The 112,283-nt window shown below is 30.6% G+C and carries 105 protein-coding genes and 3 tRNA genes (1 of these 108 cut by a window edge); 59 read left to right on the forward strand and 49 right to left on the reverse strand.

From position 1 onward, the window contains the following. Positions 1–1,337 carry the 5' portion of a hypothetical protein gene (locus Q1A46_RS00735; protein WP_299672906.1) on the reverse strand. The gene continues 127 nt to the left of window position 1, outside the view, so only the first 1,337 of its 1,464 coding nucleotides appear in the window; the start codon lies at positions 1,335–1,337; the stop codon falls past the left edge of the window. 124 nt (positions 1,338–1,461) lie between these two features. Further along, positions 1,462–2,958, reverse strand: a complete 1,497-nt coding sequence (locus Q1A46_RS00740; protein WP_299672908.1) for a P-loop ATPase, Sll1717 family — start codon at positions 2,956–2,958, stop codon at positions 1,462–1,464. A 212-nt stretch (positions 2,959–3,170) separates the two neighbouring features. Between Q1A46_RS00740 and Q1A46_RS00745 the strand changes: the two genes are divergently transcribed. The 3 genes from Q1A46_RS00745 to Q1A46_RS00755 all read left to right on the forward strand — a co-directional run bounded on the left by Q1A46_RS00745 (position 3,171) and on the right by Q1A46_RS00755 (position 5,306). Beyond that, the gene (locus Q1A46_RS00745; protein WP_299672911.1) at positions 3,171–3,746 is read left to right on the forward strand and encodes a Crp/Fnr family transcriptional regulator; all 576 of its coding nucleotides are present in this window, start codon (positions 3,171–3,173) and stop codon (positions 3,744–3,746) included. 102 nt (positions 3,747–3,848) lie between these two features. After that, a complete protein-coding gene (locus tag Q1A46_RS00750) occupies positions 3,849–4,517 on the forward strand; it encodes a peroxiredoxin-like family protein (protein ID WP_299672914.1) in 669 nt (222 codons plus the stop codon). Positions 4,518–4,523: 6 nt separating this feature from the next. Next, entirely contained in the window at positions 4,524–5,306 is a 783-nt protein-coding gene (locus Q1A46_RS00755) for a hypothetical protein (RefSeq protein WP_299672917.1), read from the forward strand. Between the two features lie 109 nt (positions 5,307–5,415). Here Q1A46_RS00755 and Q1A46_RS00760 read toward each other — a convergent pair. From Q1A46_RS00760 to Q1A46_RS00770, 3 genes are all read right to left on the reverse strand, one after another. After that, positions 5,416–5,501, reverse strand: a tRNA-Leu gene (locus tag Q1A46_RS00760). Positions 5,502–5,526: 25 nt separating this feature from the next. After that, a tRNA-Gly gene (locus Q1A46_RS00765) sits at positions 5,527–5,598 on the reverse strand. Positions 5,599–5,860: 262 nt separating this feature from the next. Beyond that, positions 5,861–5,946 (reverse strand) — tRNA-Leu (locus tag Q1A46_RS00770). Positions 5,947–6,203: 257 nt separating this feature from the next. On the opposite strand from Q1A46_RS00770, the gene cyoE reads away from it, so the two are divergent. The 10 genes from cyoE (at position 6,204) to tsaB (ending at position 13,357) form a co-directional block, all read left to right on the forward strand. Continuing rightward, positions 6,204–7,070 carry a heme o synthase gene (gene cyoE, locus Q1A46_RS00775; protein WP_299672920.1) on the forward strand — a complete coding sequence of 289 codons (867 nt, stop codon included), beginning with the start codon at positions 6,204–6,206 and terminating at the stop codon, positions 7,068–7,070. Continuing rightward, positions 7,070–7,654, forward strand: coding sequence for a cytochrome c oxidase subunit 3 (locus Q1A46_RS00780; protein WP_299672923.1), 585 nt, complete (start codon positions 7,070–7,072; stop codon positions 7,652–7,654). Before cyoE ends, Q1A46_RS00780 begins: the two co-directional genes overlap by 1 nt. Before the next feature lie 57 nt (positions 7,655–7,711). Continuing rightward, positions 7,712–8,692, forward strand: a complete 981-nt coding sequence (locus Q1A46_RS00785) for a cytochrome c oxidase subunit 3 (protein ID WP_299672926.1) — start codon at positions 7,712–7,714, stop codon at positions 8,690–8,692. Positions 8,693–8,715: 23 nt separating this feature from the next. Beyond that, positions 8,716–9,054: a cytochrome C oxidase subunit IV family protein gene (locus Q1A46_RS00790; RefSeq protein ID WP_299672929.1), complete on the forward strand. Its 339-nt coding sequence runs from the start codon at positions 8,716–8,718 to the stop codon at positions 9,052–9,054. A 56-nt stretch (positions 9,055–9,110) separates the two neighbouring features. Continuing rightward, complete coding sequence (locus Q1A46_RS00795; protein WP_299672932.1) at positions 9,111–9,791, forward strand: hypothetical protein; 681 nt, start codon at positions 9,111–9,113, stop codon at positions 9,789–9,791. Continuing rightward, positions 9,778–10,425 carry an SCO family protein gene (locus Q1A46_RS00800; RefSeq protein ID WP_299672935.1) on the forward strand — a complete coding sequence of 216 codons (648 nt, stop codon included), beginning with the start codon at positions 9,778–9,780 and terminating at the stop codon, positions 10,423–10,425. The genes Q1A46_RS00795 and Q1A46_RS00800 overlap by 14 nt, the downstream gene beginning before the upstream one ends. Beyond that, positions 10,418–10,948 (forward strand): DUF420 domain-containing protein, encoded by a 531-nt coding sequence (locus Q1A46_RS00805; RefSeq protein WP_299672938.1) that lies wholly within the window; start codon positions 10,418–10,420, stop codon positions 10,946–10,948. The genes Q1A46_RS00800 and Q1A46_RS00805 overlap by 8 nt, the downstream gene beginning before the upstream one ends. Then, positions 10,941–11,150 (forward strand): hypothetical protein, encoded by a 210-nt coding sequence (locus Q1A46_RS00810; protein ID WP_299672941.1) that lies wholly within the window; start codon positions 10,941–10,943, stop codon positions 11,148–11,150. The genes Q1A46_RS00805 and Q1A46_RS00810 overlap by 8 nt, the downstream gene beginning before the upstream one ends. 70 nt (positions 11,151–11,220) lie before the next feature. After that, positions 11,221–12,591 (forward strand): TolC family protein, encoded by a 1,371-nt coding sequence (locus Q1A46_RS00815; RefSeq protein WP_299672944.1) that lies wholly within the window; start codon positions 11,221–11,223, stop codon positions 12,589–12,591. A 94-nt stretch (positions 12,592–12,685) separates the two neighbouring features. After that, positions 12,686–13,357: a tRNA (adenosine(37)-N6)-threonylcarbamoyltransferase complex dimerization subunit type 1 TsaB gene (gene tsaB, locus Q1A46_RS00820; RefSeq protein ID WP_299672947.1), complete on the forward strand. Its 672-nt coding sequence runs from the start codon at positions 12,686–12,688 to the stop codon at positions 13,355–13,357. Here tsaB and Q1A46_RS00825 read toward each other — a convergent pair whose 3' ends face one another. The 3 genes from Q1A46_RS00825 to Q1A46_RS00835 all read right to left on the reverse strand — a co-directional run bounded on the left by Q1A46_RS00825 (position 13,358) and on the right by Q1A46_RS00835 (position 15,297). Beyond that, entirely contained in the window at positions 13,358–14,035 is a 678-nt protein-coding gene (locus Q1A46_RS00825) for a hypothetical protein (RefSeq protein WP_299672950.1), read from the reverse strand. A gap of 16 nt (positions 14,036–14,051) precedes the next feature. Further along, positions 14,052–14,852, reverse strand: coding sequence for a mechanosensitive ion channel family protein (locus tag Q1A46_RS00830; protein ID WP_299672953.1), 801 nt, complete (start codon positions 14,850–14,852; stop codon positions 14,052–14,054). A gap of 244 nt (positions 14,853–15,096) precedes the next feature. Next, complete coding sequence (locus Q1A46_RS00835) at positions 15,097–15,297, reverse strand: dodecin family protein (RefSeq protein ID WP_299672956.1); 201 nt, start codon at positions 15,295–15,297, stop codon at positions 15,097–15,099. A gap of 160 nt (positions 15,298–15,457) precedes the next feature. Between Q1A46_RS00835 and Q1A46_RS00840 the strand changes: the two genes are divergently transcribed. Then, a complete protein-coding gene (locus tag Q1A46_RS00840) occupies positions 15,458–15,808 on the forward strand; it encodes a nicotinic acid mononucleotide adenyltransferase (protein ID WP_299672959.1) in 351 nt (116 codons plus the stop codon). Positions 15,809–15,887: 79 nt separating this feature from the next. On the opposite strand, the gene Q1A46_RS00845 is transcribed toward Q1A46_RS00840, so the two are convergent. From Q1A46_RS00845 to Q1A46_RS00860, 4 genes are all read right to left on the reverse strand, one after another. Beyond that, entirely contained in the window at positions 15,888–17,846 is a 1,959-nt protein-coding gene (locus Q1A46_RS00845) for a hypothetical protein (protein WP_299672962.1), read from the reverse strand. A gap of 151 nt (positions 17,847–17,997) precedes the next feature. Next, on the reverse strand, positions 17,998–20,826 hold the full coding sequence (locus Q1A46_RS00850) for a TonB-dependent receptor (RefSeq protein WP_299672965.1): 2,829 nt from the start codon (positions 20,824–20,826) through the stop codon (positions 17,998–18,000). Positions 20,827–21,140: 314 nt separating this feature from the next. Continuing rightward, on the reverse strand, positions 21,141–21,626 hold the full coding sequence (locus tag Q1A46_RS00855; RefSeq protein WP_299672968.1) for a thioredoxin fold domain-containing protein: 486 nt from the start codon (positions 21,624–21,626) through the stop codon (positions 21,141–21,143). 90 nt (positions 21,627–21,716) lie between these two features. After that, positions 21,717–24,068 (reverse strand): TonB-dependent receptor, encoded by a 2,352-nt coding sequence (locus tag Q1A46_RS00860; RefSeq protein WP_299672971.1) that lies wholly within the window; start codon positions 24,066–24,068, stop codon positions 21,717–21,719. Positions 24,069–24,180: 112 nt separating this feature from the next. Between Q1A46_RS00860 and Q1A46_RS00865 the strand changes: the two genes are divergently transcribed. Together Q1A46_RS00865 and Q1A46_RS00870 are read left to right on the forward strand one after the other, a co-directional pair. Then, positions 24,181–24,837 (forward strand): metal-dependent transcriptional regulator, encoded by a 657-nt coding sequence (locus Q1A46_RS00865; RefSeq protein WP_299672975.1) that lies wholly within the window; start codon positions 24,181–24,183, stop codon positions 24,835–24,837. After that, positions 24,834–25,670: a ZIP family metal transporter gene (locus Q1A46_RS00870; protein WP_299672979.1), complete on the forward strand. Its 837-nt coding sequence runs from the start codon at positions 24,834–24,836 to the stop codon at positions 25,668–25,670. Before Q1A46_RS00865 ends, Q1A46_RS00870 begins: the two co-directional genes overlap by 4 nt. Before the next feature lie 246 nt (positions 25,671–25,916). Here the strand turns inward: Q1A46_RS00870 and Q1A46_RS00875 are convergent, their stop codons facing one another. Together Q1A46_RS00875 and Q1A46_RS00880 are read right to left on the reverse strand one after the other, a co-directional pair. Continuing rightward, positions 25,917–26,483, reverse strand: a complete 567-nt coding sequence (locus tag Q1A46_RS00875) for a cysteine hydrolase family protein (protein ID WP_299672982.1) — start codon at positions 26,481–26,483, stop codon at positions 25,917–25,919. A gap of 6 nt (positions 26,484–26,489) precedes the next feature. Beyond that, complete coding sequence (locus Q1A46_RS00880) at positions 26,490–27,440, reverse strand: carbon-nitrogen hydrolase family protein (RefSeq protein ID WP_299672985.1); 951 nt, start codon at positions 27,438–27,440, stop codon at positions 26,490–26,492. 209 nt (positions 27,441–27,649) lie between these two features. On the opposite strand from Q1A46_RS00880, the gene Q1A46_RS00885 reads away from it, so the two are divergent. The 8 genes from Q1A46_RS00885 to Q1A46_RS00920 all read left to right on the forward strand — a co-directional run bounded on the left by Q1A46_RS00885 (position 27,650) and on the right by Q1A46_RS00920 (position 38,232). After that, positions 27,650–28,339 (forward strand): hypothetical protein, encoded by a 690-nt coding sequence (locus Q1A46_RS00885; RefSeq protein WP_299672987.1) that lies wholly within the window; start codon positions 27,650–27,652, stop codon positions 28,337–28,339. 124 nt (positions 28,340–28,463) lie between these two features. After that, positions 28,464–29,462 carry a helix-turn-helix domain-containing protein gene (locus Q1A46_RS00890; protein WP_299672990.1) on the forward strand — a complete coding sequence of 333 codons (999 nt, stop codon included), beginning with the start codon at positions 28,464–28,466 and terminating at the stop codon, positions 29,460–29,462. Positions 29,463–29,465: 3 nt separating this feature from the next. Continuing rightward, the gene (locus Q1A46_RS00895; protein ID WP_299672993.1) at positions 29,466–30,293 is read left to right on the forward strand and encodes a DUF2911 domain-containing protein; all 828 of its coding nucleotides are present in this window, start codon (positions 29,466–29,468) and stop codon (positions 30,291–30,293) included. 66 nt (positions 30,294–30,359) lie between these two features. Next, entirely contained in the window at positions 30,360–33,485 is a 3,126-nt protein-coding gene (locus tag Q1A46_RS00900) for an exodeoxyribonuclease V subunit beta (RefSeq protein ID WP_299672996.1), read from the forward strand. Positions 33,486–33,509: 24 nt separating this feature from the next. Next, the gene (gene kbl / locus Q1A46_RS00905; protein WP_299672999.1) at positions 33,510–34,706 is read left to right on the forward strand and encodes a glycine C-acetyltransferase; all 1,197 of its coding nucleotides are present in this window, start codon (positions 33,510–33,512) and stop codon (positions 34,704–34,706) included. A gap of 117 nt (positions 34,707–34,823) precedes the next feature. Further along, positions 34,824–36,221, forward strand: coding sequence for an OmpA family protein (locus Q1A46_RS00910; RefSeq protein WP_299673002.1), 1,398 nt, complete (start codon positions 34,824–34,826; stop codon positions 36,219–36,221). 182 nt (positions 36,222–36,403) lie between these two features. Beyond that, positions 36,404–37,915 carry a F0F1 ATP synthase subunit beta gene (atpD, locus tag Q1A46_RS00915; protein ID WP_299673005.1) on the forward strand — a complete coding sequence of 504 codons (1,512 nt, stop codon included), beginning with the start codon at positions 36,404–36,406 and terminating at the stop codon, positions 37,913–37,915. A gap of 23 nt (positions 37,916–37,938) precedes the next feature. Next, a complete protein-coding gene (locus Q1A46_RS00920) occupies positions 37,939–38,232 on the forward strand; it encodes a F0F1 ATP synthase subunit epsilon (protein ID WP_299673008.1) in 294 nt (97 codons plus the stop codon). A 63-nt stretch (positions 38,233–38,295) separates the two neighbouring features. Here Q1A46_RS00920 and pyk read toward each other — a convergent pair whose 3' ends face one another. From pyk to Q1A46_RS00945, 5 genes are all read right to left on the reverse strand, one after another. Next, on the reverse strand, positions 38,296–39,723 hold the full coding sequence (gene pyk / locus Q1A46_RS00925; RefSeq protein ID WP_299673011.1) for a pyruvate kinase: 1,428 nt from the start codon (positions 39,721–39,723) through the stop codon (positions 38,296–38,298). A 3-nt stretch (positions 39,724–39,726) separates the two neighbouring features. Continuing rightward, positions 39,727–40,197: an IPExxxVDY family protein gene (locus tag Q1A46_RS00930; RefSeq protein WP_299673014.1), complete on the reverse strand. Its 471-nt coding sequence runs from the start codon at positions 40,195–40,197 to the stop codon at positions 39,727–39,729. A 77-nt stretch (positions 40,198–40,274) separates the two neighbouring features. Then, on the reverse strand, positions 40,275–41,012 hold the full coding sequence (gene rnc, locus Q1A46_RS00935) for a ribonuclease III (protein WP_299673017.1): 738 nt from the start codon (positions 41,010–41,012) through the stop codon (positions 40,275–40,277). 16 nt (positions 41,013–41,028) lie between these two features. Further along, positions 41,029–42,282 carry a beta-ketoacyl-ACP synthase II gene (fabF, locus tag Q1A46_RS00940; RefSeq protein WP_299673020.1) on the reverse strand — a complete coding sequence of 418 codons (1,254 nt, stop codon included), beginning with the start codon at positions 42,280–42,282 and terminating at the stop codon, positions 41,029–41,031. Between the two features lie 12 nt (positions 42,283–42,294). Continuing rightward, a complete protein-coding gene (locus tag Q1A46_RS00945) occupies positions 42,295–42,531 on the reverse strand; it encodes an acyl carrier protein (RefSeq protein ID WP_075340350.1) in 237 nt (78 codons plus the stop codon). A 171-nt stretch (positions 42,532–42,702) separates the two neighbouring features. On the opposite strand from Q1A46_RS00945, the gene Q1A46_RS00950 reads away from it, so the two are divergent. Both Q1A46_RS00950 and Q1A46_RS00955 read left to right on the forward strand, forming a co-directional pair. Continuing rightward, on the forward strand, positions 42,703–43,275 hold the full coding sequence (locus Q1A46_RS00950; protein ID WP_299673023.1) for a phosphoribosylglycinamide formyltransferase: 573 nt from the start codon (positions 42,703–42,705) through the stop codon (positions 43,273–43,275). Beyond that, complete coding sequence (locus tag Q1A46_RS00955; protein ID WP_299673026.1) at positions 43,268–43,906, forward strand: ribonuclease H family protein; 639 nt, start codon at positions 43,268–43,270, stop codon at positions 43,904–43,906. The genes Q1A46_RS00950 and Q1A46_RS00955 overlap by 8 nt, the downstream gene beginning before the upstream one ends. A gap of 4 nt (positions 43,907–43,910) precedes the next feature. Here Q1A46_RS00955 and Q1A46_RS00960 read toward each other — a convergent pair whose 3' ends face one another. The 4 genes from Q1A46_RS00960 to Q1A46_RS00975 form a co-directional block, all read right to left on the reverse strand. After that, a complete protein-coding gene (locus tag Q1A46_RS00960) occupies positions 43,911–44,327 on the reverse strand; it encodes a hypothetical protein (protein ID WP_299673029.1) in 417 nt (138 codons plus the stop codon). Between the two features lie 70 nt (positions 44,328–44,397). Next, a complete protein-coding gene (locus tag Q1A46_RS00965) occupies positions 44,398–45,357 on the reverse strand; it encodes a M43 family zinc metalloprotease (RefSeq protein WP_299673032.1) in 960 nt (319 codons plus the stop codon). A 77-nt stretch (positions 45,358–45,434) separates the two neighbouring features. Beyond that, complete coding sequence (locus Q1A46_RS00970; protein ID WP_299673035.1) at positions 45,435–46,499, reverse strand: zinc metalloprotease; 1,065 nt, start codon at positions 46,497–46,499, stop codon at positions 45,435–45,437. A gap of 289 nt (positions 46,500–46,788) precedes the next feature. Further along, the gene (locus tag Q1A46_RS00975; protein WP_299673037.1) at positions 46,789–48,000 is read right to left on the reverse strand and encodes an aminotransferase class V-fold PLP-dependent enzyme; all 1,212 of its coding nucleotides are present in this window, start codon (positions 47,998–48,000) and stop codon (positions 46,789–46,791) included. An 88-nt stretch (positions 48,001–48,088) separates the two neighbouring features. Between Q1A46_RS00975 and Q1A46_RS00980 the strand changes: the two genes are divergently transcribed. Then, the gene (locus Q1A46_RS00980) at positions 48,089–49,411 is read left to right on the forward strand and encodes a serine hydrolase (RefSeq protein ID WP_299673040.1); all 1,323 of its coding nucleotides are present in this window, start codon (positions 48,089–48,091) and stop codon (positions 49,409–49,411) included. Positions 49,412–49,468: 57 nt separating this feature from the next. On the opposite strand, the gene Q1A46_RS00985 is transcribed toward Q1A46_RS00980, so the two are convergent. The 4 genes from Q1A46_RS00985 to Q1A46_RS01000 form a co-directional block, all read right to left on the reverse strand. Next, complete coding sequence (locus Q1A46_RS00985) at positions 49,469–51,727, reverse strand: inorganic phosphate transporter (protein WP_299673044.1); 2,259 nt, start codon at positions 51,725–51,727, stop codon at positions 49,469–49,471. Between the two features lie 57 nt (positions 51,728–51,784). Continuing rightward, complete coding sequence (locus tag Q1A46_RS00990) at positions 51,785–52,696, reverse strand: metallophosphoesterase (RefSeq protein ID WP_299673047.1); 912 nt, start codon at positions 52,694–52,696, stop codon at positions 51,785–51,787. Between the two features lie 83 nt (positions 52,697–52,779). Beyond that, a complete protein-coding gene (locus tag Q1A46_RS00995; RefSeq protein WP_299673050.1) occupies positions 52,780–54,204 on the reverse strand; it encodes a DUF5689 domain-containing protein in 1,425 nt (474 codons plus the stop codon). Between the two features lie 26 nt (positions 54,205–54,230). Next, on the reverse strand, positions 54,231–56,996 hold the full coding sequence (locus tag Q1A46_RS01000) for a TonB-dependent receptor (protein ID WP_299673053.1): 2,766 nt from the start codon (positions 56,994–56,996) through the stop codon (positions 54,231–54,233). Between the two features lie 153 nt (positions 56,997–57,149). Between Q1A46_RS01000 and Q1A46_RS01005 the strand changes: the two genes are divergently transcribed. The 3 genes from Q1A46_RS01005 to Q1A46_RS01015 all read left to right on the forward strand — a co-directional run bounded on the left by Q1A46_RS01005 (position 57,150) and on the right by Q1A46_RS01015 (position 60,215). Next, positions 57,150–58,193, forward strand: coding sequence for an endonuclease/exonuclease/phosphatase family protein (locus Q1A46_RS01005; RefSeq protein ID WP_299673056.1), 1,044 nt, complete (start codon positions 57,150–57,152; stop codon positions 58,191–58,193). Between the two features lie 97 nt (positions 58,194–58,290). Then, on the forward strand, positions 58,291–59,775 hold the full coding sequence (locus tag Q1A46_RS01010) for a hypothetical protein (RefSeq protein ID WP_299673059.1): 1,485 nt from the start codon (positions 58,291–58,293) through the stop codon (positions 59,773–59,775). 14 nt (positions 59,776–59,789) lie between these two features. After that, positions 59,790–60,215 (forward strand): hypothetical protein, encoded by a 426-nt coding sequence (locus tag Q1A46_RS01015; protein ID WP_299673062.1) that lies wholly within the window; start codon positions 59,790–59,792, stop codon positions 60,213–60,215. Positions 60,216–60,315: 100 nt separating this feature from the next. On the opposite strand, the gene Q1A46_RS01020 is transcribed toward Q1A46_RS01015, so the two are convergent. The 3 genes from Q1A46_RS01020 to Q1A46_RS01030 are packed head-to-tail and all read right to left on the reverse strand — an operon-like array spanning position 60,316 to position 62,839. Next, complete coding sequence (locus Q1A46_RS01020) at positions 60,316–60,660, reverse strand: hypothetical protein (RefSeq protein ID WP_299673064.1); 345 nt, start codon at positions 60,658–60,660, stop codon at positions 60,316–60,318. Between the two features lie 52 nt (positions 60,661–60,712). After that, positions 60,713–62,398 carry a single-stranded-DNA-specific exonuclease RecJ gene (gene recJ / locus Q1A46_RS01025; protein WP_299673067.1) on the reverse strand — a complete coding sequence of 562 codons (1,686 nt, stop codon included), beginning with the start codon at positions 62,396–62,398 and terminating at the stop codon, positions 60,713–60,715. Between the two features lie 18 nt (positions 62,399–62,416). Further along, positions 62,417–62,839 carry an OsmC family protein gene (locus Q1A46_RS01030; RefSeq protein ID WP_299673070.1) on the reverse strand — a complete coding sequence of 141 codons (423 nt, stop codon included), beginning with the start codon at positions 62,837–62,839 and terminating at the stop codon, positions 62,417–62,419. Between the two features lie 58 nt (positions 62,840–62,897). Here Q1A46_RS01030 and Q1A46_RS01035 point away from each other — a divergent pair, with 58 nt between their 5' ends. The 3 genes from Q1A46_RS01035 to Q1A46_RS01045 all read left to right on the forward strand — a co-directional run bounded on the left by Q1A46_RS01035 (position 62,898) and on the right by Q1A46_RS01045 (position 71,713). Further along, positions 62,898–63,488, forward strand: a complete 591-nt coding sequence (locus Q1A46_RS01035; RefSeq protein ID WP_299673073.1) for a carboxymuconolactone decarboxylase family protein — start codon at positions 62,898–62,900, stop codon at positions 63,486–63,488. A 373-nt stretch (positions 63,489–63,861) separates the two neighbouring features. Then, positions 63,862–67,734: a carbohydrate-binding protein gene (locus Q1A46_RS01040; protein ID WP_299673076.1), complete on the forward strand. Its 3,873-nt coding sequence runs from the start codon at positions 63,862–63,864 to the stop codon at positions 67,732–67,734. A gap of 169 nt (positions 67,735–67,903) precedes the next feature. Next, positions 67,904–71,713, forward strand: a complete 3,810-nt coding sequence (locus tag Q1A46_RS01045; RefSeq protein ID WP_299673079.1) for an Ig-like domain-containing protein — start codon at positions 67,904–67,906, stop codon at positions 71,711–71,713. An 82-nt stretch (positions 71,714–71,795) separates the two neighbouring features. Here Q1A46_RS01045 and mscL read toward each other — a convergent pair whose 3' ends face one another. Genes mscL through Q1A46_RS01060 form a run of 3 tightly spaced genes read right to left on the reverse strand, consistent with a single transcriptional unit; the run spans position 71,796 to position 73,961 of the window. Then, the gene (gene mscL, locus Q1A46_RS01050) at positions 71,796–72,206 is read right to left on the reverse strand and encodes a large-conductance mechanosensitive channel protein MscL (RefSeq protein ID WP_299673082.1); all 411 of its coding nucleotides are present in this window, start codon (positions 72,204–72,206) and stop codon (positions 71,796–71,798) included. A gap of 49 nt (positions 72,207–72,255) precedes the next feature. Further along, the gene (gene alr / locus Q1A46_RS01055) at positions 72,256–73,356 is read right to left on the reverse strand and encodes an alanine racemase (RefSeq protein WP_299673085.1); all 1,101 of its coding nucleotides are present in this window, start codon (positions 73,354–73,356) and stop codon (positions 72,256–72,258) included. Then, positions 73,353–73,961 carry a thymidine kinase gene (locus tag Q1A46_RS01060; RefSeq protein ID WP_095074615.1) on the reverse strand — a complete coding sequence of 203 codons (609 nt, stop codon included), beginning with the start codon at positions 73,959–73,961 and terminating at the stop codon, positions 73,353–73,355. The genes alr and Q1A46_RS01060 overlap by 4 nt, the downstream gene beginning before the upstream one ends. 102 nt (positions 73,962–74,063) lie before the next feature. On the opposite strand from Q1A46_RS01060, the gene Q1A46_RS01065 reads away from it, so the two are divergent. The 6 genes from Q1A46_RS01065 (at position 74,064) to Q1A46_RS01090 (ending at position 78,500) form a co-directional block, all read left to right on the forward strand. After that, positions 74,064–75,167 carry a hypothetical protein gene (locus Q1A46_RS01065; RefSeq protein WP_299673090.1) on the forward strand — a complete coding sequence of 368 codons (1,104 nt, stop codon included), beginning with the start codon at positions 74,064–74,066 and terminating at the stop codon, positions 75,165–75,167. Between the two features lie 21 nt (positions 75,168–75,188). Further along, the gene (locus tag Q1A46_RS01070) at positions 75,189–75,581 is read left to right on the forward strand and encodes a DUF6165 family protein (RefSeq protein ID WP_299673093.1); all 393 of its coding nucleotides are present in this window, start codon (positions 75,189–75,191) and stop codon (positions 75,579–75,581) included. 13 nt (positions 75,582–75,594) lie between these two features. Beyond that, positions 75,595–76,437 (forward strand): lipopolysaccharide assembly protein LapB, encoded by an 843-nt coding sequence (locus Q1A46_RS01075; RefSeq protein ID WP_299673096.1) that lies wholly within the window; start codon positions 75,595–75,597, stop codon positions 76,435–76,437. A gap of 1 nt (position 76,438) precedes the next feature. Beyond that, positions 76,439–77,458 (forward strand): DUF3089 domain-containing protein, encoded by a 1,020-nt coding sequence (locus Q1A46_RS01080; protein WP_299673099.1) that lies wholly within the window; start codon positions 76,439–76,441, stop codon positions 77,456–77,458. Positions 77,459–77,520: 62 nt separating this feature from the next. Beyond that, on the forward strand, positions 77,521–77,988 hold the full coding sequence (locus Q1A46_RS01085) for a DUF4252 domain-containing protein (protein WP_299673102.1): 468 nt from the start codon (positions 77,521–77,523) through the stop codon (positions 77,986–77,988). 47 nt (positions 77,989–78,035) lie between these two features. Then, complete coding sequence (locus Q1A46_RS01090; protein WP_299673105.1) at positions 78,036–78,500, forward strand: DUF4252 domain-containing protein; 465 nt, start codon at positions 78,036–78,038, stop codon at positions 78,498–78,500. Positions 78,501–78,519: 19 nt separating this feature from the next. Here the strand turns inward: Q1A46_RS01090 and Q1A46_RS01095 are convergent, their stop codons facing one another. Next, a complete protein-coding gene (locus Q1A46_RS01095) occupies positions 78,520–78,867 on the reverse strand; it encodes an arsenate reductase family protein (RefSeq protein ID WP_299673108.1) in 348 nt (115 codons plus the stop codon). Between the two features lie 42 nt (positions 78,868–78,909). Between Q1A46_RS01095 and Q1A46_RS01100 the strand changes: the two genes are divergently transcribed. From Q1A46_RS01100 to Q1A46_RS01110, 3 genes are all read left to right on the forward strand, one after another. Beyond that, the gene (locus Q1A46_RS01100; protein ID WP_299673112.1) at positions 78,910–79,365 is read left to right on the forward strand and encodes a DinB family protein; all 456 of its coding nucleotides are present in this window, start codon (positions 78,910–78,912) and stop codon (positions 79,363–79,365) included. Positions 79,366–79,380: 15 nt separating this feature from the next. Further along, on the forward strand, positions 79,381–80,529 hold the full coding sequence (locus Q1A46_RS01105; protein WP_299673114.1) for a cystathionine gamma-synthase: 1,149 nt from the start codon (positions 79,381–79,383) through the stop codon (positions 80,527–80,529). Between the two features lie 78 nt (positions 80,530–80,607). After that, complete coding sequence (locus Q1A46_RS01110) at positions 80,608–81,201, forward strand: TetR/AcrR family transcriptional regulator (RefSeq protein WP_299673116.1); 594 nt, start codon at positions 80,608–80,610, stop codon at positions 81,199–81,201. Between the two features lie 318 nt (positions 81,202–81,519). Here the strand turns inward: Q1A46_RS01110 and Q1A46_RS01115 are convergent, their stop codons facing one another. Then, the gene (locus tag Q1A46_RS01115; protein WP_299673118.1) at positions 81,520–82,128 is read right to left on the reverse strand and encodes a superoxide dismutase; all 609 of its coding nucleotides are present in this window, start codon (positions 82,126–82,128) and stop codon (positions 81,520–81,522) included. 128 nt (positions 82,129–82,256) lie between these two features. Beyond that, positions 82,257–83,267, reverse strand: coding sequence for a class 1 fructose-bisphosphatase (gene fbp, locus Q1A46_RS01120; RefSeq protein WP_299673120.1), 1,011 nt, complete (start codon positions 83,265–83,267; stop codon positions 82,257–82,259). A gap of 185 nt (positions 83,268–83,452) precedes the next feature. Here fbp and Q1A46_RS01125 point away from each other — a divergent pair, with 185 nt between their 5' ends. The 6 genes from Q1A46_RS01125 (at position 83,453) to Q1A46_RS01150 (ending at position 88,972) form a co-directional block, all read left to right on the forward strand. Beyond that, entirely contained in the window at positions 83,453–83,938 is a 486-nt protein-coding gene (locus tag Q1A46_RS01125) for a GNAT family N-acetyltransferase (protein ID WP_299673122.1), read from the forward strand. After that, positions 83,925–85,178, forward strand: coding sequence for an aspartate kinase (locus Q1A46_RS01130; RefSeq protein ID WP_299673124.1), 1,254 nt, complete (start codon positions 83,925–83,927; stop codon positions 85,176–85,178). Before Q1A46_RS01125 ends, Q1A46_RS01130 begins: the two co-directional genes overlap by 14 nt. Before the next feature lie 51 nt (positions 85,179–85,229). After that, on the forward strand, positions 85,230–87,035 hold the full coding sequence (locus Q1A46_RS01135; RefSeq protein WP_299673126.1) for a lysophospholipid acyltransferase family protein: 1,806 nt from the start codon (positions 85,230–85,232) through the stop codon (positions 87,033–87,035). Positions 87,036–87,162: 127 nt separating this feature from the next. Next, positions 87,163–87,693 carry a LytTR family DNA-binding domain-containing protein gene (locus tag Q1A46_RS01140; protein WP_299673128.1) on the forward strand — a complete coding sequence of 177 codons (531 nt, stop codon included), beginning with the start codon at positions 87,163–87,165 and terminating at the stop codon, positions 87,691–87,693. A 108-nt stretch (positions 87,694–87,801) separates the two neighbouring features. Continuing rightward, positions 87,802–87,984, forward strand: coding sequence for a hypothetical protein (locus tag Q1A46_RS01145; protein WP_299673130.1), 183 nt, complete (start codon positions 87,802–87,804; stop codon positions 87,982–87,984). 118 nt (positions 87,985–88,102) lie between these two features. Further along, entirely contained in the window at positions 88,103–88,972 is an 870-nt protein-coding gene (locus tag Q1A46_RS01150) for an OmpA family protein (protein ID WP_299673132.1), read from the forward strand. Positions 88,973–89,047: 75 nt separating this feature from the next. On the opposite strand, the gene Q1A46_RS01155 is transcribed toward Q1A46_RS01150, so the two are convergent. Beyond that, positions 89,048–89,548: a hypothetical protein gene (locus Q1A46_RS01155; protein WP_299673134.1), complete on the reverse strand. Its 501-nt coding sequence runs from the start codon at positions 89,546–89,548 to the stop codon at positions 89,048–89,050. Positions 89,549–89,657: 109 nt separating this feature from the next. Beyond that, positions 89,658–90,152, reverse strand: coding sequence for an inner membrane protein YiaA (yiaA, locus tag Q1A46_RS01160; protein ID WP_299673136.1), 495 nt, complete (start codon positions 90,150–90,152; stop codon positions 89,658–89,660). A 154-nt stretch (positions 90,153–90,306) separates the two neighbouring features. Here yiaA and Q1A46_RS01165 point away from each other — a divergent pair, with 154 nt between their 5' ends. Next, positions 90,307–91,812 (forward strand): hypothetical protein, encoded by a 1,506-nt coding sequence (locus Q1A46_RS01165; protein ID WP_299673138.1) that lies wholly within the window; start codon positions 90,307–90,309, stop codon positions 91,810–91,812. Here Q1A46_RS01165 and Q1A46_RS01170 read toward each other — a convergent pair. The 7 genes from Q1A46_RS01170 to panB form a co-directional block, all read right to left on the reverse strand. Next, entirely contained in the window at positions 91,807–92,196 is a 390-nt protein-coding gene (locus Q1A46_RS01170) for a VOC family protein (protein WP_299617949.1), read from the reverse strand. The genes Q1A46_RS01165 and Q1A46_RS01170 overlap by 6 nt on opposite strands. Further along, positions 92,193–92,648, reverse strand: a complete 456-nt coding sequence (locus tag Q1A46_RS01175) for a DUF1801 domain-containing protein (RefSeq protein ID WP_299673140.1) — start codon at positions 92,646–92,648, stop codon at positions 92,193–92,195. The genes Q1A46_RS01170 and Q1A46_RS01175 overlap by 4 nt, the downstream gene beginning before the upstream one ends. A gap of 61 nt (positions 92,649–92,709) precedes the next feature. Then, positions 92,710–94,095: a right-handed parallel beta-helix repeat-containing protein gene (locus Q1A46_RS01180; RefSeq protein WP_299673142.1), complete on the reverse strand. Its 1,386-nt coding sequence runs from the start codon at positions 94,093–94,095 to the stop codon at positions 92,710–92,712. Positions 94,096–94,155: 60 nt separating this feature from the next. Continuing rightward, a complete protein-coding gene (locus Q1A46_RS01185; RefSeq protein ID WP_299673144.1) occupies positions 94,156–96,045 on the reverse strand; it encodes an RICIN domain-containing protein in 1,890 nt (629 codons plus the stop codon). 209 nt (positions 96,046–96,254) lie between these two features. Beyond that, positions 96,255–97,193, reverse strand: coding sequence for a 2-hydroxyacid dehydrogenase (locus tag Q1A46_RS01190; protein ID WP_299673146.1), 939 nt, complete (start codon positions 97,191–97,193; stop codon positions 96,255–96,257). Then, complete coding sequence (locus Q1A46_RS01195; protein WP_299673148.1) at positions 97,190–97,885, reverse strand: hypothetical protein; 696 nt, start codon at positions 97,883–97,885, stop codon at positions 97,190–97,192. Before Q1A46_RS01195 ends, Q1A46_RS01190 begins: the two co-directional genes overlap by 4 nt. A gap of 9 nt (positions 97,886–97,894) precedes the next feature. Beyond that, positions 97,895–98,713, reverse strand: coding sequence for a 3-methyl-2-oxobutanoate hydroxymethyltransferase (gene panB, locus Q1A46_RS01200; protein WP_095074588.1), 819 nt, complete (start codon positions 98,711–98,713; stop codon positions 97,895–97,897). A gap of 163 nt (positions 98,714–98,876) precedes the next feature. On the opposite strand from panB, the gene Q1A46_RS01205 reads away from it, so the two are divergent. From Q1A46_RS01205 to Q1A46_RS01220, 4 genes are all read left to right on the forward strand, one after another. Next, positions 98,877–99,308 (forward strand): nuclear transport factor 2 family protein, encoded by a 432-nt coding sequence (locus Q1A46_RS01205; protein WP_299673151.1) that lies wholly within the window; start codon positions 98,877–98,879, stop codon positions 99,306–99,308. A 33-nt stretch (positions 99,309–99,341) separates the two neighbouring features. Then, on the forward strand, positions 99,342–99,896 hold the full coding sequence (locus Q1A46_RS01210) for a sigma-70 family RNA polymerase sigma factor (protein ID WP_299673153.1): 555 nt from the start codon (positions 99,342–99,344) through the stop codon (positions 99,894–99,896). Between the two features lie 4 nt (positions 99,897–99,900). Further along, complete coding sequence (locus Q1A46_RS01215) at positions 99,901–100,167, forward strand: hypothetical protein (protein ID WP_299673155.1); 267 nt, start codon at positions 99,901–99,903, stop codon at positions 100,165–100,167. A 103-nt stretch (positions 100,168–100,270) separates the two neighbouring features. Next, positions 100,271–100,912: an O-methyltransferase gene (locus Q1A46_RS01220; RefSeq protein WP_299673157.1), complete on the forward strand. Its 642-nt coding sequence runs from the start codon at positions 100,271–100,273 to the stop codon at positions 100,910–100,912. A 3-nt stretch (positions 100,913–100,915) separates the two neighbouring features. Here the strand turns inward: Q1A46_RS01220 and Q1A46_RS01225 are convergent, their stop codons facing one another. After that, a complete protein-coding gene (locus tag Q1A46_RS01225) occupies positions 100,916–101,197 on the reverse strand; it encodes a twin-arginine translocase TatA/TatE family subunit (protein WP_299673159.1) in 282 nt (93 codons plus the stop codon). Between the two features lie 58 nt (positions 101,198–101,255). Continuing rightward, complete coding sequence (locus tag Q1A46_RS01230) at positions 101,256–103,550, reverse strand: M20/M25/M40 family metallo-hydrolase (RefSeq protein WP_299673161.1); 2,295 nt, start codon at positions 103,548–103,550, stop codon at positions 101,256–101,258. Positions 103,551–103,654: 104 nt separating this feature from the next. On the opposite strand from Q1A46_RS01230, the gene Q1A46_RS01235 reads away from it, so the two are divergent. Further along, positions 103,655–104,122, forward strand: a complete 468-nt coding sequence (locus Q1A46_RS01235) for a CBS domain-containing protein (RefSeq protein ID WP_299673163.1) — start codon at positions 103,655–103,657, stop codon at positions 104,120–104,122. A gap of 2 nt (positions 104,123–104,124) precedes the next feature. On the opposite strand, the gene Q1A46_RS01240 is transcribed toward Q1A46_RS01235, so the two are convergent. Further along, positions 104,125–104,802 carry a hypothetical protein gene (locus Q1A46_RS01240; RefSeq protein WP_299673165.1) on the reverse strand — a complete coding sequence of 226 codons (678 nt, stop codon included), beginning with the start codon at positions 104,800–104,802 and terminating at the stop codon, positions 104,125–104,127. 102 nt (positions 104,803–104,904) lie between these two features. Here Q1A46_RS01240 and Q1A46_RS01245 point away from each other — a divergent pair, with 102 nt between their 5' ends. Further along, the gene (locus tag Q1A46_RS01245) at positions 104,905–107,292 is read left to right on the forward strand and encodes a hypothetical protein (RefSeq protein WP_299673167.1); all 2,388 of its coding nucleotides are present in this window, start codon (positions 104,905–104,907) and stop codon (positions 107,290–107,292) included. On the opposite strand, the gene Q1A46_RS01250 is transcribed toward Q1A46_RS01245, so the two are convergent. Further along, complete coding sequence (locus Q1A46_RS01250; protein ID WP_299673169.1) at positions 107,293–107,646, reverse strand: hypothetical protein; 354 nt, start codon at positions 107,644–107,646, stop codon at positions 107,293–107,295. Between the two features lie 167 nt (positions 107,647–107,813). Here Q1A46_RS01250 and Q1A46_RS01255 point away from each other — a divergent pair, with 167 nt between their 5' ends. The 4 genes from Q1A46_RS01255 (at position 107,814) to Q1A46_RS01270 (ending at position 112,186) form a co-directional block, all read left to right on the forward strand. Beyond that, positions 107,814–108,149 carry a single-stranded DNA-binding protein gene (locus Q1A46_RS01255; RefSeq protein WP_299673171.1) on the forward strand — a complete coding sequence of 112 codons (336 nt, stop codon included), beginning with the start codon at positions 107,814–107,816 and terminating at the stop codon, positions 108,147–108,149. 134 nt (positions 108,150–108,283) lie between these two features. Next, positions 108,284–109,504, forward strand: a complete 1,221-nt coding sequence (locus tag Q1A46_RS01260; protein WP_299673173.1) for a VCBS repeat-containing protein — start codon at positions 108,284–108,286, stop codon at positions 109,502–109,504. 17 nt (positions 109,505–109,521) lie between these two features. Then, complete coding sequence (locus Q1A46_RS01265; protein ID WP_299673175.1) at positions 109,522–110,031, forward strand: endonuclease V; 510 nt, start codon at positions 109,522–109,524, stop codon at positions 110,029–110,031. Between the two features lie 16 nt (positions 110,032–110,047). Then, complete coding sequence (locus Q1A46_RS01270) at positions 110,048–112,186, forward strand: DUF3857 domain-containing transglutaminase family protein (protein ID WP_299673177.1); 2,139 nt, start codon at positions 110,048–110,050, stop codon at positions 112,184–112,186. The last annotated feature ends 97 nt before the right edge of the window (positions 112,187–112,283 follow it).

A 112,283-nucleotide genomic window follows, 5' to 3' on the forward strand; every position in this document is an offset into this window, starting at 1 on the left:
AGGTTTCTGCTTATGTTAATAGCTATTTCTGGATTGATGTTTCCTGATTCATTGATTGATTGTAATGGTATCATAAATGGTATGTCCATAAAGTTGCTGTGCCCTGACTGTAAAATTTTAGCTTCGTAGAAATAAGAGGTACTTTTATTGACGTATGCGTGTTTGTTATAGTTTGGGTGTTTTTCTGGCCAATCTGAAGAAAGAAAGAGAAAAGGTTTTTGAAATGTTGTGTCTACAATTTGTCCCCACTGTACACCATCTAAATTAGCTCCTGCTTTTATTTTATTATTAATTAATAAAGCTTCTCCTGCTGCTGCGCCTCCTCTTGAGTGTCCAAAAACACCAATCTTATTAAGATCTAATCTATTTTCAAAAAATCCTTCAGAATTATATTCGTTTAACTTTGCAGTAACAGAGTTAATATCTTCAGCCCAGCGTTTAATCATATCTTTTACGAAATAAGAAGTTAAACTTTTTCGAACTATGGGATGACGATTTTCAAAAGTCATATTTTGTTGAAAAGCTTTGATAGATGGTTCTATAGTATTCCAAGAATCTTTTTCAATTTTATGAGCAAACTCATAATTAAAGTATTTCATAGAATCATCAGGAAAATGAGAGCCAGTACTTTCATAGGTATGATTTATAGCAAATATGATAAAACCATGGCTAGCAATTTCAGAAAGTAAAGCATAATAACCATTAGCTTTTGAATGATATCCATGGGAAAAAATTAAAACAGGAAATTGTTGTTTGGGTATTGTCGCATCGTGAAATACATGAGTTTCAATTTTATCTAAATAGTTGAATGTGGTATTGGGCAATCCATATTTTTTAGCAAAGCCATATCTACCAGCTTTGTCAATATAATGATCTTTTATTCCTTCTTTATCATTTGATGGATACCAGACCTTTATCATGAGTTCCCTCTTATCTTCTTTGATTGATGTAATTACTTCATCACGATTTGTTTTTAAGAAAAGATTTTGTGTCCCTACAGAAAAAGAGCCTGTTGTTTTAGGAAGTTTAAAAACTGGTAGGAGAGAAGGAAGTGAAAAACCAATACCAGTTAATAAAAGAATTCCTATAACTTTTAGTGTACGAATTATAATATGAGGTTTCTTTTTAGGTTCTTTAATAATTATAAAAAGAGAGATACCTAATAGCGCATATGTAGGAATCATTTGCCATCTATATCCTTCTGTGATTAGATGAATAAATAGTATGAGGAAAAGATATCCTAATAAATAATGTCTCTTGACTTTGGTATTGATGAACTTTTGGATTAAGATACAGCTTAAAGCGCTTAAGATTAAAATGTATTCGAAATTTTGCATTTTGTTTTCTTACAAATCTCGTTGTCAAGGTGTTTTTTGTCAAGGTGATATCCTTGTTAAAAATTGTTTTTTATCTATGAAAATTCCATTATGATTATGAAAACGAGAATATGTTTTTAAAATTCTAATTATTTCCTAAATTGGTAACTCCTCGTTTTATTAAGTGTATTAATTTCGGATCAAGGACGTTGTATATTTTTTCTCCTTTTTTTCCTAATCTAGAGTCTTCTTCAATTAGTTTATATTTAATCATGTTTTCAAGCTTTCCTTGACTCCATCTTGTTCTTTGGTTAAAGGTTTGGTTTAAATCTAATATTGTTATGTTTGTTTTTCTAGTTTTTAAAATAATGTTTATCATGCTAATTACATCTTTATTTCTGCCTGTTCTTGAAGGGTATATTGATAAATAATCATATCGATTGGCGAATTTGATCAGCCCTTTAGAAATATTGTCTGTTTCAAAGAACTTCGAATCATCGTTTGCCGTTTGGTAATCATATATGTCAGAAAGACAAGATATTAGGTCTCTAGGGGATTTATTACATATTTCAATAATACTTTCAATATCTACATCATTTTTGAAAAGACTATTAAAGCTTCTAGTGTTTCCGGAAAAATGAACTATTCTTTTATTGATTAAAGGAGACATGTCATTTTTTTTCCAACTAATATCTATTTCTTTAAATTTATCGAAACGTACTTTTCTAGCTAATATAGGCTTTACTTCTGACCATAAACTAAATGCTATTGCTATATCATTTTGTAAGAGGAGTTCAGTGTCTGTTAAAATATCTTCAGTAAAGCTTGCTATTTTGTTTATATCTTGATTTAGTTCTTGGAATTCATCTACTTTATCAAATAGAACTACTGAAGATTTATAATAAGTTTTTTTACATATAGTATTCAATCTGTTCAACAGCTCTTTTAAATGTCGTTTACTTTTCTTTAACTCTTCTTCCTGTTGAGTTGCGTTAGTGTTAATATTTTCAATTTCGGATAAATATTCAGTATATGAGTTTTTTCCTTGAAATGCAGTTAGTTTTAAAGAATCATAAATTAATTTAGAGGTAATTAACACTCCTGTTCCTATTAATGAATTAGCAGGTTTAACAAATAAATTAAAGATATTTATAAACCAGTTTTTGGTTTTTATTTTTTTTATGCTATCATAACGAGATTCATATTCTGTTTTAGTTAAAGGTTTAAAAAAAAGTTTTATTAATAAGCAAATGGCTTCTTTATCTTCATTGTCAAGTTTTTTTAAATATGATTTATTTTTGTCTAAGAATACAACATATTTAGTTACAAATTCCCTTAATATTAGGTTTAATAATTCGATTTTATTGTCGGTTAAGGATATTTCATCGAATCGATCTATTATTATTGTTAAAACTTGTGATTTTTCTAAATCGTCTTTTAGTTTATGAATAATGGAAGACTTTCCATGTCCTCTTTGTCCAAGTATGAATCTACTTGTTCCAGATTTCAGGTCATCTAATAAGGTTTGATAAAATGGGGGTTCATAGAAAATTTCATTATGAAATTCTATTTCTTCTTCTGCAGAAAATTTTGAGAATGGGTTTTTGGTAAAACCTAAACTAGTGTTAAGTTTATTAGTCATTTGACTTAGGGATTATTTTTAAGAGTAAACAAAATTATTGGGATAAGAAAAGTATAAATATATTTAATACAAGTATTGCGGAAAACCACATTTTAAATTGAGGTTTTCCGTAATTTCATTTTTAATCATTAGTTTTATTTCTAGAACATTCAATCATCTTATATAATGTTATTGTAGTTACGATTGAATCATCAAACTTAACTTTATATAAAATGGACAGGTACGAAGGAATACTCGAAAATATTGCACGTTATGTAGAATTAACCGAAGAAGAAAAAGAGCAATTTACTTCAATTATAAAAGTCTCTAGGATTAAAAAAAGACAGTTTGTTATTCAGCCAGGTTATGTTTGTGAACATCGTAATTATATAGTTAAAGGTGCTTTCAGGGTTTTTTATTTAGATGATAAAGGAAAAGAGCATACGGTAAGTATTGGTGTAGAAGATTGGTATTTTACTGATTTTTATAGTTATATCAATCAGTTACCTGCAGAGCATTTTGCTGAAGCTTTAGAAGATTCTGTTATTTTACAATTAAAGTATGAAGACATAGAAGGTTTGTGTCGTAAGATTCACAGTTTAAGCGAGTACTTTAGATTAATCACAGAAAAAGCGTTTGCCAGTTCAAGAAGCAGAGTGATTTCTAATAATAGTAAAACTTCAGAAGAGCGTTATGTGGAATACGCTAAGAAATACCCGCAAATTGTAAATCGAGTACCTCAATATGTTATTGCTTCTTATTTAGGTATTTCAGCAGAGTTTTTGAGTAAAATACGTGCTCGTCGATAGTATAATCTTGAACTAGTTCAAGATTATTTCTTGTTGCAGTTCATTTTTATTCATGAGGATTGATAAGAAATTTGTGGTATAAACATCACAAAATTTTTAACAATGAAAAATATCGAAATTCCTTCTTATCAAAAAGATTTAAAAATATTAAAAGAAAATCTTTCAGAAATGCTTCCAGAACATGCACTTAATGTTTGGAATTCTGATGCAGATCAATTACAAAAAGATCAAACTTCAATTTTAAAATTAAAAAAGGGAGATAAAGCTCCAAATTTCAGTTTATCTAATGCGGTTAATACAACAGTTAACTTATACGATATTTTAAAAGAAGAAAGAGTTGTTCTTACGTTTTACAGAGGGACTTGGTGTCCTTATTGTAATTTGATTTTAAACCAATATCAAAGTATTCTTTCTGAAATAAAACAAGCCGGAGCAACATTAGTTGCTATTTCACCTCAAACTCCAGATGAATCACTAAATATTAAAGAGAAGAATGAATTACAATTTGAAGTTTTAAGTGATAATGGAAATATTGTTGCAAAACAATTTGTAGCGGTACACAAAAATCCTGAGTCATCAGTAGAAAAAATGACTGAATTAGGATTTGACTATAATAGTTTTTATGCTGATGAAAACAGTGAGCTTCCAGTACCCGCAACTTTTATTATAGAAAAAGACGGAATAATTTCTTTTGCGAAATCTGAAGGAGGAGATTATAGAAATCGTGTAGAACCTTCAGAAATAATTAACGGATTAAACAATAAAATTTAAGAAATCATGAAAAAGCAAATTAATAGAATTGTAGGAATTGTATTAGCTTTAATAACTGTCAATTCAACAGCACAAAACGCAAGAGAGGTAATTGCCAATGTGGTACAAGCTAATGGAGGAGTAGATGCTTTGTATAAATTGAGAGATGTTTCTTTTGATTACACATTTAAAGTTACAGGGAAAAATATTGTAGATATTTCTAACGAACGTTATATTTTTAATGGAGAGGTTTCGTATGCTAATTATTCAAAGAGAGAAGTTTATGCTCTGCCTCAAATTAAAGGAAATCATTCTCAGTTTTTCAATGGAAATACAACTGTTTCTAAAGTTAATGGAAAGATGATTACAGAACAGCAACCTGCTTATATTGGTCATTCGCTTAGAAAAACAAATTACTACTGGTTTGCAATGATGTTCAAATTATTAGATCCAGGAGTTAATCATAAGTTATTACCATCTCGAAAAGTTGATGGAATAAATTATAAAATTGTAGAAATGACATTTGGTGAAAATGTGGGTGATGCAAGTGATAAGTATATTTTGTATGTAAATCCGAAAACGAATAGAATAGATCAGTTTTTATATACGGCGTTAGCTTTTGGAGCTAAAGATCCAAGTTTAATGAAGGTGAAGTATGAAAAAATCGATGGAGTTTATGTAACTACATATCGTAAATACGCGCCTGCTGATTGGGATGGAAAAGTGATTAAAGAAAATTGGATTGAACAGTTTACAAGAAATGTTAAGTTTAATAACGGATTTGACTTAACCTCCATACAAGCTGAATAGCTTTAAGTATAATAGTAATAATAATAGCGATTTGATTTTAATTGAGTCGCTATTGTCTTTTTTAAAAATAAAAAAACCGTTAAAAATCATAAGATTAATAACGGTTTAGTACAGAAGGCGGGACTTGAACCCGCACGGGCATTACGGCCCATTGGATTTTAAGTCCAACGTGTCTACCAATTCCACCACTTCTGCATGGTATTTTATATATAAGAGTTCGAGCGAAAGACGGGATTTGAACCCGCGACCCTCACCTTGGCAAGGTGATGCTCTACCCCTGAGCTACTTTCGCGTAAGCTTTTTGTTTAAGAACTTGTGCAATTGTTATTGCGGATGTAAATATACAATGGTTTTTTTATTGTGCAAATAAAAAAGCGAGATTTAAAGTGGCTTTTTTCAACATAAAAAGGATTTTAATATTTAATTGAATCAAAAACAGATAAATAAAAAGAAATATTTTTTTTTTGAATTGAAAAGAAAATTTAAAAAGTTGAGAGAAGGAAAGTTTTAAGCATAAAAAAACCGTTGAAAACGTAGGGTTAACAACGGTTTAGTACAGAAGGCGGGACTTGAACCCGCACGGGCATTACGGCCCATTGGATTTTAAGTCCAACGTGTCTACCAATTCCACCACTTCTGCATGGTATTTTATATAATAATCAGATTTAATAAATAATTTCTGATTTATAATTTTAAGAACTTGTGCAATTGTTATTGCGGGTGCAAATATACAATGGTTTTTTTATTCTGCAAACAAAAAAGAAGTTTTTTTAATAAAAATATTTTCACTCATTAATAAAACTCAAAAAACATGGTGGTTACACTATTATAGAATATCTTTGCAAAAATTTTGGAATTAGCAAGGTGGGTTTAGTTTTGGTTGAAGACAAGTCGATATTGAAAACAGTTTTTTTAGATTTTAAGCAGCTTACTAAAGTTGGACTTTCGGTAAGTGTTGTATTTACATCAATTGCTGGGTATTTATTAGGAGCAGAAACTATAGATTATACAACTATATTAATGTTAGCTATTGGTGGTTACTTAATGGTTGGCGCATCTAATGCTTTTAATCAAGTAATTGAAAAAGATATAGACAAATTAATGCAACGTACTAAAAACAGACCGCTTCCTGCAGGAAGAATGAGTCCCACTGTGGCATTAACCATAGCTTCATTATTTACTATATCTGGTATTGCAATATTATATGCTATTAATCCGAAATGTGCTTTGTTTGGAGCAATATCTATCTTTCTTTATACAAGTGCATATACACCTTTAAAAGCTGTAACACCTTTAGCAGTGTTTGTTGGGGCAATTCCTGGAGCAATACCTTTTATGTTAGGTTGGGTTGCTGCAACAGGTAAATTCGGAATTGAAGCAGGGTTTTTATTCATGATTCAATTTTTTTGGCAATTTCCACACTTTTGGGCTATCGGATGGTTGCAATATGAAGAATACAACAAAGCTGGTTTACATATGCTTCCAATGGATAAGAAAGACAAAGGAGCTGTTGTTCAAATGATATTTTATACTGCTGTAATGATTTTAATTTCTATTGCACCAGTTTTAAAGAGTACTGGGAGTCTATATATATATCCCATAACAGCAGTCATTGTAGCAAGTTTAGGGCTTTTAATGCTATTTTATGCAATAAAATTGTATAAATCAGAGTCGAATATAGATGCGAGAAAGTTAATGTTGGCTAGTGTGTTTTATATCACAGTGTTGCCAATAATATATGTTATAGATAAATTTTTACACTAATGGATAGAGCTCAAGTTGATAGTGAGTTAAGAGTAGCGAAAAGAAAATCAGCAAAACCAATGTTATGGGTTTCACTTATAAGTATGGTAATGTTCTTTGCTGGTTTAACAAGTGCTTACATTATAAGTATGAAAAGAGATGATTGGGTAACTTTCGATTTACCTCAAGCTTTTTATGTGAGTACAGTTTTAATAGTTTTAAGTAGTATAACCTTGTTTTTATCTCATAGATTACTAAAACAAGATAAACTACAACTATCTTTTATTTTACTAACCCTAACTTTTATTTTAGGTTTAGCATTTGTTTGGTTCCAATATGTAGGTTTTGAACAACTACGTAGTTCTGGATTATATTTTACAGGTCCAGGAAGTACAGTATCTGTTTCATTACTACTAATTATTACTTTTATGCATGTTTTACACTTGTTAGGAGGTGTAATTGTGCTAATTGTTGTTATTTATAATCATTTTAAAAAGAAGTACTCTTCTGCCGATATGCTTGGTTTTGAACTAGGTGCAATCTTCTGGCATTTTGTAGATGTTTTATGGATTTATCTATTTTTCTTTTTCTATTTCATTAGATGATTAAAAATGTGTAATTTTGGCGGACGATTTAACAAAATTTAACTGATAAAGATATTTATGGAAGCTAATATCGCTGTAAATTCTGATAATAAAGAGACCTGGAGCGGAGGTGGTGTGAAACCATTTGGCGCTAGTTATGGTAAAATGATGATGTGGTTCTTCATCTTGTCTGATGCTTTAACCTTTTCTGGGTTCTTAGCTGCTTATGGTTTAACACGTTTTAAGTTTATAGATTCATGGCCGATTGCCGATGAAGTATTTACTCACGTTCCTTTTTTCCATGGTAACTACCCAATGTATTATGTTGCATTCATGACATTTATTCTTATTGTGTCTTCTGTAACTATGGTTTTAGCTGTAGATGCAGGGCATAAAATGCAACAAAAGAAAGTAGCACTTTACATGTTTGTTACCATTGTCTTCGGATTAATATTCGTTGGTTCTCAGGCTTGGGAATGGAAAACATTCATTAAAGGGTCTTATGGAGCTGTTAAAACTACAGATAATCATATATTACAATTCGTTAAAGATGGAGAGCAAATCGCTTTAGCTGATTTTGTTCAGGGAGATAGAGCTGACGGAAGAGTTCAGCACTCAAGAAAGAACGGATTATGGTTTACTAACGAAGCTACAATTTCTCAATATTCAGTTGCTCAGGTACAAGAAGCGTTTAAAAACGATCCTTCTTTACAAGTTAGAAGTGAGAAAATTGATTTAGCAACTAAGAAGAAAATCATCTTATCTAGAGAAGAAAGTCTTAAACAAATGGCTAAAGTAAAATTAGTTGTTGAAGGTGCGAATTTACGTGATAATGAATACGGTAATCCAATCTTTGCAGATTTCTTTTTCTTCATTACAGGTTTCCACGGTTTCCACGTATTCTCTGGAATTGTAATTAATATCATTATCTTCTTTAATGTTGTTTTAGGAACATACGAAAAAAGAGGACACTACGAAATGGTAGAAAAAGTTGGATTATATTGGCACTTTGTAGATTTAGTTTGGGTATTCGTATTCACATTCTTCTACTTAGTATAATTAATATTTAAAAGTATTTTAAAATGGCAGGTCATTCACACGAGTCAAATAAAAGAATCTGGATAGTTCTAGCTATATTATCTATAATTACAGTAGTAGAAGTAGGTTTAGGTATTGTTAAGCCAGATGCATTACACTTACATGGTCCAGGAACAAGTTGGTTAAACTGGATATTCATTATCCTTACTTTAGCTAAAGCTTACTATATCGCTTGGGCGTTCATGCACTTAGAAGGAGAAAAAAAATGGTTTAGAAGATCTATAGTATGGACAGGAGTTTTCTTAATTTGTTACTTATTATTCATAGTACTATTAGAAGGCGATTATTTATATGATACATTAGCGCCATTAATTAAATGGTAACAATATAAAATTGGTGGTTTTAACCACCTTTTTTTTGCTTTAAACTATACATTTTAATGAAGATTAGTAAAAAACATTTAGTTCTTTTCATCCTATTCATAGTTCCTTTATTATTCTATATATATCTTCAAATGGGAACTTATAATTTCGGTAAACTACCTGTGGTTACAAAGGATGTTATAGATGTAAGTAATATTGATAGAAAGTTTAAATTCAAAGGAAAAGTTACTGTCGTTAATTTTATCGGTAAGGATACTACAGATAGTAGAGGTGAAATTTTCAATCTGAATGAAAAGATTTATAAGAAATTTTACGGATACACAGATTTTCAATTAATTTCATTTGTAGATGAAGCCTATAAAAGTCAAACAGAAGAGCTGGCAAAGAAATTAGGTAAGTATACAAATATGATTAAATGGAAGTTTTTATACGCTTCCAAAGCTGAGATAGATGCGCTTTATGAAAGTTTTCAGACGAATGAAAAATTAGATGCTAATATTCATTCTAAAAAAGCTTTTATAATAGACAAAGAAGTAGCGTTACGCAGAGGAGAATCTACCATAAAAAAACTTAAAGAAAAGAAACTTTATGGTTATAATATGCAATCTGTAGCTGAACTAAAAAATGATATGTTCGATGATGTTAAAGTTGTTCTAGCAGAATATAGTTTAGCATTAAAGAAGAATAATAGAAGTGAAGATAGAAGAATAAAAAGTATATCAAATGAAGAAAAGTAATTATTCTTATATAGGGATTTCATTTATAATCTTACTATTTGGAATTTACTCAATTCCTAAAATTGTTAAGCATTTTCAAAAACCTGATTTACACAAATTCAATAAAGTACCAAGTTTTGAATTTGTAAATCAAGAAGGGAAAATTATAACGAATAAAGACTACGACGGAAAGGTTTATGTGGTCGAGTTTTTCTTTACTACTTGTCCAACAATATGCCCTATTATGAATAGGAAGATGGTTACAATACAGAATGAGTTCCTAGGGAATCCTAATTTTGGAATTGCATCATTCTCAATTACACCAGATAAAGATACTCCTGAAGTTTTAAAAGAGTATGCAGATAATTATAAGATTTCACATGTTAATTGGCATATGTTAACAGGTAAGCCTGTTGACGATGTGTTTAATTTATCAGAAACTGGATTTAAATTACCTGTTGGAGTAGGAGGAGAAGATCACGGAGGTTTTTATCATTCAGGTTTATTTGCTTTAGTTGATAAAAATGGGTTTATACGTTCTAGATACGACGAACATGGAAATCCAATAATGTATTACCGAGCATTAGAAGAAGAAACATTTCCAGATCAAATTACAGAGTTAAAACAAGACATAAAATTATTATTAAATGAGTAATTTAACTGTTCAAGAAAAGAAGTATAAGAATTTTATTACGATAGTTTCTATTGTAATACCGATAGTCGTAGCAGCACTTTTTAGAATAAAATTATCTAATGTAGAGCCATTAAGTTTTTTGCCTCCAATTTATGCAACAATGAATGGAATTACAGCTGTTTTATTAGTGTTTTCAGTTTTTGCAATAAAGAAAGGAAATAGAAAAAGACACGAATTGTTAAATACTTTAGCAATAGTTTGTTCAGCATTGTTTTTAGTAATGTATGTCGCTTATCATATGACTTCTGAATCTACTACTTTTGGAGGAGAAGGCTTCATTAAGTCTGTTTATTACTTTATACTAATTACTCATATATTGCTATCTATTGTAATTATCCCTTTTGTGTTATTTACATTTATGAGAGCAAAATTGGGACAATTTCCACAGCATAAAAAAATAGCAAAAATTGCTTATCCACTATGGTTATATGTTGCAGTTACTGGAGTAATTATTTATATCATGATTTCACCTTATTATGTTTAAAAGAATTTTATTTTTTTTATTATTAATTTCTTCGCTAGCAAATGCACAATGTGCAATGTGTAAAGCCGTTATTGAAGGAGGTGATGAGTCTGTTGCCGAGGGAGTTAACAATGGAATTACCTATTTGATGGTATTTCCATATTTATTAATTGGATTACTTTTATTCTTCTTATACAGACATAGAAAAAAAACTAGTAATTAATTTCGTTCTTTTTTTGTAACATATTGTTTACTTTGTCGTCATATCGATACTTACTAAATAAACAAAGATTGTGAAGAACAAAAAATTACTACTGTTATTTCCTTTTTTATTAGTTTCTATACTTTCCTATAGTCAAAAAAAATGGACATTAAAAGAGTGTGTAGATCATGCTTTGAAGAATAATATACAGATTAAACAGAATATTTTAAATATAAATTCTTCTGAAAAAGACAAAGAAATAGCATATGGAGAATTCTTACCTAGTCTAAGTGCTTCTAATTCGCATAATTTTACATTCGGATTATCTACTGGAGCAGATAATACTAGAAGTTCAGCAAATAGATACAATACATCTTTAAACCTTTCATTAGGAGGAAGCATATTTAATGGATTCAGGAATTTAAATTCTTATAAACAAGCTAAATTAGGTATTGAAAGGAGTAAGCTGGATCTAGAAGTTATTCAAAATGATGTAGCATTACGAGTAGTTAATACATATTTAAACGTCTTATTTGCTAAAGAAAACTTAGAAGTAGCCAAATTCCAGGCAGACATTAGTAAAAAGCAAATTGATAGGGCTCAAGCTCAATTTGATACAGGTTCTATACCAAAAGGTGATTTACTAAATATTCAATCTACTGCAGCTACAGATGCTCAAAATGTTGTATCTCAAGAAAACGCTTTAAATATTGCACTTTTAAATTTATCTCAGTTACTTCAGTTGGATAACCAAGGTTTTGATGTAGAGAAAATAGAAGTAGGAACACCTTCAGCTGCTTTATTGTATAGTAGTTCTAGCCAAGTATATGAAAAAGCCCTAAAGGATAGGCCAGAAATAGAGCGTGCGAGATTAAATATTGAAGATGCAGATTTAGCTATTAAAATATCAAAATCAGCTTACATACCATCTTTAAATTATTCTTTAAGTACAGGAACATTTTACAATACTACTTTCGGTCAACCTGACTTCTTTACTTTTCCAGATCCTGATACTGGTCAATTAGTTGTAATTGATAGAAGATTTTCTACTCAGTTAAATGATAACTTTAGCTATGGAGGTGGTTTTTCAATCAGTATACCTATTTTTAATAGATTTCAAACTAAAAACAGAATTCATAAATCAATAATTGCTAAAGAACAAGCAGAGCTAAGGCTTGAAACAGAAAAATTAAGTTTAAAGCAAACTATAGAACAAGCATTTTTAGATGCTAAAGCTGCTGCAAAAACTTTTGAAGCAGCAAGTATATCTTTAGAATCGCAAAATGAAGCTTTCAAAAATGCTCAAGCAAGTTATGAGTATGGAGCTATGACAAGATTCGACTATGATCAAGTTCGTAATCGATTAGTAAATGCAGAATCTGCCTTAATTAGAGCCAAATTTGATTATATTTTTAAAACAAAAGTTTTAAAGTTCTATTACGGAGAAAATATTTTAGATTAAAGTTAACAACTAACTATACTTATTTTAAGCCTTGCAAATTAATTTGTGAGGTTTTTTTTTACGTATATGATATATTTGCAAAAAAATTATTTTAATGGCTTTAATTTTAAATATAGAAACATCTACTAAAAACTGCTCTGTTTGTATTTCTAATAAAGATGAAGTTATAATATCTAAAGAGTTAAATGATTTGAATTATTCTCATGCAGAAAAATTGCATCCATTTATTTTAGATGTTGTAAAATCTTCTGGAGTTTCTATCGAAAGTTTAGATGCTATAGCTGTAAGTAAAGGTCCGGGTTCTTACACTGGTTTACGAATAGGAGTTTCAGCAGCTAAAGGACTTTGTTTTGCTTTAAATAAGCCATTAATAAGCGTTGAAACACTAAATGCTTTAGCACTTTCTATAGATGTAAAAGAAGAGGCTTATATCATTCCAATGTTAGACGCTAGACGTATGGAAGTTTATTCTGCAGTTTTCACAAATTCTAAAGAACAAATAAGAGAAGTAAAAGCTGAAGTTATAGATGAAAACTCTTTTAAAGAGTATACTGATAAAAAAGTTTATCTGTTAGGTGATGGAAGTGATAAATGTAAAGAGATTTTAAATCATCCTAATTTTGTTTTCGTAGAAGATAAACATCCTTCTTCAGTACAAATGGCAGAATTAAGTTATGCTAAGTACAAAAAAAACGACATCGAAGATGTCGCTTATTTTGAACCTTTTTATTTAAAAGATTTTATGGTTACTCCACAAAAGAAATAATTATAAAGAACTATAGTATCTTAAAATTCTAAATAAATCTTTCTTTCTTTTGTGTTTTAATTTGTTTGTTTTAGCAAACTCTTTAACCTTGTCTTTTTTATCTCCCATTAACTTGAAGAAAGCTTTCTTTTTCTTTGGTAGTTTTTTTAATTCACCTTTTCCAAAGTCTAAATAGTAAACATCTTTTATTCTTTTAAACCTAGCAGGTTTAGAATTTTCGTAACTAGATACAGCTTGCTTTTCCTTAAGGAATTTTACTTTTTGCTTACATAATAAAGTAAAGTTTTTTAAAGGTAATTCTTCCTTGTAGTATCCAATAGTTTCTGTTACAGGATCTTTATGAACGCTGTAAGCAATTTTTAAACTACTATTATATACTCTGTTTCCTTCTTTTCTTGGTAACTCGTATGTTTTTGAGTTCGACTTAATTTCAACAACGTCTCTATAAGCATTGTATCTAAAAAGTACTTCATTTGGATATTCATTAATTTTACCTTGGAAAAAATCTTTAACGATATAAGGAGAACCTTCTACTCCTGTGTAATCTACATTTTTCCCTTCTTTACTAATTAAATCACTAAAGAATCTACCTCTTGAACTCCCCGAAGAACCTATACTTTGTGCGAAAGTAGTAGTAGTGATTAAAAAAACTAAAACCTTAAGAATGTTTTTTGTCATGATTTTTGTATTTACTCTATTTTTGAATTTCGACCGAATGTGGATAAGGTATTTCGATCCCCGCCTTATCTAATTCAATCTTTGTATGTTCTATAATGTGAAAATATGCATTCCAATAATCAGAAGATTTAACCCAAGTTCTTGTAATAAAGTTTACAGAACTATCAGCTAATTCTCCTACTAAAACTACTGGTGCAGGGTCTTTTAATGTAAAAGGAGTGTTTTCAGTCACTGATAAAAGCACTTCTTTCGTTTGTTTAATATCAGCATCATATGAAACACCAAATGTTAAATCAACACGCCTTTTTTCTTCTGATGAATAATTAATAATATTTCCGTTAGATAAAACTCCATTAGGAATTATTACTTCTTTATTGTCTACTGTATTTAATTTTGTTGTAAAAATCTGTATGTCTTTTACAACACCTTGTTCTCCTTGAGCTTCGATGTAATCACCCACTTTAAATGGCCTAAAAATCATAATAAGAGCGCCACCAGCAAAGTTTGATAGAGAACCTTGTAGTGCCATACCAATTGCTAAACCAGCCGCCGCAATAATTGCAGCAAAAGAAGTTGTTTCTACTCCAAGTTGACCAGCAACAGTTACTAGTAAAAAGATTTTTAAAGCCCAGTTAACTAAACTTCCTAAAAAACCACGAAGAGATGTATCTATACCTCTTTTTTCCATCAATTTCTTAACCGTTTTGGTTATAATACCTATAACCCATAATCCAATAATTAATAGCAATAAAGCTGCTACTACTTTTGGCGCGTATTCGATTAATACATCTTTGAATTTTTCTAAGTTTTTTTCCATGTTTTGATTGATTGTGAAAAGGGTTATTCAATTCTACAGTCTAGTAATCGACATCAAAATTCAATATACTCACTGAATTTTTTAATCGTGATTACGTAGTATAACAGTTAAAAATAAATAACTCCTACCTGTTTAATAAAAATTTAAATGTTTTTGGGTATTAATTAACACTATTGTCAATTAAATAAATTAAAAAAAGCGGTATTTGATACCGCATTTTATGATAGTAGTAGTTTTGTTTTACTTATTTAACCTCAAAGGTTACTTTTAAGTTTACTCTAAATTCGGATACTTCATCATCTTTTACGACAACACTTTGTGATTGTACAAATGCCGATCTGATGTTTTTTACAGATTTAGATGCTTGACTTACTGCTTTTTTAGTAGCATCTTCCCAGCTTTTTTCTGAGTTAGCTAGAATTTCAATTACTTTCATTACTGCCATAATAGAATTTTTTAATTAATTACTAATTACAAATATAAAACTATTTGATATTCAAATAGGAAAAATCCCTAATGTTAATTTAACGTAAACAAAAGCTTGTTTAAAAGTAAATTTATTGTTATATTTGTAATATAAATGTTAATGAATAAATGTTTTAGATATGAAAAAATTAGTAGTTTTAGTTTGCTTCTTAGTTATGGGTAGTGTATTCGCTCAAAAGGAAACAAAATCTTTATACGAGAAAGAAGGTGATTTAATAAAAGTAACTCACTTTCATAATAATGGTAATGTTAAGGAACAAGGTTTTTATAAAGACAAGTTATTACATGGGAAATGGGTGATTTATGATGCAAAAGGAGATAAAAAAGTAATGGCTTTTTATGAAAGAGGTAAAAAAGTAGGTAAATGGTTTATCTGGGAGAAAGATGAATTAAAAGAAATAAACTACGAAAATAATGCTATAGCTAGCATTCAATCTTGGAAAGAAAGTACTAAGATTGCAGTTAAATAAAGAAACTACTACGAAAGATAAAATAAAAAAAACCGAGATCATTAGATCTCGGTTTTTTTATTTTATTTAAATATTCTGATTATAAGCTTGCATTTCTCCAAGTCCATCCAGAAATATCTACTTTAGTTCCTGTCATGTAAGTTGCAGTAGTTGAAGCTGCAGCACCATCAATAATTACATTAGCTAAAGGTCCGTCATCTTTCATGTCGATGTTTGTAGTGTAACCTTCTAACCAAATGTTGTTAATTGTAGCTCCAGATTGCTTTTTAAATTGTAAAGCAGTTCCTCCTACAGTAGAAATAGCAGTTAAGTTTGTGAAAGTTGGGTTTCCGTTATCCTTATCTCCTTCAAAAGCAGTAGAGAAACCAGCTATTGTATGAGTAATGTAAGTATTAGTTACTGTACCATTCCATCCTTCAGTCCAATCTACTGAATCATCTTCGTTATTTTCTAAGTATAAGTTAGAAGCATTAACTGTACCTCCGAAGAATTCAACACCATCATCAGAACCGTTAATTACAGAAATGTATTCGATAGTAGTTCCAGATCCAACAGCGTATAAAGAAAGTCCGTTGTATTGAGATTCAGAATTAATTTGAGCTCCAGTTCCTTTTAAAACTAAATATCTTACAGATCCAGAGTTATCATTATCTACAGTACCTCCATAAATAAATCCACCAACTTCAGCTTCAGCATCTACACCAGCAGTAGTAGTAGCTTTACCACAAATTGTTAAACCTCCCCAGTCACCAGGGTTTCCGTTTACAGAAGCAATAACTACTGGGTTAGTAGAAGTTCCTTGGATGTCTATTTTACCACCTTTTAAAACAGCGATATAAACTCCAGTTCCACCATCTCTAGCTTCAATCTTAGTTCCAGCAGGAATAATTAATTCACCACCTTCTTGTACGATGTAAGAAGAATTTAATTTATAAGATAAAGAAGGATCTAAAGTAACTGTTCCAGAAACTGTTCCTTGTAATAAAGTAGCATCAGTACTTAAAGTAGAGTTTACCCAAGCAAAGTTAGCAATATCAACAGTTGGAGGGTTAGTATAGTTTAATAATGGATTAGCTTCAGCACCTTCGATAATAACGTTAGCTAATGGTCCATCGTCTTTCATATCAATAGATACATCATAACCAGTTAAAGATAAACCAGTGATTGTAGCTCCTGATTGTTTCTTGAATTGTAAAGCAGTACCACCTACAGTAGATACAGCAGTAACATTGTTAAATTTAGGATTATTATTATCCTTATCAGCTTCAAATGCAGTAGAGAAACCTCCTTTAGTGTTAGAAATGTAAGTATTATCTACAGTTCCGTTCCATCCTTCTGTCCAGTCAATAGCATCATCTTCACAGTTTTCAACATAAATGTTAGTTGCATTTACTGTACCTCCGAAGAATTCAACACCATCATCAGATCCATCTACAACAGCAACATTGCTAATAGTTGTTCCTGATCCAACAGCATATAAAGAAACACCGTTATATTGAGATTCAGAGTTAATTTGAGCACCAGTTCCTTTAATTAATAAGTAGTTAATAGAACCAGAGTTGTCAGCATCGTTAGTGCCTCCATAAATGAAACCACCAACTTCAGCTTCAGCACCAACACCAGCAGTAGTTGTTGCGTTACCACAAATTGTTAATCCACCCCAATCTCCTGGATCAGCAGAAGCAGAAGACATAATAACAGGACTTGAAGAAGTACCATTAATGTTGATTTTTCCACCTTGTAAAACAGCAATATAAATTTCAGTACCACCAGCAGCAGCTGTAATGTTTGTACCAGCAGGAATAGTTAAAGTTGCCCCACTTTTAACGATAAATGCTTTTGTTAAGTTATAGTTAGTACCAGCTGATAAAGTAAAATCTTGCTCTAAAGACCCACTCATGATACCATTATTTAAATTTTCAATTACTTCAGAAGCTGGAGGATTTCCAATTGGTTCTGGATCATCGCTACAGTTAGTTAGGGTTAATGAAGCGAAAGAAAACGCTGCTAATCCTAATAATTTTGTTACTTTTTTCATTTTACTTGTTTTATTCTATGTTTTTGTTACATTTTTATGCTACAAAGAAATTCTATTATCCTTTTGAAATCTTTAACTGTATGTTAATTATAGGTTACAATTACTACTTGTGTAACTGTTGTAATCTTAACAAACAGTTAAGCGGATATTACTAAAACTTATATGAAAGACCTAGGCTTAATTGTGTACCACTATTATATCTTCTAACTACTTCGTTAGTTTCTATTAAAGTGTTTTGGTTTCTAATGAATTGTGTTTGATCTATGTCTGGATTTAAAAGGTTTCTACCGATTAACTTTACTGTTAAACCTTTAGAAAGTTGTTTGCTTAAAATAAGATCTAAAGTAACAAAGCCTTTCTCAACAATCTCTTCATTAAATAATACTGCACTGTTAGCAAAATCTTCAGGACCACCTAAAGAGAATACTTTATCAGAAGAGTAATTACCTACTAAAGTCGCAATAAACTCTTTTTCTGTTCTAGAGTTATATGTTAAAGACCCGTTTAAGATTAAGTCTGATGCTCCTTGTAAATCAGATTCAGTTCTACCATTGTATCTAAAGTTTGGTAATAAATCCTGATTAAACCACATTTTAGTTGCGTTTGCAGTAAAATTTAAAATACCTTTTTCATCTTCGTTTTTGATGATATCTAATCTACTTTCAACTTCGAATCCGAATACGTTAGCAGACTCACCAGTGTTAGCAAATTGGAAGTTTCCTGAAGAACCACGAGTAATAGAAAGGTTAATTGGGTTTTCTATTTGCTTGTAGAAAGCTGTTGCAGAAACTAATTCTCCTCTACTTGGGAAGAATTCCCATTTTACGTCGATGTTATATACATCAGATTTTTCTAAATTCTGGTTACCTTTCACTACACGACCAGTCGGAGAAACATATTCAAACGGAGATATTTCTTTAAATTCTGGTAATGTTTGCGTGATACTTGAAGCAAAACGTAAGAAATGCTTCTCATTGATTTCATATTTTAAGTTAACACTTGGATAAAGGCTACTATATACTTTTTCAGTTTGTCCAATTCTTGGAACATTAGTATCTCTATTAATGAAGTTTGCTACATCCCAAATTGCATTAATTTGATCTCTTTCGTAACGGATACCAATATTACCAGATAATTTATTATCAAATTTAAAATCGAAATTTGCAAAACCACCTAAGATTAATAATTCACCCATGAAAGCATCAGGAATACCTTCTCTTAAAGTTAAGTTGCTAGCTAAACCATCTGCAGTAAATACTGTAGATAATTGATCGATTGAAGGAGCGTTTACACCTCTTGCTCTTACTCCGATGAACTGAGATCTGAAGTTTCTTTCTTTATATCTAAAATCAAAACCATAATTTAATTTGAATGGTTTATTGTCATCTTCATCTAAAGCTCCTAATTTCCATCCGTTTTCAACAAATGCATTAAACTCAGTATCTTCAATTTTTTGACTAGACTTACGTTGTTGGAAATCACCTACAGCAGAAAATTCAATTTCAGGACTATTAGCAATATCTAAAATGTTTACTTCATTTCTAACTCTATTAGGCTCTTCTGCTAAAACAAAGTTGAAACCACCACCCCAGTTAAGAGTATTACTTTCATTCCATTTGTGCTCACCTAATAATTGATTTACAAACATTAAAGTTTGCTTAAAGTTTTGATCTCTTACAAAAGCACCGTCTTCTTGAGGATCTTGATCAAATACATAACCGAATCCTTTTCTTCCTGCTTCGTATAAAATTTCGTTTCCAGTATTTACAAATAAAGTATTGTATTTTAATTTGTTATTACTGTTTAATTTTACTTTTAGGTTTAAATAACCAGTAGCATTATAATTTGTAGTGAATCGCTCTACATCTCTTCTGTTTGGATCTACACCAAAAGCTAAAGTTTGAGGTAAATCATCTTCTAAAGTAGAGAAACCATTATCTTCTATATTTGAACGGAATGATCTAAAAATTTCATCTCTGTAGTTGCTAGATTGAGAGTAAGAAGCAGTAGCGAAAAGTCTAAAACCTTTTCCGAATAATTGAAACTTCTTACCTCCAGAAATAGAACCGCTAAAGTTTAAAGGTTTGCTATCTGCAGTTTTAGTATCCCATCCTTGACGAGTAATTAAATCTACAAGAGCAAATTGTTTTTGGTGAAATCCTAAAGTAACATCATCACTAATTATAGTTTGTCTGAAATCACCATCCATATTTAAAATGTTAGAATTAACTCCACCGCTAAAACTAACAGAAAACATGTCTTTAGAGTATTCTTTAGAAACCACATCTACATTACCAGAAGCTTCATCAGCATATCTAGAACTAGAATACGTTTTGCTTATACCTACATTTTGAATAACACCAGTAGTGAATAAGTTTAAGTTAATGTTCTTTTTATCTACATCATCTGAAGGAATTGGTAATCCGTTCATACTAGTAGATAAATATCTATCTCCTAAACCACGAATGTAAATGTCACCAGAACTTTCACTCTTAGTTACACCAGAAATTTTAGTTGTAGCATTAGCTGCATTACTTACACCCTTCTTTGCAAGTTCTTGAGCTCCGATACTTTCTTTAATTATGGTAGCTTTCTTTTGTTCTAATATTAAAGCGCTTTCCTTCTCTCTATTAATAGTAGTAGTAATTTGAACTTCTTCTAATTGTTCACCACCACTAGCACCAAGTTCTTGGTTTATAACTAAAGTTTTACCAGCTACAACTGTAATTGGTTTTTCTATAGTTTGGTAACCCACAAAACTAAAAACTAAAGTGTGATTTCCTGCAGGAACAGAAATGGTATATTTTCCATCTAAGTCTGTATTACCACCGATAGAAGTACCTTTGATAAATACATTAGCAAATGGTAAGGTTTCACCATTCATTTCTTTATCAGTAACAGTCCCCGTAACTGTACCCTTGTCTTGTGCAACGACCATTTGACACAGACAAACTAAAGCAATCAATAAAATTTTTTTCATTTTTACGTATTCTAAAATCAATTGCAAAAGTCTACTGATTGTGTAAACAAAAGGTTACTTTTAAATTATGCTTAGTTTATTAGAATGTTTATTTTATGTTAAGTAAAAGAGTATTGAAAGTTAAGCCAAATAAAACAGCTACTTCAGGCTTGATGAAGTAGCTGTTTGTTTATTAATTGATTATGTGTGTTAATTATTAATAAATTCTCTTCTTATGAAGTATGTTTTTGGTTTTTGATAATCCTTTTGAACAAAATCTTCTAGGTAACTATCAAAAATATTTTGAATCAAGTTTGATCCAAAAACCCATTAAATTATTTATTTTGATTGATAGCTTTTAACATTTTTTTGCTGTCTAAATATTCAAAGTATCGTGCTGAAATTTTAAACTTCTCATCTAAAATTATTATTGCAGGAAGTGAGAAGTCTTTATTGTTTCTTGATGCTAACAGTAAAGGAATATCATGAGTAGGATTTCTTTTTTTGCCAATTTGTTTATTGATAAAGGTATCACCTCCCAAAAAGATCTTATCAGTACTTTCAGCATTCATTTTAACAGCATAATAACTAGTGTTTAATTTTGAAATAACTTTAGGGTTTTTAAAAGCCACCTTTTCCATTTTCTTACAGTAAATACACCAGTCTGCATAAAAGTCAATAAATACTTTCTTAGGTTTTACAGAAAGTGAATCTTCTAACTGTTGAAATGTAATCCAGTTAATACTACTATTTTGTTGGGCTGTTATAGATTGAGGTAATAAGTAAAGTAATAGTATGTATGTTATCTTTTTTAAAATCATGATATTATAAAACTAAGACCGTTACTTATTTTGGCTTTTGAATTACAGTTTGTAATAAGAGTAACGACCTTAGTACTAATTATTTTTATATTAATGAAGTTTCCCAAATTTTATACCTACAAAAAATGTTCTTGGTAGGTTCGGACCGTAAACATAGTCAGAATCACGACCTGCGCCTGTATCAAAATCATCTTGATAGCTATTGAAAAGATTATTAACTCCACCTGATAAAGTGATCATAAAGTTGTCATTAAAATCTATATGTTTTTCAAGTTTTAAATTCAAATCAAAAAATGGATCCACTTCGTTTAAAGATAAAAACCCTGTGTCACTTACTACTAATGGTACAATCATCTTACCAGTGTAAGTACCAGTAAGATCTACATTGAATTTTTCACTAGGTATCCAAGTTGCATTTAGATATCCATAAAAATTAGGAACTCTAACAAAATCTTCTATAATAATATCGTTTTCTCCAGGGGTTCCATCACTTTCAAAAAGTATTTGTGGTTCATCATATTCAGTACGCTGTAAAGTTCCACCCAATTGAAAACGCCATTTAGGATTTGGTGAAATTCCTAATTCAAAATTAGAACCAAAAACACTGGCATCAGAACCATTACGAACTTCTTCAAGAATAGAGCCATTTGCTAATGTAGCGCCTGTACTTACTATGGTGAAAGGATCTTGTAAGCTAGTGAAAAATGTTTCTAAGAGTAAATCGACTTGTAGTAAATTAATCGTTTTTGAGTAATTAAATGACCATGTAAACGCATTGGAAAACTCAGCGTCTAAATTATCTGATAAAATAACAAATTGTTGTTCTCCACCTACACTAGAAATATGTAAATCTTCATTGAAAGCTTGTGGAGCTCTAAATCCGCGTGCATAACCACCTCGTAATTTTATTTCTTTAGAAAGTTGGTAAGATAGTGTCAACCTAGGAGAGATTGCTGTTTGATTAATATCAGCTTCCCTAGATATTCCGCCGATAGTATATTTACCATCAACAGCGATATGATCTAATCGAGTACCAAATAAAGCTGTAAACTTTTCAGAAGGTTTCCATTCGTATTGCGCAAAAACACCTAATGAATTTACACTTTGATCAATCAATCTATTATAACCAGGAATTATGTCCTCTGTGTTACTTATGTTATACTCTGCACCAGTTGTAAGTACATCATTATTTTTTAAGTGTTTCGTGAATTGAGCACCATTAATCCAGGCTAAATCTTTAGTAGTTCCAAATGCATTATTGGCTGTAATACTATCTTGTCTTGTTCTAGCACCACCTAAACCACCATAATAACTATCTCTATTGGTGTAAGAAGCCGATGTGTATAATTGAAATTTACGGGTATTATCTTTACTACTTATTTCATAATCTGCTCCACCGATAAAAGTATCGTGATCTAGTTCTTCTGTAATATCTGTGAATTGAGGAGCTAATTCTAAACGATCACCCCCACGTCTGTATTCGCGTATAGCATTAAGATTTACTGAAATTCTGCTACGATCATTAGGTTTTATAAAGGCTTTTGCACCTACAGTTGTATTGCGTAATTCTACAATTTCAGTAAAGCCGTCATTATTCGCGTCATAAGATTCTCTGTTGCGATAAGTTCCATAGAGTGTAATACCGCTACTAAGATCATCAGCAACATTAGAAGTGTTGAAAGTAACATTTTTGTCCCAAGCATCTCCGTCAATAATAGCTAAATTACTACCAACTTCCCAAGTGTTTAGTACCGGGTCTTTAGTGATTATATTTATTGTACCTGCGATAGCATTAGAACCAAATAAAGCAGAACCACCACTACGAACTACTTCTACACGATCTATGATGTTTGTAGGAATTTGTTCTAAACCATATACTCCTAATAGTGAACTGAAAACTGAACGACTATTTAAAAGTATTTGTGTGTAACCGCCATCTAAACCGTTAAGTCTAACTTGTGTAAATCCACAGTTTTGACAATTGGTTTCTACTCTTACACCTGGAGCATAATTTAATCCGTCTGCTACTGTAAGGGATTGAGTAGCGTTTAATAAACGTGGTTTTATAGAAGATACTATAACAGGAGTATTCTTTCGTTCAACACGATTTCTGGTTGCGCTTACAACCACTTCATCAAGACCTAATATATCTTCAATAAGTTTGAAATCTACTTTTTTATTTTCTCCTTGCGATACTGTAATTTGTCTTTCTACACTACGAAACCCTTGTGAACTTACAATAAGAGTGATTGTTCCGGTCGGTGTTTTAAAGTTGTAATTACCGTCTTTATCGGTTGTAGTGCCTAAATTACTTCCTTTAACTAGTATTGTTGCAAAGGGTATAGATTCTTCACCCGATACTACAGTGCCGCTTACTTCTGCTGTTTGCGCTTGTATACCAATACTTAGTAGTAAAAATATGATTTGATAAATGAATTTCATTTTGTTTTTCTAAAATTTATTTCGATGCAAATATAAACTAATTTTTAGACTCACCTAAAAATTGAATTTCACTAATATAAATTTTGTATGTTTGCACTAGGAAAAATCAGTTATGTTTTCACAATCCGAAGAAAATTATATTAAAACAATTTACCACTTAAGCATAGATTTTGATGGTGGTATAAGTACAAATGCTATAGCAAAACAGTTAAGTACGAAAGCTTCTTCTGTTACAGATATGGTTAAGAAATTATCTGAAAAGGAGGTTGTGGTATATAAAAAATATCAAGGTGTTACTTTAACTGATTTTGGAAAGAAAGTAGCTGCAAGTATTATTAGGAAGCATCGATTATGGGAAGTTTTTTTAGTGGAGAAACTCAATTTTTCATGGGATGAAGTTCATGAAGTTGCAGAACAGTTAGAGCATATAAAGTCTCCAAAGCTAATTTCTGAATTAGATGCATTTCTAGGATATCCAAAACAAGATCCGCATGGAGATCCTATTCCAGATGCAGATGGAAATATTCATCAAATAGAAAAGAAACTATTGTCGTTGTTAACTATAGGTGAAAAAGGAGTTTGTGTTGGTGTTGATGATACTTCGTCTGAATTTTTAAAGTTTTTAGACAAGCAAGGAATAGGTTTAGGAAATAGTATTAAAATAGTAGAAATAGAACCTTTTGATGGTTCTTTCGTAATAGAAGTAAATGAGAAAGTACTAACTATCTCAAATAAAATAGCAAGTAATTTATACATACAAAAAAGATGAGTTTTTTTGATCAACTAGTTAATTTCGCCAAAGAACATCCAATTCAAGGAGCATTGTATGCTTCGTTGTTTACTTGGGGATTAACAGCTTTAGGTGCTGCGTTAGTCTTCTTTTTTAAGAAAATGAACAGAGCAGTTTTAGATGGAATGTTAGGTTTTACTGGTGGAGTAATGGTAGCTGCAAGTTTTTGGAGTTTATTATCACCAGCTATAGATAACAGTCCGGGTGAAGGTTTTGTAAAGGTTATTCCTTCAGCAATTGGTTTCGCGTTAGGAGCATTAGCTTTATTCGGAATGGATAAATGGTTGCCACATTTACATATCAATTTTAAAGAAGAAGAGGCTGAAGGTGTAAAAACAAATTGGCATAAAACAACATTATTAGTTTTAGCAATTACATTACATAATATACCAGAAGGTTTAGCGGTGGGAGTTTTATTTGGAGCTGCATCTACATTAGTAGGAGTAGAGCAAACAGAAATGATTATTGCTGCTATTTCTTTAGCGATTGGTATTGGTATTCAAAATTTCCCAGAAGGATTTGCAGTAGCAATGCCTTTAAGAAGACAAGGTGTAAGTCGTAGAAAAAGTTTTTGGTACGGACAATTATCTGCTATAGTAGAGCCTTTTGCAGCTGTATTAGGAGCATTAGCAGTTTCTTTCTTTACACCAATTTTACCGTATGCTTTAGCTTTTGCAGCAGGAGCAATGATTTTTGTTGTAGTAGAAGAAGTGATTCCAGAAACACAAAGAGATAAATACACAGATATAGCTACGCTAGGTTTTATAGGTGGATTTATCGTAATGATGTCTTTAGATGTTGGTTTAGGATAAAAAAGAATATACTTATCCATAATGTGCAATAGTAAACAAACGTCAACCTGAACTTGTTTCAGGTTCTTGTCATGAATTCTTGTTTGTTAGCGTTATGTGGTTCAGGAATAAATTCGGAATGACGCTAAAACATCAAATATGATTTATAACGGATATTCAAAAAAAGAATAATCAAATTATATGAAAACAAAAAAGAGACGCTAATTTTTTAGCGTCTCTTTTGATTTATAAAGTAAGTTTTAAATGCTATAATCGTTTTAATAATTCCTCTGTAGAAATTACTTCAGCAAATTCTTCATTCAAATTCGCTAATGTGGTTTGATGAATAGTTTCAGCAGAGAAAACTTCTCCGTTAATTCCTTTTCTATCAAATGTTGCTGTGGCATCAGAAATTAAAAAGGTGTTAAAACCTAAATTTCCAGACATTCTTGTTGTTGTAGAAATACAATGATTTGTAGTTAATCCAACAATTACAACAGTGTTGATATTGTTCTCTTCTAAAGTCTCCTTTAGATTTGTTCCTATGAAGGCACTATTTACATTTTTAACAATTATAGGTTCGTTTGGTAAAGGTTTAATTTCATCACAAAGTTGAAAACCAGGGTGCGATTCATGTAATAAAGATTTCGGATCTTGAGAACTGTGCATAATGTGATACACAGGTAATTCAGCAGCTCTCCATTTTGCTAAAATCTCTTCGCATTTTTTTTCAGCATCTTTATTGTTTCTATTTCCGCCCCAATAATCTTCGTCCTCAAATCCTTTTTGAATATCAACAAGTAGTAAAGCGGTGTTCAAATCTTTTAAGCTCATAAGTAATTAGTTAGAAAAATCAATAATAGATTGTCTTTCTGTGTTTAAAGTAAGTTTTGTAATATCTGGTCGAGAATAATGTCCGACACAATCAAAATTATGACGTTCTTCTAATACTTTCTGAAAATCAATTTCTCCAGTAAAAAGTCCTTCTTTTCCTGTAGCTGGCGGAATCACCCATTCTCCATCTGGGCCAGCAATACAAGATCCTCCGTTTGCTAAAACTTCTGGAGCATTTTCTACAATTACATCGTAATTTGGTGTGTCTTTAGGGAAATCTTCAATACTCATAAACCCACTAACAGAAACTACAAACGATCTACTTTCTTTAGCAATAAATTTCGTGATATCAAAAGTATTTCTTTCTGCGCCAGGCCAAACAGCAACATGTAAATTTTCACCTTGGGCGTATAAAGCAGTTCTTGGTAGTGGCATCCAGTTTTCCCAACAATTTAAGCCACCAACTGTAAAGTCTTTTAATGGGTGAACTTGTAATCCATGTCCGTCACCAGGAGACCAAGTTAGTCGTTCTTCGTATGTAGGTTGTAATTTTCTGTGAACAGATTTAATTTCTCCTAATTCATTAATGTAAACAAGTGAGCAATACAAGCTGTGATTTCCTCTATTTGCAGCTCTTTCAATAATACCTAAATAAATAGCGATAGATTTTTCTTTAGCGATTTTGCAGATATCATCTAAATCGCCTTTTTCAATCTGAACAGAATTCTTGATATAATGAGCATGTATCTCTTTTTGGATTTGTGAATTGAATTCAGAACCATTAGTTATCGATAACCAAAACGGATATCCAGGTAATAATCCTTCGCCAAATATCACAAGATCACAATTTTCATCTGCTGCCTGAAAAATGTAAGATTTCACTTTATCAATGGTCTTTTCTTTGTTCAGCCAAACAGGAGAAATTTGCGCCATTCCAATTTTTAAGATACTGCTCATTATAGTTATTTAGGTTTGTTTGTTACACGAATATATTCAAAAATGAGATGAGAATTTTAAAATGAAAACGGATTTAACAAATTGTTATAAAATGTAGAGTTTGCAACAAAACTCGTGTGTTATAAGTACATATACCGTATGCGTACATCAAAAAATTGTTTTTAAAAGCAGCTTGTTTTTGTTTTGATGAAAATTTTAAAACAGAAAAAATGAAATTAAAATTGATGGTTGTATTGTTGTTGCTTTTGACTAGTAATTTCTATGCGCAAAAAAGTGTTCAACAATACGAATTTAAAAAAGGAGAGGTGTTAGATATACTTTTAATTAGTAATACCAAAAAAGGTTTTAACAAATTGTTCGATCGCTACAAGAAAACTATTTTTCCTGTGGGAGTTAAATATTCCTTCACTCCGCAGAAAGGATTTAAAACAGATGAGCTGATCTTCGGAAGTTATCTTCCGAAGAGTTTGATTTTTGGAAAGTGGGAAAATATTGTAAAAAGAGAGCATTTTTTAAATGTTATTGAAAAAGAAGTTCCAGATTTTCATGAGCAAAGAAGAAGGTTGTTTACACATTTTGAATTAGCATATTATGAAATACAAAGTGATATAAAATTTGAGATTAATCGAAATAAATATAATGTAGTAACCTCGTTTTGGAAAAAGAATAAGAAGAGTGAAAAATTTATAAAAGAATGGATTCAAGAAGTTGAAAAATCAGGAGGAAAGATTATTATAAAACTAACAAACGGAAAATCTCCTTTAGGCTATTATTATAATCCTACTTTAATTACAATTGTAACTTGGGAAACTAAAGAAGCATTTCAGTCTTTTTTAAAGAAGCATCCGTTGTCAATTTATAAAGATTTAAAACATGTACATCAATTTGTAATTGATTAAATTCACCACAAAAAATATGCAAACCATACTTAATCAACTTATTTATTTTGGCTTTTTCCAAAGCCTGTTTATCATTAGTATTTATTTTATTTCTTTAAAAAAGAGGGAGTATATTAATAGTTTCATGTTGATTTTAATTGCTGTTCTCTCTGTAGGTTTTTTAGGTAAAGTTTTGCATAGTGGTGGTTTTTTCAATAAGAATTTTAGACTAATTGCTATGTCGGAGTTTTCTGCCTTGCTATTTGGTCCAACTATTTTTCTTTTTGTAAGATCTGTGTTGCATAAACAAAAGTTTATAAAGAAAGATATAGTGCATTACCTGCCAGGTTTTTTCTATTCAATATTCATCTTAAGTTATTTTATTTTGCCATCTAGAGAAACCCAATTAGCGAGAAATAAAGTTGTTCCGTTAATGCACGTGATTTATATGTGTCATGCTGTGGGATTAATCGTAAACATTTGGTATTGGTTTTTGGGCGTTAAAGTTTTTCGATCTTTTTCTGAAGTATATCGAAAAGAGATTTCTTATGTTCCGCATACAAAGTTCTTAAAGAATTTTCTTGTAATAACAGGATTGTGTTTACTAGTTTGGTTGATTTTATTTTTAACCAGTTTCTTAGGATTTCCAATGTTAGAACGAAATTCAAGACCATACATCTGGCTGATTTTCACATTCATCATTTTCTTTATTACCTACTATTTAATGTTGAATCCAAAAGTGTTACAATCAATTCCAGAGTTAGAAGAGAAAAAGTATCAGCAATCAAAATTAGATGTTCAAGATTTAGAACGATTAAAAGTAGATTTAGAACAATTAATGCTAGAGAAGAAACCTTACTTAAATAACAAACTTTTAAAGAAGGAATTAGCCGAAATGTTAGGAGTTCATAGTCCAGAATTATCAAGATTATTGAATGAAAACATAGGAATGAATTTCTTTGAATATGTCAACTACTATCGAATAAAAGAATTTGTACAATTAGCAGAATCAGAAAAAGGAAAACAACTCACATTTTTTGGATTAGCTCAAGAAGCTGGATTCAATTCAAAAACAACATTTAATAAATCATTTAAAAATTTGATGGGAGTATCACCATCAGCATATTTCAATAAAAATCAGTAAAAAATGAAACATAAAATTATCATTCTATTTCTTTTCGTCAATGCAGTAGTATTTGGACAAATAAAAACTCCAAGTTTAAGTCCGAAATCTGTAAGCACACAAAGTGTCGGACTTTCAGAAATTACTATAGAATATTCGAGACCAAGTAAAAGAGGAAGAAAGATTTTTGGAGAATTATTGCCGTTTTATCAAGTATGGAGAACAGGAGCAAATTCAGCTACCAAAATATCATTTTCAAAACCAACAAAAGTAAACGGTCAATTATTAGAAAAAGGAAGTTATACGCTGTTGAGTTATCCAAATAAAAACAACTGGGAAATAAAATGGTTCAGCTATTCGAGTTCTAGATGGACAAATTATGTAAAAGAAAAACCTTTGTTTACTATTCAGGTTCCGGTAAACAAAATGTTATCTAACGTAGAGACGTTAGATATCCGTTTACAAGATATTACGTTAAACAGCGCTAAACTCTTTATAGAATGGGAAACGACAAGAGTTGTAATTCCTCTAGAATTAGATGAGCAGAAAGAAATATTAAAATCAATAGATAAGACCTTATCTGGTCCTAGTAACAACGATTATTTTAGAGCGGCAGTTTATTTGCACGAAACAAAAACAGATTTAGACAAAGCTTTAAATTATGTTCAAAAAGTTACGAGTTCAAATAAAGCTTTATTCTTTCAAGTAACAAGAGAAGCTTTAATACTTAAAGATTTAAATAGAAAATCAGAAGCTTTAGATTCAGCAAAACGAGCTTTAGCGTTATCAGAAAAAGCGAAAAACGACGATTTTATAAGAATCAATGCTAAACTTATTAAAGAGTTGCAGTAACTCAAATATTAAAATTACCCTATTTATTTAGGGTAATTTTTATTTAACTTGCATAAAATTTAGTACGTGCAAGATACATCTGTTTTTCAAATATATAATGCTTCAGCAGGTAGCGGAAAAACGTTTACACTTGTTAAAGAATATCTTAAGATTTTGCTACAGTCGAAAGATATCTTTTACTTTCAAAAAGTTTTAGCAGTTACATTTACGAATAAGGCGGCAGGAGAAATGAAAGAAAGAGTGTTAAAAAACTTAAACGCTTTTTCTAATGGAGAGTCTACAGATATGCTAGAATTGATCTTGCAAGAAACTCCAATAGATGTAACTATAATTAAAGAAAGAAGTCAGAAAGTTTTAAATGCAATTCTTCAAAACTATTCTGCATTTTCAATTACAACTATCGATAGTTTTACGCATAAGATTATTAAGAATTTCGCTTATGATCTTGGACTAACTTTAAATTTTGAAGTTGAAATGGATGCGGTTTCATTGCTGAATGAAGCAGTTGATATTTTAGTTTCTAAAATTGGTGTTCGAAACGATATTACGAAACTTTTAATTGAATATTCTGCATCGAAAATAGATGAGGATAAATCTTGGGATGTTTCTTTTGAATTGAAAGAATTTTCTAAGGTTTTACTGAGAGAAGACGATGTAAAACATTTCAGAAAATTAAGTCAGAAAACTGTTGGAGATTTTAATGCTTTACAAGACAAGCTAAAGAAAAGTAAAAAGGAAGCAGTAAAAAGATTAAAAGAAATAGGGTTAAGAGGATTAGAAGTGATTGCTACTATGAATCTCGATCATAAAGATTTCTATTATTCTTTAATTCCTAAGCATTTTATAGCCTTACAAAAAGATCCACTACAAGCTAAGTTTTTCGATCAAAGTAAACTGAAAGAAAGAATAGAAGAAAATATGTTCTATTCGAAATCAAAATCTGAAGATATTAAATCTGCAATCGACGGAATTCTTCCAGAACTTTTGAATTTATATTTTGAATCAGAAAAGATTTTTCAAGATGTATTATTACAACAATTAGCTTTAAAAAGTTTGGTTCCATTAGCGGTGTTAAATAATGTCAATAAGGAATTAAATACGATTAAAGAAGAAAATAATATTCGATTAAATGCCGAATTCAATCAACTGATTTCAGATCATATTAAAGATCAACCTACACCATATATATATGAAAGAATTGGTCAGCGTTTCATGCATTATTTTATTGATGAAATGCAAGATACTTCAATCTTACAATGGCAAAATTTAATTCCTTTAATAGATAATGCTTTAGCACAAGAAAGTAGTAGTTTACTATTGGTAGGAGATGCAAAGCAAGCAATTTATAGATGGCGTGGAGGAAAAGCAGAACAGTTAATTAATTTAAGTTCTTCTGAAAATGTAACTTTCAATATTGAGAAAGAATTAAAGCTTTTAGGAAGAAATTTTAGAAGTTATTCTGAAGTTATCAATTTCAATAATGATTTTTTCCAGCATGTAGCCACCTTATTTTCTAACCCGAATTATAAAGAGTTATTTATAGAAGGAAATCAGCAACAAGAAAATAGTAAAACTGGAGGTTGTGTTAGTATTTCGTTTTTAGAAAAGAAAGAAGATAAAGAAGAAGAGAAAAATAAATATCCAGAAAAAGTTTATCAGCAAATTGTAGAGTTACAGAATGAATACGTTTTAAGTGAAATTTCTGTTTTAGTTCGCAAGAAAAAAGAAGGAATTGCTGTTGCGAATTATTTATCAGAAAAAGGAATTCCAATAGTTTCATCTGAGACATTGTTGTTAGCGAATAGTAATAAGGTGCTATTCATTATTAATTTCTTGAAGTTAATTTTATACCCGAATGACGAGCAAAACCGATTCGAATTATTATGTTTTTTGCACAAGCATCTACAAACAAATAATGATCTACATACATTTCTAACAGACAAGGTAAAGTGTGGTTTGCCAACTTTCATAGAGTTGTTAAACGATTTGGGAACGAATTTCAAATTAGAGCTTTTTAATACGTTGCCTTTCTACGAAAAGATAGAATATATCATTCGCGGATTTTCGTTATTAGAAACATCAGATGCTTACGTGCAATTTTTTCTTGATTTAGTTTTAGATCAACAGGGAAGAGGTGTTACGATTCAAGATTTCTTAGATTTTTGGAGTTCTAAAAAAGATAATTTAAGTATTGCAACGCCAGATGAATCTGAAGCGGTTAAAATAATGACAATTCATAAATCTAAAGGTTTAGAGTTTCCTGTGGTTATTTTTCCTTTCGATTTAGATATTTATCGACAAGTAAAACCTAAAGTTTGGTTTCATAATTTGTCAAACGACTTTTTAGGTTTTGAAGAGTTACTTATCGATTACAGTAAAAGTCTCGAATATATTAATGACTTAGGGAAAGAAATTTACCATCAACAACGACAAGAATTAGAGTTAGATAATTTCAATCTACTATATGTTGCATTAACAAGATCGGTAGAGCAATTACATATTATTACGGAAAAAAGATTGACTAAATCAGGTGAAAATATGAATTATTATTCAGGAGCTTTTATTTCTTATTTGAAAAAAGTAGGAAGATGGGAGGAAGATGTAAATGAATATGTTTTTGGAGAAACAAAAAGAAATAGTAAGAAAGTTGTTGTTGATACTAATAAATTGAAATTACAAGATCAATTTATTTCTACTTCTTGGCAAGATCATAATATTGTTTTGTTGTCAAGTGCATCGAAAGTTTGGAATACCGATGCAGAAGAGGCTGTTGCTTACGGAAACATTACACACGATATTCTATCTAAGATAAAAACGAAGGAAGATGTAAATGAAGTTTTAAACTTTTATAAAAGTAAAGGAGATTTAGATGTAGAAGTTTTAGATAATCTTATTGCTCGAATTCGAGATATTTTAAATCATCCTAAATTGACTTTCTTTTATTCTGAAGGGGTAACGGTTGTTAACGAAAGAGAAATACGAAATGATATGGATGAAATTATTATTCCAGATCGTTTAGTGTTCTATAATAATATGGTAACTGTTATCGATTATAAAACAGGAAAACCTGATCGTTCACATATGCATCAAATTAATAAATATGCTAACGATTTAAGTCAGTTAAATTTCAAGGTAGATAAAAAAATATTGATATATATAAATGATGAAATTTTAGTGGAAGAAATTGCATAATTTTACCACACAAACAAACAAGCCATGTACGGAAAAATAAAAGAACATTTACAAAAAGAAATCCAGAATATCAAAGATGCTGGATTATATAAAACAGAACGAATCATTACATCTTCTCAAGATGCTGTAATTAAGATTTCTACAGGTGAAGAAGTAATCAACTTTTGTGCAAATAACTATTTAGGTTTATCAAATCACCCAGAAGTAATTCAGGCGGCTAAAGATACTATGGATACTCATGGTTTCGGAATGTCTTCTGTGCGTTTCATTTGTGGAACTCAAGATATTCATAAAGATTTAGAAGCAAAAATTGCTGAGTTTTATCAAACTGAAGATACCATTTTATATGCGGCAGCTTTTGATGCAAACGGAGGTGTTTTCGAACCATTATTAACAAAAGGAGATGCTATTATTTCTGATAGTTTAAATCATGCTTCTATCATCGATGGTGTTCGTTTATGTAAAGCAGCACGCTATCGTTATAATAATAACGATATGGCTTCATTAGAAGAGCAATTAATTGAAGCGAATAAACAAAATCATAGGTTTAAGATTATTGTTACTGATGGAGTATTCTCTATGGATGGTATTGTTGCTGAATTAGACAAGATTTGTGATTTAGCTGATAAATACGATGCAATGGTTATGATAGATGAGTGTCATGCAGCAGGTTTTATTGGTGAAACCGGTAGAGGTACTTTAGAGTTAAAGAGAGTAATGGGTAGAATAGATATCATTACTGGAACTTTAGGTAAGGCTTTAGGCGGAGCAATGGGAGGTTACACTACTGGTAAAAAAGAAATTATAGAAATTTTACGTCAAAGATCAAGACCATATTTATTTTCTAACTCACTTGCGCCAGCAATTGTTGGAGCTTCACTAAAGGTTTTTGATCTGTTGTCTAATGATACTTTTTTAAGAGATAAATTGGAATGGAATACAAATTATTTTAGGTCTGAAATGGAAAAAGCTGGTTTTGATTTGGTAGGTGCAGATGCAGCTATAGTGCCAGTAATGTTGTATGATGCAAAGCTTTCTCAAGTAATGGCAAATGAGCTTTTAAAGGAAGGGATTTATGTTATAGGATTCTTTTATCCTGTAGTTCCAAAAGAGCAAGCAAGAATTCGTGTTCAATTGTCTGCTGCTCACGAAAAAGAGCATTTGGATAAAGCAATAGCGGCATTTAAAAAAGTAGGAAAAGCGTTGAGTGTAATTTCGTAAAAGACGAACAAAAACTTGTTTTTTTTATAAGTTTTTGTAGATTTGCTTTTGTAAATAAGTTTTTAGAACTTACATTTGCGTTATATATAAACGAACTTTTAATTTAAATTTTTGATAATGAAACAATTAAATTTTGCTGTGATTTTTACAGCGGTGTTAACATTACTTTCGTTTAGTAAGGTTAATGCGCAAGATGAAAACAATCCTTGGGTTGTTGGTTTCGGTGTTAATGTTGTAGATGTTAGAATTCCTAGTGAATTTGGAGATTATTTACAAGATTACGTTGGGACTGGAGAATGGTCTGATAACTTATTACCATCTATCTCAAGAGTAAGCGTTGAAAAATATTTAGCTGATGGGTTTACTTTACAATTAGCTGGATCTATTAATAAAGTAAAGACATATTCATCTGTTAGAGATATTAACGAATTATACTGGGCAGCTGACTTAAACGTTAAGTGGGATTTCAATCACTTAATTGGAGATACAGGTTGGTGGGATCCTTACGTATATGTTGGGGGTGGTTACACTGACTTCGGTAGAGTTGAAAATGGAGTTTTTCAAGAAGGTGGAGAAGGTACTTTAAACGTAGGTGCTGGATTCAATGTTTGGTTTAACGAAAATATCGGTTTAAATTTCCAAACTGGTGCTAAGAAAGAATTCGCTGATAAAATTCAGGATCATTTCCAACACAGTTTAGGTGTTGTTTTCCGTTTCGGTGGAAAAGATACTGACGGTGATGGTGTTTACGATAAAGATGATGCTTGTCCAGAAGTTGCTGGTTTAAAAGAATTCAACGGATGTCCAGATGCTGACGGAGATGGTATCAAGGATTCTGATGATGCTTGTCCAAACGAAGCTGGTTTAGCTGAGTTAAATGGATGTCCAGATGCTGATGGTGATGGTATTGCTGATAAAGATGATGCTTGTCCTACTGAAGCTGGAACTAAAGCAATGAACGGTTGTCCTGATTCTGACGGTGATGGTATCGCTAACAAGAATGATAAATGTCCAAACGAGGCTGGTCCTGCTGAAAACGGAGGATGCCCTTGGGGAGATAAAGATAACGATGGTGTTAAAGATAACGTAGATAAGTGTCCAGATGTTCCTGGTGTTGCTTCAAGACAAGGATGTCCAGAGCCAAAGCCAGTTATCGAGGAAGTTAAGTTAAAAGAATTACAAAACTTCGCTAGAGCTATCTACTTTAACTCAGGAAGATCTACTTTCAGACCAGGTGTTACAGGAAAATTAGACTTAATCGCTGGTATTATGAAAGAATATCCTAGAGCTAACTTCAACATCGAAGGTCATACTGATAGCCAAGGAGCTGCTAAAGCTAACCAAAGATTATCTGAGAGAAGAGCTAAGGCTGTATTAGATTACTTAGCTTCTCACGGAATCGATGGTTCTAGATTATCATCTGTAGGTTTAGGAGAAGATTATCCAATCGCTTCTAATAAAACTAGAGCTGGTAGAGCACAAAACAGACGTGTAGAGATTAACTTAAAGAAATAATTTTCTTAGATAAGTTACAAATTATATAAAGCCTCGCATTAGCGAGGCTTTTTTTATTGTTTTTGTATAAATTAAAATTTATGTATAAAGTTTTTTATATTGTCATAAAAAAATTACCTTTGCGCACTGAAAAGTGGGATAATAAACACTTAATAAATACAATAACTTAATTACAGAAAGTAATGTCTACAATAAAAGGTAAAGTTTCTCAGATTATTGGTCCGGTTATCGATGTTGAGTTTAACACTGAAAATTCAGAGTTACCAAAAATTTATGATTCATTAGAAATTAAAAAAACTGACGGTACTACATTAGTTTTAGAAGTTCAACAACACATTGGTGAGGATACTGTTCGTACAATATCAATGGATGCTACAGATGGTCTTCAAAGAGGTCAGGAAGTAGTAGCTACAGGAAATCCTATTCAAATGCCAATCGGAGATGATATCTATGGACGTTTATTTAATGTAACTGGAGAAGCAATTGATGGTTTAGGTGAGTTGCCAAGAACAGGAAAAGATGGTTTACCGATTCACCGTCAGGCTCCTAAGTTTGAGGAATTATCTACTTCTACAGAAGTTTTATTTACAGGTATTAAAGTTATCGATTTAATTGAGCCTTATGCAAAAGGAGGTAAAATTGGATTATTTGGAGGTGCAGGAGTAGGTAAAACTGTATTAATTCAGGAGTTAATTAACAATATCGCAAAAGGACACGGAGGTTTATCTGTTTTTGCTGGTGTAGGAGAAAGAACTCGTGAAGGGAACGATTTATTAAGAGAGATGTTAGAATCTGGAATTATCAAATATGGTGATGATTTCATGCATTCTATGGAAGAAGGAGGATGGGATTTATCTAAAGTAGATAAAGCTACAATGAGAGATTCTAAAGCTACTTTCGTATTTGGACAAATGAATGAGCCGCCAGGTGCACGTGCACGTGTTGCATTATCTGGATTAACTATAGCTGAATATTTCCGTGATGGAGCAGGAGAAGATCAAGGAAAAGATGTATTATTCTTCGTTGATAACATCTTCCGTTTTACTCAAGCAGGATCTGAGGTATCAGCATTATTAGGACGTATGCCTTCTGCCGTAGGTTATCAGCCAACATTAGCTACCGAAATGGGTGCTATGCAAGAGCGTATTACTTCTACTAAGAAAGGATCTATTACTTCTGTACAGGCAGTTTATGTACCTGCAGATGATTTAACGGATCCAGCACCAGCAACAACGTTTGCTCACTTAGATGCAACTACAGTATTATCTCGTAAGATTGCTGAGTTAGGTATTTATCCAGCTGTAGATCCATTAGATTCTACTTCTAGAATCTTAACTCCAGAAATTTTAGGTGATGAGCACTACAATTGTGCACAAAGAGTAAAAGAGTTATTACAACGTTATAAAGAGTTACAAGATATTATCGCGATTTTAGGTATGGAAGAATTATCTGAAGAAGATAAATTAGTAGTACATAGAGCTCGTCGTGTTCAACGTTTCTTATCTCAACCATTCCACGTAGCTGAACAATTTACTGGTATTCCTGGAGTATTAGTAGATATTAAAGATACAATCAAAGGATTTAACATGATCATGGATGGTGAGTTAGATAAATATCCTGAAGCAGCATTTAACTTAAGAGGTTCAATTGATGATGCAATTGAAGCTGGTGAGAAAATGTTAGCAGAAGCTTAATATTAATTATTTAATAGTTAATTATGTTTTTAGAAATCGTTACTCCTGAAGCAGTTGTTTTTTCATCAGAAATCGATTCTGTTGTAGTTCCTGGTGTAAATGGAGAGTTCCAAATTTTAAACAATCACGCACCGATAGTGTCTGTTTTGAATGAAGGGGTAGTTAAAGTACATGTTCACAATCAAAGTCATTTAGTATTTGATGATTTACATGGTAGCATTGAAAAATTACCAGCAGATGATAAAGTACTAACTTTAGCGATCAATTCTGGAACAATTGAAATAAAAGATAATAAGGCAATTATTCTAGCTGACTAGAAATTTTGTTTTAGTGTTTATAAAATAAAAAGCCCGTAATTTAATTACGGGCTTTTTCTATTTTTAATCTATTTGAGTAACTCTTAAGGTGTTTACCATACCTCTTTCTTCAACGGGCATTGAAGTTAAATTAATTACAAAATCACCAGTTTTCACAAAGTTCTTCTCTTTAATAATTTCGTTTATATCTTTAACAGTATCATCTGTATTTAAATCTCTATCATAATAATAAGCTCTAACTCCCCATAAAAGATTTAATTTACCTAAAATTCTCTTTTCTGAAGAAAAAGCAATTACGTGAGATTTAGGCCTCCAAGCAGATATTTGAAATGCTGTATATCCACTATTTGTTAAAGTTGATATCGCAGAAGCTTTTATATCATCAGCCATCAATGCAGCATGGTGACATACAGACTTAGTAATAAAACGATTTGTTCTTACGTGTGGTGGCTCTACAGGAACTTTAATTAATGGAGAGAATTCAACACTTCCAATAATCTCTGTCATTTTCTGAATAACCTTTATAGGATGAGCTCCAACAGAAGTTTCACCAGATAACATTACTGCATCTGCACCGTCCATAATAGAGTTTGCCACATCATTTACTTCTGCTCTCGTAGGAACGCTATTTTCTATCATAGTTTCCATCATTTGAGTAGCAATAATAACAGGTATTCTTGCTTTTTTAGCTCTTCTAACTAAACTCTTTTGTATTAGAGGTACATCTTGCATAGGAACTTCTACACCTAAATCACCTCTAGCTACCATTAATCCATCACAATATGGAATTAAAGCATCTATATTTTCTACTGCTTCAGGCTTTTCAATTTTAGCAATTACAGGTACGCGGTATCTTGATTTTTGTTTAATCAAATCTCGAAGCATTCTCAAATCTTCAGGGTTTCTAACAAAAGATAAAGCAATCCAATCTACCTCTTGTTCTAAAGCGAAAACAACATCTTTTTTATCTTTTTCAGTAAGTGCAGGTAAAGAAATATCTGTATTAGGTAAGTTAACCCCTTTTTTAGATTTTAAAGGACCTCCATTGATTACTTTGGTAACAACCTCTTTTTCTTTGTCTGTAGAAACAACTTCAAAAAGTAACTTTCCATCATCAACAAGAATGTTTTCTCCAGGTTTAACATCTTTTGGGAAGCGTTTATATGTCATAAAAGCTTTTTCCTTTGTACCTGTACATTTTTCTGTGGTGAAAATAAAGGTGTCTCCGGCTTTAACTTCTACACCATCTTCCATAACACCAACTCTTAGTTTTGGGCCTTGTAAATCAGCTAAAATTGCGACATTGTATCCGTTTTCTTCATTTATTTCGCGTATTTGTTGTACACGTTCCTTTACAATATCATAATCTGCGTGAGAAAAGTTTATTCTAAATACATTCACACCAGCTTCCGCCATTTTAGCAAGAATTTCTTTTGTATTGGTTGCAGGTCCCAACGTGGCAACAATTTTCGTTTTTTTGTTGTGTGGCATAGGTTAAAAAATTAAAGACTCTTTAGATTTTAGTTTGTTTGTGTCTATGGAATAAGAAGTGACTATTTGTGGAATTTTATTTATTGATTCTATGGTTTTATTAATTGTCATAGAATTAAAATCTCCCTCCAGTTTTAAAAAATAATCTACTTTTTTCCTTTCAGGAAGCAAATATGTTACTGTTTGACTTTCTGAAAATAAACTTAAATTATTTCCTGCAACTTTATTTTTATGATAGTTTGATATAAGATACCAAGAGTTTTCTGTTGCATTATGAGTGAATTCATAAAGTGAAAAAAAGGCATCGATATTATCTTTTGTAACATCAATATCAAAGTCTGATCGTTTTAAATTAAGTTGCAAATGTAAATTCAAAAGATACGCTAAACGATAGTCTTCTACAGGACTATGAATACCAATTAAACTATAATCAGTAGATGAAAAATCATCTAATGTAAGTGAATGAATTTGCATAAAATAATTTATGCTAATTTACAGAATGTAATGTGAAAATAATATGAAATTAACGAAAACGATTTCTTGTATGCTTATTATGAATTAGTTATTTGATTCTGAAAAGCATAGTAAACTCGCTTGGCTGCCATCTCTTCAGCTTTCTTTTTTGAAGTAGCTCGTCCTTTCGCTATTTTTTGTCCGTCAATAATTACACGAACACTAAAATGTTTTTGATTTTGATTTCCTGAATCTTCATAACTTTCAAAGGCATATTTCCTTTTTGTCTTTTGACACCATTCAATAATAAAACCTTTGTAGCTTGTAATTTTGTTTTCCAGTTGTTGAAGATCTATATATGGGAAAATAACTTGGTCATATATAAACTGGTGGCAATAATTGTAACCTCTATCTAAATAAATAGCACCTATTAAAGCTTCAAAAATATTACCATGAATATTTTCTCCCACTTGATTTTGGTTAATATTACTTTTAACAAAACGAATTAAATCGAGTTCTTTACCTAATTTATTTAAGTTTTCCCTACTAACTACTTTAGAGCGCATTTGAGTTAAGTATCCCTCATTACCTCTAGGAGCTTCTTTATATAAAAAAGATGCTATTACAGAGCCTAATATAGCATCACCTAAAAACTCTAAACGTTCATAATTAATAGGTTTCCCTTTGTTGTCAGTCATTTTTAAAGATCTATGAATAAAGGCCTTTTTGTAATGATTAAGAACAATAGGTTTAAAGTTTAGTAAAGATTTAAGTTCATAAAAAAATTCTTCGTCCTCTTTAGTTTTAGGTCTAACTATTTTACGAAGAAAATTCATATGGATTACTAATTAATTATTGCTTATATTTTTTAAATGCGATACATGCGTTATGTCCACCAAAACCAAAAGTGTTACTTAAAGCTACGTTGATTTCTTTTTCTTGAGTTTTATTTAAAGTAAGATTTAAGTCTGGATTAATATTTTCATCAGGAGTACTATGATTTATAGTAGGAGGCACAATACCATGCTTCATAGCTAATAGTGAAGCAATAGCTTCAATAGCTCCAGCAGCACCAAGTAAGTGTCCTGTCATAGACTTTGTAGAGTTAATATTAATGTTTTTAGCATGATCTCCAAATACTTCAGAAATAGCTTTTAATTCAGCTACATCACCAAGAGGTGTAGAAGTTCCATGAGTGTTAATATGATCAACATCTTCTGGGTTAATACCTGCGTTTTCAAGACAGTTTTTCATTACAGCAATAACTCCTAACCCTTCAGGATGTGGAGCGGTCATATGGTGAGCATCTGAAGACATACCTCCTCCAATAACTTCTGCGTAAATTTTAGCACCACGAGCTTTTGCGTGTTCGTATTCTTCTAGGATTAATGCTCCAGCACCTTCTCCTAAAACAAAACCATCTCTTTCAGCATCAAAAGGTCTAGATGCCGACTCAGGACTTTCATTTCTTTTAGATAGAGCATGCATTGCATTAAAACCTCCCATTCCAGCTATTGTAACAGCAGCTTCACTACCACCAGTAACAATAACATCACAATGACCAAGGCGAATATAATTCAATGCATCTATCATAGCATTAGCAGATGACGCACAAGCAGATACTGTTGTATAGTTAGGTCCCATAAATCCATGTTTAATAGAAATGTTACCAGGTGCGATATCTGCGATCATCTTAGGTATAAAGAAAGGATTGAATTTTGGAGTTCCATCTCCAGCAGCGAAATTAATCACCTCATTCTGAAAAGTCTCTAGTCCTCCAATTCCTGCTCCCCAGATTACACCAACTTTGTATTTGTTTAATTGGTCTAAATTTAATTCAGCATCTTTAATTGCTTCGTCTGAAGCAATCATAGCATACTGAGTAAATCGATCCATTCTACGAGCTTCTTTTCTGTCAATATAATCTTTAACATCAAAGTTTTTTAACTCGCACGCGAAACGAGTTTTGAACTTGGCAGCATCAAAATATGTTATAGGTGCAGCACCGCTAACTCCGTTAACTAAGCCATTCCAGTATTGTTCAATATTGTTTCCTATAGGCGTTAATGCGCCAAGTCCAGTTACGACAACTCGTTTTAATTGCATATGTAATTAAATTTACTTCTTAGCTTCTTCTATATAGCTTATTGCTTGACCAACTGTAGCAATATTTTCAGCTTGATCGTCTGGGATTTGAATATCAAATTCCTTTTCAAACTCCATGATTAACTCAACAGTATCTAACGAATCAGCTCCTAAGTCGTTAGTAAAACTTGCTTCGTTAGTTACTTCGTTATCGTCTACTCCTAATTTATCAACGATAATTGCCTTTACTCTAGATGCAATGTCTGACATAATTTTTTAATTTTTAAATTTAAAATCGAGGCAAAAATACGAATCTTGTGATTTTATTCTAATTTTTGCTCAAAAATGTGGGGTCTAAAATAAAAAATCTTTTGTTTAGGACCACACTCTTATTAATAATTATTGTTTTTTTGCAGTAACAACATAGCTATTTTTAAGATTATGAAACGAATAGTAATTTTTGCTTCGGGGTCCGGAAGTAATGCCGAGAATATTATAGGGTTTTTTCAAACTAAAAGAACTGCTAAGGTTACTCATGTGCTTACTAACAACGAGCATGCCAAAGTTTTAGGTAGGTGTAAGAGGTTAAAAATCAATGCTTTGGTTTTTAGTAAGGAGGAGTTTTTTAAGAGTGATAAAGTGTTGGGTTTCCTAAAAAAAGAAGCAGACTTAATTATTTTGGCTGGCTTTTTATGGAAAGTTCCTAAGCATATTGTAGCAAATTTTCCAAATAAAATAGTGAATATTCATCCTGCATTATTGCCAAAATATGGTGGAAAAGGAATGTATGGAAGTCATGTTCACAAGGCAATAAAAAATAATAATGAAGCAGAAACAGGCATAACTATACATTATGTAAACGAGCATTATGATGAAGGAGCTATTATTTTTCAAGCAAAAACTGCTTTGAGCCCTGAAGATTCTGTTGAAGATATTGCTAAAAAAGTACATGAATTAGAATATGAACACTATCCTAAGGTAATAGAAGATATTATTTTATCTAAGAATGAGTAAAAAAAAGAAGTTCTATGTCGTCTGGAAAGGTAAAAAAACAGGCGTGTTTAATAAATGGGAGACTTGTAAAAAACAAATTTCTGGATTTGAAGGTGCTCAGTACAAAGCTTTTTTAGATAAAGATGAAGCTGAAAAAGCTTTCAAAAAGAGTTACAACGATTATAAAGGTAAGGATACCACTAAGAAGAAAATTTCAGAAGAAGAAAAGAGAAAATATGGAACTCCTGTGTTAGAGAGTTTATCTGTAGATGCAGCATGTGCTGGAAACCCTGGGATATTAGAGTATAGAGGAGTAGATACAAAAACCAAAAAACAGATTTTTATTCAAGGTCCTTTTAAACAAGGGACCAATAATATAGGAGAGTTTTTAGCTTTAGTTCATGGCTTGGCTTTATTAAAAAAGCAAAAGCTTCCTAATTATCCATTATATTCAGATTCCAAAATTGCAATTTCTTGGGTAAAAAAGAAACAATGTAGAACAAATGTAACTTTTACCGAAGCTAATAAAGATTTGCTAGATTTAATTAAAAGAGCCGAGGCATGGTTGAAAGAAAATCCAGTAACTAATCCGATTTTAAAATGGGAAACCAAAGTTTGGGGAGAAATTCCAGCAGATTTTGGAAGAAAGTAAATATTTATTTTACAAAATCTCTCAATAAATCTATAATAGGTTTTAGTTCGTTTGGAGGATTATCGTGATCAAAATCACTAGATATGTATGTCTCATTTGTTGTTCTTATCTGAAGAGAAGCATGTAAAGCAGCATCGGTAGCTCTTTTATCGGAAGGAGCTTTAAGTTCAGATATAGATTTTAATTCTAAATTTTTTATAAGATCAAGAAGTTGTTCTTTTTTATCTTTAGTGATAGAGTATGTTTTTGTTGTGTTGTAATCTTTGTAGGTTACAGTATTATCAATTAAATTGATATTTTCCATTGCGCCTCTCGTGTGAGCATTAAAAGTAACTTCTGAAATTGTTGAAGTTTGATTGTCTTTTTGAGAAATACAGCCCACAGTTGAAAGTAAAATTATAACAGAGATTAAAAACTTCATGATTTATTATTTAATAAAAAAGCGTCATAGTTAAGTATGACGCTTATAAATATATGCTTTTTTTGTCTATTTAGTCTGCCATAGTTGATCTAAATGCTCCAGGAGCAAAAACAGCATCCATTCTTGCTTTTTGACCATTTGTGAACATGTACATACAGCTATCATCTGAATAATCCATGAAATTCATAGTCATGTTAGTGCTACCACATTCGATTGTTGGATATGTAGGACATCCTCTACTTGGACCATCAGCATCAGGAGTGTCAGCGACAAAATCGCTAGCTCCACATCCTCCGTCACCCCAAATGTGACGTAAATTTAACCAGTGACCAACTTCATGAGTTGCAGTTCTGTCTGTTCTTCCTACAAATCTGCTTCCTAATACAACTCCATCTGTAGCCCAGTTTCCACCAGGAAATTGAGCATATCCTAATATTGTACCACCTCTATAAGGCATGTTGTTCACTATCCAAATATTTAAAAACTCTTGAGGATTTACAACGTCACTTCCACCGCTAGATGAAAATTTCATAGAGTCATCTGGTCTCCAACTTCTTTTTCTACTGCTTACACGTATTACATCTTCGATTACAAAATCAATTCCAACATTTGCTTCTGCGCCTGCAAATTCTGCTGGCATAGCTCCTCTATTGGGGTTTTGTAAATTGAAGTCTTCATTCATTGCTGCTATTTGATCTTCTAGAACAGATAAAGGTAAATTTTCACTTGCTTGTCTGTAAATAACGTGAAAAACAACCGGGATTTGAATTTTTCCATTTACTAATCTTTGTTGAAGATCTACTTGGTTTGCTAAAAAGTTTGATGTTTGTTGTTCTATGTTGGCCATTCTATTAGCTAAGTCTGGATCTTTTGCTAAATTTTCATTTAGCTTATCCATAGTAAAACATTGCTTTTCTGCTTTTAACAAAGAAGCTTCAGGGCTAACTTCTAATGGTTGTTCATTTTCATTGTTTTGACAACCAATAAATAATGCAGCAGCAGCTACAATAGATAAAACTATTTTCTTCATTTGAAAGGGTTTTTAAAGAAGATTAAGTATTTTGTATACTCAATCTTCTAATTTATAATTAAGTTGTTGTTTGAATTCTAGTTTAAAATTGAAGCTCTTGCTGCTCCTGGTTGAAAGACTGCTCTCATTCTAGCTTTTTGTCCTTCTGTAAATAAACTCATACATGCATCATCTGTATAATCCATATAGTTCATTGTCATGTCATTCGAACGACAGTGAGCAGTTGGGTAGGTTGGACATCCGTAGTTTGGACGATCTGAAGAAGGTGTGTCTGAAACAAAATCATCTTGACGACATCTACCATCTCCCCAAATGTGACGTAAGTTTAAGTAGTGACCAACTTCATGTGTCATAGTTCTACCTCCGTTGAAAGGAGCTTGAACAAATCCTGTAGTTCCAAAGTATTGAGGAGCACATACTACACCATCTGTAGCTAAATTACCTCCTGGGAATTGAGCATATCCTAAAATACCACCACCAATATTACACACCCAAATATTTAAATGTGTTTGTGGTGTAACTGGAGGATAAGCAGATTTTACAGCATCATTTGTTCCCCAAGATGTTCTAGAGTCAGCATATCTAAATGTACCAGCTAATGTAAAAGTGATTTCAGAATCTGCTGCAACACCAGCAAATTCTGCAGGAGTATTATTGGCATCTGAATTTTGCATTCTAAAATCGTCATTTAAAACTCTCATTTGTGATGAAATTTGAGCATCAGAAATGTTTTCATTTGAATTGCTGTAAACTACGTGTACATATACAGGTATATTAATTATGCCTAAGTTATCAGTAACAGGAGTTCCTCCGCCGTCACCGCCGCCATTATTTCCTCCTCCATTTCCGTTTCCATTTCCTCCCTTTTTACCAGCAATAAATTTTCTTGTGTTGTATTCAATGTCATACATTTTTTTGTATAAACCAGGGTTTTCCTTTAATTGGCGGTTTAATACCTTCATAGATTGACATTTTCCCCCAGTTCCATCAGTAGATCTAGCACTCAACTCTTCAGTTTGAACGTAAAAGTCGCTCATGTCAATAGCTTCTTGTTGAGAAAGGTCGTTGTTTTTAGTATCTTCATCCTGACAACCGATTAATAATCCAGCCACAATAGCAATACTTAATAAAACTCTTTTCATTTTTAATGGTTTTAAAGTGTTAATAAATAGTGTCCCTTTTTAACTAATTAAAATTTTATTGGGAGTTAAAATTTTATATATAATTAGTTAAAAATGTTAAAATTTTATGATTGCCAAATTAGTATTTTTTTTTGAAATACAATTTTGAAAGAAAAAAAGCTCTGTAAACCAGGTTCTTACTGGGTTTCAGAGCTTTTTTAGCTAGAAAAATAAGTTTTTTAAATTGTTTAAAAAACAACAAAAACGTCAATTTTTGTTATTTTTTTATATAAAAAAATAAAATTGATGGTTAGCTCAACATCATTTTGGCTTTTTTTACAGCTTCTATCATAATATCTATTTCTTCTTTAGTGTTATAAAAGCTTAAAGATGCTCTTACAGTTCCAGGAATTTTATAAAAGTCCATAATAGGTTGTGCACAATGATGTCCTGTTCTAACCGCTATGCCTAACTTATCTAAAATAGAACCTATATCATAAGGGTGTATTCCTTCTATATTAAAAGATATAACAGAAGTTTTAGTAGATGTACCATATATTTTTAAACCTTCTATATCAGAAAGTTTTTCTGTAGCATAGTTTAAAAGTTCATGTTCTGCTTTTTGGATATTTTTAAAACCAATAGCGTTCATGTAATCTACAGCTACGCCAAAAGCAATTCCTCCACAAATATTAGGAGTTCCTGCTTCAAATTTATGAGGTAAACCAGCGTAAGTTGTTTTTTCAAAAGTTACGGTTTCTATCATTTCTCCTCCACCTTGATAAGGAGGTAGTTTTTCTAGTAGTTCTTGTTTTCCGTATAAAATTCCAACTCCAGTAGGTCCGCACATTTTATGAGCAGAGGCAACATAAAAATCAACATTTAATGCTTGAACATCTGGTTTAATATGTGGACAAGCTTGTGCTCCGTCAATTAAAACATAAGCTCCAAATTTATGAGCTCTATGAATAATAGTTTCAATTGGGTTTATAGTGCCTAATGCATTAGATACATGATTGCAGAAAACCAACTTAGTTTTATTGCTTAACATTTCGTCGTAAAGATCCATTCGTAAAGAACCATCTTCATCCATTGGTATTACTCGTAAAATTGCACCAGCTTTTTCACACATCATTTGCCAAGGAACAATGTTTGAATGATGTTCTAATGCTGAAACAATTACTTCATCACCTTCTTGTAATAATGAAGAAAATCCTGAGGCTACTATGTTTACACTTTCAGTAGTTCCAGCTGTTAAAATGATTTCATAAGCGTGCTTAGCATTAAAATGTTTTTGAATTTTAATTCTAGCTTCTTCGTATTTATCTGTGGCTTCTTGACTTAAAGTATGAACGCCACGGTGAATATTTGCATTGTAATTAGAGTAATAATCAACAATAGCATCAATTACTACAGTTGGAGTTTGAGATGTAGCTCCGTTATCGAAATATATTAATGGTTTTCCATGCACTTTTCTTTCAAGAATAGGAAAATCTGCACGGATTTTTTTGATATCTAGCATGAAATTAATTTTATACAAAAATACGGCTATGTTATTAAAAGAACAATCAAACAGATAAATTCTTACATTTGTGAAAACGACCCAAATTATGAGAATTTTTAAAAGAGTATTGCTACTCTTAATAGCTATTCTGCTAGTAGCTGTCTTCTATAATTATCCGAAATTAAACATTATTGCTGGTTATTCTGCAAAAAACACAGCTTCTTCAGTTTTTTTAGCGAAGCGAACTTTGCAATTTACAGATAGCACAGATACAAATTTTTCACCAATTGATTTGGCTTCTAATAGTGTTAATGAAAATGAAAAAGAAGCTTATGCTTCTGCTTTCGGTTTGTTAACTAGAAAAGCGATTTATAGAGAAGGTTTAGGAAGTGTTTTGGTTGTTGATGGTGTCGATTTAGATGAGAAACCTTTGGTTCCTAAAAGAGCAATTCCAGATAATAATACTCCTTTTCCGTATGGGAATTTAGATCCAATAGATTCTGTTTTTACTGAAGTTAATTATGATAAATTAAACAAAGCAGTAGGAGATATGTTTAATGATGATTATAAAACTAGAGCTTTTTTAGTTGTATATAAGGATAAGATTATAGCTGAAAAATATGCAGATGGTTTTGATAAAAACTCATTATTACTAGGTTGGTCTATGACTAAAAGTCTTACGAGTACAGTAATGGGAATTTTGCAATGTGATGGTAAGTTAAATGTGTATGATAAAGCTCCTTTTTCGGAGTGGGCTAACGATGAAAGGAAGAATATTACCATTCATAATTTATTACAAATGAATAGTGGTTTAGAGTGGATAGAAGATTATAATTCAATTTCAGATGTAACAAAAATGCTGTTTTTAGCTGAAGATGTAACAGATTTACAGATTAATAAGCCTTTGGTAGGAAAGCCAAACGAAACTTGGAATTATTCTTCAGGAACTACAAATGTATTGTCTGCAATTATTAGAAAGCAATTCGATTCTCATCAAGGATATTTAGATTTTTGGTATGAAGAACTGATAGATAAGATTGGAATGAATTCGATGGTTGTTGAAACAGATATGAAGGGGAATTATGTAGGATCTTCTTATTCTTGGGCTACAGCAAGAGATTGGGCTAAATTCGGGTTGTTGTATTTAAAAAATGGACAATGGAATGGTGAATCTCTTTTTGATAAAGATTGGGTAGAATATGCAACAACACCAACACCTACTTCTGACGGTTGGTATGGAGCACAGATTTGGTTAAATGCAGGAGGAAGATATCCAGATGTACCTAAAAACATGTATTCTTTTAATGGTTATCAGGGACAGAATGTATTTGTTTTACCAGATCAAGAAATGGTAATTGTTCGTTTAGGATTAACCAAAAATGCAGATGTTAATCATTTTCTTAGTGAGATATTAAACTCTTTTAAATGATAAATAAGAAAGCCTTCAAAATACTTGAAGGCTTTCTTATTTATTATATGTGTTTTTTTATATTCTCACAGAAGTAGATTTTGTTGAGATGTAAAATTCATTACAGTTTTCTAAAAGGCTAACTAAAGCTCCAACTAAATCTTGAGTTTCTAGTAAAATACTAAAGTATAATGTAGTGTTTTTAGGACTCGTTTCATCTGTACGAATTCGATCTACTTGGTTTTCGATTGAGTTATACAAGTCTGAAGTTAAATCTTTTTGATCATCTAATATATAAGTAAGATTATCAAAAGTTTTTTGGTCAAACGTCTCACTTACTTTTGTTAATAAATCACTTAATTTATTGTCAATGTTCTTAAGGTCTTTTAATTGAGATTTCTTAAGGTTTTTGTGATTGTTGTTTACGTGATTAAATGTTATTTTAGAAATATAACTGATAGATTGAGTTACATCTTGTAAATAACTTAAAATTAATATATAAAACTTACTAGCTTTTACAGAAGTGTCATCTAAAGATTTAATGAAATAAAATACACCGTTTTTTAAATTCTCTATTTCCTCATTTAATTTTAAAACGTGTTTTTCTGTTTTTCTTAATTTATTTAAATCATGAGTAGCAAGATCGTTAACAACGTTTGAATATAATTTATTCACACGTTGAGCTACGTTTGCAATGTGTTCAGAACTTTCATCAATAATTTCGTTGATAGATAGTAATTCTGCACGCTCTACAAATTGTTGTTGCTTTTCTTCTTTGTTCTTTTTTGAGTATTGGATAGTTGTTCTTACTAACATTGCAATTACAACTAATAATAATACAGGTATCATAGCTTGATGCCAAGAAATTAAAGAAGCAACGATAGCTGCTGCTGTAAAGGCAATGATAGCTGTTAAAAACCATCCTCCAATAACATTTAAAACACCTGCAACTCTATAAACAGCACTTTCGCGTCCCCAAGCTCTATCAGCTAAAGATGTTCCCATAGCTACCATAAATGTTACATAAGTAGTAGAAAGAGGTAATTTCATAGATGTTGCTATAGAAATTAAAATACTGGCCATAATTAGGTTTACAGCTGCTCTTACTAAATCGAAAGCTGGTAATTCGTAAGTTTTATCTTTAGGTAATTTGATTACAGGTTTTTCAAATTTTGAATTGATATAATTTCTAGTTTTTTCTGGAATAAGAGTATTAAAACCTAAGTTTGTAAACATAGCGGCTCTAACTACTATTCTTGATAAGTTATTAGGTCTAAATTTTTCATGACCATCACCTTGTCTAGATAAGTTAATTCCAGTTTCAATAACAGCTCTAGCTTTTTTAGATGTCCATAAAGTAATTACCATAATAGCTCCAGCTACTAACAATAATGTTACGTTTGAAGGAACTTTTTCAGCTAAAATACCCATTGAAAATTCATTAGCAGCTTCTCCAGAAAGTTGCCAGGCATTGTAAGAATTTAAAGCAGCAATTGGCACTCCAATAAAGTTTACTAAATCATTTCCAGCAAAGGCCATTGCTAAAGAAAAAGTACCAATAGCTATAATAGCTGTTAAAATGTTTATTTTAAAAAATTTAATTAAAGCAAGTGAAATAGCAGACCATAAAGCGAAGCTTCCTGCTATAATAGCTGTTGAATTTCCTTCAATTAAATCTTTGATGTTTCCATAGAAATGAGTTCCTTTTAAACCTTTAATAATAATAAAGTAGGTAATTGCAGTGATTGCAAATCCTCCAAATAATACATTAATATAGACAGGTTTTTTTTCAAATTCGAAAGAATAAATAATTCTTGAGAAATATTGAACGATGGCTCCAACACTAAAAGCTACAACAACAGACAAGATGATTCCTAAAATTATTTTACTTGCAGTTTCGTAGTTGATATAATTCCATATTTCTGTTACAGATTGATCTGTTCCAGATATTTTAATTAAAGCTATTGCTACCGCTGCTCCTAATAATTCAAATACGATAGATACCGTAGTTGATGTGGGCATTCCTAAAGAATTAAAAATATCAAGCAGTAATATATCTGTGATCATAACTGCCATAAAAATGTACATGATTTCTTCGAACATGAACATATTCGGGTTAAAAATACCTTTCCTTGCAACCTCCATCATTCCACTAGAAGATACAGCACCAAAAAATACACCGACACTAGCGATGATCATTATGGTTTTAATAGGAATAGCTTTAGAACCTATAGCTGAGTTTAAAAAGTTAACGGCATCGTTACTTACTCCTACAACTAAATCTAAAATTGCTAGTGCTCCCAGTGCAACTAGCATTAAAATAAAAGGATCTCCCATCTCTTATATTAAGATAATTAAACTCGACAAAAGTAAACACCTACGATTTGCGGTATGTTACGTAATTGTTATGAAATGCTGCAAATCTACATAATTACTTAAGTTTTCAGGTCCTTCAAGAATAGTTTTAACAATTTGCATTGTACCATCTTCATTAGTAATTATATGCCACTTGATTAGCGTAATTTGATAGTTCTCTATTTCGATACCTGTAATGCATCTTGGGTGTACACAACTTCCGTCGTTAAAGTACGGTAATTCATTAGGTTGAGGAAATCTAGGTCGGTGTGTATGACCGGTAACAACTACTTGGTTATTGTTACGTCTAATCCATTTTTCTATGTGTCTTTCTACTTTAATTAGTTCTTTAAAGTTTTGAGCAGGACTTGTTGGGTCTTTAATTCCAATAATTTGTAGTGGTTTCCATAAATATTGAACTAAAAACCGACTCAATTTCCAAAAAGAGTAGTTAAACCAATCTGCTTGATGACCGTGAAGTAGAAAAATAGAATTGTGGTCTTTGTTTTCTAGTTTTATTGCTTCATAAAAAGGAGCGTTAGGCATCAATTCTTTGAATTCCTCTGTAGCAGATTCATAATAGTGACTTAGATTTTTTTTAATATGTTTTGGGTTTTTATAATCCATATCGTGATTTCCCCAAATAAAATGAATTCTATTCTTGTCATAGAATTTTTTTAATAGTAAAAAAGTGTCCTTGTTAGCGTTGAAGATAGAATCAAATTTATTTTCCCAAAGTTCATCTCCATCTCCAAGTTCTATGTATGTAAATCCGTTATTAAAATATTGAGAAATGGCATAGTTGTATACTTTTCTATTGTGAGAAAAATCGTCTGCAAAACTATTGTCACCTCGATGACAATCGGAGAAAAGTATGTATTTTGAATCCTGATTAAGCGGAAGTTTTTTTGCGTTTTTAAAAGCTCTCGATAATCGACTATTAGCAGACATGGTTTGTTTTTGATAAATTTCAATAAAAAAACCGAGTTTTCAAAACTCGGTTTTTAGTATATGTTTTAGTTTTTTACTCTTAATTATTGAGCAACAACTTTTACATTATCAATTTCAAAAGTTCCATCAGATCCAGCGTCTCCACTTCCGATGTATTTGAATGCGATATAAGCACTACCAGAGAAAGAAGATAAATCTACATCACCAGAGTTTACCCAGTTTCTGAAGAATTCTCCATCTGTAACAACAGCAGCAGGTAAAGTTGTCCAAGTAGCTGTAGTAATATTAGCTTCAGTACCATCCCAATCTGTAGAGATTAATACTTCTAATTCACTTCCGTCAGCAAAACTGTTTGAAGATTCGAAAGAGAAGAATTCGTTAGCAGTAGCATCTAAATCAATAGAAGGAGTAATTAACCAAGTGATAGAACTTGCATCTCCAGATCTGAATGATCCAATACTAGCAGCTCTACTTCCAGAATCACCATCGTTATAGCTTCTAAATAATCTTGTCCCTTCTTCGCTGTAGTTTGTCCACCCAGCAATTGCGATATCACCAGAACCAGGAGTTCCTTCGAAATCTTCTTCAAAAATTGGAGTAAAAGTGCTTAAATCTAATGGTTGACATAAAGATTCGTTGAATTGAATATCTTCTACATCGTTTACAACAACTACGAAGTTATCACCACCAAAGTCTTTGGTTAAGATAGCGCTGATTGCTCCACCTTCAGCAGATTGCATTGTTACTTGTGAGAAGTTAGCAAATGAACTAGTTTCTAAAATAAATTCTGAAAAACCAGAACCATTACAAGCAGATAAAGTTCTTTGAGTATCGAAATCTTCGTTTGGATCTACGATAGTTAATCCATCTAATTCAGCTGGGAAAAATGCATCTTCTATTCTTACAAATGTTCCGATTAAGTTAGCTCCAATTTCAGCTACTTTAATTGTTTTAGGTACAATAGTTTCTGTAGTTGTAGATCTAAATACGTGATTAGCTAATTGATTTTCAGAAATAACATCTATTTCGTCACTATCATCTGGGTTTACTTTTCCTCCAACAGAGATAATTCCGTCACCAGAGTTTGTTTCTCCTAAGTATAATCCATTTAAGTAAACATAAACTTCTCTACCTATGTTATATCTTGTGTAACTAGATCTTAAGTTTAAAACTACTCTAAGACCAGCAGTTGGGTTTTCTGCAGCATCTTGAATGTAAATTTCTTGGAAGAAGTTTCCTGTACGATCAGAAGAAACAACATAACCTTTTACAACGTCGTTAGCTGTAATGGCTAAAGGAGCATCACCTGAATTATATCTAGATTTAAGATCAGCAATTGATACTAAATTCCAGTTCGTGTCATTAGCAATATTACCTAAGATAATACTTAACTCTCTGTTTTCTTCATTACCTGAAGGAGTAGGTACGTCAAAGTTATCATCAACACAAGATGATAGTAATAATGTAACTAAGATTACACTTATTATTTTAATTGAATTAATTTTCATAATTGAAATGTATTTTTTTAATTTTTTTAGAATCTATAATAAACGTTAAAGAAGTAGTTTGCACCTCTACCATACCAATATCTTGGACCAAATAATCTCTTAGGATTACTAAAGTCTTCACTTAAAGAAGTGAAGTCTCCTCTTCTAGATTGCTCGAATCCTCCAGTTCTAAATTGTTGGTCGAAGATGTTGCTAATTCCTAAAGTAAATCCAATAAATTTATTATCTCTACTTATTTTCCAAGACTTTCCACCAATTACGTTGGCAACAAAGTAACCTCCAAATTCTTCTTGTTGTAATAATCTTTTAGCTTCTACAGGGTCGTAGTCGTTAAGTGGTACACCATCAACATCAGTAAAGAATCTATCTGTTCTTAAGATTGGACTAACACCAATATAAGTATCATCAAAATAATTACCTGTCATACTTACCCACCAGTAATCTGGGTCACGATACTCGATACCTAAAGAGTATGCTTTTTGTGGACCAGAGTTTAATCTGTAGTTTTTCAGTTGTGCTTCTCCTAAATTATTAATGTTTAATTCTTGAGTATTGATATCTCTAACTGCTAATTGAACATTGCTAGGGTTGTTGCTATAAACATATTCTCCAATGTTAGCAGCTCCTTTTAAGTTTAAAGTAGAAGTTAATTTGTATTCGAAACCTAATTCTACACCTAAATGACGTTTGTCAACACCTGTTACAATTTCTTGAGAGAATCCTTCGCTTTGTCCTCCTTGTAAGAAGAAGAAGTTAGACTCTACGCTATCTTCAATTGTAGTATAGTATCCTGTAATTCTAGAAGTAAATCTAGGAGATCTAACGATGTAACTAGCATCAAAAGATAAAGCCTTTTCACTAGTTAAGAAATCTGTAATAATGTTACTTTCTCTAGCTTGCGTAAAAGCATCTCTTACAGTTGGAGCTTTTTCTAAATATCCAGCATTAAAATCTAAAATATGTCTACCAGATACTTTATAAGTAAATCCTCCTTTTGCTCCAAAAGTAGTAAAGTCTACTTCTGGTGATTTTCCTAATGAGTTTCTAGAATCAGTTGGGTCTAATGCTCCACTCTGATAAAAACCTTCTCTTTGGTAAGAAGTTTTTGTGATGTCTCCCGCTACATAAAAGTCAAATTTATTGTATTTGAATTGCGCTTGTAAGAAACCATTCATCACTTCAGAGTTGATGTTGTAGTTGTATTTAAATCTGTCACCAACATTTACAATACGGTCTGGATTTAATAAATCGTTCTGTCTTTGGTTTGTACCAATACTGCTAAAACCATTAACATCTACATAACCAACAGAGTTACCTAAAAGATCTAATACATTAGCAAAATTTTCTGATTCTGATTTTGTGTATTGTACTCTACCGTTTAAAGTAATATTATCTGTAAGATCTGCTGAAAGAATAGAATTAACGTTTAAAGTATTGTTGTCTACTCTATCTTCATAAAAAACATATGCAGCATCAATTCCTTGTTGAGAATTGTTAATGTTAGCATCGTAAATAGCATTCCAATTTAATTGACCGTCATTTAAAAAACGTTGCTCAGCTTCATAAGCTCCAGCTAAATCATTAATAGATAACCAATAACTTGGTAGGTTTCTAAATTGAATAGGGTTAGGATTTTGTCCTCCGTTAAAATCAATTCTGCTTCTACCAATTTTTCCGAACTGATAAGAAACGTTTGTATTTACATTTACTTTGTCGTTAATTTTCCAATAATGGCTTAACATTGTGAATGGCTCCTCAACATCTTTTATTCTAGAGTTTCTGATTTTTCCATCTTGATAACCCCAGTTAGAGTTGTAACGAATACCTTTTAAATCTACTACTTCTTGAGTGTTAGGAGAACCAACCCCTCTTTTATTAGAAGCGAAAATAGATGTTAAGTTTAAACTATGATTGTCGTTAAATATTTTTTCAACAGAAGCAAATAAAGAAGTGGCATCATAAGAAGTTCCATCTACGAAACCTTCATTACCAGCTCGTCTACTTCCAGAAACTGTAAATGCCCATCCATCTTTTAATAATCCAGATGAGTATGTTCCCATAACTCTATGTCTGTAACTTCTATTTGAAGAAGCATAAGAAATTCTTGCGCCTTTACGGTATTGAGAAGCTCTTGTGCTGATATGAGTAGAACCTAAAACACCACCAAAAGTGTAATTAGAAGGAGCTAAACCATTTGTGAATTCTTGATTTCTTAAAACATCATTTAATCCACCCCAGTTTGCCCATTCAGGACGACCTGTTTCTAATTTGTTCATTTCTATTCCGTTGATTAATAGTTTAGCATTATCAGAATCTAAACCACGAATTCTAAAGAAAGAAGAACTAAATTCGAAAGCAGCAGCACGTAAGTATACATCTCTAGATGACTGAAGTAAACTAGAAATGTTGTCTGCAGCACTACTATCGTCGTTTAATTCATCATCAGCGATAATAATAGTACTTAAGTCTTGGTTTTCAGAAAACTCATCTTCATACATAAAGATGTCTCCTAAATCTACAACACTACCAGATAAAGTAACTGGATAGTTTTGAGTTTCATAACCTACTTTTTTTAAGGTAACAATAAATTTTCCGTCAGGTAAATTTTGTAAAGCGAAAGAACCGTCAATGTTAGTAACCTGACTGTCATTCCTTCCTTCAATGCTGACTGAAACGCCTTGTAATACCTTTTCTGAGTCGCTGTCCTTAACAACTCCTTTTACAGTACTTTGTGCTATTGCCCCATAAGATATTGTAAAGCAAAACAATACTGTTAAGATAATTTGTTTCATAAAAGTTTATATTTTTTAAAAAAAATGCCCGCAAACTTAGTTTTTTTCGAGGTTGTTAATGTTAAGTTAATATTAACAAATGAGAATATTATACACAATCAGCGAATTGGCTTGAAATTTGTTTTTACTTTTGTGCCGTTAAAAAATAATTTCATGAGAAAATTAATAGTACTATTAGTTTCTATAATGAGCGTGTTTTCTATAAGCGCTCAAAAGGAGTACAAAATTAGAACAGTAGCGTTTTATAATGTTGAAAATTTGTTTGACACTATTAATGATGTTACTAAGAATGACGAGTTTAGTCCAATGATGGAGCTAAAAGCAGGAAGGTCTAAAGTATATTGGGATAAGATTGATAAACTTGGAAAGGTAATTAACGAACTAGGTGCAGAAAAAGCTAAAACAAGTCCTGCTATCTTAGGAGTAGCAGAGATTGAGAACAAGCAAGTTTTAGAAGATTTAGTAAAAAATAAACATCTAAAAAAGAAGCGTTATGGTATTATCCATTTCGATTCTCCTGATAAAAGAGGAATTGATGTAGCTTTATTATATCAACAACGTTATTTTAAGCCAGTTCATTATGAAGCAGTAAATCCTAATATATATTCAAATAATAAAAAAGTATATACCAGAGATATACTTTGGGTTTCAGGATATCTAGATGATGAGTTAGTACATATATTGGTAAATCACTGGCCGTCGAGAAGAGGAGGAGAAGCTAAAAGTAGTCCATTAAGAGAGAAAGCTGCATATAAAGTAACTCAAATTATGGAAAGAATTAGAGAGAACGATAAAGATGCTAAAATCATTATTATGGGAGATTTTAATGATGATCCTATGAATAAATCTTTTAAAGAAGTAATTAAAACAAAATCAGATAAAGAAGATGTAGCTCGAGAAGATGTTTATAATCCTTATGAGAAAATGTTTGAGAAAGGTTTAAATACAACTGCTTACAGAGATAATTTAAGTCTTTTTGACCAGATCATGTTTACTTCTCCTTTATTAAATAAGAAAGGAAGAAAAGATTTTTCTAGCTATAAAATGTTTAAGTCAGGTATTTTTAACAAGCGTTTTTTAATGCAAAAACAAGGTAGATATAAAGGGTATCCTTTTAGAAGTTTTTCTAACGGACAGTATTCTGGAGGTTATAGTGATCACTACCCAGTCTACTTATATTTGATAAAAGAGAAATAAAAAGTACGGTTTTTCCACACCAAAAGTGTGGGTAGCCCGTACTCATGTTTCTTTTAGTATAATTACTTTTGTATTGAAAAAGTAAAAATTTAAAAAAATGCTAAAAGAAAAATTAAGTTACATCAAACTGTTTCTATGTTGCTTAGGAACAGTTTTGTTTTTTGCAAATTGCAATGAAGAAGAAATTGAGTTAGAGAAAAAACAAAATTTAAATTATGAAATTGAAGATATTAACTTTAATAGTTTTATCCGGAAACAAGAACTAAAAGAATTTTACAATAAAGTTATTAGTGAGGGAGAAACTTTAAAAAGAAGTGAAGAAAGAATTGGTATTAATACTACTTTAATTCGTAGAATTAAAACTGATAAGATAGAGTCGTACACCTTTGCTGTTGATAAAGATCATTTGCAAAGGAATGAATACGAAAACTTAGTGATCACTAAAGATTTACAAGAGGATAAAATAACAGCAGCTTTTCTAAAGTACAAAATGGCTACTGAATTAGAAGTAGATCAAAATGGGGAACCATATCCATTTCAAGGAGCTTTAGAAATTATACCTGTAGAAGAGCAAATTATAGAAGGTTTGTTGTCTAGAAGTACTACAGTTTGTTTTAGAGTTGGTGTTTTAATGTGTAATGATAATAGAGGAGATTATACTTCAGATCATCAAGTAACAGAAGCATGTACAAGGCCAGAGAATATTTATACAGCTCAATCTATTGAATGTGCAACTACATTTGGCCCACCAAGTTTTACTAATGAAACTGGAGGAGGAATAATTGCAGTTGATAGTGGTTCTTCTGGAGGTTCAGGAAGTCCTTCTAATAGTGGAGGTACTATAATAACATCGCCTTTACCATCAGATTTAAAAACTGAGTTTTTTGAACTAGTTGATAGATTAACTCCTGAACAGCATGAATTTTTATATGAATTAGAGAATTCATCTATTAGAAAAGAAATAGGCGTTTTTTACGAGAGAGATAATTTTTCTCTAAAAGCAGAAGAGTTTATAAAAGAGGCTATTAATGTTCTTATGGATAATGGTGATGTAAATTTTGATGATTGGTATATTAAAACAAAAGTGTCTGATGATAATTATTTTTATGATGGACCTAAAGAATCAATACCAGATACGTTAATTTTATCAGATGGAAGTTCGATTAATATAAATTTTGGAACAACAAGATCTGATAATAAAAATGCAGATCAAGAAGTTTCACCAGTTTTAGTAGAAGGGATGAAATTTGCTTTAGAAAAGGCTAATAATAATTTAAGTTCATCAGAAAAAATAACAAGTATATACATATCTGCTACAACAAATGGAGAGCATAGTGCAACAAGCAATCATCCTTTAGGTTTAGCAATAGATATAAGTAGAATTAATGGTAAAAGAATGGCTGTTACAGGAGTGACAAATCAGATAAAGGAATTACAAAAAGCATTCGATAGTTTTCAATATATACGAGAAAATTTTGGTCCACATTTTAAACATAAATATGATTTAAATACGAATAGATGGAATTTTAATTACCCTGTAGGTGGGCATAAAGATCATATTCATATTTCAGTAAGAAAATAATAAAAAACAAAAACATGAAAAGACTATTTTTTATAACTGTATTTAGTGCGATTTTAGGATGTAATGCGCAAAAGAAAGTTGATTTATCTACAACAGATGTTAATATGAACTACATATTTTCTAGTATGTATTCAACTCAACCATTACATAAAGAATTATTTAATAACAGTTTATTTTTATCAGTTTATAAATTCTCAGACTCTAAACTTTCTAAAGGAAAAATGATTTCTGAATCAGATGAATTTATGAGTAGTTATATGGTTTCTGTGACACCAGATGGGGATAGATATACTGGTAGTAAGTTGTACAAAATTGAAGGTGTTTTCAATCCAAAAATTATTAAAGTTGAAGAAGATAAATATCCTTTTTTTACAATAAAAGTAGAACACGGATTAAAAAGTGATAGAAAGACAGAGTCTTTTCAGTTTAAAGGAGAATGATTTCTTGAGATAATCAATCACTTGAATTTTCAAGTAATTGATTGTTTTTATATATCCGTTCAGCTTGGGTTGATACTAAATCAACCTAAGCTGTTTTTATTTAATTTCTACATATTTCTTCAATGTAGTCATTGAATTTTAATTGGAAAAGAGTTCCTTTTAATAAATCTTCTATTTGTCCCAAATCAATCATAGAAACAGCTAAACTTACTCTATTTGATGGAGTCCTTAACAAGAGTGATCGGCAATTATCTCCCATTTTACATTCACTACATTTACTTTGCATTTTTGCATCAACTGTAAAATCTAGAAAAGATTCAATTTCAGATAAAGTTAAATGAAAACCTACATCTCTAAAGACTACTTGTGTAAGTTCTGTTTTTGAGTTAATCCATTGAAATGAAATCCCAATATCATTTGTATAAATTGTTTTTACTTGCTCCATAGTTGTTGTTTTATGAAACAAATATATGTTATTTTTATTTAATCTAAATAAGTTATTTTAGGTCCTTCAATTGTAGTTGTATAGATGTATTTCCATTCCATGTATTTTCATCAAGCTGATAAACAATATCAAACTCTTGTTGTACATGTTCTATTTTATTTCCTAAGCTAAAACCGATAGCTCCAATACAGTTTTTAGGATTTCCTTGAAAAACAGTTAGTTTTAAGTGAGTTTTATCTTGTCCAACCTGTTTTCCATAACCATTGTCTCTTACTGAATTAGACTGAAAAATAGGTCTTCTATTTAATGGGCCGAAGGGAGCCATTTGATTTATTATTCTGTAGAATTTAGGAGAAATATTACTAAGGTGTAATTCTGCATCAATTTCAATTTCAGGTTCTAATAGTTCTTTTTGAATCGTATTTTTTACAACTTCTTCAAATTTTGATTTAAAAGCGTTGTAATTTTCTGGTTTTATAGATAATCCAGCAGCATATTTATGTCCACCAAATTGTTCAATGTATTCAGAACAAGCATCCAAAGCATTGTAAACATCAAAACCTTTAACAGATCTTGCAGAAGCAGCTAAAAATTCACCACTTTTTGTGAAAACTACTGTAGGGCGATAATATGTTTCAGTTAATCTTGAAGCAACAATTCCGATAACGCCTTTATGCCAACTTTCATCGTAAACAGTGGAAGTGAAATTATGCTCTTCACTGTTTGTTTCTATTTGATACAAAGCTTCTTTTGTAATTTCCTGATCTAACTCTTTTCGATGTGCATTAAACTCTTCAATTTCTTTTGCAATATTTCTTGCCAAGTCAAGATCTTCAGAGATTAATAAATCTACAGCGTAGCTAGCATGTTTAATTCTACCAGCAGCATTAATTCTAGGAGCTATAATAAAAACAACGTCAGTTATAGAAAGTTCTTTTTTATTTATGTGCTGGGTTAACGCTTGAATACCTATTCTCGGAGTGGCGTTTATCACTTTTAAACCGTAATAAGCTAAAACTCTATTTTCACCAGTCATAGGAACAATATCTGCTCCAATAGCAGTAACGACTAAATCTAAAAAGGGTAGTAAATCGTCTATAGTTTGTTTCTGTTGTAGTGCTATTGCCTGAATTAATTTAAATCCAACACCACATCCGCAAAGTTCTTTATAAGGATATTCACAGTCTATTCGTTTAGGATTTAATACAGCGACTGCATCAGGTATTTTTTCTCCAGGTTTGTGATGATCACAAATAATAAAATCGATACCTTTTTCTGTAGCGTAGGCAACTTTTTCAATGGCTTTAATTCCACAATCGAGAGCAATGATTAAAGAGAATTCATTATCGTGAGCAAAGTCTATTCCGGCAAACGAAACCCCATATCCTTCTTTGTATCTATCAGGAATATATGTTGCTAAATAAGGGTGAATATTCTTTAAGTAGGAATACATTAATGAAACAGATGTAGTACCATCAACATCATAATCACCATAAATTAAAATTTTCTCTCCATTTTCTATAGCTTTTTCAACTCTAGAAACAGCTTCATACATATCTTTCATTAAAAAAGGATCATGAAGATCTTCCAAAGAAGGTCTAAAAAAATGTTTAGCTTCATCAAAAGTTTTGATCCCTCTTTGAACTAAGATTTCAGCTAATTTTAAATCTATATTTAATTCATTAGCTAAAGTATTTACAATATTAAAATCAGGTTTGGGCTTTAAAGTCCATTTCATAGCGAAAAAGTCATGCTGTTAGTTGTTGAAAATAATTTCTGTAGTCACTTTTGCAAACTGACGAAACATTTCCATAACTCCACAATATTTCTCAATAGATAAGTTCACTACTTTAGTTAGTTTATCATGATCTAAATTGTTACCCTCGAAAAAATATTTTACATGAACTTTATCATAATATTTAGGATGCTCTTCTGTTAAGTTAGCTTCAACGACTATTTTTAAATCATCGAAAGAAACACGCATTTTTTCAGCAATCATAACAACATCTAATCCAGAACATCCAGCTAAAGAAGATAACATTAATGCTTTAGGGGAAGCTCCAACAGAATTACCGCCGTTTGCAAAAGAAGTATCCATTAAAACTTGTGCTCCATTTGGGTTGTCACTTTGAAAAAGTAAATTTTTCTTCCATTCTGTAGTTACAATATTCGATGCCATGTGAGATTTTTTTTGTTACTTGTATTAAATTACAAAATTACTTAAATAAAAAATAATTATGCCATTAGTAACCCCCTTAGATCCGAATCACGATGAGGAGACAAAAAGGTTATCAGATTTTTATAATGAAACATTAGGATTTTGTCCTAATTCAGTTCTTACAATGCAAAGAAGACCAGAGATTTCTAAAGCTTTTATCAACTTAAACAAAGCTGTTATGGCAAATCATGGTCGTATAACTTCTGCTTTAAAACGTATGATTGCGTGGGTAAGTAGTAATGCTACAGGTTGTAGATATTGTCAAGCACATGCAATTAGAGCTGCTGAACGTTATGGAGCTGAACAAGAAAAGTTAGATAATATTTGGGAATATAGAACGCATTCTGCTTTTTCAGATGCTGAAAGAGCTGCTTTAGATTTTTCGTTAGCTGCTTCGGTAGTACCTAATAATGTAGATGAGTCGATAAAGACAGAATTATACAAATATTGGGATGAAGGTGAAATCGTAGAAATGTTAGGAGTAATTTCTTTATTCGGATATTTAAATAGATGGAATGATTCTATGGGAACAAGTATTGAAGACGGTGCTGTAGAAAGTGGAGAACAATACTTAGGAAAGCACGGTTGGAATAAAGGTAAACACCAATAAGATTTACGCAAACTTTAATACTAAAAACTCGTAGCTATACGAGTTTTTGTTTTTTTACGTTAACTTATATACCAAATATTAATCTAATGAAAAACTACAAGTATATGAAAACCTAAAAAACAAACTTCAAACGAAAATTATCTAGTTTTAGATAATAAAAATGATCCCCCTAAGAAAATACTAAAGAAATAAACAGTCCCCTAAAACCCCAAATAAGAATAAATTAGTATATAAATTAATTAACTATTTCTACATAGTTAAACAACAGTTTTATTGTGTAACTGTTTGTACTTCATATTTTTTTTGATTCCCCTATTTCTTCATAATAGGTTATTAAACAACCATATTTAAAAGACATTTAAAACTAAAAATCATGAAATTAATTGATGTAAGAAACATTATCGTTTCTTTCTTCATTATTGCTATAGGTTATGCTCAAACTACTTCAGGAGAGCTTAAAAGATGGCATAAGATATCACTAACATTTAACGGACCCAATACTTCTGAAACCGCAAACCCTAATCCGTTTTCAGATTATAGATTAGAAGTAACTTTTACTCATAATTCAAGCAATAGATCATACACTGTTCCTGGTTTTTTTGCTGCCTGTGGAAATGCTGAGGATAATAGTTGTTCATCTGGAAATAAATGGAGAGTTCATTTTACTCCAGATCAAACTGGTCAATGGAGTTGGACAGCTTCCTTTAAAAAAGGTGCAGACGTAGCTATTAATGGCGGCGGAACTAGTGCAGGATTTATGAATGGAGCTTCAGGAAACTTAACCATTACTGAATCTAACAAAACCAGAAGAGATTTTCGAAATAAAGATTTAGGAAGATTACAGTACATAGGAGAACATTATTTAAAGCACACTGGAACTAATCCTCAAAATCCGAATGGAAAATGGTTTGTGAAAGCTGGTGCCGATTCACCTGAAAATGCATTCAATTATGTTGATTTTGATGCTACACCAAGTTATACGAATAACTTAAATAAAATAGGTAGTAAAACTTGGCAACCTCATCAACAAGATTATGTAGCAAGTGATGCTAGTTCGTATACCTGGGCTAATGGTAAAGGAACAGAAATTTTAGGAATGGTAAATTATCTGCATAACCAAGGAGCAAACGTAATGTCGTTTTTAACTTGGAATACCAGTGGAGATTGTGGTGCTGTTTTTCCTCATATTTTAAAAGTTTCTTTACAAGAATATGGAAACACAGGAAGATCGCAACAGTGGAATAAAGTACATAAAGATCGTTTCGATGTTTCTAAAATGGCACAATGGGAAAAAGTGATGCAGTATGCAGATCAAAAAGGTATCTATCTTCACTTTAAAACCATGGAAACTGAGAACGATAATAAGATGGATGGTAATACTTTTGGAAGACAACGAAAACTGTATTACAGAGAATTAATCGCTAGATTTTCTCACCACTTAGCACTAAACTGGAACATTACTGAAGAAACTACTTTGCCTAATAATGTGGTAAAAGCTACAGCAACTTATATAAAGCAATTAGATCCGTACAATCATAATATTGTTATTCATACGTATCCAGGAGAAAAAGATCAACGTTATACTCCACTTTTAGGAAACGCATCAGATTTAACAGGAGCATCTTTACAATCGAATCAGAATTCAATTCATAATGATGTAATTAACTGGTTAAATAAATCTAGAGCTTCTGGGAAAAAATGGGTAGTCGCAAATGATGAGCAAGGTTCTGCTTCACAAGGAATTCGTGTATCTGATAAAGATGTAAGAAAAAAAGTGCTTTGGGGTACTTTATTAGCAGGTGGAGCTGGAGTTGAATACTACAGCGGTTATTTAAATGATGATGGAGATATTAATGGTAACGATCATAGAAAAAGAGGTAAGAAATATAAAGAAGGTAGCTATGCATTAGATTTCTTTAATGAAAACTTACAATCTTATTTAATTGATATGATTAGTGCTGATGGTGTAACTAATGATAATGGAGATTTTGTATTTGCAAAAGCTGGTGAAATTTATGCGGTTTACAGACCAAATGGAGGTTCAACAGGTTTAAGTTTACCAACAGGAAATAATAAATACAATGTGCAATGGTTTAATCCAAGATCTGGAGGTAATTTATCAGCTAAACAAACTTTAGGAAATAATTTAGTTGCGCCAGATAATAACGATTGGGTAGCTTTGATTACCAATAAAAACGGTGGTGGAGATACTGGCGGAGGTGACGGAGATTGTGCTGCTTTAGAACAAAATGGAGTAGTTGCTGTTGAGGCAGAGCATTTTCTAAGTCAGTCTAAAACTGGAAAAAGACAATGGTATAAGAATACAGATAGTAATCTACCGGGTCCAGATCCAGATGCTTTACATACAAACGGAGCTAGTGAAAGTGGATATTTAGAGATTTTACCTGATACTAGAGTTACACACGGAGATCCTTTAGTTAACGGAGAAAGTTTTTCAAATACTCCAGGTCAAGTTGCGATTATTAATTATAGAGTAAAGTTTACAACTCCTGGTAAATACTTTGTTTGGGTAAGAGCTCATTCGACAGGATCAGAAGATAATGGTGTTCATGTTGGTATTGACGGAACATGGCCAGAATCTGGACAAAGAATGCAATGGTGTACTGGTAAAAATGCTTGGACTTGGGAAAGTAAGCAGAGAACTGGTGCAAATCATTGTGGAGAACCGCAAAAGATTTTTATCAACGTTCCTACGGCAGGTATTCATACAATTTCATTTTCAATGAGAGAAGATGGTTTTGAAATGGATAAATTTGTGTTATCTAAAACATATACAAAGCCAACAGGTGTTGGTCCTGCTGAGGTATTAGTGGATTGTGGTGGAAATAATCAATCGCCTCAAGTTTCAATTATTTCGCCAGTAAATGGTAACGAGTTTACTGTTAATGAACCGATACAATTATCAGCAAATGCTTCCGATTCAGACGGGAATATTGCTAAAGTTGAATTCTTTTCAAATGGAAACTTAATAGCAACTGAGAATACAGCTCCTTATAATACTTCTGTAACGATAGCTCAAACAGGAAACTATGAAATTACTGCAAAAGCAACAGATAATGATGGAGCTACAACAACATCAAATTCTGTTTCAATAGAAGTAAAAGGAGTAAGTGTAGCTATTCAATTACCAGGAAATTTTGAAGCAGAAAATTATTCGAGTAAATCAGGAAGTGTAAAAATTGAAAATACACCAAATTCAACAGGTAAAAATCTAGGTTTCATTAAAAATGGAGATACTGTTTCTTACAATGTGAATGTTAGTAATACAGGAGATTATTTGTTTGAATTTTACGCGTCAAGCAATGGAGTTGGAGGAGAAATAGAAGTTTTAGATGATGGTATTTCTGTAGGTAGTGTTGCTATTCCGGTAAATAATACTTGGCACAATTACCAAAAGTACAGTGTAAGTGTTCGATTAACTTCTGGAACGAAAGCTTTAAAGTTAGTATTTAAAGGAGCTACAGGTTATTTGTATAATCTAGATAAGGTAATTGTGAAAGCTGAACAAATTCTAGATCAAGACTTAGAATTGAGTCCTATTCATGATTCATATTTACAAAATGGTAAGAATTTTAATTCTGACATGATCCGTATAGAAAGTGGAAAAAGAGTTGGATATTTATTGTTTGATCTTTCTGCTGTTTCTGGAGTGGTGAAAAAAGCTTCGTTAACTTTTATAGTATATTCAGATGCTGGTAGCGGAGCGTTAACTGTGCATAAAGGTTCGAGTTCTAATTGGACTGAAACATCGCTTTCAAATGCAAATAAACCTAATAATAATGGTGTTCTTGGTCAAGTAAATACTTCTTTTGGAGTTTCTAAAGTGGTGACAATTCCTTTAGATGCTTCTAAAATTACAGAAGATCAATTGAGTTTAATTTTAAGTTTAAGTGGAGGTAATGATTTTGCTTTTGCTTCAAAAGAGAATGCTACAGTAGCTTCAGCAAAATTAAATCTAACTTATGGGAGTGTTGCCAATACTACAAATAATGAGAATGTAGAAGTGACTCTATTTCCAAATCCTATGACTAATGTTTTAAGAGTTTCAAATGCTAATGAGGTTTCAAAAGTGAAATTATATAATCAATCTGGAGCTTTAATAAAGCAAGTGGAAAATGTAAAACAACCAGTTGATATTTCGGAAATTCCGAAAGGATATTATATCATAAAAATTTATAATAAAGCAGGTAAAGTTATTTCAAGCAAAAAAGTGATTAAAAAATAATTTTATCTAATGTTTTAAACTGGATAATGCCGCAACTAATATAAATTAGTTGCGGTTTTTTTGTCTTGTATAAGTGATGTATGTGCTTATGTATAATTTCACTGAAAACAGGGTAATACGTTAATATGCCATGTTTTAATCTTGTGGAATCAAATTATTAATAATCCCAATGAAACTTTTATCAAAAATTAGCTATTTAATATTGTTTATTAGTAGCTTTCATCTTTTTTCGCAAACCATAGACAGTAATGGTTGGACAAAATTAAATCCCGAAAATGCTTCTAAAATTATATATGTTAGTAGCGAAGAAGGAGACGACGATACCGCCGAAATATATGTTCATACCGATGGAGTAGTAGGTGCTGATCCTTTTTTACCAAGTGCATCAATAAAAGCATTTAAAACAGTAAAAGCAGCAATAACAAATGTTACCAACGGTGAGGCAGCGTGGATTCTTTTAAAAAGAGGAAATACTTTTACAGAAACATTAGAACCAAAAAGTGGAGCATCAGCTACAGCTCCTTTTGTGTATGCAACTTACGGAACTTCAAAAGAATTGCCTTTAATTTTATTAGATGGAAAAATAGGATTTAGAAGTTTAGGGGAATTGAATCATTTTTACGTAATAGGAATTGATTTTTACGCAAAGAAAAGTGATCCAAACGATATTGAGTTTACTTCATTTAAAGGAAATATTCCTGGTTTTTTTATATATGGAGCATCTGCAGGAACTGTAAATGATGTTTTAGTAGAAGGTTGTGCTTTTCGTTTTACCGAAGGTTGTAATATTTCGTCTAAAGAATTAGGTGGAGTTACCAATATTAGATTAAGAAGAAACTTGTTCTTTGATAGTTATGCTGCTGACAGCCATTCGTCGGGTATTTTTACAAATCAGGTAAACGATATAACTTTAGAAGAAAATATTTTTGATCATAACGGATGGTATCAAAAATCGTTAGCAGGTAATAACGATCAGAATGGAGGTCAGGCTACTATTTTTAATCACAATTTATATTTTAGTTCCGTAAAAAATACGGTATTTGACGGTAATTCTTTTTACAGACCAAGTAGTATTGGAACAAAATTTACAGCGAATAAAGGAGAAGGCAGTAGTACAGATATTACAATTACAAACAACTTTTATTACGATTGCGAAATAGGAATTTCGTTAGGAGGTAATGTGCGTACAGGTGCTTATCGATTTAAAAACTTATTGGTAAATGATAATGTATTTAATTCGTTAGGAGAATCTAAACAAACAAATAGAACTTTAGGTTGGGCTATTGAGATTGATGATTGGGAAAATGGAATTTTTAAAGATAATTTTATTGTACATCAAAATGTAAATGAAGCTTCTCATTTTGGAGTTGGAATGTATTTAAGAGGTGAGAATAAAGATGTACAAATTGAAAACAACATACTTTACAACTTAAAATCAACCAATTATATTTATTTAGATAAAAGTGAGTTTATTAACAGTACTTTAAGTGATAACATTGTGCACAATACTCACGATCGTTCGAAGCATGTTTTTGTAAATAGAACTTTTACCTCAGAAGATTTAGCTTTTTCAGGGAATATTTATTCTGGTCAGGGAGCAACACCATCGTTATATATTCAAAGAGATTTACAAAGTGTTGGTAATTGGAAAGATAAAACATCAGAAGAGATAACGAATACAACATTGCCAAATTATGTAGATCCTGATAGATCTTTCGAGCGATATATTACTGAAGTATTAGGGTTAGATTCTTTAGAAACATTCTATAAGAATCTTCGTAAGTTAAATATGCATAACTGGAAAAATGAATATACAGCTATTGAAATTAATAGATGGATTAAGGAAGGATTCGAGATTAACACCGGTGCAACTGTAGCTGTTACTTCGGTAGCTTTTAATGAAGATCAAGAGAATATAGCTATAGAAAAAAATAAAGAGTTACAATTATTTCCAATTATTCAACCAACAAATGCGACCAATACAAATGTTGCTTGGATTTCTAGTAATGAATCTATAGCAACAGTAGATGCTACTGGGAAATTAACTTTTTTAACCACAGGAAATGTAACAATTAAAGCTGTTGCTGAAGATGGAGGATTTGAAGCAGAAAGTAATATTACTGTTTTAGCAGAAGCAGATGATACAGTAGCGGTAACGGGAGTTTTTGTAGCTGAAGAACAAAAGTTTTTAACTATAGATCAAGGAAATGAATTATTGTTGTTACCACCAATTATAAGACCATTTAATGCTACCAATAAAAACTATACATGGACATCTAGTGATGAAAGTATAGCTACTATTGATGCAAACGGGTTAGTAAAAGCATTGAATGTAGGCGAAGTGATACTTAGTGCAATTACTGAAGATGGTGGTTTTACGGCAAAAGTAAAAATGATTATAAGTCCTAAGATAAATAATACTACTTATAAAGAATTTGTGTATAAACAAACAGATGGAAAAGATGTTAATTTACGAGTGTATTATCCGGATTCTTGGGTAAATACTGATAGAAGAAAAGCAATTGTAATGTTTCATGGAGGAAGTTGGGTGTCTGGATCGTATTTTCAAATGTTTCCATGGTGTAATTATTTAGCATCGCAAGGAATGGTAGCAATATCTGTTTCTTATACTTACGGAAGTGTAGAAAGTTGTGTTTTAGATGCTAGAAGTGCTATGCGTTGGGTGCGATCTAACAGTAATATGCTAGGAATTAATCCGAATGAAATTTCAGCAGCTGGAGCTTCTGCAGGATCGCATATTGCAATGTCTACTTTTTTGTCTGAAGGATTAGATGATTCTAATGATGATTTAAGTGTGTCTCCTAAACCTAATGCTTTCTTTTTAATAGATCCGGCTATAAAAATACCAACAGATGATTATAACGAAATAAAAGCAGATTGGGGAGAAGAGATTGCCAAGTTAACAGATCCTATTTCATACAAAATATATGGTTCAGACTTTCCTCCAGTAATATGTTTTTCAGGAACGAATGATGGAAGAGTGTCAGAAGCACACCAAATGGTGCAATATTTACATTACAAAGGTGTACCTGCTAGTTTATGGTTAGGTAGTGAGCAAGTTCATGGTTTTGCAGATAAGTCTGAATGGTTTGCGAGTATCATGAATAGAATTCATAATTTTTTTAATGATCAAGGTGTTTTACCAAATGCATATCCAATAGAAATTAAAAATCCGAAGTTAACATTCCATGATTTTGCAGGAGATAAGAAAGGTTTATTTTCACCTGCTTCAATAGTAAGTTTTCCAACTGAAAAAGATCCATCTGTAGCAAATAATTTAATTAATAACGCTGGTTTTTCAACTAGTGATATAATACCAGGAACTCCGCATGATGAAGATGAAAGTAATATGTGGTTTACAGAAAGAGGTTATACCTCTGGTGAAATTATTTTTGATTTAGGCGAAGCAAAAGATATAGATCAAGTTCATTTATGGAACTGGAATAGCCCTGCACAATCGGTTAAAACCGGGCTAAGAGATATAGAAATCTATACATCAACTACAGATGATATTGATGATTTTACCTATGCAACTAAAATTGCTATTTATCCTGGAGGTAATTTTGCTCAAAATTTCGATGTTAAAAAGGAAGGAGTAAGGCTTGTGAAGTTTACTATTTTAAATCATTTCAACAGTGCTTTTCAATCTATGGGATTAGCAGAGGTTAAGTTTTCTGGAGTGGAAAGTACATTAAGTACAACAGAAGATATTTTAGAAAAAGGTAATGTTCCAATTTTAAAATACAACATTGGTGATGGAAAATTTGAAATTCATAATAATCATCTTTTAGAATTAAATACCGTTGACGTTATTAATTTAAGTGGAGCTTTAATTCGTACGGTAAAATTGACAGATGGTTATGGTTCTATTGAAGGTTTATCAAGCGGAATGTATTATTTAAAGTTTAAAAATGATGCTAAAAAAGCTGTAGCGGTAGAAAAATATATTAAGAATTAATAAGAAATCAATTAAAAGGAATAATAAAAAAGGCTATTGATGTTAGTCAATAGCCTTTTAAACTTTATAGTGATTTTGAAGATTAGTTCTTCTTTAATAAATCTCTAATTTCAGCCAATAAGTCTTCTTGAGTTGGTCCAGCAGGAGCAGCAGGAGCTTCCTCTTCTTTTTTCTTCATTGCGTTAACACCTTTTACAATCATAAACATTACAAAAGCAACAATGATAAAGTCGATTACATTGGTTATAAATTCACCATACAATACGGCGACTTCACCAGATACTTTTCCAGAAGCATCAGCTACGCCTTCTTTAACTACATACTTTAAATCTTTAAAGTCAGCATTAAAGATTAGGCCAATTAATGGAGAAACAATTCCTCCAGTGAATGAAGAAACAACTTTGTTAAAGGCAGCACCCATTACAAAACCAACTGCAATGTCTACTAAATTACCCTTCATGGCAAAGTCTTTAAACTCTTTTAACATTCCCATTTGAATAGATTTTTTAAATATTAATTACTGGTTGTAATTTAAGAATTTTTTAACGTTTCACAAATCTTTTAATTCGTTGAGATAGAGCTGTTAATATTTCGTATGGAATGGTTTTGCATTTGTGAGCCATGTATTCAATATGTTGTTGATGGTTAAAAAGAATAACTTCATCTCCTTCTTTACAATCAATTGTTGTAACATCTACCATTATCATATCCATACAAACGTTTCCAATAATAGGAGCAGGTTTATTATTAATAATAACAAAACCATTTTTATTCCCTAATCTTCTAGAAATACCGTCAGCATGTCCAATCGGAATTGTAGCACTTCGAGTAGGTCTACTAGCAACAAAAGCTCTATTGTAACCAACTGTTTCTCCTGGTTGAACCATATGGATTTGAGAGATAATAGTTTTTAAACTATGTGTATTTTTAAGGTTGGCCGTTTCTTTAGGATCATTTCCAAAACCATATAACCCAATTCCTACACGTACCATGTCGAATTGAGCTTTTGGATAGTTTACTACTCCAGAAGTATTTAAAATATGTAGCATAGGTTCGTAACCTAAATGCTGATAGATTTGTTTTACAATATATGCGAAGTTATTAATTTGATTTACGGTGAATTCTTGCTCATTAAGATCTTCACTAGCTGCTAAATGAGAAAAAATAGATTGTACAATAACATTGTTAGATTTCTTTAGTGTAGAAATAATGTTAGGTACATCAGAATGCCAAAAACCTAATCTATTTAACCCAGTATTAAATTTGATATGAATCGGATAATTCATCAAAGGAACATCATTAGCATAATTTAAAAAAGCTTCAAAAATTTTGAAATTATATAAATTAGGTTCTAATCGATATTTAACAATAGCTTCAATATTTGGTATTTGTGGATGTAGTACTAGAATTGGAGTGTCAATTCCTGCTTCTCTTAAAGCGATACCTTCATGGCTATAAGCAACTGCAAAATAATCCACATGATCTTTTACAATTTTAGCTATTTCAACAGCTTCACTACCATAACCAAAGGCTTTAACAACAGCTAAAATTTTAGTTGTAGGCTGTAATCTCTGTTTAAAGTAACTAAGGTTATGCAAAACAGCATTTGCATCAATTTCTAATACGGTAACATGGTTGTTCATTCTTCCTCTTCTTTAAGTTGAGCGTTTTGCTCTTGTATGGCTTTGTAGTAAGCAGCTCTACTAAGTGGTTCGTATTCTTGAGTTTCACCTAAAAGTACAATATTATCACTTTCAGCTTTTCTGAAACTATAATGTGCTAAGTTACCGGTTCTTGTACAAACCGCATGAACTTTAGTTACATATTCTGCTGTTGCCATTAAAGCAGGCATTGGCCCGAACGGATTTCCTTTAAAGTCCATGTCTAAACCAGCGACAATAACTCGAATTCCTCTATTAGCTAGGTCGTTACAAACGGCAACAATTTCATTGTCAAAAAACTGAGCTTCATCAATTCCTACAACGTCAACATTGTTAGCAAGCAATCTGATATTTGCTGAAGCTGGTACTGGTGTAGATCGAATTCTATTGTCGTTATGAGAAACTACTTCTTCCTCATCATATCTTACATCAATAGCAGGTTTAAAAATTTCAACTCTTTGTTTGGCAAATTTTGCTCTTTTTAATCTACGAATTAATTCCTCAGTTTTCCCCGAAAACATTGAGCCGCAAATTACCTCTATCCACCCAAACTGTTCTGTATGATTTACTGTATTTTCAAGAAACATTTTGTAATTTTAATGCTCAAATAATTATTTTTGTCTTACATTTCGATAAGGGAACAAATTTATTAAAATTTAAGAGCAAAAAATAAAACCTACTCATAACTTATGCACAAAAAATTGGCTTCAGACCTAACTAGTTTAGCGCATAGCATTTTAAAGATGAAGAACAAAGAAGATGTTTTTGCATTAAAAGAAAAAGCATATGAAGTTTACGAAAAGTTAGCCGTATTGGCTTATGTAGAAGAGTATATTAATACAACACCTCAGGCAGAAGAAACTAAAGAAGAACTGATTGAGGTAGTTACGCAAATTGAAACAGCAAGGAATAGTAATGTTGTAAATCAAGAGGAAGAAATAGTTGAGGTAATTGAAGAAAGACCAATTGTTAATTCAATTGAAGAAAAATCTGAAGTTGTTGAAGAAGTTCTAAATGTTACAGAACAAAATGACGTTGAGGTAGATGTTGTAGAAGAAAACTCTATTGCTGAATCAACAAATGAAAAAGTAGAGTTTATAGAAGAAACTGAAGTTATTACAGAAGAAGTTGAAGAAGAAATAGAAATAATTGAAGAAACTCCAATATTTGTAGAGTCAGCAAAAGAGGAAGTTGAAGTTTTAGAAGAACAAATTACTGAAGAAACTACAGAAGAAGAACTTCCTGAAGTTATTGAAGAGATTATTGAAGAACCAACTTTAATTCAAGTAAAAGAAGAAAAAGTTGAAGGTAAACTTCAAGAAATAGAAGAGCAACCTTTTGATGAACTTGAAAATTTATTGTTTGGAAACGATGATCCTACAATTTTTGATGAAGCTAAATTTATTGAAGAATTAAAAGCACCTGAAGAAGAGAAAAAAGAAGAAGTACCTACAGAATCGAAAATACCTACTTTAGAAGACGAATTAAAAGATACTTTGCCAGTAGATGTAATGGCAGATTTATTTCAAAAAGTAGAACCTAAAAAAACTGTAAATGATCATTTACAGTCTACAATACAAATTGGACTTAACGATCGTATTGCTTTTGTGAAACATTTATTTGATGGGAATCAAACCGATTTTAATAGAGTGGTTTCGCAATTAAATACATTTAAAACAGAAAGAGAAGCTAAAAATTTTATCAGTAAGATGGTGAAGCCAGATTATGATTGGAGTACAAAAGAAGAATATGAAATACGTTTTTTAGAAATAATAGAACGTCGTTTCGTTTAATATAAAAGATAAATTAAGATAATGAAGATTGAAGTTTCTAACGGAGAAATAATAGATAAGTATACCATTTTAGCAATTAAGTTAACTGAGATAAAAGATCAAAACAAACTTAAAAATATTCAAAATGAATATGATGTATTAACACCAGTTGTAGATCATATTTATAATGAAGTTTCAGATCAAGATGAATTGAAAAAACTACACAATGATTTATTAGAGATTAATAAAAAATTGTGGAAAATAGAAGATGATATTAGAGAGTGTGAGCGCGCTAAAGATTTTGGTGAAACGTTTGTTAATCTAGCTCGTGCAGTATACTTTACTAACGATGATCGTTCAGTAGTTAAAAAAGATATTAATACGTTAACTGGTTCAGATTTAGTAGAAGAAAAATCGTACGAAGATTATAAGTAAAAAATAAAATGTTATGAAAAAGGCTTTATCAAAATTTTTAACTTCTTTAGGTATTTCAGGATCTAAAGAAGTTAAAAGTATAGAACAAAGTAGTTCTCGTTCTCAAAAAATAAGTGATATTAAGTTTACAGATCAACAAGGAAATGAGATATCAAAAGAGGAATTATCACAAGCTACAGGCAGGTATAATTATGCCGTTTATAGCATAAATAAATCTTCTGATAAGGCTAAAGAATTACATCAAAAAGCAAGAGAATATGGGCAGAAAGGAGATTATGCTGAAGCTATAAGTCATCTTGAAGAAGCTATACAAGACTCACCTGAATGGGCTTATCCGTATTATGATTTAGCTTATACATATTTGTTAAATGATGATTTTGAAAAAGCGTTAAAATATTATGAGTTAACAGATAAAGTGGCTCCAAATGGTTTTTTTACCTCTAAAACAGCTATAGATGTTTTAAGAAAAGAAAAAACAGGAGTTTTTAGTGAAGGATTGTATAAGAACTATATGACTTTAGAGTGGATCGATAATCCACAAGAAAAGGTTCAAATGTTAAAGTTATTAGTTGATAATTTTCCTTCTTTAGCTCCGGCTTGGAAAGATTACTCAAATTTTTTAGAAGGAGAAGAAAGACTTCAAGCTATAGAAAAGGGATTAAACGAGAATCCAGATATTGAAACTGAAGGAGTTCTTACTATTAATAAAGCTTTAGTTTTAAATTTAAACGGACAGTTTAATGAAGCCAAAGAATTATTAATGCAAGTTATATTCAACCCTAAATCTACTTTCGGAAATCAAGAACTAGCAAAATTAGTACTGAACAGCATTTCTGAAGAAAATAAGAAAAAATAAAATGTTTGTAAAAAAAGCGAGATCAGTTTTATATGTAATTTTAATATCACTGTTGTGTTTCAGTTGTCGTTCAACATACAAAACGCAAGCTTTTTTACAAGATAATATTCCTGTTAAACCAGATTATACCAAAGAAAGTTCTTGGGCAGTTCTACCAACCAAATATCAAGAGAATTTTAAAACTTATGCGTCTAATCGTTTAGATACATTACAAGCTGATGTTTTTTATGTATATCCTACTTTAAACACAAGTAAAAAAGATATCCGTTGGAATGTTTCAATTATAGACAAAGAACAAAATAATACAGTTTTAAATAAAGCTGTGTTAATGCAAGCTTCAGCTTTTGCAACTTCAGGTAAAGTTTATGTCCCGTTTTATCGTCAAGCTCATATTCGTTCTTACAGATTATTCAACAAAGGAGGAAAAGAGGCTCAAGATTTAGCATATTCAGATGTTAAAAGCGCTTTTGAGGTGTATTTAAAGAAATACAATAAAGGAAGACCAATTATTATGGTTGGTCACAGCCAAGGAACAACGCATACAGTACGATTATTAAAAGATTTTTTTGATGGAAAAGAATTACAAAAAAAATTAATTGCAGCTTATATTCCAGGAATTAGAGTAAAAGAAAATGAGTTTTCGTCAATAAAACTAATGAAATCTCCAAAAGAGACTGGAGGCTTTATTTCATGGAATACGTACAAGAAAAATCATTATCCAAAAAAAGATAAAGATTGGTATAAAGGATCAGTAACTACAAATCCAATTACTTGGGATCAGTCTACAACAACTGTATTTAAAGATCACAAGGGTTTCTTATATACAAACGGTAAAATTTACAAAGAAGCATTAACAATCCAAATTACAGATGGATTAGTTTGGAGTACAAATCCGAAGTTTCCATTGCGTTTCTTTATGTCGTTTTTAAAAAATTATCATGCTGGAGATATAAATTTATTTTGGCAAGATATTAGAGAGAACGCTGAGTTGAGAACGAATACTTGGTTGAATGTCAATTAAAAATAAAATTCTTGTGTAACAAAAAATTATAGGTGTCGTCTTCATTACAAAAACCAAGTATTATGAAACGATTAATAACCACTATTTTAATTTGTATCGCATTTGCGATTAATGCACAAAACACTGCTTATTCAGATTTTTATAAAGCGAATAAAGATGAAAGTCAATTCTCAATGAGCGTTCCTGTTTCTTTAGGAGGTTTCTTTTCTGATGAAGAAGAAACGGAAGAGTTCGAAGAATTAATGAAAAAAGCAGAACATTGTAAAATTGTTATTTTTAATAACGAAAACAATACAACGGAAAGAAACTTTAAAAAGTTCTCAAGAAAAAAAGGATTGAAAACTTTGATGAAAGTTAGAGACGGAAAAGATAAAGCCGGAATATTTTTTATTGAGAAAGATGATTTGGTTAGAGAGATTATTATTAGAGCGAATAGTGATGAAGAAAAAATGGTGATGATTGGCTTAAAAATTACTTTAACTAAAGATGAGTTAGCATCAGTTGTAACTAAAATTTCGAAAGATCAATAAGCAATAGCCTTTAATAAAATTTAAATATAAAGTAAACCAAGTTTTTTATGAAAAGAATTGTAACAGTAGTACTAGTATTTTTGGCAGTAGCAATTAATGCTCAAAAGATATCATTCAAAAGTTTTTATAAATCTCATAAAGAGAATGCAGAAGTATCGTTAAATGTTCCAGGTTTCATTGCAAGAATGTTTATTGATAGTGATGATTTAGATGAAGAAGAAGTTTTAATTAAAAAGGCAAGAAACTTTAAAATATTAACTTTTACAGAAAGAGTAGATAGTGTATCTAGCGATTTTAAAAGTTTTGTTGAAAGTAGTAACTTAAAAACTTTAGTAAGAACTAAAGATGGAAAAGATAAAGCAGAGATTTTCTTTTTAGAGCATAAAAATAAAATTCGTGAAATTATTATTATGACAGAAGATAAAGGAGATGAGTTGGTCTTCTTAGGGTTAAAAACAAATTTATCTAAAGATGAGTTTAGTTCTTTAATTACCGAAATGGAAAAATCTTAAAATTGAAAAAAGCTTCTCGTTAGAGAAGCTTTTCTTTTAAACTTTCAACAGTTTTTTTGCTGTTTCCAATAAAGATTTCTTTATCAACAATAAACACAGGACGCTTTAAAAAAGTATATTCATCAAGTATGTATTGTTTATAATCATCTTCAGTTAAATTCTGATTTTTTAAATCCATTTCTCTATACAATTTAGCTCTCTTGTTAAAAAGAGCTTCATAGCTTTTAGAAAAGCTATACATTTCTTCCAATTGCGAAAAAGTAACAGGATCCGATTTTATTTCTTGTTTTTCAAAACCTTCTAGGTTTACTTCTTTTAAAATTCTTCTACAAGTATCACAAGTTTGTAAAAAATAAACTTTCTTCATGGTATTAAGTGTATCTTTATAAACGCTAAAATAGGCAGAAAAATGAACACACAATTTGATATTTTAAGAAAATCTAGAGAACTTGTTTTAAAAAGAATAGAAGGTTTAACTCACGAGCAATTACATAAAATTCCTGAAGGATTTAATAATAATATAGCATGGAATGTTGCTCATTTAGTAGTAACTCAACAATTATTACATTATAAATTATCAGGTTTACAATGTTTAATTCCAGATGATTTAATTGAAAAATATAGAAAAGGAACAGCTCCAACAGAAGAATTATCAGTAGAAGAGTTTGAAGAGGTTAAAGAATTGTTAGCTGGTTTGCCAGATACTTTAGAAGAAGATTACAAAGAAGGAATTTTTAAAGAATATACAGAGTACCCAACAAGTACAGGATACGTGTTAAGTTCAATCGATAATGCAATTGCTTTTAATAATTTACACGAAGGAATTCATTTAGGAGCAATAATGGCATTATCTAAATTAGTATAAATCTAACTTTACTTGATGAAGTTTAATACAAAAGCCATACATGGTGGTCAGCAACATGAAGAAGCTACAGGTTCAGTAATGACACCAATATTTCAAACTTCTACATATGCACAATCTAGTCCAGGCGTAAACAAAGGATATGTGTATTCACGTTCAGCAAATCCCACAAGAACTGCTCTAGAAAACGCTTTTGCATCTTTAGAAAACGGAACGCATGGTTATGCTTTTGCTTCAGGTTTAGCAGCTATAGATTGCGTTTTAAGGTTGTTAAAACCAGGTGATGAAGTGATAGCTGGAGACGATTTATATGGAGGTACGTACAGAATGTTTACAAGGTTATTTGAAAAATACGGACTCAAATTTCAATATGTAAATATGGATGATCCAAGTAATGTAGTTAATGCTATTACTGAATCTACTAAGTTAATTTGGATTGAAACGCCAACAAATCCATTAATGAAAATTGCTGATATTGAAGAAGTTTCAAACTTAGTGAAACAGACAAATAAAGATATTTTAATTGCTGTTGATAATACTTTCGCAACACCTTATTTACAACAACCGTTAGATTTAGGAGCCGATATTGTTATGCATTCTGCTACTAAATATTTAGGTGGTCATTCCGATTTAGTTATGGGAGCTCTAATAGTAAAAGATGAAGAGTTAGGTAAAGAGCTTAACTTCATTCAGTTTGCTGCAGGAGCAATTGCAGGTCCTATGGATTCTTTCCTCGCTTTAAGAGGAATTAAAACATTACATGTTCGTATGCAAAGACATTGTGAAAATGGAAGAAAGGTAGCTGAATTTTTACGTGATCATAAAAAAGTAGGAGAAATATATTATCCAGGATTTCAAAGTCATGGAAATCATGAAATAGCTAAAAAGCAAATGAAAGATTTTGGAGGTATGGTTTCTTTCCGGTTAAAAGATGAAAGTAAATCTGCTACTTTTAAGTTTTTAGAACATGTAAAAGTATTTACTTTGGCTGAATCACTAGGTGGAGTAGAGAGTTTAGTTAATCATCCGGTAAGCATGACACATGGTTCAATTCCTGAAAAAGAGCGTTTAAAAATGGGAATTACAGATTCTTTAATTCGCTTAAGTGTAGGTATAGAAGATATAGAAGATTTGCTTTCAGATTTAGATCAAGCATTAAATAAATAAAAATAAGTTCCTCATTATGAGGAATTTTTTTTTGTTAAAAAATATACCAATTGGTATATTTTTATATATTTGCCTTATATGTTGAAATCTGAGAAGACAAGATTACATATTATTGAAACGGTTGCTCCTATATTTAATAAGAAAGGATATTCAGCTATGAGCTTATCACAAATAACTCAAGCAGCTGGTTTAACAAAAGGAGCTATATATGGGCATTTTGAAAGTAAAGAAGAGTTAGCAATAGAAGCTTTTCGTCATTGTATCCGTACCGTTTTAAAAGATTTAAATGCACATGTTGCAAAGGGGAAAACAGCGTTAAATAGATTGATTAATGTTTCTAGTTTTTATAAAAACTATTATAGTTATTGTAAAAAATTTGGAGGCTGTCCAATATTAAATATTGGTGTTGATTCAGAATATCAGCAAAATTCAATATCTAAATTAGTACGATCTTATAATGAGCGAATTTTAGAAAAGTTCACAAATTTGATAGAAGTAGCTAAAGAAACAAATGAAGTTAAAAAAGATGTTGATAGTGCTGTTTATGCAAAAAGATTTTCCTATATGATAGAAGGAGCAGTGTACATGTCTCATATAATGAAAGATGAGACTTATCTATTTGATTTAGCAGAGGTGATGAAGAAGATGATAGATAATGAATTGAAAAATTAAAAAAATTTAAAATAAAATATACCGATTGGTATAAGTTTAATTTAATCCCAAGTATGTTTATTGAAAAAACATAAACAAAACCAGCTCGTAAGAGCCAAACCAAACTAAATTAGTTCTTTAGTGTATTTTAATTTGTTAACGTTGTCTTCAAGGACTAATAATTGAAGGCAGGCTTAAACTATTTGAAAAGATTGTACAACCATTTTTAAACAAACAAACTTCTAATAAGAATAAAAAGTTTACGATTTTCGAAAAAAGGTATAAGCAAAAAAGCACCCGTTCTGGGTGCTTTTTTATTGTATTAAAGTTGTAGCCGTTTTATTTAGCTTCAGCGTATCTTCTTTCAACTTCATTCCAGTTGATTACTTTAAAGAAAGCATCAATATAATCTGGTCTTCTGTTTTGGTAGTTTAAGTAATATGCATGTTCCCAAACATCTAATCCTAAGATAGGAGTTCCTCCACAAGTAACACCAGGCATTAATGGGTTATCTTGGTTTGGAGTAGAACATACTTCTACTTTACCACCTTTGTGTACACATAACCAAGCCCATCCAGAACCAAATTGAGTAGCTGCAGCTTTAGAGAAAGCATCGATAAAAGCTTCTTTAGAACCAAATTCAGCTTCAATAGCATCCTTTAATTCGCCAGATAAGTATCCTCTATCTTCTGGGTTCATTACTGTCCAGAATAATGAGTGATTATAAAAACCACCACCATTATTACGAACTCCAGCATTGCTCATATCTAAGTTCGTTAAAATATTTTCGATAGATTTACCTTCTAAATCTGTTCCTTCAATTGCAGCGTTTAATTTATTTGTATATCCATTATGATGCTTAGAGTGGTGAATCTCCATAGTTCTTGCATCTATATTTGGTTCTAACGCGTCGTAAGCGTATCCTAATTCTGGTAATTCAAAAGCCATAATTTTTGTTTATTTGATTACTAATTAACTAATACGAAGTTACCATAAAAAAATAGGACTAACAATAGTTAGTCCTATTTGATTCTTATATAGTAATAAGATAAAATTATAGTAATAATAAACGATTATTATTCAGAATATTCTCTCATAAATTCCTCAGCTTTCTCTACCATATTTTTACTTCCACAGAAAAAAGGAATTCTTTGATGTAGCTCTGTTGGTTGAACTTCCATAATTCTATTAAACCCATCACTTGCTTTTCCTTTAGCTTGTTCCGCTAAAAATGCCATCGGATTACATTCATATAATAAACGAAGTTTACCATTAGAGTTTTTAGAACTTTTCGGATACATATATATTCCGCCTTTAATCATATTTCTATGGAAATCAGAAACTAAAGATCCGATATACCTACTTGTATATGGTCTGTCACCTTCTTCTTCTTGACAGTATTTTATATACTTTTTTACACCAATAGGGAAATGAATATAATTTCCTTCGTTTACAGAGTAAATTTTTCCATCTTCAGGAAACTGAATGTTCGGATGTGATAAATAAAATGTACCTATAGCTGGATTTAAAGTGAAACCATTTACACCATCTCCAGTTGTATATACTAACATTGTTGAAGTACCATAAACCACATAACCGGCAGCAACTTGTTCACTACCTTTTTGTAAGAAATCTTCTAGTTTTACAGGAGTTCCTACAGGAGTAACTCTTCTATACACAGAAAAAATTGTACCAACCGAAACATTTACATCAATATTAGAAGAACCATCTAATGGATCTATTAATACAACATATTTGTTTTGATGATTCTCATCTTGACTGTTAACAATAATAAAATCATCTTCCTCTTCACTGGCAATTCCACAAACAATATTTCTGTTAGTTAATGTTTGAATAAATTTATCGTTTGCATAAACATCAAGTTTTTGCTGATCTTCTCCTTGAATATTAGTTTCACCAGCAGCACCAATAATATCTACAAGTCCTGCTTTATTAACTTCATGATTCACAACTTTTGCTGCTAAACGAATGGAGTTAATTAAACGAGATAATTCACCTGAGGTATATTTAAAAGAAGCTTGATTTTCAATGATAAATTCGCCGAGGGTCTGATTTTTTTTAGCCATAAAGAGTACACTGTTTTATCTATTTACAAAGATGATAACTTTGTTTTATAACTACAACGTTTTAGTTTAGTATTTTACAGGAATTGTTAAAGTGGAAAAATCAACAAAACAATTGTATGTGTTGTAATTTGTTATTTTTTTCAACAAGGTGTTATAAAAACTATTTTTGCCTAAAAATTTTAAACATGAGTTTTACTATTCGTAAAGGAAAAAAAGAAGACGTTCAAGCAATTCATAATTTAATTGTTGAGTTAGCTGTTTTTGAAAAAGAACCAGATGCGGTAGAAATTACTGTTGAAGATTTAATAAAAGATGGTTTTTCAGAGAATCCAAGATTTAACACTTTTGTTGCTGAAGAAACTAATGGTGCTATTATAGGTATGGCATTATTTTACGAAAGATATTCTACATGGAAAGGTAAAGCAATTCATTTAGAAGATTTAATGGTAACAGCATCTAAAAGAGGAATTGGAGCTGGAAAAGAATTGTATAAGTCAATTATGAAATATGCCTCAGATAATGGGTATAAACGCGTAGCTTGGGAAGTATTAGATTGGAATACAAATGCAATTGATTTTTATGAAAAAAGTGGAGCAAAAGTTTTAAGAGATTGGGACGTTGCTCAAATGAATGAACAAAATTTAGAAAGATTTATAAATGAGAATTTTTAAGTTTGGAGGAGCATCAGTAAAAAGTCCTGATGCAGTGAAGAATGTTGTACGTGTATTACAACATGAAGGAACAGAAAATACTTTAGTGGTAATTTCTGCAATGGGAAAAATGACAAATGCCTTTGAGCGTTTAATTAAAGCATATACAGAAAGTACAGATGATGTAAAGCCTGCACTGGAAGCCATAAAAGATTTTCATACTGAAATGTTAGATGGTCTTTTCGATAAAGGTGACGAAGTGTATACTAAAGTAATGTACTTATTTGGTGAATTAGCTGGTAGAATGGCTATTAATACGTCTGAAGATTATAATTATATATACGATCAAATTGTTGGTTTTGGAGAAATATTATCAACAACAATAGTAAGTGCTTATTTAACAAAAATTGGTGTGGAAAATCAATGGTTAGATGTTCGCGAGTATATAAAAACAGATAATAATTATAGAGATGCTAAGGTGAATTGGGAACTTACAGAAACTATAATAAAAGATAAAGTAGATACTACAAAATTAAATATCACTCAAGGTTTCTTAGGAAATGATGGAGAATATACAACAACTTTAGGTAGAGAAGGTTCAGATTATACAGCAGGTATTTTTGCATATTGTTTAGAAGCAGACAGCGTAACTATATGGAAAGATGTACCAGGAGTTTTAAATGCAGATCCGAGAGTTTTTAGTGAGACAGAACTTTTAAGAAAAATCTCTTATACTGAGGCTATTGAGATGGCATTTTACGGAGCTTCTGTAATACACCCGAAAACAATTCAACCGTTAGAACAAAAACAAATTCCGTTATATGTTCGTTCTTTCGATGATTTAGATAGAGAAGGAACAACAGTTTTAAAAACAGAAGGAATAACTCCTGAAGTTCCTTGTTATATTGTAAAGAAGAATCAAATATTAGTTTCTATTTCTGCTAAAGATTTTTCATTTATGGTAGAAGATAATATTAGTGATGTCTTTAAAAAGCTACACGATTGTAAGTTAAAAGTAAATTTAATTCAGAATTCTGCGATAAGCTTTTCAGTTTGTATTGAAGACAAGTTTAATATGTTTGATGCTTTTTATGATGAATTAAAATCTTTCTATACAATTAAATCCTATCGAGATGTTACGTTATATACGATACGACATTTTGATGATGAAGCAATTAATAGTATTAGAGCAAAAGGAAAAGCAATTATAAGACAAATTAATACAGAAACAGCGCAGTTAGTAATTCAAGAAAAAGCATAACCAAAGTATTTTTCTCCTATATTTGCCACTTACGATAACATCAAACTTAATATGGGTTTAGTTACATCTAAAGAAGTCGCAAAAGCAATAAAAGTTGATAAACTAGGTTTTGTAGGTACGTTTATTGGCTGGTTATTAATGAAAGTTTTGCGCATATCAACCGCAAATAAAGTATATAATAAACATAAACATTTAAATGATCTTCCATTTTTAAAAGGATTATTAGATGAATTTCAAATAGAGTTTGAAATACCAGAAGATGATTTTAAACGTATTCCTAAAGAAGGACCGTTTATTACAATCTCTAATCATCCTTTAGGAGGTATCGATGGAATTTTATTGTTACGTTTATTAGTAGAACACAGGCCAGATTATAAAATTATTGCTAACTTCTTGTTACATAGGATAGATCCATTAAAGCCTTATGTAATGCCAGTAAATCCTTTTGAAGATCATAAGGATGCTAAATCTAGTGTTGCTGGTATTAAAAATGCCCTATTACATTTACGAGAAGGTAAACCTTTAGGTATATTTCCAGCTGGTGAAGTTTCAACTTACAAAGAAGGTAAGTTAATGGTAGATAAAGAATGGGAACAAGGAGCAGTTAAGTTAATTAAGAAAGCTAAAGTTCCTGTAATTCCTATTTATTTCCACGCTAAAAACAGTCGCTTATTTTACTTCTTATCTAAAATTAGTGATACGTTAAGAACAGCTAAACTTCCATCTGAATTATTATCACAAAAAAAGAGAGTAATTAAGGTAAGAATTGGTAAGCCTATTTCTGTTAAAGATCAGGATACTTATAAAGAAATACCAGCTTTCTATGAGTTTTTAAGAAAGAAAACTTACATGTTAGCAAATCCTTTTGAAACAAATCAAAGGTTAATTTCTACACAAAAACTAAAACTTCCGAAGAAAGCAAAGAAGATTAGTAATCAAAGAAATCCAGAGTTATTCGTAAAAGAAGTCGATAGTTTAAGAGATCATGGTAAACGTTTATTAATTAGTAAAAATTACGAAGTGTTTTTTACTGATACAAAAGAGATACCTAATATTTTACATGAGATAGGACGTTTACGCGAAATTACATTTAGAGAAGTAGGAGAAGGAACAAATAATCCGTTAGATTTAGATAAGTTCGATAAATATTATCACCATTTATTATTGTGGGATAACACTGCAAAAAAAGTTGTTGGAGCTTACAGAATGGGATTAGGAAAAGATATTTATAAGCGTTACGGTATAAATGGTTTTTATATTCAAACATTATTTAAAATAGAGCCAGAGTTGCATCCAATGATGGAAAATACCATCGAAATGGGTAGAGCTTTTATTACAAAAGAATATCAACAAAGACCAATGCCATTATTTTTACTTTGGAAAGGAATTGTTCACGTAACTTTACGTTATCCTAAGTACAAGTATTTAATGGGAGGAGTAAGTATTAGTAATCAGTTTTCAGATTTTTCTAAATCATTAATGATTGAATTCATGAAATCTCACTATTACGATCCATATGTGGCTCAATATATTCATCCGAAAAAAGAGTTTAAAGTAAAACTAAAGGATGGAGATAAAGATTTTGTTTTTGATGCAACACAATCAGACATGAATAAGTTTGATAAAATTATAGATGAAGTTGAACCAGGAGCATTAAGAATTCCTGTTTTAATTAAAAAATACATCAAACAAAATGCTCGATTAGTTGCATTTAATGTAGATCCTAAATTTAATAATGCTATTGATGGATTGATGTATATTAAAGTTGCAGATTTACCAGAAAGTACTGTAAAACCTGTTCTAGAGGAATTTCAAGCTGAGTTAGAACGTAAAGCTCTAGAAAATTTAAATAAATAAATTGAAGGTATTTTTTACCTTTAATTTATTGTCGTAATTACAGCTAATAGTAACATTTTATCATTGTTAGGAACGTAATGTAAATAAGAACCTTCAAATATGAAGTTACGTTCAAACTATAAAAATGATGAAAAAATTAAGTGCTATTGCTGTAAATGAAGACGATGATTTAAAAAGTACCTTAACGCCTTCTTCAAGTTTCACTTTAAATGAAGTTAAGTTAGATTTCGGGGTATTTAACTCTTCAGTAAAAATTAATCTAAATGATTTTTTAGAACAAGTCTTGTCTAAATGTGGTTTTTCTTCACTTTCAAGCGTGAGAAAAAACAATACAATAGATAAACTTTTTATTCACGTAAATGAATCGTATGTGAGTATACGAGTAAATAATATTGCAAAATGTGAAGCCAGTGGAAACTATACAATTTTTTATACTAATGATAAAAAAGAGTATATCGTTTCTAAATCTTTAAAATATTATGAAGAATTATTAAGAGATCAAGGATTCTTTAGAGTTAATAGATCAATACTGGTAAATATGAGATCAGTGAAAAAAGTGTATAAAAAAGAAGCTGTTATTTTAGATAATAATGAGAGAATAATAGTGTCTGCCAGAAATAAAACTAAGTTAATGAGTTTTATTAATAAGTACGCTTAAACTCTAAATAAGAAGCTTTATCCTGTGTATACTTACGCTTATCATAAGTTATGTTCTAAAGAGTTGTTTTTCAGGTAAGTTTAAGTGAATTTTTAAAATATAATTATAATGAGAAAAACAATTTTAAATTTAGGGAAAGTACTAGAAAAGCAAGAGCAAAGAAAAGTTAATGGAGGTGTTTTAACTCAAAATTGTCCATCAGGTGGAAGAGCTTTAATCGCCTGTATTGGCGGGAGTTTAAAAGGATTTTGTGCAGGAGGTGTTGTATTAAGTTTAGGACCTTGCCAATAACATAAGTCTTCACTTTACATAAGATGTAAATGTCACTCTAAAAAAGAGTGGCATTTTTTATTTATATAATATTTGGTAAAAGCTTCCGTTAAAGTAACAACCAATTTAAATTTTAATAATGAGAAAAGCTATAATCCTCCTAAGTGTTTCTACATTAGCATTTACATCATGCGTTTCTAAGAAGAAATATGTAGAATTACAAAAACAGTATGAAGATACTAAAGGAAATCTTCAAAAAACTGCTTTCGAGAAGAAAGAGCTAGAAGCAAAATTTGCAAAAATTGAAAAGCGAGTTGATAATTATAATGAAAAAATCAATTCACTGAAGAACTATAACTCTTCATTAAAAGAAGAGAATAATGTAAAATTAGATATGGTGGGTAAAACTGCTGTAATGTCTAATTCTATGAAAAAGAAAATGAGAGAAACTTTAGCTAAAGTAGATCCTGCAGAGTTAGCAAATGCTAAAACATTAAAAGATTCTATGGATGTGGCTATCGCATATAACTTAAAGAAATCAATTAATACTTCTGAATTAGAAAATTCTGAAGATATTAATGTTGATATTGATCAAACAGTTGTTATGATTTCTGTTTCTGATGAATTATTATTCAATACAGCAAGTTATAGAGTAAAGAAAAAAGCATATAAACTTATTGAACAGTTAGCAAATGTAATTAACTCAGAGCCAAGTATGGACGTTATGATTGAAGGACATACAGACTCTAGATCAATCAACAATGCAGTGATTCAAGATAACTGGGATTTAAGTGTGAAAAGAGCGACTTCTATAGTTCGTTTACTAGAGAAAAAATATAATGTAGATTCAAATAGGCTAATTGCTGCTGGAAGAGGAAGTTCAGTGCCTTTAGTAGATAATTCTACAGCTAAGAATAGAGCAAGAAACCGTAGAACAAGAATTGTTATTTTACCGAATTTAGATAAATTCTTCGGATTGTTAGCTCAAGAAGAAACAATTACTCCTTAGTAGTAATTCAACTTGGATAATCCCTAGACTTTGTAAAAACTAATCCTTGTAAAAGGATTAGTTTTTTTGTTTTTATTACTTTTTTCCAAATAATCTTTGGAATAGATTTTTTGCTTTACCTTTTACTTCTCTTAATTCTTCAACAGCATCTTCTGCTAAATCCGCAGCTTTTTCTGCAGCGTCATCTAAAGCCTCTTTAGCATCGCCAGCTAATTCATTAGCTTTTGCTTTCATTTTTTGTACTTCTTCACTTGCTAGCATTTCATTCACTTTTTCTTTTGCCCCATCAAGAGCTTCTTTAGCATCGTCGGCTAAATCAGCAAGTTTTTCACTAGCATCACCAGCAAACTCAGAAATTTTTTCTTCAGCAACCTTTGCATATTCACCAGCTTTTTCTGCAGCATCATTAAAAGCTTCTTTGGCTTCCCCAGCTAATTCTGTTGCCTTATCTGCTGCTTTATTAAATGCTTCTTTAGCAGATTCTTTGGTTTCGTTGGTTGTTTCTTCAGTAGTGTTTTCAATGTTTTCTGTTGCTTCGTTTGCTTGATCTTCTAAATTCTTATTCTCTTCAGACATTTTTATTGATTTAAAGTGAGTTACTTCTCAAATTTAAAAAAAATAAAAAGAAAACCCAGCAAAATTATGTTGCTGGGTTTTTTGATCAGCTATGTAACTAATCGAACTATCAAAACAAATCTTTCTGATTGTTCTTTTGATTTCTTTCGATAAAAGCAATGTCTCTTGTGTTTTTTTGAACGGCAATTGCAGCATAAATACTTAACATAAATGATATTGCGTAAAACCCTTTTTCACTTAATTCTAATTCGGCATTCCATAGTCCTATAATTAAAAGAAGTATAGAGATAATTGTAGTTGCCCAACTTATACTGTAATACATGTTGGTTACTTCTATTCCTTCTAGTTTATCTCTCACAGCTTTCTGAACGGAGATTACAGAGAATAGTCCGAATAACAAAATAGTAAAGTAGTATCCTTTTTCATTTAATAACATATCGGCATTCCATAAACCGATACAAAAAGCAATTGTTCCCACAAATAAAGATGCCCAAGATGCACCTACAAAAGCACTTGTTGGCTTTTGATCGTAAATTTTAATTTCTTTTCCTTTTTCTTTTTTGTTTGTAGCGTCTTTGTTTGTAATTGTTGTTTGATAATCCATAATAATTTATTTTAAATAATTACACTACAAAGATGAGAAGTGATCAAGAAGTATAGAAAACTAAATTTCATTAAAACTGATGATATATAAATTTTAATTATTTAATTAATTCTTATATTTATTGAATTTTTATATTTAAAACTGACGATTAAAAATGAGTTTAAATGCAATTATTTCTTCGTTTTCTACAGAAGATTCTACGCGGTTTATTAGTTTTCTAAGTAAAAAAAATAAAAGAACTGATGTGAAAAATATTCAGCTTTTTAAGTTGATATATGCAAATGAACTGTCATCAGAAGAAATGTGTGAAGTATTATATTCTGGCGGTAAAAAAGATGCGTATCATGCACTTAGAAAACGATTGTATGAAGCTTTAATAGAGTATTTAGCAGCTTTAAATTTAGAAGAAGAGAATTCAGAGAAAGTAGCCGTAATAAAATACATTTTAGTTTCACGTTCTTTTTTACAACAGCAACAATATGCTTTAGGATTTAAATTATTACAAAAGGCAACTAAAATTGCTGAAGAATATCAATTATATCCTTATCTGAATGAAATTTATCATTTAAGAATTCAATTTTCACATGAGAATGAAAAAGAAAATTTAAATGAGTTAATTGAAGTATTTAGAAGAAATAAAAAACAAGCAGAGTTAGAAGAAGAACTCAATATTGTATATGCAAAAGTAAGAGCAATCTTACATCAGATTTCTGCAAAAGGAGAGGTAGTTGATTTTCAAAAAATTGTTTTAAAAATTTTACATGATCAAAATATAGATATTAATAAAACACTTTCTTTTAAATCGCTTTATCAATTATTAACTATAGCCAGTATTTCTGCATTTATAACTAAAGATTATTTAGAAGTAGAGTCTTTTATGTTGGATATGTATGCGTTTTTAAAAGAGAAACCAAATAAAGAAAAAGAGCGTTTTTATCATATTCATGTATTGTATATGATTGCAAATACTTTGTTTAGAACCAAACAGTTTGAAAAGTCTTTAAGTTTTTTGCAGCTTATGGATGCTGAAATTTTAAAGAATAAACGAAAGTATGAACGTACATTCAGATTAAAATATGAGTTATTGTATACGCTGAATTTGAATTATATGAATAATCAAAATGAGGCTGTTGAAAGATTAGAGTTTATTTTGAAAAAGAAACATTCAGATGTTGTTGGAGCATTGGACCTTCATTTAAGTTTGGTGGTATTTTATTTTCAGAAAGGAGCAATAAAAGAGTCGTACAAGTTATTATCTAAATTATATCATACAGACAAATGGTATTTGGAAAAAGTTGGGAAAGAATGGGTGATTAAAAAGAGTTTAATTGAAATATTGTTGCTTGTTGAGTTGGATAATTTTGATGTTTTTGAAAATCGATTGTCAAGATTTAAAAGACAGTACGGAACGTATATAAAGGAAGTAGGTCAGGAGCGTGTATTGATTTTCTTGAAATATGTAGCGCTTTATTATGATAACCCGAAAGAGATTACTTCAGACAAATTCTTTCAAACTGTAGAAAACTCTTTTGAGTGGATTGGAGCCAAACAAGAAGATATCTTTGTGATGAGTTTTTATGCATGGTTAAAAAGTAAAATGGTAAATAAACCAATTTTCGAAGTTACTTTAGATTTAATAGCTCAGGCTCAAGAATTATAAAAAAGCTTCGTCAATTGGTTCCCAAAGTTCAATTTTATTGCCGTCTAAATCAACAATCCAAGCAAATTTACCATAGCTATATTCTTCAATTTCTCCAAGAATAGTTACACCTTCATTTTTGAGTTGTTCCAATAAATCTTCTAAATATTCAACTCTGTAATTGATCATGAATCCTTTTTTTGAAGGTAGAAAATGATCGGTATCTTTTTTAAACGGACTCCATTGTGTCGATGCTTTATTTCCATCATTATCTTTCCACCAAAATGTACATCCCCAATCATCAGTATTAAAACCTAAATGTTTCTTATACCATTCTTTAGTTGAATTTACATCTTCAGTTTTAAAAAATACGCCACCAATTCCTGTTACTTTACCTTTTTTCATCTCTTTACATTTTTTTCATATGTTGAAATCCAATCTTCAACTGTTATTTTACTACATAATTCTCCAATTAATTCATACGGAATATCATCTAGCTTTTTAAAGCGAACACAACTTTTACCCATATCGAGTTTTCGTTTACAATGCTTCGGGTATTCACTTACAAACCAATCATGTATTTCTGGATTGGCATAAATTCCACTATGATATAAATTCACAGAGTTTTTCTGAGAAGCGATATTCATAAAAGGCAAAGGTGATTTTGGATCACAATGATAACCATCTGGATATATTGAATGCGGTACATAATATCCGATCATATTGTAATTAATACCTTCTTCAAAACCTTCAGGAAGATGTTTTTTAATTACGTCTCGTAATTGCTGAACAACAGATTGACGATCTTCCGGAAGTTGATCTATATATTCTTGTGGAGTATTCGCTTCGTATTTCATTTTAAATAAAAATTGGAATTATACTGAAACTAATATACAAAAAGAGAAAATAGTATTGCAATTAGTTAATCCAGCAACCGTCCCAAGGAGTATTACTTAAAGGAATGTCAAAATCTTCATCGTTTAATGTATTTCCAGAAGCTGTTCCAGAAACTTGTAAAAAACGATACGCCCAACATCTGTTTTCGTGAGTTACTTTATTGTTGGTTAATATAAGATTAGTCATTTCTTTAAAAGCTAAATGTCCGTGATTCATTAAATTGTTTTTAATAACTAAATCAGCTCCTTTGTACATATACATTCCGCAGTTATTAAGAATATTATTTTCAATAAAAGTTGTAGCCGGATTGGTTTTAGGATTATCGTTAGAATACATAATAATTCCGTTCCAGTTATTTACAGAAACAGTTCGCATGGTAATGTTATTATTTGTTACAACCATGTCAGCATTTTTCCAGTACACTAATGGTCCGTCTATATATTGACTGTCTTCTCCTTGAGTAAGAATATTATTATCAATTTTTACATTTTTTCCATCTGTATTTACAATATCTCCACCTCTGTTATTATGGAAGTAATTCTTTTTGATCGTAATATCTTCATTTAATCGCCCAGCACCTTCTAAGTCAACTCCGAATTGAGGAGAAGTTCCGTTGGTGTGATGTATTTCATTGTCTTCTATTAGAATATTTTTTCCTCCAACAATAGAAACACCTTGTCTTCTGTTGTTTGTAAAATGATTTCTTTTAATATGGATGTTTTGTAATTCTTGAGGTTCGTTTCTTGGACTTCCTACTAGTAAAATTCCATCTCCATTTGCTTTACCAAGAGTGGTGTTTTGTACAGTAATGTTTTTACTGTTTCCTTCAATACAAATTAAATGTCCTTCATCGTGAACTTGACTACCATCCGATGCTCTTGGTGTATATGTATGATTGTCACGATCACCAAGAATGGTTCCACCAGAAATAACAACATTAGTTTTGTTACGAACTGCAATTGCACAATAATTCCATTTATTGTTTGGTGCCATTTCTATAATCGCATCTTTATCTAATAAAAAAGCAGTATTACTGTGTAATTCAATACCAGCTTGATAAATATCGTTTCCGTATTTTCCGATTAAATAATGTCCTTTAGGTAATTTTATAATTCCATAACCTTCATTTGTAGCCCAATCAATAGCTTCTTGAAGATTATCTGTAGTTTCTACAGCATTAGATCTGTTGTTTTTAATATTCCATCGTTCCAATTCAATAATATAAGTATTGTTGGAAATATCAGTATAAGGAACGGTACTAATTGGATCCATAGTTCCATTAAACGGATTCGGATTATTTGGATCGGAAGGAGATAATTCTGTTATAGTTTCAACATCAATTGATGGCTCTTTTGAGCAAGAAAAAGTAATGGTTAAAATCGATAAAGTGAGGATTAGTTTTTTCATTTTCAGTTTTTATTAAAGCTAATTTAAAAAGGTCGTTATTAAAACGACCTTTTTTTAGTATTATTTTTTAATGATTTGAGCTTTATATCTTTCAGATACAGAAATAAAGTATAAACCTTTAGCTAGTGTTTTAGTGTTTAAAATAGTTGTATTGCTATTTGCTTTTTTCTGAAGTAGTTCTTTTCCGTTTACATCATACAATCGTATAATATCGTTTTTAAGAATTCCATTCACTGTAATTTTATCAGTTGTTGGGTTTGGATAAATCTTAATTTTAGAATTTTCTTCAGTGATAGTAATAGTTCCTGATGCATTTCTGTTTGATGTAGTAGGTGAAATTTTCCACTTCTGATTATTATTTGTTGTACTGTGACCCCAAATTTGAACATTTGCATTTATAGCTCCAGCAGCAATATCTAAAGCAGAGTTTAAACAATGATTAGGTTTTAAACTGTACGAATTGTTTGTGTTTTTAACGACAGTCCATTTTTGATGATCTAAAGAAGCTTGATTGGTTGTACTCACATCTTTTCCATTAAAACATCCGTTGTTAGAAACTTCTAAATATCGATTATTTCCAGTGTTTTTTATTGTGTATATGTTGTTTTCAAGATGCTTAAATTCCCATTTTTGATCGTTCCAATTTCCAGGATCGTGCATACGAGCACTATAATTTTCAGCACCTCTAGATAATAATCTCTGATTAGAAATTGTAGAAGTTAAAAAATAAGTTCCGTTAGCAATAAGTTGTGCTGGCAAAACAGTTACATTGTTAATCTGCTTTCTGTCTAAAGCTTCTCTCCAAGTTGTTCCTACAGGTCTAATGTGAGTTTTATAAATGTAACCATTTCCTGATGTTGGAGCTCCTGGTAAAGTTATAGTGATGTTTGTTGTGCCTTTTCCTTTAGCTACAGTTTTCTTTTCACTACCTAACCATTTAGTTGCTGACCAAAATTCTACAACAACATCTCTTGAAGCGTTTGCTTCGTAATTAATATTGAAAGTGTAGTTTTTCTGAGAAGTAACATTTGTCTGAGGATTCTTAAAGCTAACTTTATCAGTAATTGGACTATTATCATCAACAAGTTCGTAAGATCTTACCCAGTCATAATAAGTAGTTCTTTCAGATAAAGGTCTGTTCATTCCGTCACTTCCAGGTTTAGCAGGATTCCAATCGTATGTTTCAACAACAAAACGTAAAAACATGTTCAAATTAAAATCTGAAGGTAAATTTACTGTACCAACATCTTTTCCATCTAAATAGAAAGTAGCTTGATCTTTGTTTCTATACCAAACTCCATAAGTATGGTAATCTTTCCAAGAAGGAGCACCGATTTTAGCTTTGTTTCCTTTGGTTCCTCTGGTATAATTACATCCTGCAGGCCACGGACAATTACTTGTTTGTCCACCCGGAGGATTCGGACACCAAGGTTGTCTACTGTGCGAGTTTGAGTTCATAGTGTTTGGGAAACTTCCATTCGGATTTCTAGTGTCAATTCCAACAACTTCAACAACGTCAAGTTCTGTAACTCTTCTGTCACAAGTGCTTGTTGCAGAATTTGATTCATTAATTAACCAAAATGTTGAAGACATAAAAGTTTTGTTAGCTTTCATACGAGTTTCGTAGTAGCCATACGGAGCTTTATTTACACTTCGAACAGCTGCACCTTCATGTGTCCATCCAGAAAAAGGATTAGCTTTTGTTTTGGCAACCAATTTTAGATTTCCATCAGAAACAGAAACGTTGGCTGTTTCAAATCGAGCTGGTCTTCGTCCTTCCCAACCAGGAATATTTTTTGCCCACTTATTGGTGTTAAATCCATTATTGAATTCGTCTGATAAAGATTCGATTTTTTTCCATTTTTTTCCTGTAGGAGGAGCGGGTTGTGCATAAGCATTATAGCTCAGCAAAGCTATTGCTGTAGCTAAAATAAATTTAGGGGTTTTCATTTTAATAAATTGAGGTTTAAAATTTGATATATTGGTATACGAAGTCTGAAGCTAATTATTGTTTAGCTTTAGTAAATAATTAAGAATTAATAACCTAGGTTAATAATTGCGTTAATTTAGGGGATCCATAAGAATAGCAGTTTTGTAAGTAAAACTACTTTTTGTTATTTGTGAAAATAACTGTATATCAATATATTGAAAAGTGAAGTTTAAGAATGATACTTTTTTATCTTATCTACAATAGTTTGTGCCAATTTTATCTTGCTTTCAACAGTCCAACCTGCAACATGTGGTGATAGCAATACTTTGTCGGAATCTATTAAATCTTGAAAAGCTTCTGGTATTTCACTTTCAGTAAAAAGATTTTCAAAAGACTTTTTTTCGTATTCTAAAACATCTAAACCTGCACCCAAAATTTTACCACTTTCTAAAGCGGAAACTAAATCTTTGGTAACTACAGATTTTCCTCTTGCTGTATTAATTAACCAGAACGGTTTTTTAAAGTTATTAATGAACTCTTTATTAACCATATTGATGGTCAATTCTGTTTGGGGCGTATGTAAACTCAATACATCAGCCTTTTCTTGAAGTTCTTGTAAAGAAACTTGTTTGCAATTTTCATTACCAACTCCATCTTTAATATCGTAACAAAGTACCTCAACATCAAAACCACGAAGTTTTTTAGCAAAAGCATTTCCCATGTTACCGTAACCAATAAGCCCAACTGTTTTCCCGTCGAGTTCTATTCCTCTATTTTCCTCACGAAGCCATTTTCCTGAGCGTACTTCTTGATCGGCTTTGTTTAGTTTATTGAATAAAGATAAAAGCATTCCTAATGCATGTTCTCCTACTGCGTTTCGATTTCCTTCAGGAGCAGAAATAAGTTGAATACCTTTTGAAATGGCATAATCACAGTCAATATTTTCCAATCCAGCTCCAACACGACCAATGAATTTTAGGTTTGTTGCTTTATCTAAGAATTGTTTGTCAATAGTAAATCGACTTCGAATTATAAAACCATCATAATTATGAATTTTAGCTTCGATTTCTTCTTTAGAAGAAGTATAATCTTCATGATTTTCGTAACCTAATTCGATTAATTGTTGAATCATTAAATCGTGATTGGTATCTAAATGGAGTATTTTCATTGATTAGCAGCGAATTTTACAACTATTGCTTTTTGTGTACTAGAATAGATTATTTGACTTGAACTTTTAGGATTTTTCTTGCTCAAAATGTATAAATCCATGAAGCTAAAATTAAGGTTGTCAATTTCTTTTATCTCTTTAAATTCTATTATCTTTCCTAGTTTTAAATTAGATAATTGAGCTATCATAGATGCTTTTTTAGTAGCTTTTTCTATTAGTTTTTTAAATAATCTTTTTTCTATTTCGGTTTCTGAATCTGATTGAAAAAAGGCTTCTCTAAAACTAATATTTACGTAGTCAAATTTTTCAAAATCCTTTTTAACTTTAGTTATTTCAGTTTTATTCTTTAAAGTGATAATAAAAGATTTTGTTTGAAATAAAGGATTGTTATTGACGAGATACCCATTTTCAGGTAACCTATAATTATAATTTTCTTTTTTTAGAAACTGTTCTATTTCTTTTACCTGTTGTTTAGTTTTCTCTTTGATTTTTTTTCTAGTTTCAGCAATGTTGTTTTCATTGTTGTCATAAATATAATCCTGATTTTGTGGTATCTCTATTGAATATTCAAGTTTAGAGGCTTTTAATTTTATAGTGTCTCTAACTTCTACTTCTATAAATCCTGTCTGACAAAAAATATAGATGTTGGATAGCAACAAGTAAACGACTAAAACAATTCTTTTTCTTTTCATAGCATTAAATTAATATTGTTCATTTTCATTAGGAAAATCTACACTTTTTACATCACTAATATATTGTTTAAAAGCATTGGTCATTTCCGTGTGTAGATCTAAATATCTACGTAAAAAACGAGGGTTAAACTCATGAGTCATTCCTAACATATCGTGCATTACTAAAACTTGTCCGTCTACACCACTACCAGCACCAATTCCGATTACAGGAATAGTTAAGCTTTCAGCAACTTCTTGAGCTAATTTTGCAGGAACTTTTTCTAAAACTAAAGCGAAACAACCTAATTCTTCTAATAATTTAGCATCTTCTTTTAGTTTTTGAGCTTCAGCTTCTTCTTTAGCTCTTACAGTATATGTTCCGAATTTATAAATTGACTGTGGAGTTAAACCTAAGTGACCCATTACAGGAATTCCAGCAGTTAATATTCTAGATATTGATTGTTCTATTTCTGCACCACCTTCAAGTTTTACAGCATGACCACCGGTTTCTTTCATAATACGAATGGCAGAATCTAAAGCTTGTTTAGAGTTTCCTTGGTAAGTACCAAAAGGTAAGTCAACAACTACTAAGCAACGATCTATAGCTCTAATAACAGAACTTGCATGGTAAATCATTTGATCTAAAGTAATAGGTAATGTAGTTTCATGACCTGCCATAACGTTAGAGGCAGAATCTCCAACTAAAATAACGTCAATTCCAGCACCATCAACTATTTTGGCCATAGTATAATCGTAAGCAGTAAGCATTGAAATTTTTTCATTGTTGTTTTTCATTTCGATCAACGACTTTACCGTGACTCTCTTGTATTGTTTTTTAGCTACAGACATGTGTAATTTGTTATAATAATTAGGTAAAAATATACAAAATACCGCAAACTCGTTAATATTGTGTTAATTTGATTTTGATACTTTCTTTTTTGTTAGTTTTACATAAATTAATTCCATGCGTAAGTTTTCTCTTATTGTTTTTTTTATTTTTAATTTCATTGTTATGAACTCCCAAGAATCTACTGAAAAACAAGAAATTAAAAAAGTTGTCAATTTGTTTTTTGATGGTTTACATAAAGGAGATTCTTCTTTAGTAAGTAAAACATTACATGAAAGCATTAAAGTTCAAACTACGTATACGAATAAAGAAGGAAAAAAGGTTTTAGTTACAGAATCGAAAGAAAAGTTACTAAAAGCAATAGCTTCTAAAAAGAAATCTGATGTTTACTTTGAAAAACTTCTATCCTTCACTATAAAAATTGATGGAAATTTAGCTTCGGTATGGACACCTTATGAGTTTTATTTAAACGATAAGTTTAGTCATTGTGGAGCAAATTCTTTTCAGTTATTTAATAATAATGGTTCTTGGGAAATTATATATTTGGTTGATATGAGGAGAAGAGAAAACTGTAGCCAAAATCTAGAGAAAAATTAATGTATATTTGACCCCGTGGATAAAGTGAGTAAAATGCATACCTTAAGTCCTGATAAATGGATAGATAACTATTCTGACTACTTGTATAATTATGCCGTAGTTAGGGTAAATAATAGTGATACAGCTAAAGACCTTGTACAAGAGACATTTTTTGCAGGATTACGTTCTGCTAAAAATTTTGAAGGAAAGTCGACAGAAAGAACGTGGTTAATTTCTATTCTTAAAAGGAAAATTATTGATTATTACAGAAAAATCAATTCGAAGAAAGGACAAGCTGAGGTAAGAATGAGTTTCTATGAAGATGGAGAGAATGAAGGGAATTGGATAGAAGAACGAGTACCACAATCTTGGAATAGTGAAGCTGAGAAGAATATAGAAAATGCAGAGCTTAAAAATCAAATAGATCTTTGTATTGATAGTCTGCCAGAAAAATATGCTATGGTTTTTAGAATGAAAACCATACAAGAGTTTGAAACTGAAGAAATTTGTAAGGAGTTAGATATTACTCCGTCCAATTTATGGGTAATAATCCATAGAGCTAGAACTCAACTGAGGAGTTGTATGGAGAAAAATTGGTTTAATAAATAAAAAGATGTTTAAATTTTTTAAAATTACATGTAAAGAAGCTAATGAGATTTGTAATAAATCTCAATACAATGAGTCTACTTTCATAGAAAGAATGAAGCTTCAGTTACACATCGCTTTTTGTCATAAATGTGCAAAATATACCAAACAAAATTTAAAACTAACGGATATTTTTAAAGCAAAAGCAATGGATTGCAAAAGTGAAGTTCACTGCATGACAGATAGCGATAAAGAGTTACTTAAAGAAAAATTAAAGGAGCAAATGTCTTCTTAAAGATTTCGGTTTTTAATAAAACCGTTTTTTTGATTTTTTGTTAGATTGAACGGAATTTACATCAGTGTGGATTCCGTTTTTTATACTTTATAAAACAACTAAAATGCATTTTTTACCTCAAAAAATAGATGATTATGTGGTTGAGCATTCAGAAAAAGAACCTCAATTACTTCAAGAGTTAAGTAAAGAAACTTGGCAAAAAATTTTAAACCCAAGAATGCTTAGTGGAGCTTTTCAAGGAAGAGTTTTAAGTATGATTTCTAAATTAATTAACCCAAAGAAAATCTTAGAAATAGGAACTTATACAGGATATTCTGCCTTATGTTTAGCTGAAGGATTGGCTGAGGATGGTGTATTGTATACAGTAGATAAAAATGAAGAGTTAGAAGAATTACAATACAAGTATTTTCAAAAATCTGAATTTAAAGATCAAATAAAACAATATGTAGGAAATGCAATTGAAATAATTCCTAGCATTGACGAGAAATTTGATTTGGTTTTTATTGATGCCGATAAATCTAATTATCCTAATTATTTCGAGCTGATCATAGATAAAATGAACAAAGGCGGAATAATTTTATCAGATAATGTTTTATGGAGTGGTAAAGTTGTAGAAGAACTTAATCCGAAAGATATAGATACTAAAATGTTGTTAGAATACAATAAGTTATTGGCTACAGATACTAGAGTAGAAACTGTTTTGTTACCAATTAGAGATGGATTAACAATTAGTAGAGTAAAGTAAAAATTACATGTTTCTTTTAATAGGACCAGTTAAATCATCGAGGTTATCTTTAACGTCGTTGATTTCTTTGTTTATATCTGAAACAATTTCTGTATCGATACCTTGTTTTTGAGCGCTTTCATTAATCTCACGCTTAATATCGTTAGTTGCATCTTTTACCTGACGAATACCTTTACCTAATCCTCTAGCAATTTCTGGGATTTTATCAGCACCAAAAACAACCACAACAAATAGCATGATTACAAAGATCTCAGGTCCGCCAATGAATAAAAAAGGTATTTCCATAGGTGCAAAGATAACTAATAAACTGTTTCCTATTTTTTAAATTCTAATGAGTTTTTTGTTAAAAACTAAAATCTGTAATGCATATAATAGCATCATTAGTAACAAATGGCATTGGAATCATTTCTTCAGACCTTGGTTTTAAGTTGAATTTTTTATGTTCTAGTAGATCATTAGATATCTCACTAATAGTAAAACTTGGTTTCTGATTTTTATTAAAAGAGATCTCAATAGTTAAATTTTCATCTGCATTAGCCATATGAAAAACCATTAAAGCTTGGTTTTTTAATTCGGTAGGTTGATCTATTATTACTCCAGAATTAGCTTTTAAATAATTTATAGATAGTTCTTTGTTGTTGTAAATTTCATATTTGCTAACTTTTCTCTTAGGATTCAATTGTAATTTCACATTACGACTATTACCAATAATTGTATCTGAAAGTATCTCGATTTTTGAAGTTGCTATAGCTTTAAATTCTGCTTTTTTATAATAACTAAACTTTGTGTTGTATTTACTTTTTGTTTCTGCATTAGGGATTCCTCCTTTTGTATAATCAGTGTCAAAAATTTGTTTGGTGTAATTATCTAAGGTTTTATTGTAAGTTCCCCAAAAAGCAGTTTTATCTTCAGAGTCTTGAATATAAACCAAACTATTAGGTCTTTTTTTATCTTTTGAAAATCCGCTATTAAAAGTTGCAAGTAAAAAGAATAGTATAGAAAGAAATCCAACTAAATATTGCCATAAATTTTTCTTTTTATGCTCTTGAAAAGCCGGAATTAATAAACCTAAAACTAAAACTGTAAAAACAGCAATTATAAATAGGTTTTTTAAACCTAATCCTACGGGAAACATTTTAATTAGTGGACTAAAAATATAAACTGTAGGTATAGATAAAATTGCAAATAATGTTGATTTAGGAGCTCTTTTCTTTCTGAAAATTAAAATTGCTAATCCAAATAAAGCAAAGTAAACAGGAATAATCATAAAAGCTGCTCCTTTTAAATACACATAAATCAAAATATTAATAATTATCCAGATAATAATGGGAGCAACTATAGAATCAAGCGGATTGTTGTTTTTAAATAGGTTGTAAACTTTAAAAACAATCCATAATGTTAAGCATGTAAAAGCAGCAATATATTGATAACCGTTATATGTAAAACCATGCAAAATATCTTGGTAGTGAGGATGTACAATTAGCAATAATTTCCATAAGCCAATTGATATGGCAATAGAAGAAACAAAAGCGATTAAAAAAGGTATAAAACCTTTAGTAATACCCTTTAAAGTAAGTCTTCTTTTTCGTATTCCAATACCTATAATCAGAATTAGTAAAACTATAGCGATTACTAGCATAGTAAAAATCCAGCTAAAAGGATATATTAATAATCCTAGAAAAGGAAAATTCACATATACATAATCTTCATTACTAGAAAAATCTGATAAATCTGCACTAGAAAAATAATTTAAATTGCTCATTAAATATTCTTTTTGATGAGCTAGTGAGTTTCTATCTAATCGTTCAAAAGTATCTTGTATAGTATGATAATCGTAGTGATCACCAATAAAAGCAAAGTTAAATCCATTGATATTTCCATCTTCTCTAAACACGGTTAAATCAGTGTCGTTAGGTAGCATTTTATAAACGCTGTACATGAGTGAATTTGCAGCAGGATGTTTTGGGTTAGCCTTTAAAAAACCTTTTAAAAGTTTACTGTTTTTTCCATTGGTTTCCATTAACATATAACTAGGACCACCACTTCCTCTAGCTTCAAAATTTAAAACTAATCCAATATTTTTAGCAAAAGGATGATGATTAACAAATGCTTTTGCTCCAAGTAAACCTAACTCTTCAGCGTCTGAAAAAATAACGATAATATCGTTTTTTGGTTTTTGGTTTTTTTCTAAGAAAGCACGAATTCCTTCAAGAATAGTAACAACTCCAGAACCAGCATCTGCAGCTCCAATAGAAGAATGAGGATTGCTATCATAATGACTTAATAAAACAAGTGATTTACCATTAGAACTACCTTTAACTTTTGCTATAATGTTTTCAATTGTAGTTCCAGTTTTCCACTTATTATTAAATATCGTTTTCGTTTGAATTTCTGGTTGTAAACCAATTTTTTTTAATTCATTAACTAAGTAATTTTGAACTTCTTTATGCGCTGTTCTACCAACATTATGAGGTTTTTGTGAAATAACTTTAAGATGTGTTAAAGCATTTTTCATAGAAAACTCAGTAAGATTGTTTTCGTTTTTCTTCGTAGAATAACTAGGAGACATATCAGAAAAACTCCAATAAATGGTAGTAATAATAATAAGTAGCGATAATAATTTGGTAGAAGTTCTCATGGTTAAGCTTTAATATTCCTAAAATAGAAAAATTATATAGAACAAGCTCATTTTTATAATTAGTTGGAAATCACTATATTTAATATCTTATAAATCAATTAATTATGGGGATAAAGAGTTTTCAAGGTAAACGAACAGCAGTGCTCAAGAAAGAAACTGAACCAATTTTAGTATCTGATTACATGACTAAAAACTTAATTACATTTTCAAAAAGTCAATCTTTAGAAGATGTGATAGCTACATTGGTTGCGAATAGAATTTCTGGTGGTCCTGTTGTAAATGAAAAGAACGAACTAATAGGAATAATTTCTGAAGGAGATTGTATTAAACATATTTCTGAAAGCAGATATTATAATTTGCCAGTAGATAAAGATAATACTGTTGAAAAGGCAATGGCTACGGAAGTAGAAACCATAGATGGAAATATGAATATTTTCGACGCAGCCAATCAGTTTTTAAATTCTAAAAGAAGACGATTTCCAATTTTAGAAAACGGAAAATTAGTAGGACAAATAAGTCAAAAAGATATATTAAAGGCGGCCTTAAAAATGAAAGGTAACTCTTGGAAATAATATTACTTTCTTTTATTTATTCGCTCTTTAGGTAAATCGGTAATCAGCAATTGTTGATTATCGTTACTTTCTAGTGTTGCAATTTTAGAGTATGTGTAACCTTCAATAGGTTCATTTAAAGTTTTCCATTTACCAATTCCAGCAACCGTTATTTCTTCACCAATTTCTACAATAGCTTCGCTATAACGTAAAGATTTATTAAAGCCTAAAAAAGCTTTACTTTTAATGTTATATCTATCTAATAGTTTTTGAAATTCTGGTGATGCACCATTAAAAGTATTAGTAGAGTGTTTTTTGTCTACAACCAAATGAGCTTTAAAATTCTTTAAATCCTGTGAAGGTTGAACCATTACGAATTCACCATTTTTGTTTAAAAAGAAAGGTTCAATTTTTTCTTCTTTGGCTACAGTAACCCAAGTAGGAGTATTTCCATTATGTTTTTTCTGTTCTATTTTAATTCTATAAAATACACACTTACGTTTGCTAAAAGGAGCGATTAAAGGCTCGTTCACATGCAAAGCTTTACCAGTAATTTTAGTAAGCTGATTTGTTTTTAAATTGTTTACAGAGGAACTTGGTATTTCTTTTAATTTTCTAATTAAAACTTCTTTGTTACTGTAATGGTTAACTAAAAATATGATTAGAATGATTAAAGGAATTACAATAAAAAGAATATGCATAATATCAATTTTTTAACTATAAGTAGCACTAACTATCAAAATGTTACATGTTTTTTATAACTTAGTGATAATTAAGTTGCTTGCTAATAATCTTCGATGACTATGAAAAATTATATCATTCTTTTATGTTTTATATTTAATATTTTTTGCATTAGTTCTCAATATAAGATACAACATCAAGAACTTGAATCTCTGTATATTCAAACTAATAAAGACATTTATACTTCAGGAGAAGAAATAAAGTTTAAGGTAACTGTTTTAAATACTAAAACATTAAAGCCTTCTTACACAAGTAAAATCTTGTATTTACAAATTCTCAATATTAATAAAGAAGTTGAGTTTAGTCATAAGTTTCCTATTGATAGAGGAGTTTGTAAAGGAGTGTATAAATTAAAAGATAATTTTAAAAATGGTTTATATTTTTTGAATGTTATGACTGTGCATTCCATAAATAAAAACTTGAATATACGTGCTCAAAAACCTTTTCATATAGAACAAAATTTTTACAAAAGATTACATATAGCTTACGATTTTGTAAGTGATAGTATTTCTAATCAATTATTTGCAAATTTTAAAGTATATGATAGAAAATATAAACCTTACAAGAAGTTAAAAACACAATTAGTTTACAAAACAAAATCAGGGAAAAATAAGAAACAAAGAATAAAAACAAATAATAAAGGAATTGTTGTTTTTAAGTTGAAAGATGTTGCTGATATTGATTTTAGCAGATTGGTATTTACAGTTTTTGATGATTCTGGGAAAAGAGAAGAGATTATAAGTTTACCATCTCCAAATTTTAATAATAAATTCAATGTTCAGTTTTTTCCTGAAGGTGGACAATTATTTTCTGGAGTAGAACAAAAAGTAGGTATAAAGATAATTAACGAATGGAATGAACCTGTAAAAAGTAAAGTATATTTATATGAAGAAGAAAAGAAACTTCAAGAACTAGATTTAAAGGAGAAAGGAATCGCTGCATTCACTTATAATTTTAAAAGAGATAAAAAGTACTTTATAAAATCAAGAGTCAGCAATAAAGAATATAGTATTCCCTTTCCTGAGTTTACAAATGCTGGAGTGTATTTAAAGGTTACAGAAAAAGGCAAAACTTTAAAAGTTGATTTGTTTCCAATTAATTTGAGAAATGACAAAAGTTTTAAAGTAAAAGCGTATAAAAATGGAGAAGAAATTCATGAAGAGATAATTACTTCATTACAAAATCTTACAAGTTTTCCAATTCATGTACAAGATCTTTCATCTGGCGTTGTATTTGTTGAGTTGTTAGATGTTAATAATAATGTTTTAGCTTCCAGAGATGTGTTTGTTAATCAACATAAAAAACTTTACGTTAAACCGCTAAAAACAATTAGAAGAAGGTATAAACCAAAAGAAAAAATCAAACTTAGATTTAAAGTCTCAGATCATCTTGAAAAAAATAAAAGAGCTGTTGCTACTATAAGAATCTCTAATGATAAAAGTGTTTTATTAGAGAACGGCATGGATTTATGTTCTTACTATCAATTGATAAAAAATTCGAATGAAAGAATTGTATCATCAGGAAAATATTTTATACAAAAAAGCCCTTGGATTTTAGATGATTTAATGTTAACTAAAACCTATATTAGAAATGATTCTAATTATAAAAAGCATACGAAATCCTATCAAGAAAGTATTTTTGGAAAATTATACGGAAGAGGTTTAGCAAACAATTTAATTGCAGAAAGAAATAAAAGAATTCCTGTTATAGCTGGAGTAAATAATAATTCTATAATTGTAGATTCTCTTGGGAATTTTAAAATATCTCCATCAAAATTAGAACAAATAAACAGTGAATATTTTACAGTAGCTTACGGCAGTAGTGATTCTCATTTATTTACAAAAAGTGATTTTCTTTTAGAATCTGAAGAGTTTCTAAAAAGGGACTTTATTAATATATCGAATAATATCTCTTTTTTAAGTAGAAAGAAAATTTCTAAAAAATATTCTGAAGATTTTAGTTTCGATTACTCAAATTCACTGGATGAAGTTGTAGTGACAAAAAAAGTGAAAAATGTAAAAGCATTTGGAGTTAAAAAACTGCACGAAGGATCTGTTTTCGATTATGTTTGTTACGAGTATGATATTCTAAATTGTGTAAATCATAAGCAAGGATATAAACCTGTAGAAGGAGGTATTTATTTAATAAACGGAGGAGAAAAAATTGTTTACAAAGCACCAAAATCTAAAAGTAAAACAAAAGAAAAAGTAGAGAGTAATATATTAAAGCTAAAAGGTTTTTATAATTATAATAAAAAACAAAAAGTTGAAGGTTTTCAAGATTTACGAACGAATTTATATTGGAATCCGTATTTGTTGAATAACAAAAAAGGAGAATTTGAGATTGAATTTACTACAAGTGAAGTAAGAGGAATTTACCAAGCAAGTATAGAGGTTAATAGTCAAGATGGATTGTTAGGAACATATTTTTTTACATTCGAAGTAAAATAACTAATCATCTAGTTTAACTAATAAATACAATTCATTCTCTAACTCTAAATAAGCTTGATTGTAAACATAATAATATGTATTACCAGTTTTGGTTTGATATAGCGAAGTAAACAGTTTAAAATCGAACCCTTTATCATACAATTTTGTACGAGATACTTTGGTTTTTCCTTTCGTGTTTAATTCAGAAAGTATTTTGTAATTTTTCTTAAGTCTGTTGTTTATATTTCTAATTAAGTTTTTGGTATCCTTATCTACTTTATTATTGTACGAATTTCTACAATAATCAGAACAAAACTTTTGATCAGCTCTTCCTCTTAAAGGCTCAGAACATTCTAAACATTTTCTTGCTTCCATAAGTTTCAAAGATACAAATATATTCGAATGTAATCGACTACAAACGTTTACAACCGAAAGTAAATGTTTTGCAACCGAGTCTACCTTTAAATAGGTTGCATCTTTGCAGTGTCAGTTCACCAGAACGGCAAATTAGTCTTAACTGTTTAAAACAATAAATTAATAGAATGAACGCACTTAAAAATCGAGTACAGTTAATTGGTCACTTAGGAAACAAACCAGAAATCATTTATTTAGATTCTGGAAAAAAGTTAGCAAAATTTTCTATTGCTACCAACGAAACGTACAAAAATTCAGAAGGTCAGAAAGTAACAGACACGCAGTGGCATAATATAGTTGCTTGGAACAAAACCGCTGAGATTATCGAAAACTATTTAGATAAAGGAAGCGAAATAATGATTGAAGGAAAATTAACCTCCAGAAGTTATGAAACTAACCAAGGCGAGAAACGCTATGTAACTGAAGTTGTTTGTAACGAACTATTAATGTTAGGAAACAAGTAAGAGGGGAAATTTGCTATAAACGTATTGAATTGAAAAAGAAAAAAGTAAGAGTGTTCATTTGTATGAACACTCTTTTTGTATCTAAAAAGATCATTTAATTTTTAACTACTTTTACTAAATAAACCAAATGATTCATGAAAAAGATTTTACTAATATTAACAATATCGCTATCCTATAACTGCATTGCTCAGAACAATAAGTTTGTTTTTCAACAAAAAGAAAATCATAATATTCATGATTTAGCAGATTCCAATAATGTGTTTTTTGATTATGATTTAGATGGAGATTTAGATCTCATTATATCTGGTTACAATAAAACTTTAGCTGAAGATTCAAATACACATACGTTTCTTTATACAAATGATGGTAAAGGAAATTTTACATTAGATAAAAGATCTACTTTCATGCGTATTGAATATGGAAAAATTGATGTTGCAGATATAGATCAGGATAATGATTTAGATGTTGTAATTACTGGTCAAGAATTAAATAGAACGAAAGAAAATGGTGTAGTTATTTATAAAAATGAAAAAGGAATATTTAAAAAACATCAAAAAATAAGTGGAGAAAACTATTGTGTTTATGCAGGTTTTTTAAATGTAAATAAAGATAAATATGCAGATCTTTTAATTGAAAGAAATGAAAAGATCGAATATTACATTAATGATAAGAAAGGGAATTTTAGTTTAAAAGGAGAACTAAAAGGAGCTGGAAGTGTTTATGAATACGGTGTTGCTGCTTTTGATATAGATAATGATGGTGATGATGAAGTATTATTACAAGGAGATGAATTGGCATACAAAGGAGATAAACCTTACTTAAAAAAAAATAATTTATTCTTTAAAAATTCAAGTAAAGGATATACTTCTATTTCACATGTGTTTAAAAATACAGATCAAGGAATTATTCATCCTGTAGATATCAATAATGATGGAAATATGGATGTATTTATGACAAATATTACAGAAAATTCTGGAGCTGTATTCGAAAAATCACTGTTCTATTTCAATACAGGTAAAGCTTTTAAGACTATAGAAAATGATATTTTAAAATATAATTTAGGAGTATCGTGTTTTGTAGATTTAGATAACGACGGAGATAAAGATTTGATTATTTCTGGAGGTAGAAAAGCATTAGATAGTTCAGCATATTATGAAGATGCGATAGATATATATGAAAATAAAAAAGGGAAGTTTATTTTATTAAAAAGACAAGCATTTCCTTATGCCAGTCAAGGTTCTATTCATACAGGAGATATAGATGGAGATGGAGATCAAGATATATTGTTAACAGGATATGAGGGAGGTTTTGAAGGAGACCCGAAAACATTATTGTTTATTAATAAACTAAAGTAGTTGTAAAAAAATTGATTATGATTTTAGCTTTTGATACATTTTATTATGAAAGTAAAGCAAAGACAGTTTGTGTTAGTTTTAATAAGATAACAGATGAAACTTCTATAGCTATCACAGATGAAATTATTGATGGAGTATCAGAGTATGTTCCAGGAGAGTTCTATAAAAGAGAAATGCCATGTATTTTGAGTCTTTTAAAACAATTTGATCTTGAAGAAATAACATTAATTATTGTTGATGGATATGCAATTCTTAATAACGAAGGAAAATTAGGTTTAGGAGGTTATTTGTATGAAGCATTAGAGAAAAAGATTCCTGTCATTGGAGTTGCAAAATCTCAATTTAATACTGAAAATAAGTATGCTAGAGAATTATTTAGAGGAGAAAGTAAAAAACCATTATATGTTTCTGCAATAGGTTTAGATTTAAATGATGCTTATAATGCTATTAAAGATATGCATGGTAATTTTCGTATGCCAACATTGTTAAAAGTTTTAGATACTAAGACGAGGGAAAATTTAGTATAAATTGAATATTTAAATAATGAATATATCAAAAGTAATATTTAGAATCCTTCTTATTCATTTCATCATTAGTTTTAGTGCGATTCTTAAAGGTTTTGCACAAGAAAAGCTTGAGGGATATAGCGTACAACCAATCCCATCTTGGGTTAAAAAATATCCTTTTCCGAAACTTAAAAGAGAATATGATCTTGACCTAGTTTTATTGCAGCTTGAAAGTCAATACAACAATACAACAGAGGAAAGTTTTAAAAAGTATTATTATTATGTAAATACTGTCAAAGGTGTCAATAAAATTCGTTCTTTTTATTTCTGGTATGAACCAGATTTTCAAAGTATACAGATACATAATGTGAATTTTCATAGAGGAAATAAAATTATTAGAATCAATAGTAAATTACATATAGAAAAAGAAATTTATGAAAAACAAATAGCAGGAGATTTTTATGCAAATGATGGAAGAATAAAAATCTATTTTGAAGGTGTAAAACAAGGAGATATTATTGAGTTTAGCTATACAGAAAAAGGCAGCCAGCCTGATTTAAAAGGAAGTTTACATTATCAAATTTTTCCTTTTAAGCATAATTTAAGGGGTGCTAATTACATTAGGATTTTAAATACAAAACCTATAAAAACTCATACGGTCAATTGGGATCCTAAAATTATTCGTGCAAAATCAAAAGGATTATTTTCAGCAGAATTCAAAATTGAAACAGATCAAAAGATAAAATATCCAACAGTTCCAGATTGGTATTCTGCGAAAAAAAAAGTTTATTTTTTTGATAAAGTTTCTTGGAGTGAATATGTCAACCTCAATATAGAAAACTATGAACTAGCAAAAGCACCTTCAATAGCAGTTCAAGAAAAGGTTAAAATTATAACAAAAGGTATTGAGAGTAAAGAAGAAAAAATCAATGCTATATTAAATTATATTCAGGAAGATATTCACTATTTAGATTATGATTTAATCGAGCCTAAGAAATCAGATGTAGTATTAAAACAAGGAGTAGGGGATTGTAAATCCAAGTCATTATTAACAATAAAAATGTTAGAATGTTTAGGTGTCACGTCTTGGCCATTAATTGTTAAATCAGACGGGTTAGATGAAAGAATATTAAATGTTTATAGTGGTCAAATATTTGATCATGCTGTTGTTGAATATGAATTAAACGGTAAATCATACATTTTTGATGCAACACAAAGTCCACAAAAAGGTAATTTAAAAGATAAGACTGTTTCCGACTTTCGATACGGATTAAGAATTAAAGAAGGCGTAAATGAACTTACAAAATTAGATTGGAAATCTAATAGTACTGTAGATATTACTACAGTTATCTATGAAAATGAAGATGATTTTCAAGAGGATCAATACCGTATCAATTCCCAAGTAGTATTACAGGGCGAAGTAGCGAATGATTATAATTGGGTTTATAATACGTATGGTATCGAAAAATTGTTTGATGAGATTAGTGAAGATGTTTTAAAAAATCCCTACAGAAGAAGAGAGAATTATGAGAAAGAATATTTTATAGAAGACGATAAACCTTTTTCTGTTTTTAAATTCAGATCTAAAAATCCTACAGAAAAATTCGAATCAATTCATTACAATAGTGAAGCATTATCTTATGCTCCACCTTTTTTAAAACAATGGTCGGAAATAAAACAGTTATATGATGAAGATTTAGGAGAATTCTTTGATCTACCTTATCTAGAAAAAACAAATTACTTACTAAAAACAAAAGAATTACCTTGGATGGAGTTTATTCCTGATACTGTTAAACTTGAAAATGATTGGATCAAATACAATAAGAATTCTTGGAAAGAAAACGACTCTATTTATGCAAAATATTCTATAGAATTTTTTAAGAAAGATTTAGATTCTTCAAGATATAAAGAGGTTGTTAAGAGTATGGATTCTATTCATAAAAATATTTCTTTGATTTTAACTAAAGAGAAAACTAAACGAGAAGATTATAGTTATGAAAAAATTTATCGTAAACAACTTTATACCATATTTACAACGTTATTTGTTTTCTTGATAGTACTATCGTTTTTAATCTTTTTTATCATAAAAAGAAGAAAGAAAAGAAAAAAGTATTTAGAAGAACTTAAAAATGAGATTTCTAATCTTAAGAAACAACTTAGCGAGAAAGATATTTAAGAGAACTAAATTTAAAATGATGAGTCGTCCTAAAATAGGTTGACAGTTTTAAAAAGTATTATTTAAACCAGAGAAGCTAGCTTCTCTGGTTTTTTAT

Origin of the sequence: uncultured Tenacibaculum sp. (assembly GCF_947502995.1) — a bacterium.
Classification (GTDB): domain Bacteria; phylum Bacteroidota; class Bacteroidia; order Flavobacteriales; family Flavobacteriaceae; genus Polaribacter.

Coding starts and splice junctions, on each gene's coding strand:
- Q1A46_RS00840 (WP_299672959.1), top strand. CDS start 15,458: ATGAAAAAATTAGTAGTTTTAGTTTGCTTCTTAGTTATGGGTAGTGTA.
- tsaB (WP_299672947.1), top strand. CDS start 12,686: ATGGCTTTAATTTTAAATATAGAAACATCTACTAAAAACTGCTCTGTT.
- Q1A46_RS01205 (WP_299673151.1), top strand. CDS start 98,877: ATGAACTCCCAAGAATCTACTGAAAAACAAGAAATTAAAAAAGTTGTC.
- Q1A46_RS00920 (WP_299673008.1), top strand. CDS start 37,939: ATGTTTTTAGAAATCGTTACTCCTGAAGCAGTTGTTTTTTCATCAGAA.
- Q1A46_RS01010 (WP_299673059.1), top strand. CDS start 58,291: ATGCTAAAAGAAAAATTAAGTTACATCAAACTGTTTCTATGTTGCTTA.
- kbl (WP_299672999.1), top strand. CDS start 33,510: ATGTACGGAAAAATAAAAGAACATTTACAAAAAGAAATCCAGAATATC.
- Q1A46_RS00870 (WP_299672979.1), top strand. CDS start 24,834: ATGAGTTTTTTTGATCAACTAGTTAATTTCGCCAAAGAACATCCAATT.
- Q1A46_RS01060 (WP_095074615.1), bottom strand. CDS start 73,961: ATGTTTCTTGAAAATACAGTAAATCATACAGAACAGTTTGGGTGGATA.
- Q1A46_RS00835 (WP_299672956.1), bottom strand. CDS start 15,297: ATGGCAGTAATGAAAGTAATTGAAATTCTAGCTAACTCAGAAAAAAGC.
- Q1A46_RS00865 (WP_299672975.1), top strand. CDS start 24,181: ATGTTTTCACAATCCGAAGAAAATTATATTAAAACAATTTACCACTTA.
- Q1A46_RS00995 (WP_299673050.1), bottom strand. CDS start 54,204: ATGAAAATTAATTCAATTAAAATAATAAGTGTAATCTTAGTTACATTA.
- Q1A46_RS00830 (WP_299672953.1), bottom strand. CDS start 14,852: ATGGAAAAAAACTTAGAAAAATTCAAAGATGTATTAATCGAATACGCG.
- Q1A46_RS01260 (WP_299673173.1), top strand. CDS start 108,284: ATGAAAAAGATTTTACTAATATTAACAATATCGCTATCCTATAACTGC.
- Q1A46_RS01085 (WP_299673102.1), top strand. CDS start 77,521: ATGAAACGATTAATAACCACTATTTTAATTTGTATCGCATTTGCGATT.
- Q1A46_RS01155 (WP_299673134.1), bottom strand. CDS start 89,548: ATGTCTGAAGAGAATAAGAATTTAGAAGATCAAGCAAACGAAGCAACA.
- Q1A46_RS01080 (WP_299673099.1), top strand. CDS start 76,439: ATGTTTGTAAAAAAAGCGAGATCAGTTTTATATGTAATTTTAATATCA.
- yiaA (WP_299673136.1), bottom strand. CDS start 90,152: ATGGATTATCAAACAACAATTACAAACAAAGACGCTACAAACAAAAAA.
- Q1A46_RS01065 (WP_299673090.1), top strand. CDS start 74,064: ATGCACAAAAAATTGGCTTCAGACCTAACTAGTTTAGCGCATAGCATT.
- Q1A46_RS00965 (WP_299673032.1), bottom strand. CDS start 45,357: ATGAAGAAAATAGTTTTATCTATTGTAGCTGCTGCTGCATTATTTATT.
- Q1A46_RS01270 (WP_299673177.1), top strand. CDS start 110,048: ATGAATATATCAAAAGTAATATTTAGAATCCTTCTTATTCATTTCATC.
- Q1A46_RS01100 (WP_299673112.1), top strand. CDS start 78,910: ATGAACACACAATTTGATATTTTAAGAAAATCTAGAGAACTTGTTTTA.
- Q1A46_RS00755 (WP_299672917.1), top strand. CDS start 4,524: ATGAAAAAGCAAATTAATAGAATTGTAGGAATTGTATTAGCTTTAATA.
- Q1A46_RS01005 (WP_299673056.1), top strand. CDS start 57,150: ATGAGAAAATTAATAGTACTATTAGTTTCTATAATGAGCGTGTTTTCT.
- Q1A46_RS00860 (WP_299672971.1), bottom strand. CDS start 24,068: ATGAAATTCATTTATCAAATCATATTTTTACTACTAAGTATTGGTATA.
- Q1A46_RS00950 (WP_299673023.1), top strand. CDS start 42,703: ATGAAACGAATAGTAATTTTTGCTTCGGGGTCCGGAAGTAATGCCGAG.
- alr (WP_299673085.1), bottom strand. CDS start 73,356: ATGAACAACCATGTTACCGTATTAGAAATTGATGCAAATGCTGTTTTG.
- Q1A46_RS01105 (WP_299673114.1), top strand. CDS start 79,381: ATGAAGTTTAATACAAAAGCCATACATGGTGGTCAGCAACATGAAGAA.
- Q1A46_RS01000 (WP_299673053.1), bottom strand. CDS start 56,996: ATGAAACAAATTATCTTAACAGTATTGTTTTGCTTTACAATATCTTAT.
- Q1A46_RS00785 (WP_299672926.1), top strand. CDS start 7,712: ATGGAAGCTAATATCGCTGTAAATTCTGATAATAAAGAGACCTGGAGC.
- Q1A46_RS01015 (WP_299673062.1), top strand. CDS start 59,790: ATGAAAAGACTATTTTTTATAACTGTATTTAGTGCGATTTTAGGATGT.
- Q1A46_RS00985 (WP_299673044.1), bottom strand. CDS start 51,727: ATGGGAGATCCTTTTATTTTAATGCTAGTTGCACTGGGAGCACTAGCA.
- Q1A46_RS01115 (WP_299673118.1), bottom strand. CDS start 82,128: ATGGCTTTTGAATTACCAGAATTAGGATACGCTTACGACGCGTTAGAA.
- Q1A46_RS00895 (WP_299672993.1), top strand. CDS start 29,466: ATGAAACATAAAATTATCATTCTATTTCTTTTCGTCAATGCAGTAGTA.
- Q1A46_RS00750 (WP_299672914.1), top strand. CDS start 3,849: ATGAAAAATATCGAAATTCCTTCTTATCAAAAAGATTTAAAAATATTA.
- Q1A46_RS00810 (WP_299672941.1), top strand. CDS start 10,941: ATGTTTAAAAGAATTTTATTTTTTTTATTATTAATTTCTTCGCTAGCA.
- mscL (WP_299673082.1), bottom strand. CDS start 72,206: ATGGGAATGTTAAAAGAGTTTAAAGACTTTGCCATGAAGGGTAATTTA.
- Q1A46_RS01215 (WP_299673155.1), top strand. CDS start 99,901: ATGTTTAAATTTTTTAAAATTACATGTAAAGAAGCTAATGAGATTTGT.
- Q1A46_RS01180 (WP_299673142.1), bottom strand. CDS start 94,095: ATGAAAAAACTAATCCTCACTTTATCGATTTTAACCATTACTTTTTCT.
- Q1A46_RS01235 (WP_299673163.1), top strand. CDS start 103,655: ATGGGGATAAAGAGTTTTCAAGGTAAACGAACAGCAGTGCTCAAGAAA.
- Q1A46_RS01225 (WP_299673159.1), bottom strand. CDS start 101,197: ATGGAAATACCTTTTTTATTCATTGGCGGACCTGAGATCTTTGTAATC.
- Q1A46_RS00930 (WP_299673014.1), bottom strand. CDS start 40,197: ATGCAAATTCATTCACTTACATTAGATGATTTTTCATCTACTGATTAT.
- Q1A46_RS01030 (WP_299673070.1), bottom strand. CDS start 62,839: ATGGCATCGAATATTGTAACTACAGAATGGAAGAAAAATTTACTTTTT.
- Q1A46_RS00780 (WP_299672923.1), top strand. CDS start 7,070: ATGGATAGAGCTCAAGTTGATAGTGAGTTAAGAGTAGCGAAAAGAAAA.
- Q1A46_RS00880 (WP_299672985.1), bottom strand. CDS start 27,440: ATGAGCAGTATCTTAAAAATTGGAATGGCGCAAATTTCTCCTGTTTGG.
- Q1A46_RS01130 (WP_299673124.1), top strand. CDS start 83,925: ATGAGAATTTTTAAGTTTGGAGGAGCATCAGTAAAAAGTCCTGATGCA.
- fabF (WP_299673020.1), bottom strand. CDS start 42,282: ATGCAATTAAAACGAGTTGTCGTAACTGGACTTGGCGCATTAACGCCT.
- Q1A46_RS00790 (WP_299672929.1), top strand. CDS start 8,716: ATGGCAGGTCATTCACACGAGTCAAATAAAAGAATCTGGATAGTTCTA.
- Q1A46_RS00825 (WP_299672950.1), bottom strand. CDS start 14,035: ATGACAAAAAACATTCTTAAGGTTTTAGTTTTTTTAATCACTACTACT.
- Q1A46_RS00890 (WP_299672990.1), top strand. CDS start 28,464: ATGTTGATTTTAATTGCTGTTCTCTCTGTAGGTTTTTTAGGTAAAGTT.
- recJ (WP_299673067.1), bottom strand. CDS start 62,398: ATGAAATGGACTTTAAAGCCCAAACCTGATTTTAATATTGTAAATACT.
- Q1A46_RS01185 (WP_299673144.1), bottom strand. CDS start 96,045: ATGAAAACCCCTAAATTTATTTTAGCTACAGCAATAGCTTTGCTGAGC.
- Q1A46_RS00805 (WP_299672938.1), top strand. CDS start 10,418: ATGAGTAATTTAACTGTTCAAGAAAAGAAGTATAAGAATTTTATTACG.
- Q1A46_RS01210 (WP_299673153.1), top strand. CDS start 99,342: ATGCATACCTTAAGTCCTGATAAATGGATAGATAACTATTCTGACTAC.
- Q1A46_RS00945 (WP_075340350.1), bottom strand. CDS start 42,531: ATGTCAGACATTGCATCTAGAGTAAAGGCAATTATCGTTGATAAATTA.
- Q1A46_RS01265 (WP_299673175.1), top strand. CDS start 109,522: ATGATTTTAGCTTTTGATACATTTTATTATGAAAGTAAAGCAAAGACA.
- Q1A46_RS00875 (WP_299672982.1), bottom strand. CDS start 26,483: ATGAGCTTAAAAGATTTGAACACCGCTTTACTACTTGTTGATATTCAA.
- Q1A46_RS01165 (WP_299673138.1), top strand. CDS start 90,307: ATGAGTTTAAATGCAATTATTTCTTCGTTTTCTACAGAAGATTCTACG.
- Q1A46_RS01195 (WP_299673148.1), bottom strand. CDS start 97,885: ATGAAAAGAAAAAGAATTGTTTTAGTCGTTTACTTGTTGCTATCCAAC.
- Q1A46_RS01020 (WP_299673064.1), bottom strand. CDS start 60,660: ATGGAGCAAGTAAAAACAATTTATACAAATGATATTGGGATTTCATTT.
- Q1A46_RS01140 (WP_299673128.1), top strand. CDS start 87,163: ATGAAAAAATTAAGTGCTATTGCTGTAAATGAAGACGATGATTTAAAA.
- Q1A46_RS00800 (WP_299672935.1), top strand. CDS start 9,778: ATGAAGAAAAGTAATTATTCTTATATAGGGATTTCATTTATAATCTTA.
- Q1A46_RS00980 (WP_299673040.1), top strand. CDS start 48,089: ATGAGAATTTTTAAAAGAGTATTGCTACTCTTAATAGCTATTCTGCTA.
- Q1A46_RS00975 (WP_299673037.1), bottom strand. CDS start 48,000: ATGCTAGATATCAAAAAAATCCGTGCAGATTTTCCTATTCTTGAAAGA.
- Q1A46_RS01075 (WP_299673096.1), top strand. CDS start 75,595: ATGAAAAAGGCTTTATCAAAATTTTTAACTTCTTTAGGTATTTCAGGA.
- Q1A46_RS01150 (WP_299673132.1), top strand. CDS start 88,103: ATGAGAAAAGCTATAATCCTCCTAAGTGTTTCTACATTAGCATTTACA.
- Q1A46_RS01070 (WP_299673093.1), top strand. CDS start 75,189: ATGAAGATTGAAGTTTCTAACGGAGAAATAATAGATAAGTATACCATT.
- Q1A46_RS01125 (WP_299673122.1), top strand. CDS start 83,453: ATGAGTTTTACTATTCGTAAAGGAAAAAAAGAAGACGTTCAAGCAATT.
- fbp (WP_299673120.1), bottom strand. CDS start 83,267: ATGGCTAAAAAAAATCAGACCCTCGGCGAATTTATCATTGAAAATCAA.
- Q1A46_RS01255 (WP_299673171.1), top strand. CDS start 107,814: ATGAACGCACTTAAAAATCGAGTACAGTTAATTGGTCACTTAGGAAAC.
- Q1A46_RS01245 (WP_299673167.1), top strand. CDS start 104,905: ATGAAAAATTATATCATTCTTTTATGTTTTATATTTAATATTTTTTGC.
- Q1A46_RS01220 (WP_299673157.1), top strand. CDS start 100,271: ATGCATTTTTTACCTCAAAAAATAGATGATTATGTGGTTGAGCATTCA.
- Q1A46_RS00855 (WP_299672968.1), bottom strand. CDS start 21,626: ATGATTTTAAAAAAGATAACATACATACTATTACTTTACTTATTACCT.
- Q1A46_RS00970 (WP_299673035.1), bottom strand. CDS start 46,499: ATGAAAAGAGTTTTATTAAGTATTGCTATTGTGGCTGGATTATTAATC.
- Q1A46_RS01250 (WP_299673169.1), bottom strand. CDS start 107,646: ATGGAAGCAAGAAAATGTTTAGAATGTTCTGAGCCTTTAAGAGGAAGA.
- Q1A46_RS00960 (WP_299673029.1), bottom strand. CDS start 44,327: ATGAAGTTTTTAATCTCTGTTATAATTTTACTTTCAACTGTGGGCTGT.
- Q1A46_RS01145 (WP_299673130.1), top strand. CDS start 87,802: ATGAGAAAAACAATTTTAAATTTAGGGAAAGTACTAGAAAAGCAAGAG.
- Q1A46_RS00955 (WP_299673026.1), top strand. CDS start 43,268: ATGAGTAAAAAAAAGAAGTTCTATGTCGTCTGGAAAGGTAAAAAAACA.
- atpD (WP_299673005.1), top strand. CDS start 36,404: ATGTCTACAATAAAAGGTAAAGTTTCTCAGATTATTGGTCCGGTTATC.
- Q1A46_RS01240 (WP_299673165.1), bottom strand. CDS start 104,802: ATGCATATTCTTTTTATTGTAATTCCTTTAATCATTCTAATCATATTT.
- Q1A46_RS01135 (WP_299673126.1), top strand. CDS start 85,230: ATGGGTTTAGTTACATCTAAAGAAGTCGCAAAAGCAATAAAAGTTGAT.
- Q1A46_RS01175 (WP_299673140.1), bottom strand. CDS start 92,648: ATGAAATACGAAGCGAATACTCCACAAGAATATATAGATCAACTTCCG.
- Q1A46_RS01230 (WP_299673161.1), bottom strand. CDS start 103,550: ATGAGAACTTCTACCAAATTATTATCGCTACTTATTATTATTACTACC.
- Q1A46_RS00745 (WP_299672911.1), top strand. CDS start 3,171: ATGGACAGGTACGAAGGAATACTCGAAAATATTGCACGTTATGTAGAA.
- pyk (WP_299673011.1), bottom strand. CDS start 39,723: ATGCCACACAACAAAAAAACGAAAATTGTTGCCACGTTGGGACCTGCA.
- Q1A46_RS01190 (WP_299673146.1), bottom strand. CDS start 97,193: ATGAAAATACTCCATTTAGATACCAATCACGATTTAATGATTCAACAA.
- Q1A46_RS01095 (WP_299673108.1), bottom strand. CDS start 78,867: ATGAAGAAAGTTTATTTTTTACAAACTTGTGATACTTGTAGAAGAATT.
- Q1A46_RS01045 (WP_299673079.1), top strand. CDS start 67,904: ATGAAACTTTTATCAAAAATTAGCTATTTAATATTGTTTATTAGTAGC.
- Q1A46_RS01110 (WP_299673116.1), top strand. CDS start 80,608: ATGTTGAAATCTGAGAAGACAAGATTACATATTATTGAAACGGTTGCT.
- Q1A46_RS00990 (WP_299673047.1), bottom strand. CDS start 52,696: ATGTCTGCTAATAGTCGATTATCGAGAGCTTTTAAAAACGCAAAAAAA.
- Q1A46_RS01170 (WP_299617949.1), bottom strand. CDS start 92,196: ATGAAAAAAGGTAAAGTAACAGGAATTGGTGGCGTATTTTTTAAAACT.
- panB (WP_095074588.1), bottom strand. CDS start 98,713: ATGTCTGTAGCTAAAAAACAATACAAGAGAGTCACGGTAAAGTCGTTG.
- Q1A46_RS00845 (WP_299672962.1), bottom strand. CDS start 17,846: ATGAAAAAAGTAACAAAATTATTAGGATTAGCAGCGTTTTCTTTCGCT.
- Q1A46_RS01035 (WP_299673073.1), top strand. CDS start 62,898: ATGCCATTAGTAACCCCCTTAGATCCGAATCACGATGAGGAGACAAAA.
- rnc (WP_299673017.1), bottom strand. CDS start 41,012: ATGAATTTTCTTCGTAAAATAGTTAGACCTAAAACTAAAGAGGACGAA.
- Q1A46_RS00910 (WP_299673002.1), top strand. CDS start 34,824: ATGAAACAATTAAATTTTGCTGTGATTTTTACAGCGGTGTTAACATTA.
- Q1A46_RS00795 (WP_299672932.1), top strand. CDS start 9,111: ATGAAGATTAGTAAAAAACATTTAGTTCTTTTCATCCTATTCATAGTT.
- Q1A46_RS00850 (WP_299672965.1), bottom strand. CDS start 20,826: ATGAAAAAAATTTTATTGATTGCTTTAGTTTGTCTGTGTCAAATGGTC.
- Q1A46_RS01090 (WP_299673105.1), top strand. CDS start 78,036: ATGAAAAGAATTGTAACAGTAGTACTAGTATTTTTGGCAGTAGCAATT.
- Q1A46_RS01040 (WP_299673076.1), top strand. CDS start 63,862: ATGAAATTAATTGATGTAAGAAACATTATCGTTTCTTTCTTCATTATT.
- Q1A46_RS00740 (WP_299672908.1), bottom strand. CDS start 2,958: ATGACTAATAAACTTAACACTAGTTTAGGTTTTACCAAAAACCCATTC.
- Q1A46_RS00885 (WP_299672987.1), top strand. CDS start 27,650: ATGAAATTAAAATTGATGGTTGTATTGTTGTTGCTTTTGACTAGTAAT.